This window comes from Escherichia sp. R1 (assembly GCF_003000935.1).
Lineage (GTDB): Bacteria > Pseudomonadota > Gammaproteobacteria > Enterobacterales > Enterobacteriaceae > Escherichia > Escherichia coli.
Genome location: NZ_PSRU01000016.1, coordinates 1 through 115,343 on the forward strand (window position 1 = coordinate 1; position 115,343 = coordinate 115,343).

Annotated in this window: 105 protein-coding genes, 4 tRNA genes and 7 pseudogenes (1 of these 116 running past the window's edge); 45 read left to right on the plus strand and 71 right to left on the minus strand. The window is 50.9% G+C overall.

Translation table 11 applies throughout. From position 1 onward, the window contains the following. Positions 1-288 precede the first annotated feature (288 nt). Both C4F37_RS18440 and C4F37_RS18450 read right to left on the minus strand, forming a co-directional pair. Positions 289-1,497 carry a tyrosine-type recombinase/integrase gene (locus C4F37_RS18440; RefSeq protein WP_223362169.1) on the minus strand — a complete coding sequence of 403 codons (1,209 nt, stop codon included), beginning with the start codon at positions 1,495-1,497 and terminating at the stop codon, positions 289-291. 242 nt (positions 1,498-1,739) lie between these two features. Next, positions 1,740-1,824: transfer RNA gene (locus C4F37_RS18450), tRNA-Leu, on the minus strand. Between the two features lie 195 nt (positions 1,825-2,019). On the opposite strand from C4F37_RS18450, the gene ahr reads away from it, so the two are divergent. Continuing rightward, positions 2,020-3,039: an NADPH-dependent aldehyde reductase Ahr gene (gene ahr, locus C4F37_RS18455; RefSeq protein WP_001350789.1), complete on the plus strand. Its 1,020-nt coding sequence runs from the start codon at positions 2,020-2,022 to the stop codon at positions 3,037-3,039. 3 nt (positions 3,040-3,042) lie between these two features. Here the strand turns inward: ahr and idnK are convergent, their stop codons facing one another. Further along, positions 3,043-3,606 (minus strand): gluconokinase, encoded by a 564-nt coding sequence (gene idnK, locus C4F37_RS18460; RefSeq protein WP_000896738.1) that lies wholly within the window; start codon positions 3,604-3,606, stop codon positions 3,043-3,045. A gap of 216 nt (positions 3,607-3,822) precedes the next feature. On the opposite strand from idnK, the gene idnD reads away from it, so the two are divergent. The 5 genes from idnD to C4F37_RS18485 all read left to right on the plus strand — a co-directional run bounded on the left by idnD (position 3,823) and on the right by C4F37_RS18485 (position 9,671). Then, a complete protein-coding gene (idnD, locus tag C4F37_RS18465) occupies positions 3,823-4,854 on the plus strand; it encodes an L-idonate 5-dehydrogenase (RefSeq protein WP_001197423.1) in 1,032 nt (343 codons plus the stop codon). A gap of 23 nt (positions 4,855-4,877) precedes the next feature. Continuing rightward, positions 4,878-5,642 carry a gluconate 5-dehydrogenase gene (gene idnO, locus C4F37_RS18470; protein WP_000998695.1) on the plus strand — a complete coding sequence of 255 codons (765 nt, stop codon included), beginning with the start codon at positions 4,878-4,880 and terminating at the stop codon, positions 5,640-5,642. A gap of 64 nt (positions 5,643-5,706) precedes the next feature. Beyond that, positions 5,707-7,026 (plus strand): gnt-II system L-idonate transporter, encoded by a 1,320-nt coding sequence (gene idnT, locus C4F37_RS18475; RefSeq protein WP_001128336.1) that lies wholly within the window; start codon positions 5,707-5,709, stop codon positions 7,024-7,026. Positions 7,027-7,092: 66 nt separating this feature from the next. After that, complete coding sequence (gene idnR / locus C4F37_RS18480; protein ID WP_001304655.1) at positions 7,093-8,091, plus strand: DNA-binding transcriptional regulator IdnR; 999 nt, start codon at positions 7,093-7,095, stop codon at positions 8,089-8,091. 77 nt (positions 8,092-8,168) lie between these two features. Next, positions 8,169-9,671, plus strand: a complete 1,503-nt coding sequence (locus C4F37_RS18485) for a helicase HerA-like C-terminal domain-containing protein (protein ID WP_001540570.1) — start codon at positions 8,169-8,171, stop codon at positions 9,669-9,671. A 160-nt stretch (positions 9,672-9,831) separates the two neighbouring features. On the opposite strand, the gene lptG is transcribed toward C4F37_RS18485, so the two are convergent. The 3 genes from lptG to ytgA all read right to left on the minus strand — a co-directional run bounded on the left by lptG (position 9,832) and on the right by ytgA (position 12,127). Further along, entirely contained in the window at positions 9,832-10,914 is a 1,083-nt protein-coding gene (lptG, locus tag C4F37_RS18490; RefSeq protein WP_001295681.1) for an LPS export ABC transporter permease LptG, read from the minus strand. After that, positions 10,914-12,014, minus strand: a complete 1,101-nt coding sequence (gene lptF, locus C4F37_RS18495) for an LPS export ABC transporter permease LptF (protein ID WP_000584107.1) — start codon at positions 12,012-12,014, stop codon at positions 10,914-10,916. Before lptF ends, lptG begins: the two co-directional genes overlap by 1 nt. Before the next feature lie 62 nt (positions 12,015-12,076). Further along, a complete protein-coding gene (gene ytgA, locus C4F37_RS27920) occupies positions 12,077-12,127 on the minus strand; it encodes a protein YtgA (RefSeq protein WP_211180521.1) in 51 nt (16 codons plus the stop codon). A 153-nt stretch (positions 12,128-12,280) separates the two neighbouring features. Between ytgA and pepA the strand changes: the two genes are divergently transcribed. The 3 genes from pepA to valS all read left to right on the plus strand — a co-directional run bounded on the left by pepA (position 12,281) and on the right by valS (position 17,444). Further along, positions 12,281-13,792, plus strand: a complete 1,512-nt coding sequence (pepA, locus tag C4F37_RS18500) for a leucyl aminopeptidase (protein WP_000397144.1) — start codon at positions 12,281-12,283, stop codon at positions 13,790-13,792. 353 nt (positions 13,793-14,145) lie between these two features. Further along, entirely contained in the window at positions 14,146-14,589 is a 444-nt protein-coding gene (gene holC / locus C4F37_RS18505) for a DNA polymerase III subunit chi (RefSeq protein WP_000786399.1), read from the plus strand. Continuing rightward, positions 14,589-17,444, plus strand: a complete 2,856-nt coding sequence (gene valS, locus C4F37_RS18510; protein WP_000416379.1) for a valine--tRNA ligase — start codon at positions 14,589-14,591, stop codon at positions 17,442-17,444. Before holC ends, valS begins: the two co-directional genes overlap by 1 nt. A 55-nt stretch (positions 17,445-17,499) precedes the next feature. On the opposite strand, the gene C4F37_RS18515 is transcribed toward valS, so the two are convergent. Further along, a complete protein-coding gene (locus tag C4F37_RS18515; protein ID WP_000079674.1) occupies positions 17,500-18,696 on the minus strand; it encodes a YjgN family protein in 1,197 nt (398 codons plus the stop codon). Positions 18,697-18,888: 192 nt separating this feature from the next. Between C4F37_RS18515 and C4F37_RS18520 the strand changes: the two genes are divergently transcribed. Next, complete coding sequence (locus tag C4F37_RS18520) at positions 18,889-19,392, plus strand: GNAT family N-acetyltransferase (protein WP_001059398.1); 504 nt, start codon at positions 18,889-18,891, stop codon at positions 19,390-19,392. Between the two features lie 45 nt (positions 19,393-19,437). On the opposite strand, the gene rraB is transcribed toward C4F37_RS18520, so the two are convergent. Beyond that, the gene (gene rraB / locus C4F37_RS18525) at positions 19,438-19,854 is read right to left on the minus strand and encodes a ribonuclease E inhibitor RraB (protein WP_000002953.1); all 417 of its coding nucleotides are present in this window, start codon (positions 19,852-19,854) and stop codon (positions 19,438-19,440) included. Positions 19,855-20,015: 161 nt separating this feature from the next. On the opposite strand from rraB, the gene argF reads away from it, so the two are divergent. Further along, entirely contained in the window at positions 20,016-21,020 is a 1,005-nt protein-coding gene (argF, locus tag C4F37_RS18530; protein ID WP_000012907.1) for an ornithine carbamoyltransferase, read from the plus strand. Between the two features lie 55 nt (positions 21,021-21,075). Here the strand turns inward: argF and yjgL are convergent, their stop codons facing one another. The 3 genes from yjgL to C4F37_RS18545 form a co-directional block, all read right to left on the minus strand. Then, positions 21,076-22,866, minus strand: a complete 1,791-nt coding sequence (gene yjgL / locus C4F37_RS18535; protein WP_001540564.1) for a protein YjgL — start codon at positions 22,864-22,866, stop codon at positions 21,076-21,078. Between the two features lie 122 nt (positions 22,867-22,988). Next, positions 22,989-23,441: a toxin-antitoxin biofilm protein TabA gene (tabA, locus tag C4F37_RS18540; protein ID WP_000583467.1), complete on the minus strand. Its 453-nt coding sequence runs from the start codon at positions 23,439-23,441 to the stop codon at positions 22,989-22,991. Positions 23,442-23,585: 144 nt separating this feature from the next. Next, a complete protein-coding gene (locus tag C4F37_RS18545; RefSeq protein WP_000256663.1) occupies positions 23,586-24,179 on the minus strand; it encodes a TetR/AcrR family transcriptional regulator in 594 nt (197 codons plus the stop codon). 70 nt (positions 24,180-24,249) lie between these two features. On the opposite strand from C4F37_RS18545, the gene bdcA reads away from it, so the two are divergent. The 6 genes from bdcA to ridA all read left to right on the plus strand — a co-directional run bounded on the left by bdcA (position 24,250) and on the right by ridA (position 27,777). Beyond that, entirely contained in the window at positions 24,250-24,963 is a 714-nt protein-coding gene (gene bdcA, locus C4F37_RS18550; RefSeq protein ID WP_000500712.1) for an SDR family oxidoreductase, read from the plus strand. A 130-nt stretch (positions 24,964-25,093) separates the two neighbouring features. Further along, complete coding sequence (locus C4F37_RS18555; protein WP_000230261.1) at positions 25,094-25,489, plus strand: RidA family protein; 396 nt, start codon at positions 25,094-25,096, stop codon at positions 25,487-25,489. A 281-nt stretch (positions 25,490-25,770) separates the two neighbouring features. Beyond that, positions 25,771-25,905 (plus strand): pyr operon leader peptide, encoded by a 135-nt coding sequence (gene pyrL, locus C4F37_RS18560; RefSeq protein WP_001296693.1) that lies wholly within the window; start codon positions 25,771-25,773, stop codon positions 25,903-25,905. Between the two features lie 3 nt (positions 25,906-25,908). Continuing rightward, positions 25,909-26,844 carry an aspartate carbamoyltransferase gene (pyrB, locus tag C4F37_RS18565; RefSeq protein ID WP_000013046.1) on the plus strand — a complete coding sequence of 312 codons (936 nt, stop codon included), beginning with the start codon at positions 25,909-25,911 and terminating at the stop codon, positions 26,842-26,844. A 12-nt stretch (positions 26,845-26,856) separates the two neighbouring features. Continuing rightward, positions 26,857-27,318, plus strand: a complete 462-nt coding sequence (gene pyrI / locus C4F37_RS18570) for an aspartate carbamoyltransferase regulatory subunit (protein ID WP_000148581.1) — start codon at positions 26,857-26,859, stop codon at positions 27,316-27,318. Between the two features lie 72 nt (positions 27,319-27,390). Then, positions 27,391-27,777 (plus strand): 2-iminobutanoate/2-iminopropanoate deaminase, encoded by a 387-nt coding sequence (gene ridA / locus C4F37_RS18575; RefSeq protein ID WP_000047539.1) that lies wholly within the window; start codon positions 27,391-27,393, stop codon positions 27,775-27,777. Positions 27,778-27,982: 205 nt separating this feature from the next. On the opposite strand, the gene mgtA is transcribed toward ridA, so the two are convergent. Both mgtA and mgtL read right to left on the minus strand, forming a co-directional pair. After that, positions 27,983-30,679, minus strand: a complete 2,697-nt coding sequence (mgtA, locus tag C4F37_RS18580) for a magnesium-translocating P-type ATPase (RefSeq protein WP_000471900.1) — start codon at positions 30,677-30,679, stop codon at positions 27,983-27,985. A 140-nt stretch (positions 30,680-30,819) separates the two neighbouring features. Continuing rightward, complete coding sequence (mgtL, locus tag C4F37_RS18585) at positions 30,820-30,873, minus strand: mgtA regulatory leader peptide MgtL (RefSeq protein WP_001387276.1); 54 nt, start codon at positions 30,871-30,873, stop codon at positions 30,820-30,822. A gap of 181 nt (positions 30,874-31,054) precedes the next feature. On the opposite strand from mgtL, the pseudogene treR reads away from it, so the two are divergent. The 5 genes and pseudogenes from treR to nrdG all read left to right on the plus strand — a co-directional run. After that, positions 31,055-32,005: pseudogene (treR, locus tag C4F37_RS18590) on the plus strand (trehalose operon repressor TreR); the annotation flags it as partial. 118 nt (positions 32,006-32,123) lie between these two features. Beyond that, entirely contained in the window at positions 32,124-33,545 is a 1,422-nt protein-coding gene (gene treB / locus C4F37_RS18595; protein WP_001299664.1) for a PTS trehalose transporter subunit IIBC, read from the plus strand. 49 nt (positions 33,546-33,594) lie between these two features. Next, a complete protein-coding gene (treC, locus tag C4F37_RS18600; protein ID WP_001311336.1) occupies positions 33,595-35,250 on the plus strand; it encodes an alpha,alpha-phosphotrehalase in 1,656 nt (551 codons plus the stop codon). Positions 35,251-35,643: 393 nt separating this feature from the next. Next, entirely contained in the window at positions 35,644-37,782 is a 2,139-nt protein-coding gene (gene nrdD / locus C4F37_RS18605) for an anaerobic ribonucleoside-triphosphate reductase (protein WP_000187778.1), read from the plus strand. 157 nt (positions 37,783-37,939) lie between these two features. Beyond that, positions 37,940-38,404, plus strand: coding sequence for an anaerobic ribonucleoside-triphosphate reductase-activating protein (gene nrdG, locus C4F37_RS18610; protein WP_001106222.1), 465 nt, complete (start codon positions 37,940-37,942; stop codon positions 38,402-38,404). Between the two features lie 44 nt (positions 38,405-38,448). On the opposite strand, the gene cybC is transcribed toward nrdG, so the two are convergent. Both cybC and pmbA read right to left on the minus strand, forming a co-directional pair. Beyond that, a complete protein-coding gene (gene cybC / locus C4F37_RS18615; protein WP_001232240.1) occupies positions 38,449-38,835 on the minus strand; it encodes a cytochrome b562 in 387 nt (128 codons plus the stop codon). Between the two features lie 55 nt (positions 38,836-38,890). Next, positions 38,891-40,243 (minus strand): metalloprotease PmbA, encoded by a 1,353-nt coding sequence (pmbA, locus tag C4F37_RS18620; protein WP_001162162.1) that lies wholly within the window; start codon positions 40,241-40,243, stop codon positions 38,891-38,893. Between the two features lie 93 nt (positions 40,244-40,336). Here pmbA and yjgA point away from each other — a divergent pair, with 93 nt between their 5' ends. Further along, the gene (gene yjgA / locus C4F37_RS18625; protein WP_000166271.1) at positions 40,337-40,888 is read left to right on the plus strand and encodes a ribosome biogenesis factor YjgA; all 552 of its coding nucleotides are present in this window, start codon (positions 40,337-40,339) and stop codon (positions 40,886-40,888) included. 155 nt (positions 40,889-41,043) lie between these two features. Here yjgA and mpl read toward each other — a convergent pair whose 3' ends face one another. Further along, on the minus strand, positions 41,044-42,417 hold the full coding sequence (gene mpl, locus C4F37_RS18630) for a UDP-N-acetylmuramate:L-alanyl-gamma-D-glutamyl-meso-diaminopimelate ligase (protein WP_001219817.1): 1,374 nt from the start codon (positions 42,415-42,417) through the stop codon (positions 41,044-41,046). A 175-nt stretch (positions 42,418-42,592) separates the two neighbouring features. Here mpl and fbp point away from each other — a divergent pair, with 175 nt between their 5' ends. Then, positions 42,593-43,591 carry a class 1 fructose-bisphosphatase gene (fbp, locus tag C4F37_RS18635; RefSeq protein ID WP_000853753.1) on the plus strand — a complete coding sequence of 333 codons (999 nt, stop codon included), beginning with the start codon at positions 42,593-42,595 and terminating at the stop codon, positions 43,589-43,591. Between the two features lie 32 nt (positions 43,592-43,623). On the opposite strand, the gene yjfF is transcribed toward fbp, so the two are convergent. From yjfF to ytfQ, 4 genes are all read right to left on the minus strand, one after another. Continuing rightward, positions 43,624-44,619, minus strand: coding sequence for a galactofuranose ABC transporter, permease protein YjfF (yjfF, locus tag C4F37_RS18640; RefSeq protein ID WP_000596015.1), 996 nt, complete (start codon positions 44,617-44,619; stop codon positions 43,624-43,626). Then, positions 44,606-45,628 (minus strand): galactofuranose ABC transporter, ATP-binding protein YtfT, encoded by a 1,023-nt coding sequence (ytfT, locus tag C4F37_RS18645; RefSeq protein WP_001297255.1) that lies wholly within the window; start codon positions 45,626-45,628, stop codon positions 44,606-44,608. Before ytfT ends, yjfF begins: the two co-directional genes overlap by 14 nt. 13 nt (positions 45,629-45,641) lie before the next feature. After that, positions 45,642-47,144: a galactofuranose ABC transporter, ATP-binding protein YtfR gene (ytfR, locus tag C4F37_RS18650; protein WP_000210557.1), complete on the minus strand. Its 1,503-nt coding sequence runs from the start codon at positions 47,142-47,144 to the stop codon at positions 45,642-45,644. A gap of 139 nt (positions 47,145-47,283) precedes the next feature. Further along, a complete protein-coding gene (gene ytfQ / locus C4F37_RS18655; protein WP_000265933.1) occupies positions 47,284-48,240 on the minus strand; it encodes a galactofuranose ABC transporter substrate-binding protein YtfQ in 957 nt (318 codons plus the stop codon). A gap of 309 nt (positions 48,241-48,549) precedes the next feature. Here ytfQ and ppa point away from each other — a divergent pair, with 309 nt between their 5' ends. Further along, positions 48,550-49,080, plus strand: coding sequence for an inorganic diphosphatase (gene ppa, locus C4F37_RS18660; protein WP_000055072.1), 531 nt, complete (start codon positions 48,550-48,552; stop codon positions 49,078-49,080). A 378-nt stretch (positions 49,081-49,458) separates the two neighbouring features. Here ppa and C4F37_RS18665 read toward each other — a convergent pair whose 3' ends face one another. The 3 genes from C4F37_RS18665 to tamA are packed head-to-tail and all read right to left on the minus strand — an operon-like array spanning position 49,459 to position 55,312. Further along, entirely contained in the window at positions 49,459-49,800 is a 342-nt protein-coding gene (locus tag C4F37_RS18665; protein ID WP_001219160.1) for a gamma-glutamylcyclotransferase family protein, read from the minus strand. 2 nt (positions 49,801-49,802) lie between these two features. Beyond that, complete coding sequence (tamB, locus tag C4F37_RS18670) at positions 49,803-53,582, minus strand: autotransporter assembly complex protein TamB (RefSeq protein ID WP_001774134.1); 3,780 nt, start codon at positions 53,580-53,582, stop codon at positions 49,803-49,805. Further along, the gene (tamA, locus tag C4F37_RS18675) at positions 53,579-55,312 is read right to left on the minus strand and encodes an autotransporter assembly complex protein TamA (RefSeq protein ID WP_001269327.1); all 1,734 of its coding nucleotides are present in this window, start codon (positions 55,310-55,312) and stop codon (positions 53,579-53,581) included. The genes tamB and tamA overlap by 4 nt, the downstream gene beginning before the upstream one ends. Positions 55,313-55,517: 205 nt before the next feature. On the opposite strand from tamA, the gene msrA reads away from it, so the two are divergent. Both msrA and C4F37_RS18690 read left to right on the plus strand, forming a co-directional pair. Further along, the gene (gene msrA / locus C4F37_RS18685) at positions 55,518-56,156 is read left to right on the plus strand and encodes a peptide-methionine (S)-S-oxide reductase MsrA (protein WP_001295196.1); all 639 of its coding nucleotides are present in this window, start codon (positions 55,518-55,520) and stop codon (positions 56,154-56,156) included. A 322-nt stretch (positions 56,157-56,478) separates the two neighbouring features. After that, a complete protein-coding gene (locus tag C4F37_RS18690; RefSeq protein WP_000935042.1) occupies positions 56,479-57,822 on the plus strand; it encodes a hemolysin family protein in 1,344 nt (447 codons plus the stop codon). Between the two features lie 61 nt (positions 57,823-57,883). Here the strand turns inward: C4F37_RS18690 and C4F37_RS18695 are convergent, their stop codons facing one another. Continuing rightward, positions 57,884-58,090 carry a DUF1107 domain-containing protein gene (locus tag C4F37_RS18695; RefSeq protein ID WP_000689228.1) on the minus strand — a complete coding sequence of 69 codons (207 nt, stop codon included), beginning with the start codon at positions 58,088-58,090 and terminating at the stop codon, positions 57,884-57,886. Between the two features lie 324 nt (positions 58,091-58,414). Between C4F37_RS18695 and C4F37_RS18700 the strand changes: the two are divergent. Further along, a pseudogene (locus C4F37_RS18700) lies at positions 58,415-58,972 on the plus strand (YtfJ family protein). Here the strand turns inward: C4F37_RS18700 and cysQ are convergent. Then, entirely contained in the window at positions 58,962-59,702 is a 741-nt protein-coding gene (gene cysQ / locus C4F37_RS18705; protein WP_000886909.1) for a 3'(2'),5'-bisphosphate nucleotidase CysQ, read from the minus strand. The pseudogene C4F37_RS18700 and the gene cysQ sit on opposite strands and share 11 nt — an antisense overlap. A 189-nt stretch (positions 59,703-59,891) precedes the next feature. On the opposite strand from cysQ, the pseudogene cpdB reads away from it, so the two are divergent. Beyond that, positions 59,892-61,835 (plus strand): annotated as a pseudogene (gene cpdB / locus C4F37_RS18710) (2',3'-cyclic-nucleotide 2'-phosphodiesterase). A 122-nt stretch (positions 61,836-61,957) separates the two neighbouring features. Here cpdB and C4F37_RS18715 read toward each other — a convergent pair. After that, the gene (locus C4F37_RS18715) at positions 61,958-62,338 is read right to left on the minus strand and encodes a winged helix-turn-helix transcriptional regulator (RefSeq protein ID WP_000084622.1); all 381 of its coding nucleotides are present in this window, start codon (positions 62,336-62,338) and stop codon (positions 61,958-61,960) included. Between the two features lie 88 nt (positions 62,339-62,426). Between C4F37_RS18715 and qorB the strand changes: the two genes are divergently transcribed. The 3 genes from qorB (at position 62,427) to ytfE (ending at position 65,130) form a co-directional block, all read left to right on the plus strand. Continuing rightward, positions 62,427-63,287, plus strand: coding sequence for an NAD(P)H:quinone oxidoreductase (qorB, locus tag C4F37_RS18720; RefSeq protein ID WP_000560561.1), 861 nt, complete (start codon positions 62,427-62,429; stop codon positions 63,285-63,287). Between the two features lie 107 nt (positions 63,288-63,394). Then, the gene (locus C4F37_RS18725) at positions 63,395-64,360 is read left to right on the plus strand and encodes a DMT family transporter (protein WP_001301505.1); all 966 of its coding nucleotides are present in this window, start codon (positions 63,395-63,397) and stop codon (positions 64,358-64,360) included. A 107-nt stretch (positions 64,361-64,467) separates the two neighbouring features. Beyond that, complete coding sequence (gene ytfE / locus C4F37_RS18730) at positions 64,468-65,130, plus strand: iron-sulfur cluster repair protein YtfE (RefSeq protein WP_000331456.1); 663 nt, start codon at positions 64,468-64,470, stop codon at positions 65,128-65,130. 44 nt (positions 65,131-65,174) lie between these two features. On the opposite strand, the gene cycA is transcribed toward ytfE, so the two are convergent. After that, complete coding sequence (gene cycA / locus C4F37_RS18735) at positions 65,175-66,587, minus strand: D-serine/D-alanine/glycine transporter (protein ID WP_000228346.1); 1,413 nt, start codon at positions 66,585-66,587, stop codon at positions 65,175-65,177. Positions 66,588-66,895: 308 nt separating this feature from the next. Beyond that, a complete protein-coding gene (gene fklB / locus C4F37_RS18740; protein WP_000211225.1) occupies positions 66,896-67,516 on the minus strand; it encodes an FKBP-type peptidyl-prolyl cis-trans isomerase in 621 nt (206 codons plus the stop codon). 218 nt (positions 67,517-67,734) lie between these two features. Between fklB and ytfB the strand changes: the two genes are divergently transcribed. After that, positions 67,735-68,373: a cell division protein YtfB gene (ytfB, locus tag C4F37_RS18750; protein ID WP_001119471.1), complete on the plus strand. Its 639-nt coding sequence runs from the start codon at positions 67,735-67,737 to the stop codon at positions 68,371-68,373. Here the strand turns inward: ytfB and C4F37_RS18755 are convergent. After that, a pseudogene (locus C4F37_RS18755) lies at positions 68,357-68,464 on the minus strand (TetR/AcrR family transcriptional regulator); the annotation flags it as partial. The gene ytfB and the pseudogene C4F37_RS18755 overlap by 17 nt on opposite strands. A 43-nt stretch (positions 68,465-68,507) precedes the next feature. Then, positions 68,508-69,705, minus strand: a pseudogene (locus tag C4F37_RS18760) (RNA-guided endonuclease InsQ/TnpB family protein). Positions 69,706-69,712: 7 nt separating this feature from the next. On the opposite strand from C4F37_RS18760, the pseudogene tnpA reads away from it, so the two are divergent. Then, positions 69,713-70,138, plus strand: a pseudogene (gene tnpA, locus C4F37_RS18765) (IS200/IS605 family transposase); the annotation flags it as partial. A gap of 42 nt (positions 70,139-70,180) precedes the next feature. On the opposite strand, the pseudogene C4F37_RS27390 reads toward tnpA, so the two are convergent. Then, positions 70,181-70,495, minus strand: a pseudogene (locus C4F37_RS27390) (TetR/AcrR family transcriptional regulator); the annotation flags it as partial. A 266-nt stretch (positions 70,496-70,761) separates the two neighbouring features. Between C4F37_RS27390 and C4F37_RS18775 the strand changes: the two are divergent. Next, a complete protein-coding gene (locus C4F37_RS18775) occupies positions 70,762-71,556 on the plus strand; it encodes a DUF2686 family protein (protein WP_001774131.1) in 795 nt (264 codons plus the stop codon). 70 nt (positions 71,557-71,626) lie between these two features. On the opposite strand, the gene rplI is transcribed toward C4F37_RS18775, so the two are convergent. Genes rplI through rpsF form a run of 4 tightly spaced genes read right to left on the minus strand, consistent with a single transcriptional unit; the run spans position 71,627 to position 73,066 of the window. After that, positions 71,627-72,076, minus strand: a complete 450-nt coding sequence (gene rplI, locus C4F37_RS18780; RefSeq protein ID WP_001196062.1) for a 50S ribosomal protein L9 — start codon at positions 72,074-72,076, stop codon at positions 71,627-71,629. A gap of 41 nt (positions 72,077-72,117) precedes the next feature. Further along, positions 72,118-72,345 carry a 30S ribosomal protein S18 gene (gene rpsR / locus C4F37_RS18785; RefSeq protein WP_000135199.1) on the minus strand — a complete coding sequence of 76 codons (228 nt, stop codon included), beginning with the start codon at positions 72,343-72,345 and terminating at the stop codon, positions 72,118-72,120. A gap of 4 nt (positions 72,346-72,349) precedes the next feature. Beyond that, positions 72,350-72,664, minus strand: coding sequence for a primosomal replication protein N (gene priB / locus C4F37_RS18790; RefSeq protein WP_001296681.1), 315 nt, complete (start codon positions 72,662-72,664; stop codon positions 72,350-72,352). A gap of 6 nt (positions 72,665-72,670) precedes the next feature. Further along, a complete protein-coding gene (rpsF, locus tag C4F37_RS18795) occupies positions 72,671-73,066 on the minus strand; it encodes a 30S ribosomal protein S6 (RefSeq protein ID WP_001216676.1) in 396 nt (131 codons plus the stop codon). Positions 73,067-73,392: 326 nt separating this feature from the next. On the opposite strand from rpsF, the gene yjfY reads away from it, so the two are divergent. Next, complete coding sequence (yjfY, locus tag C4F37_RS18800; protein WP_000492914.1) at positions 73,393-73,668, plus strand: DUF1471 family protein YjfY; 276 nt, start codon at positions 73,393-73,395, stop codon at positions 73,666-73,668. A 128-nt stretch (positions 73,669-73,796) separates the two neighbouring features. Here the strand turns inward: yjfY and ulaF are convergent, their stop codons facing one another. The 6 genes from ulaF to ulaA are packed head-to-tail and all read right to left on the minus strand — an operon-like array spanning position 73,797 to position 78,203. After that, on the minus strand, positions 73,797-74,483 hold the full coding sequence (gene ulaF / locus C4F37_RS18805; protein WP_001170792.1) for an L-ribulose-5-phosphate 4-epimerase UlaF: 687 nt from the start codon (positions 74,481-74,483) through the stop codon (positions 73,797-73,799). Continuing rightward, positions 74,483-75,337, minus strand: a complete 855-nt coding sequence (ulaE, locus tag C4F37_RS18810) for an L-ribulose-5-phosphate 3-epimerase UlaE (RefSeq protein ID WP_000949511.1) — start codon at positions 75,335-75,337, stop codon at positions 74,483-74,485. The genes ulaF and ulaE overlap by 1 nt, the downstream gene beginning before the upstream one ends. Before the next feature lie 9 nt (positions 75,338-75,346). Beyond that, entirely contained in the window at positions 75,347-75,997 is a 651-nt protein-coding gene (gene ulaD / locus C4F37_RS18815; protein ID WP_000056760.1) for a 3-keto-L-gulonate-6-phosphate decarboxylase UlaD, read from the minus strand. A 13-nt stretch (positions 75,998-76,010) separates the two neighbouring features. Further along, a complete protein-coding gene (ulaC, locus tag C4F37_RS18820) occupies positions 76,011-76,475 on the minus strand; it encodes a PTS ascorbate transporter subunit IIA (RefSeq protein ID WP_000776510.1) in 465 nt (154 codons plus the stop codon). A gap of 9 nt (positions 76,476-76,484) precedes the next feature. After that, on the minus strand, positions 76,485-76,790 hold the full coding sequence (ulaB, locus tag C4F37_RS18825; RefSeq protein WP_000218362.1) for a PTS ascorbate transporter subunit IIB: 306 nt from the start codon (positions 76,788-76,790) through the stop codon (positions 76,485-76,487). 15 nt (positions 76,791-76,805) lie between these two features. Beyond that, entirely contained in the window at positions 76,806-78,203 is a 1,398-nt protein-coding gene (gene ulaA / locus C4F37_RS18830; protein WP_001540536.1) for a PTS ascorbate transporter subunit IIC, read from the minus strand. A 354-nt stretch (positions 78,204-78,557) separates the two neighbouring features. On the opposite strand from ulaA, the gene ulaG reads away from it, so the two are divergent. Together ulaG and ulaR are read left to right on the plus strand one after the other, a co-directional pair. Then, positions 78,558-79,622, plus strand: coding sequence for an L-ascorbate 6-phosphate lactonase (ulaG, locus tag C4F37_RS18835; RefSeq protein ID WP_001301370.1), 1,065 nt, complete (start codon positions 78,558-78,560; stop codon positions 79,620-79,622). Positions 79,623-79,729: 107 nt separating this feature from the next. Beyond that, entirely contained in the window at positions 79,730-80,485 is a 756-nt protein-coding gene (gene ulaR / locus C4F37_RS18840; protein ID WP_000133631.1) for an HTH-type transcriptional regulator UlaR, read from the plus strand. On the opposite strand, the gene yjfP is transcribed toward ulaR, so the two are convergent. Further along, complete coding sequence (yjfP, locus tag C4F37_RS18845; RefSeq protein WP_000569723.1) at positions 80,482-81,231, minus strand: esterase; 750 nt, start codon at positions 81,229-81,231, stop codon at positions 80,482-80,484. The genes ulaR and yjfP overlap by 4 nt on opposite strands. Positions 81,232-81,412: 181 nt before the next feature. On the opposite strand from yjfP, the gene bsmA reads away from it, so the two are divergent. Further along, on the plus strand, positions 81,413-81,742 hold the full coding sequence (bsmA, locus tag C4F37_RS18850; RefSeq protein WP_000254633.1) for a biofilm peroxide resistance protein BsmA: 330 nt from the start codon (positions 81,413-81,415) through the stop codon (positions 81,740-81,742). Between the two features lie 148 nt (positions 81,743-81,890). Next, positions 81,891-82,166: a DUF1471 family protease activator YjfN gene (gene yjfN, locus C4F37_RS18855; protein ID WP_000811566.1), complete on the plus strand. Its 276-nt coding sequence runs from the start codon at positions 81,891-81,893 to the stop codon at positions 82,164-82,166. A 116-nt stretch (positions 82,167-82,282) separates the two neighbouring features. On the opposite strand, the gene C4F37_RS18860 is transcribed toward yjfN, so the two are convergent. The 10 genes from C4F37_RS18860 to C4F37_RS18905 form a co-directional block, all read right to left on the minus strand. Beyond that, positions 82,283-83,908 carry an isovaleryl-CoA dehydrogenase gene (locus C4F37_RS18860; RefSeq protein WP_001540534.1) on the minus strand — a complete coding sequence of 542 codons (1,626 nt, stop codon included), beginning with the start codon at positions 83,906-83,908 and terminating at the stop codon, positions 82,283-82,285. 83 nt (positions 83,909-83,991) lie between these two features. Next, complete coding sequence (locus C4F37_RS18865; protein ID WP_001774130.1) at positions 83,992-85,155, minus strand: glutathionylspermidine synthase family protein; 1,164 nt, start codon at positions 85,153-85,155, stop codon at positions 83,992-83,994. Between the two features lie 2 nt (positions 85,156-85,157). Then, entirely contained in the window at positions 85,158-85,796 is a 639-nt protein-coding gene (locus C4F37_RS18870) for a DUF1190 domain-containing protein (RefSeq protein WP_001540531.1), read from the minus strand. A 9-nt stretch (positions 85,797-85,805) separates the two neighbouring features. Continuing rightward, entirely contained in the window at positions 85,806-86,204 is a 399-nt protein-coding gene (locus tag C4F37_RS18875; RefSeq protein WP_000547760.1) for a DUF350 domain-containing protein, read from the minus strand. 17 nt (positions 86,205-86,221) lie between these two features. Next, the gene (locus C4F37_RS18880; protein WP_000012578.1) at positions 86,222-86,881 is read right to left on the minus strand and encodes a YjfK family protein; all 660 of its coding nucleotides are present in this window, start codon (positions 86,879-86,881) and stop codon (positions 86,222-86,224) included. Between the two features lie 50 nt (positions 86,882-86,931). After that, positions 86,932-87,630 carry a PspA/IM30 family protein gene (locus C4F37_RS18885; protein WP_000511964.1) on the minus strand — a complete coding sequence of 233 codons (699 nt, stop codon included), beginning with the start codon at positions 87,628-87,630 and terminating at the stop codon, positions 86,932-86,934. An 18-nt stretch (positions 87,631-87,648) separates the two neighbouring features. Then, positions 87,649-88,050: a YjfI family protein gene (locus C4F37_RS18890; RefSeq protein WP_000220137.1), complete on the minus strand. Its 402-nt coding sequence runs from the start codon at positions 88,048-88,050 to the stop codon at positions 87,649-87,651. A 189-nt stretch (positions 88,051-88,239) separates the two neighbouring features. Beyond that, positions 88,240-89,835, minus strand: a complete 1,596-nt coding sequence (locus tag C4F37_RS18895; protein ID WP_024186871.1) for a UxaA family hydrolase — start codon at positions 89,833-89,835, stop codon at positions 88,240-88,242. A 33-nt stretch (positions 89,836-89,868) separates the two neighbouring features. After that, entirely contained in the window at positions 89,869-91,170 is a 1,302-nt protein-coding gene (locus C4F37_RS18900; RefSeq protein WP_001774129.1) for an MFS transporter, read from the minus strand. Positions 91,171-91,220: 50 nt separating this feature from the next. Next, entirely contained in the window at positions 91,221-92,114 is an 894-nt protein-coding gene (locus C4F37_RS18905) for a dihydrodipicolinate synthase family protein (protein WP_000842398.1), read from the minus strand. A gap of 328 nt (positions 92,115-92,442) precedes the next feature. Here C4F37_RS18905 and C4F37_RS18910 point away from each other — a divergent pair, with 328 nt between their 5' ends. Next, a complete protein-coding gene (locus C4F37_RS18910; RefSeq protein ID WP_000400401.1) occupies positions 92,443-93,222 on the plus strand; it encodes an IclR family transcriptional regulator in 780 nt (259 codons plus the stop codon). Between the two features lie 76 nt (positions 93,223-93,298). On the opposite strand, the gene rlmB is transcribed toward C4F37_RS18910, so the two are convergent. The 14 genes from rlmB to nnr form a co-directional block, all read right to left on the minus strand. Further along, the gene (gene rlmB, locus C4F37_RS18915; RefSeq protein WP_001293282.1) at positions 93,299-94,030 is read right to left on the minus strand and encodes a 23S rRNA (guanosine(2251)-2'-O)-methyltransferase RlmB; all 732 of its coding nucleotides are present in this window, start codon (positions 94,028-94,030) and stop codon (positions 93,299-93,301) included. Positions 94,031-94,209: 179 nt separating this feature from the next. Then, entirely contained in the window at positions 94,210-96,651 is a 2,442-nt protein-coding gene (rnr, locus tag C4F37_RS18920; protein ID WP_000076332.1) for a ribonuclease R, read from the minus strand. A 38-nt stretch (positions 96,652-96,689) separates the two neighbouring features. After that, positions 96,690-97,115: a nitric oxide-sensing transcriptional repressor NsrR gene (gene nsrR, locus C4F37_RS18925; protein ID WP_001177644.1), complete on the minus strand. Its 426-nt coding sequence runs from the start codon at positions 97,113-97,115 to the stop codon at positions 96,690-96,692. A 204-nt stretch (positions 97,116-97,319) separates the two neighbouring features. Beyond that, positions 97,320-98,618, minus strand: coding sequence for an adenylosuccinate synthase (purA, locus tag C4F37_RS18930; protein WP_000527955.1), 1,299 nt, complete (start codon positions 98,616-98,618; stop codon positions 97,320-97,322). A 103-nt stretch (positions 98,619-98,721) separates the two neighbouring features. Then, on the minus strand, positions 98,722-98,919 hold the full coding sequence (locus C4F37_RS18935; protein WP_001089295.1) for a DUF2065 domain-containing protein: 198 nt from the start codon (positions 98,917-98,919) through the stop codon (positions 98,722-98,724). A gap of 81 nt (positions 98,920-99,000) precedes the next feature. Then, positions 99,001-100,005 (minus strand): protease modulator HflC, encoded by a 1,005-nt coding sequence (hflC, locus tag C4F37_RS18940; RefSeq protein ID WP_001232412.1) that lies wholly within the window; start codon positions 100,003-100,005, stop codon positions 99,001-99,003. Positions 100,006-100,007: 2 nt separating this feature from the next. After that, a complete protein-coding gene (gene hflK, locus C4F37_RS18945) occupies positions 100,008-101,267 on the minus strand; it encodes an FtsH protease activity modulator HflK (protein ID WP_000312479.1) in 1,260 nt (419 codons plus the stop codon). 85 nt (positions 101,268-101,352) lie between these two features. Then, positions 101,353-102,633 carry a ribosome rescue GTPase HflX gene (gene hflX, locus C4F37_RS18950; protein WP_000460357.1) on the minus strand — a complete coding sequence of 427 codons (1,281 nt, stop codon included), beginning with the start codon at positions 102,631-102,633 and terminating at the stop codon, positions 101,353-101,355. Between the two features lie 75 nt (positions 102,634-102,708). After that, positions 102,709-103,017 (minus strand): RNA chaperone Hfq, encoded by a 309-nt coding sequence (hfq, locus tag C4F37_RS18955; protein WP_001051883.1) that lies wholly within the window; start codon positions 103,015-103,017, stop codon positions 102,709-102,711. A gap of 85 nt (positions 103,018-103,102) precedes the next feature. Further along, positions 103,103-104,053: a tRNA (adenosine(37)-N6)-dimethylallyltransferase MiaA gene (gene miaA / locus C4F37_RS18960; RefSeq protein ID WP_001280357.1), complete on the minus strand. Its 951-nt coding sequence runs from the start codon at positions 104,051-104,053 to the stop codon at positions 103,103-103,105. After that, complete coding sequence (gene mutL / locus C4F37_RS18965; RefSeq protein WP_001298688.1) at positions 104,046-105,893, minus strand: DNA mismatch repair endonuclease MutL; 1,848 nt, start codon at positions 105,891-105,893, stop codon at positions 104,046-104,048. The genes miaA and mutL overlap by 8 nt, the downstream gene beginning before the upstream one ends. 9 nt (positions 105,894-105,902) lie before the next feature. After that, the gene (amiB, locus tag C4F37_RS18970) at positions 105,903-107,234 is read right to left on the minus strand and encodes an N-acetylmuramoyl-L-alanine amidase AmiB (protein WP_001540520.1); all 1,332 of its coding nucleotides are present in this window, start codon (positions 107,232-107,234) and stop codon (positions 105,903-105,905) included. A gap of 18 nt (positions 107,235-107,252) precedes the next feature. Continuing rightward, positions 107,253-107,714 carry a tRNA (adenosine(37)-N6)-threonylcarbamoyltransferase complex ATPase subunit type 1 TsaE gene (gene tsaE, locus C4F37_RS18975; protein WP_001540519.1) on the minus strand — a complete coding sequence of 154 codons (462 nt, stop codon included), beginning with the start codon at positions 107,712-107,714 and terminating at the stop codon, positions 107,253-107,255. After that, on the minus strand, positions 107,686-109,233 hold the full coding sequence (gene nnr / locus C4F37_RS18980) for a bifunctional ADP-dependent NAD(P)H-hydrate dehydratase/NAD(P)H-hydrate epimerase (protein ID WP_023151421.1): 1,548 nt from the start codon (positions 109,231-109,233) through the stop codon (positions 107,686-107,688). Before nnr ends, tsaE begins: the two co-directional genes overlap by 29 nt. Between nnr and queG the strand changes: the two genes are divergently transcribed. Next, complete coding sequence (gene queG / locus C4F37_RS18985; protein WP_001540517.1) at positions 109,232-110,371, plus strand: tRNA epoxyqueuosine(34) reductase QueG; 1,140 nt, start codon at positions 109,232-109,234, stop codon at positions 110,369-110,371. The two genes, nnr and queG, sit on opposite strands and share 2 nt — an antisense overlap. Here queG and C4F37_RS18990 read toward each other — a convergent pair. From C4F37_RS18990 to orn, 5 genes are all read right to left on the minus strand, one after another. After that, on the minus strand, positions 110,354-110,407 hold the full coding sequence (locus tag C4F37_RS18990) for a hypothetical protein (RefSeq protein ID WP_010723271.1): 54 nt from the start codon (positions 110,405-110,407) through the stop codon (positions 110,354-110,356). The two genes, queG and C4F37_RS18990, sit on opposite strands and share 18 nt — an antisense overlap. 233 nt (positions 110,408-110,640) lie before the next feature. Beyond that, positions 110,641-110,716: transfer RNA gene (locus C4F37_RS18995), tRNA-Gly, on the minus strand. A gap of 35 nt (positions 110,717-110,751) precedes the next feature. Further along, a tRNA-Gly gene (locus C4F37_RS19000) sits at positions 110,752-110,827 on the minus strand. Between the two features lie 36 nt (positions 110,828-110,863). Then, positions 110,864-110,939, minus strand: a tRNA-Gly gene (locus C4F37_RS19005). A gap of 210 nt (positions 110,940-111,149) precedes the next feature. After that, complete coding sequence (gene orn / locus C4F37_RS19010; protein ID WP_001295188.1) at positions 111,150-111,695, minus strand: oligoribonuclease; 546 nt, start codon at positions 111,693-111,695, stop codon at positions 111,150-111,152. Between the two features lie 94 nt (positions 111,696-111,789). On the opposite strand from orn, the gene rsgA reads away from it, so the two are divergent. The 3 genes from rsgA to mscM all read left to right on the plus strand — a co-directional run. Next, the gene (gene rsgA, locus C4F37_RS19015) at positions 111,790-112,842 is read left to right on the plus strand and encodes a small ribosomal subunit biogenesis GTPase RsgA (RefSeq protein ID WP_000041976.1); all 1,053 of its coding nucleotides are present in this window, start codon (positions 111,790-111,792) and stop codon (positions 112,840-112,842) included. A 96-nt stretch (positions 112,843-112,938) separates the two neighbouring features. Continuing rightward, positions 112,939-113,907, plus strand: coding sequence for an archaetidylserine decarboxylase (asd, locus tag C4F37_RS19020; RefSeq protein WP_000934920.1), 969 nt, complete (start codon positions 112,939-112,941; stop codon positions 113,905-113,907). Positions 113,908-113,928: 21 nt separating this feature from the next. Further along, positions 113,929-115,343 carry the 5' portion of a miniconductance mechanosensitive channel MscM gene (gene mscM, locus C4F37_RS19025; protein ID WP_001523757.1) on the plus strand. 1,909 nt of this gene lie beyond the right edge of the window, so the window shows 1,415 of its 3,324 coding nt (coding positions 1-1,415); the start codon lies at positions 113,929-113,931; its stop codon lies off the right edge, out of view.

Below are 115,343 nucleotides of genomic sequence, written 5' to 3' on the forward strand. Positions count from 1 at the left end.
TCGAGCATTATAACGAATGGCATCCGCATAGTGCACTGGGTTATCGCTCGCCACGGGAATATCTACGGCAGCAAGCCAGTAATGGGTTAAGTGATAACAGGTGTCTGGAAATATAGGGGCAAATCCAGTTACTTTTTTATTGAATGTATATAAATAATGAATAACCGCGGATTCTGATAATCCCCCCTGCAGGGAGCGGTAAATAGTAAATACATCAGTTAATACCGTTTGTCTTTTTTAACAAAGAAAATAATCCTAGAATAATTCCCGGGCATTTGCCCGGGATGATTACTGTTTTAATGGATTATTAATCTTTGCATATTCAAATGGACTGATAAACCTTTCTCTGTTTACATCCAGAAAATCGGCCCACCACTGTAGCATCAATCGCCGTTCTTCCAGATGCTCTGCTTTATGGATATACGCGGCCCTCACTGAATTTCGCGCCATGTGGCTCATCTGACGTTCAACAGCATCACGAGACCACAGACCTGATTCGACCAATGAACTACAGGCCATTGTTCGAAAGCCATGACCACAAACCTCTACTTTTGTATCATACCCCATGACCCGTAACGCACTATTTACCGTATTCTCACTCATGGGTTTGTGCGAATCGTGATCACCAATAAATATCAAGTCATGGGCCCCATAAAACTGTTTTATCTGCTTTAAAATTGCAAGAGCTTGCGTTGAAAGAGGCACTAGATGCGTTGTACGCATTTTTGAGCCTCTATGGGAATGTTTCACTCCAGGAATAGGCTCCCGCTCCGGTGGGATAGTCCATATAGACGCTTCGAAATCGATCTCTGACCAACGAGCAAAACGCAGCTCACTGGACCGAATAAAGATCAGCAAAGTGAGTTCTATCGCCCATCGGGTTAGCGGCCTACCAGTATAGCTATCTATTTTTGTAAGCAACTCAGGGATGCGCTTTAATTCAAGCGCGGGACGATGTTGTCGATTACAGGAAGCAACCGCCCCAGCCATCTCTTGTGCCGGGTTATAATCAATTAACCCACTTTGCACTGCATAGCGCATGATGGCTGTAGTGCGCTGCTGAAGACGAGCGGCCACTTCAAGACGTCCAGACATTTCTACGGCCTTAATAGGTGCTAATAAATCTCGAGTTTTTAACTCAGCGATATTACGTTCACCAAGCGCTGCAAAAAGATTATCTTCAAGACTTTTTAGCACACGATGGGCGTGATCTTCAGACCACTTTTTATTGGTGCCATGCCACTCAATCGCGACTTCTTTAAAGGTTCGTGCTTTACTCTGTTCAACCTTATCATTTTTCTTTTTGTCTCCCGGATCGACGCCATTCGCAAGCAGCTTACGCGTCTCGTCACGACGTACTCTGGCATCCGCTAGTGTGATTTCAGGATAAACCCCAAGTGCCAGCATTTTTTGCTTTCCCTCATAACGGTACTGCAAACGCCAGTACTTAGAACCATTTGGATGGACAAGCAGATGCATACCGCCACCATCAGTCAGCTAATATTGCTTATCCGTTGGCTTGGCTGCTCTGACTTTGATATCTGTTAATGCCATCGTATTCCCTCCCTGTTGGTACAAGCATTATCGAACCGGAAATACCATCATCTGTACCAACATATGTTGGTAGATGTACGTTGATATCGGTTGACCTTGAGAGAGTTAATATAGCGGGAAAGATAGATAAACACTGGATTTCAGGCATAAAAAAAGACCTCAGTTGAGGTCTATTTACATACTTTTGGTGCCGAAGGCCGGACTCGAACCGGCACGTATTTCTACGGTTGATTTTGAATCAACTGCGTCTACCGATTTCGCCACTTCGGCACTGAAGAGGTATGCGGAAAACGTTGTGGATTATACCTGTCGCACGCCACCATGCAAGCGCCAGCTTGCTCGCACCTCGCTAAGTGCTGAAATTTTCAGCATTGCATACAGCGATGTGTAACCTTTGTCACACTCCAGGCACCCCGCCCTGCCATGCTCTACACTTCCCAAACAACACCAGAGAAGGACCAAAAAATGTCGATGATAAAAAGCTATGCCGCAAAAGAAGCGGGCGGCGAACTGGAAGTTTATGAGTACGATCCCGGTGAGCTGAGGCCACAAGATGTTGAAGTGCAGGTGGATTACTGCGGGATCTGCCATTCCGATCTGTCGATGATCGATAACGAATGGGGATTTTCACAATATCCGCTGGTTGCCGGGCATGAGGTGATTGGGCGCGTGGTGGCACTCGGGAGCGCCGCGCAGGATAAAGGTTTGCAGGTCGGTCAGCGTGTCGGGATTGGCTGGACGGCGCGTAGCTGTGGTCACTGCGACGCCTGTATTAGCGGTAATCAGATCAACTGCGAGCAAGGTGCGGTGCCGACGATTATGAATCGCGGTGGCTTTGCCGAGAAGTTGCGTGCGGACTGGCAATGGGTGATTCCACTGCCAGAAAATATTGATATCGAGTCCGCCGGGCCGCTGTTGTGCGGCGGTATCACGGTCTTTAAACCACTGTTGATGCACCATATCACTGCTACCAGCCGCGTTGGGGTAATTGGTATTGGCGGGCTGGGGCATATCGCTATAAAACTTCTGCACGCAATGGGATGCGAGGTGACAGCCTTTAGTTCAAATCCGGCGAAAGAGCAGGAAGTACTGGCGATGGGTGCCGATAAAGTGGTGAATAGCCGCGATCCGCAGGCACTGAAAACTCTGGCGGGGCAGTTTGATCTCATTATCAATACTGTGAACGTCAGCCTCGACTGGCAGCCTTATTTTGAGGCGCTGACGTATGGCGGTAATTTCCACACCGTCGGTGCGGTTCTCACGCCGTTGCCGGTTCCGGCCTTTACGCTGATTGCGGGCGATCGCAGTGTCTCTGGCTCTGCTACCGGTACACCTTATGAGTTGCGTAAGCTGATGCGCTTTGCCGCCCGCAGCAAGGTTGCGCCGACTACCGAACTGTTCCCGATGTCGAAAATTAACGACGCCATCCAGCATGTGCGCGACGGTAAGGCGCGTTACCGCGTGGTGTTGAAAGCCGATTTTTGAAAATCATTCGCAGCGCTGATCTGAGGCGCTGCCCTCTTTCGCACATATTCTGTTTTGTCGTATCGCCAGCACAGCCTGCCGACATTGTTCGGTGACATTGGCAATATCATGGTTGATATCAATGCGCACAATATCCTGTTCATCTGCTTGTGGACGCTCCAGCGCCTCAAACTGACTTTTTAGTAACGCTACCGGCATAAAATGCCCAGCCCGACGCTGCATTCGCGCGAGAATAGTTTCATAATCGCCATCTAACCAGAGGAAATGAACATGGGGGCTACCCTTGCGTAAAATATCACGATACTGTTTTTTTAATGATGAACAGACAATAAATCCTGTTTCATTCTTTTTATAAAGACTGTATGAAGCATCATTTAAGCGTTCCAGCCAGGGAAGTCGATCTTCATCAGATAATGGAATGCCTTGCGACATTTTATCTATATTTTTGGCTGGATGAAGATCGTCACCATCAATAAATTTCGCAGACAATAACGCGGCAACCTTGCTACCAATTAATGTTTTACCACTCCCTGATACGCCCATCAAAATAAAGCTTTCACCCGCCATTTAAAATCTCCTGAATCATCTTACCTGCTGCGATACTACGCCTGGTGGCGTAATAATTTCACGTTTTTTTATTTCTGCTGATAAGAATTACAAGGCACATCACGTTATGCGTAACATAGTAATGTAACAATTTTCTAACGTGATCTTCATCACAAATAATGACAATTAAAACCGCTTAAATGCTTCCGAGGTGTCTACCTGACCAGTGAGGAATTTATGCAAGTGAAAACACAGTCCTGCGTTGTTGCGGGCAAGAAAACTGTTGCCGTTACCGAGCAGACGATAGATTGGAATAATAATGGAACATTAGTACAAATAACCCGAGGTGGAATTTGCGGTTCCGATTTACATTATTATCAGGAAGGAAAAGTAGGTAATTTCATGATAAAGGCACCGATGGTGTTAGGTCATGAAGTTATCGGTAAAGTTATTCATAGCGACTCATCAAAATTACATGAAGGGCAAACGGTAGCCATTAATCCGTCTAAACCGTGCGGTCACTGCAAATACTGCATTGAACATAACGAGAATCAGTGTACAGAGATGCGTTTTTTTGGCAGTGCCATGTATTTCCCTCATGTTGATGGTGGCTTTACCCGTTATAAAATGGTCGAAACGTCGCAATGTGTCCCTTATCCGGCCAAAGCTGACGAAAAGGTTATGGCTTTTGCCGAACCTTTAGCCGTCGCGATTCATGCCGCACATCAGGCCGGCGAGTTACAGGGCAAGCGAGTATTTATTTCTGGTGTTGGGCCCATTGGCTGCCTGATTGTCAGTGCTGTGAAAACACTGGGGGCCGCGGAAATTGTCTGTGCCGATGTGAGTCCCCGTTCCCTTTCGCTGGGCAAAGAGATGGGGGCGGATGTGCTCGTAAACCCACAAAACGACGACATGGATCACTGGAAAGCGGAAAAAGGCTATTTCGATGTCAGCTTTGAAGTGTCCGGTCATCCTTCATCAGTGAATACCTGTCTGGAGGTCACTCGTGCACGCGGCGTAATGGTGCAGGTAGGTATGGGAGGCGCGATGGCAGAATTCCCAATGATGACATTGATTGGTAAGGAGATTTCACTCAAAGGCTCTTTCCGTTTTACCAGCGAATTTAATACCGCAGTGTCATGGCTGGCGAATGGCGTTATCAATCCACTGCCTTTACTGAGTGCTGAATATCCCTTCACAGACCTGGAAGAGGCGCTACGTTTCGCCGGTGATAAAACCCAGGCAGCAAAAGTCCAGCTTGTTTTCTAAGAGATAAATAAAGGAATAATACAATGAACGATCTATTTTCACTGGCAGGAAAAAATATCTTGATTACCGGTTCAGCACAGGGCATTGGCTTTTTACTGGCGACCGGCCTGGGTAAATATGGCGCACAAATAATTATTAATGATATTACTGCCGAACGCGCAGAACTTGCTGTAGAAAAACTCCACCAGGAGGGTATTCAGGCCGTTGCCGCACCTTTTAATGTTACTCATAAACATGAAATTGATGCCGCCGTTGAACATATCGAAAAGGACATCGGCCCCATTGATGTGCTGGTGAATAACGCCGGTATCCAGCGCCGTCATCCTTTTACTGAGTTCCCTGAACAAGAGTGGAATGATGTGATCGCAGTAAACCAGACCGCCGTGTTCCTGGTGTCGCAAGCGGTAACTCGTCACATGGTTGAACGCAAGGCAGGTAAAGTTATTAATATTTGCTCGATGCAAAGCGAACTGGGACGTGACACCATCACCCCTTATGCCGCATCGAAAGGGGCGGTAAAAATGCTCACCCGCGGCATGTGCGTCGAGCTGGCGCGCCACAATATTCAGGTCAACGGTATTGCGCCGGGCTATTTCAAAACAGAAATGACTAAAGCACTGGTTGAGGACGAAGCCTTCACCGCCTGGTTGTGCAAACGGACCCCCGCCGCACGCTGGGGAGATCCGCAGGAACTGATTGGTGCTGCGGTGTTCCTTTCTTCAAAAGCCTCTGATTTCGTAAACGGCCACCTGTTGTTTGTTGATGGCGGCATGTTAGTGGCTGTTTAACAGCTACTACCCTACGTGCAGCGCGAAAGCGCTGCTTTTCTGGCACTAATAAGAGATAAAGACTATGCCATTAATCATTATTGCGGCAGGCGTCGCGCTGCTTCTTATCCTGATGATCGGCTTTAAAGTTAACGGCTTTATTGCCCTCGTTCTGGTCGCTGCCGTCGTCGGATTTGCCGAAGGGATGGATGCACAGGCCGTCCTGCACTCTATACAAAATGGTATCGGCAGCACACTCGGCGGGCTGGCAATGATCCTCGGTTTCGGGGCCATGTTAGGCAAGCTGATTTCTGATACGGGCGCGGCACAACGTATCGCCACTACGCTGATTGCTACTTTTGGTAAAAAACGCGTGCAATGGGCGCTAGTGATCACCGGTCTGGTTGTGGGCCTCGCCATGTTTTTTGAAGTGGGTTTTGTCCTGCTGTTGCCGTTGGTATTTACCATCGTGGCATCATCTGGATTACCCCTGTTGTATGTTGGCGTACCGATGGTAGCAGCGCTCTCTGTAACCCACTGTTTTCTGCCGCCACATCCAGGGCCTACTGCCATCGCGACTATCTTTGAGGCTAATCTCGGAACGACTTTACTGTATGGATTTATCATTACCATTCCGACAGTTATTGTCGCAGGACCGCTGTTTTCTAAACTGCTAACTCGCTTTGAGAAAGCACCACCGGAAGGCTTATTTAATCCTCATCTGTTTAGCGAAGAGGAGATGCCCTCCTTCTGGAACAGTATTTTTGCTGCAGTGATCCCGGTCATCCTGATGGCTATCGCCGCCGTTTGTGAAATTACGTTACCGAAAACTAACACCGTGCGCCTCTTCTTTGAATTTGTCGGTAACCCTGCCGTTGCGCTGTTTATTGCCATTGTTATTGCGATTTTCACACTGGGCCGACGTAATGGACGCACCATCGAGCAAATCATGGATATCATTGGGGATTCTATAGGCGCTATCGCGATGATTGTGTTTATTATCGCTGGCGGCGGCGCGTTTAAGCAGGTATTAGTAGATAGCGGTGTCGGGCAGTATATTTCACACTTAATGACCGGAACTACGCTTTCGCCGTTATTGATGTGCTGGACTGTTGCGGCGCTGTTGCGTATCGCTCTGGGCTCTGCCACCGTCGCGGCCATTACCACCGCGGGTGTGGTGTTGCCGATTATCAACGTTACCCATGCCGATCCCGCTTTAATGGTACTGGCAACCGGTGCGGGCAGCGTGATCGCGTCACACGTAAACGACCCTGGCTTCTGGCTATTTAAAGGGTATTTTAATCTGACGGTTGGTGAAACGTTGCGTACCTGGACGGTGATGGAAACCCTTATTTCTATTATGGGTTTGCTGGGCGTGTTAGCCATTAACGCCGTATTGCACTGAAAGAATAAAATATTGTGATGTAGTTTCGGGGGAAGATTGAAGATTCCCCCGACGTTGGGAGAAGTTATGCGCAATCACAGAATTTCTTTACAGGATATCGCTACGCTGGCTGGCGTAACAAAAATGACCGTGAGTCGTTATATCCGCTCGCCGAAAAAGGTGGCAAAGGAAACAGGCGAGCGCATCGCCAAAATTATGGAAGAGATCAATTATATCCCTAATCGCGCTCCCGGCATGTTGTTGAATGCACAAAGTTATACCCTCGGTATCTTGATTCCGTCATTTCAAAATCAACTCTTCGCTGACATTCTCGCGGGAATAGAATCCGTCACCTCTGTGCATAATTATCAGACCCTTATTGCTAATTACAATTACGATCGCGATTCCGAAGAAGAGTCGGTGATTAACCTGCTCTCTTATAACATTGACGGGATTATTCTTTCGGAAAAATATCACACCATCAGGACGGTGAAATTTCTGCGTTCAGCCACCATTCCGGTCGTGGAATTGATGGATGTACAGGGAGAACGGCTGGATATGGAGGTCGGTTTTGATAATCGGCAGGCTGCTTTTGACATGGTGTGTACCATGCTGGATAAGCGAGTCAGGCGCAAAATTCTGTATCTCGGTTCCAAAGATGACACCCGCGATGAACAGCGTTATCAGGGGTATTGCGATGCGATGATGCTGCATAATCTTTCCCCATTACGCATGAATCCACGCGCCATCTCATCCATTCATTTAGGAATGCAGTTAATGCGTGATGCCCTTAGCGCAAACCCGGATTTAGACGGTGTATTTTGCACCAATGACGATATTGCGATGGGTGCGCTTCTGCTGTGCCGCGAGCGAAACCTCGCCGTGCCAGAACAAATTTCCATTGCGGGTTTTCATGGGCTGGAGATTGGCAGGCAAATGATCCCAAGCCTCGCCAGCGTAATTACTCCCCGTTTTGATATTGGTCGGATGGCCGCCCAAATGTTGCTGAGCAAAATTAAGAATAACGATCACAACCACAACACTGTTGACCTCGGGTATCAGATTTATCACGGTAACACGCTTTAGGTTATTTTCTCTTCATTACACATATTCTCTTTGCCGGACGTTGCCTATACTCCAGGCAGGAAACTGGAGGAAATCTCATGAGCAAACCCCTGTTAATTGCCCGCACGCTGGACACAGAACTGTTTTTACTGCCGGGAATGGCTAACCGTCACGGGCTGATTACTGGCGCAACGGGGACAGGTAAAACTGTCACGCTGCAAAAACTGGCGGAATCTCTGTCAGAAATCGGCGTTCCGGTGTTTATGGCCGATGTAAAAGGTGATTTAACCGGGGTTGCGGCAGAAGGTACGGCGTCGGAAAAACTGCTCGCAAGGCTTAAAAATATCGGCGTAAATGACTGGCAACCTCATACTAATCCGGTGGTGGTGTGGGATATCTTTGGCGAGAAAGGCCACCCGGTGCGGGCGACGGTTTCGGATCTGGGGCCGCTGTTGCTGGCACGACTGTTGAATCTCAACGATGTGCAATCTGGCGTGCTGAATATTATCTTCCGCATTGCGGACGATCAGGGATTGTTGCTGCTCGACTTTAAAGATTTGCGGGCGATTACCCAGTACATCGGCGATAACGCCAAATCCTTCCAGAATCAGTACGGAAATATCAGTAGCGCATCGGTTGGTGCCATCCAGCGCGGATTACTGTCGCTGGAACAGCAAGGCGCAGCACACTTCTTTGGTGAGCCGATGCTGGATATCAAAGACTGGATGCGCACCGATGCCAACGGTAAAGGCGTTATCAATATCCTTCGCGCCGAAAAACTCTACCAGATGCCGAAACTGTACGCCGCCAGCCTGCTGTGGATGCTTTCAGAGTTATATGAACAATTGCCGGAAGCGGGCGATCTGGAGAAACCAAAACTGGTGTTTTTCTTCGACGAAGCGCATCTGCTGTTTAACGATGCACCGCAGGTACTGCTGGATAAGATTGAGCAGGTGATAAGGCTTATTCGCTCAAAAGGCGTGGGCGTCTGGTTCGTTTCGCAAAACCCGTCAGATATCCCGGATAACGTGCTCGGGCAGCTCGGTAATCGCGTTCAACACGCTTTGCGTGCTTTTACGCCTAAAGATCAGAAAGCAGTGAAGGCAGCGGCGCAAACCATGCGGGCCAATCCGACGTTTGATACCGAAAAGGCAATCCAGGAACTGGGGACGGGCGAAGCGTTAATCTCGTTTCTCGATGCGAAAGGAAGTCCTTCTGTGGTGGAACGGGCGATGGTGATTGCGCCTTGTTCGCGGATGGGGCCGGTGACGGAAGATGAGCGCAATGGCTTGATTAATCACTCCCCGGTGTATGGCAAGTATGAAGATGACGTGGACCGGGAATCCGCCTATGAGATGTTGCAAAAAGGCTTTCAGGCCAGTATCGAGCAGCAAAATAATACTCCCGCGAAAGGAAAAGAGGTGGCGGTGGATGACGGTATTCTCGGTGGATTGAAAGATATTTTGTTCGGCACTACCGGACCACGCGGCGGGAAGAAAGATGGTGTGGTGCAAACAATGGCAAAAAGCGCCGCCCGCCAGGTGACGAATCAGATTGTGCGCGGGATGTTGGGGAGTTTGCTGGGGGGGAGAAGAAGGTAAGCCAGGTGCGATTTGTCTTTGCCTGATGCGACGCTGGCGCGCCTTATCATGCCAACACCACTGCAATATATTGAATTTTCATGATTTTTCAGACATGAACGAAGCACACTTTGCTAACAATAATAAAGGGAGCTTTCGCTCCCTTTATTCGTTCATCAGGTTACGATTTTCTCATTAACAGCCACAGGCTGATTAAGAAGAAGCTGGCACTTGGCAACAGTGCGCCGATGATCGGCGGGATGCCGTAAACCAACGTCAGCGGGCCGAAGATCTGGTCCAGTACGTAGAAGACAAAACCGAAGCTAATACCAGTGACCACACGCACGCCCATCGGTACGCTACGCAGTGGGCCAAAGATGAACGACAGCGCCATCAGCATCATCACCGCCACGGATAGCGGCTGGAAGATTTTGCTCCACATGTTGAGCTGATAACGTCCGGCATCCTGACCGCTCGACTTCAGATACTTCACATAGTTGTGCAAACCGCTGATAGAGAGTGCATCCGGGTCCAGCGCCACCACGCCCAGTTTGTCTGGCGTGAGGTTGGTTTTCCAGGTGCCGCTCACCGTCTGCGAACCGGTGATCTGTTTCGGATTGGTCAAATCAGATTCATCAACCTGCGACAGACGCCAGACTTTATGTTCCGGGTCAAACTTCGCGGTAGCGGCATAGCGTACGGATTGCAGACGACGATTCTCGTTAAAGGCATAAATACTGATGCCACCTAACTCTTCGTCACCTTTAACCCGCTCAATGTAGACGAAGTTGTTGCCATCTTTCGCCCATAAACCTTGCTGGGTAGAGAGCAACGAGCCGCCGTACATCGCCTGCGCACGGTAGTTACGCGCCATCTGCTCGCCCTGCGGCGCGACCCATTCACCAATCGCCATCGTCAGCAAGACCAGTGGAATGGCGGTTTTCATCACCGACAGCGCTACCTGCATACGGGTAAAACCAGAAGCCTGCATCACCACCAGTTCGCTGCGCTGCGCCAGCATCCCAAGACCAAGCAACGCCCCAAGCAGAGCCGCCATCGGGAAGAAGATTTGCACATCTTTCGGCACGCTCAGCAAGGTATACATTCCTGCGCCTAACGCGTCGTAACTCCCCTGCCCGGCTTTTTTCAGCTGATCGACAAACTTGATAATGCCGGACAGCGACACCAGCATGAACAGCGTCATCATGATGGTGGTGAAAATAGTTTTACCGATATAGCGGTCAAGTACGCCAAAAGGTTGCATCACACCGCTCCTTTACGCGAAAAACTGGCGCGCAGGCGGCGGACCGGCACGGTGTCCCAAAGGTTGAGAACAATCGCCAAAGCCAGATAAATCAGGTTAACGGTCCACATCCACAGCGTCGGGTCCAGCTTACCTTTACCGCCGTTCGATTTCAGGGAGGTCTGGATCAGGAAGAAAAGTAGATACAGCAGCATGGCTGGCAGCATCGACAGTACGCGTCCCTGACGTGGGTTAACCACGCTCAGCGGTACGACCATAAGTGCCATCATAAACACGGTGAATACCAACGTGATACGCCAGTTCAGTTCTGCGCGAGCACGATCGGTGTCAGTGTTCCACAATGTGCGCATGTCCATCTGGTCGGTATCGTTCGGGTCGAGCGCCACCGCCTGGTGACCAATGATCGCCTGATAATCCTGGAAATCCGTAATGCGGAAATCACGTAACAGTGCAGTGCCTTCGAAGCGCGTTCCCTGGTTGAGAGTGACGACCTGGGAGCCGTCGCGCAGCTGGGTTAAATGTCCGGAATCGGCCACCACCACAGAAGGACGTGCATTACCTTTTGGTCGAATTTGCGCGAGGAACACATCTTTGAAATCGCTGCCGTCAACGCTTTCGATGAACAGCACCGAACTGCCATTAGTCGCTTGCTGGAATTGCCCTTGCGCCAGCGCCGCCATGCCAGGGTTCGCTTTCGCTTCTGCTAACACTTCATCCTGATGACGCGATGACCACGGTCCCGCCCACATCACGTTAATCGCCGCGACGATTGCCGTGAATACCGCAAGGATCATTGCCGCTTTCACCAGAACCGCTTTGCTCAGGCCGCAGGCATGCATTACCGTAATTTCACTTTCGGTATACAGTTTGCCCAGCGTCATCAGCAGCCCGAGGAACAGGCTTAATGGCAGGATAAGCTGCGCCATTTCCGGCACGCCCAACCCGAGAAGGGAGAGCACCAGATTCGCCGGAATATCGCCGTCAACCGCTGCGCCGAGGATCCTCACTAACTTTTGACAGAAGAAGATCAAAAGCAAGATGAAGAGTATCGCCAGCTGGCTTTTGAGCGTCTCCCGCACCAGATATCTTATGATTATCACTTTAAATACGCCCGTAAAAACTCGTCTTTTGCAGGATTTTAGCTTGTTTCATGGCTTAAACGTCATTTATTCTCTTGAGTCGTCGAAATCGTCGCTAAGATAATTATACTCAACGGATTCACCTCTCAGATTTTGTTCTGACGTGCCAATGCCGTAATAACGTTAAGATTAACACGAAGTCATCGCAACAGCGGACATGAGTTACGAAAGCTTGCAATTCTATCTGTAGCCACCGCCGTTGTCTTTAAGATTCAGGAGCGTAGTGCATGGAGTTTAGTGTAAAAAGCGGTAGCCCGGAGAAACAGCGGAGTGCCTGCATCGTCGTGGGCGTCTTCGAACCACGTCGCCTTTCTCCGATTGCAGAACAGCTCGATAAAATCAGCGATGGGTACATCAGCGCCCTGCTACGTCGGGGCGAACTGGAAGGAAAACCGGGGCAGACATTGTTGCTGCACCATGTTCCGAATGTACTTTCCGAGCGAATTCTCCTTATTGGTTGCGGCAAAGAACGTGAGCTGGATGAGCGTCAGTACAAGCAGGTTATTCAGAAAACCATTAATACGCTGAATGATACTGGCTCAATGGAAGCGGTCTGCTTTCTGACTGAACTGCACGTTAAAGGCCGTAACAACTACTGGAAAGTGCGTCAGGCTGTCGAGACGGCAAAAGAGACGCTCTACAGTTTCGATCAGCTGAAAACGAACAAGAGCGAACCGCGTCGTCCGCTGCGTAAAATGGTGTTCAACGTGCCGACCCGCCGTGAACTGACCAGCGGTGAGCGCGCGATCCAGCACGGTCTGGCGATTGCCGCCGGGATTAAAGCAGCGAAAGATCTCGGCAATATGCCGCCGAATATCTGTAACGCCGCTTACCTCGCTTCACAAGCGCGCCAGCTGGCTGACAGCTACAGCAAGAATGTTATCACCCGCGTTATCGGCGAACAGCAGATGAAAGAGCTGGGGATGCATTCCTATCTGGCGGTCGGTCAGGGTTCGCAAAACGAATCGCTGATGTCGGTGATTGAGTACAAAGGCAACGCGTCGGAAGATGCACGCCCAATCGTGCTGGTGGGTAAAGGTTTAACCTTCGACTCCGGCGGTATCTCGATCAAGCCTTCAGAAGGCATGGATGAGATGAAGTACGATATGTGCGGTGCGGCAGCGGTTTACGGCGTGATGCGTATGGTCGCGGAGCTACAACTGCCGATTAACGTTATCGGCGTGTTGGCAGGCTGCGAAAACATGCCTGGCGGGCGTGCCTATCGTCCGGGCGATGTGTTAACCACCATGTCCGGTCAAACCGTTGAAGTGCTGAATACCGACGCTGAAGGCCGCCTGGTACTGTGCGACGTGTTAACTTACGTTGAGCGTTTTGAGCCGGAAGCGGTGATTGACGTGGCGACGCTGACCGGTGCCTGCGTGATCGCGCTGGGTCACCACATTACTGGTCTGATGGCGAACCATAACCCACTGGCCCATGAACTGATTGCCGCGTCTGAACAATCCGGTGACCGCGCATGGCGCTTACCGCTGGGTGACGAGTACCAGGAACAGCTGGAGTCCAATTTTGCCGATATGGCGAACATTGGCGGTCGTCCTGGTGGGGCGATTACCGCAGGTTGCTTCCTGTCACGCTTTACCCGTAAGTACAACTGGGCGCACCTGGATATCGCGGGAACCGCCTGGCGCTCTGGTAAAGCGAAAGGCGCAACCGGTCGTCCGGTAGCGTTGCTGGCACAGTTCCTGTTAAACCGCGCTGGGTTTAACGGCGAAGAGTAATTGCGTCAGGCAAGGCTGTTATTGCCGGATGCGGCGTGAACGCCTTATCCGACCTACACAGCACTGAACTCGTAGGCCTGATAAGACGCGCAAGCGTCGCATCAGGCAATGCTGTTATTGTCGGATGCGGCATGAACGCCTTATCCGACCTACACAGCACCGAACTCGTAGGCCTGATAAGACGCGGCAGCGTCGCATCAGGCAATGCTGTTATTGTCGGATGCGGCGTGAGCGCCTTATCCGACCTACACACAGCACTGAACTCGTAGGCCTGATAAGACACAACAGCGTCGCATCAGGCGCTGCGGTGTATACCTGATGCGTATTTAAATCCACCACAAGAAGCCCCATTTATGAAAAACGCGACGTTCTACCTTCTGGACAATGACACCACCGTCGATGGCTTAAGCGCCGTTGAGCAACTGGTGTGTGAAATTGCCGCAGAACGTTGGCGCAGCGGTAAGCGCGTGCTCATCGCCTGTGAAGATGAAAAGCAGGCTTACCGGCTGGATGAAGCCCTATGGGCGCGTCCGGCAGAAAGCTTTGTTCCGCATAATTTAGCGGGAGAAGGACCGCGCGGCGGTGCGCCGGTGGAGATCGCCTGGCCGCAAAAACGCAGCAGCAGCCCGCGCGATATATTGATTAGTCTGCGAACAAGCTTTGCAGATTTTGCCACCGCTTTCACAGAAGTGGTAGACTTCGTTCCTTATGAAGATTCTCTGAAACAACTGGCGCGCGAACGCTATAAAGCCTACCGCGTGGCTGGTTTCAACCTGAATACGGCAACCTGGAAATAATGGAAAAGACATATAACCCACAAGATATCGAACAGCCGCTTTACGAGCACTGGGAAAAGCAGGGCTACTTTAAGCCTAATGGCGATGAAAGCCAGGAGAGTTTCTGCATCATGATCCCGCCGCCGAACGTCACCGGCAGTTTGCATATGGGTCACGCCTTCCAGCAAACCATCATGGATACCATGATCCGCTATCAGCGCATGCAGGGCAAAAACACCCTGTGGCAGGTCGGTACTGACCACGCCGGGATCGCTACCCAGATGGTCGTTGAGCGCAAGATTGCCGCAGAAGAAGGTAAAACCCGTCACGACTACGGCCGCGAAGCTTTCATCGACAAAATCTGGGAATGGAAAGCGGAGTCCGGCGGCACCATTACCCGTCAGATGCGCCGTCTCGGCAACTCCGTCGACTGGGAGCGTGAACGCTTCACGATGGACGAAGGCCTGTCCAATGCGGTGAAAGAAGTTTTCGTTCGTCTATATAAAGAAGACCTGATTTACCGTGGCAAACGCCTGGTAAACTGGGACCCGAAACTGCGCACCGCTATCTCTGACCTGGAAGTGGAAAACCGCGAATCGAAAGGTTCGATGTGGCACATCCGCTATCCGCTGGCTGACGGTGCGAAAACCGCAGACGGTAAAGATTATCTGGTGGTCGCGACTACCCGTCCGGAAACCCTGCTGGGCGATACTGGCGTAGCCGTTAACCCGGAAGATCCGCGTTACAAAGATCTGATTGGCAAATATGTCATTCTGCCGCTGGTTAACCGTCGTATTCCGATCGTTGGCGACGAACACGCCGACATGGAAAAAGGCACCGGCTGCGTGAAAATCACTCCGGCGCACGACTTTAACGACTATGAAGTGGGTAAACGTCACGCGCTGCCGATGATCAACATCCTGACCTTTGACGGCGATATCCGTGAAAGCGCCCAGGTGTTCGATACCAAAGGTAACGAATCTGACGTTTATTCCAGCGAAATCCCGGCAGAGTTCCAGAAACTCGAGCGTTTTGCTGCACGTAAAGCGGTCGTTGCTGCGGTTGACGCACTCGGCCTGCTGGAAGAAATTAAACCGCACGACCTGACCGTTCCTTACGGCGACCGTGGCGGCGTAGTTATCGAACCAATGCTGACCGACCAGTGGTACGTGCGTGCCGATGTACTGGCGAAACCGGCGGTTGAAGCGGTTGAGAACGGCGACATTCAGTTCGTACCGAAGCAGTACGAAAACATGTACTTCTCCTGGATGCGCGATATTCAGGACTGGTGTATCTCTCGTCAGCTGTGGTGGGGTCACCGTATCCCGGCATGGTACGACGAAGCGGGTAACGTTTATGTTGGCCGCAACGAAGATGAAGTGCGTAAAGAAAATAACCTCGGTGCCGACGTTGCTCTACGTCAGGACGAAGACGTTCTCGACACCTGGTTCTCTTCTGCGCTGTGGACCTTCTCTACCCTTGGCTGGCCGGAAAACACCGACGCCCTGCGTCAGTTCCACCCAACCAGCGTGATGGTATCCGGCTTCGACATCATCTTCTTCTGGATTGCCCGCATGATCATGATGACCATGCACTTCATCAAAGATGAAAATGGCAAACCGCAGGTGCCGTTCCACACCGTTTACATGACTGGTCTGATTCGTGATGACGAAGGTCAGAAGATGTCCAAATCCAAGGGTAACGTTATTGACCCGCTGGATATGGTTGACGGTATTTCGCTGCCGGAACTGCTGGAGAAACGTACCGGCAATATGATGCAGCCGCAGCTGGCGGACAAAATCCGTAAGCGCACCGAGAAGCAGTTCCCGAACGGTATTGAGCCGCACGGTACTGACGCGCTGCGTTTCACCCTGGCGGCACTGGCTTCTACCGGTCGTGACATCAACTGGGATATGAAGCGCCTGGAAGGTTACCGTAACTTCTGTAACAAGCTGTGGAACGCCAGCCGCTTTGTGCTGATGAACACAGAAGGTCAGGATTGCGGCTTTAACGGCGGTGAAATGACGCTGTCGCTGGCGGATCGCTGGATTCTGGCGGAGTTCAACCAGACCATCAAAGCGTACCGCGAAGCGCTGGACAGCTTCCGCTTCGATATCGCCGCAGGCATTCTGTATGAGTTCACCTGGAACCAGTTCTGCGACTGGTATCTGGAGCTGACCAAGCCGGTAATGAACGGTGGAACAGACGCCGAACTGCGCGGTACTCGCCATACGCTGGTGACTGTACTGGAAGGTCTGCTGCGCCTCGCGCATCCGATCATTCCGTTCATCACCGAAACCATCTGGCAGCGTGTGAAAGTACTTTGCGGTATCACTGCCGACACCATCATGCTGCAGCCGTTCCCGCAGTATGATGCGTCTCAGGTTGATGAAGCGGCGCTGGCCGACACCGAGTGGCTGAAACAGGCGATCGTTGCCGTACGTAACATCCGTGCAGAAATGAATATCGCGCCGGGCAAACCGCTGGAGCTGCTGCTGCGTGGTTGCAGCGCGGATGCAGAACGTCGCGTAAATGAAAACCGTGGCTTCCTGCAAACCCTGGCGCGTCTGGAAAGCATCACCGTGCTGCCTGCCGATGACAAAGGTCCGGTTTCCGTTACGAAGATCATCGACGGCGCAGAGCTGCTGATCCCGATGGCTGGCCTCATCAACAAAGAAGATGAGCTGGCGCGTCTGGCGAAAGAAGTGGCGAAGATCGAAGGCGAAATCAGCCGTATCGAGAACAAGCTGGCGAATGAAGGCTTTGTCGCCCGCGCACCGGAAGCGGTCATCGCGAAAGAGCGTGAGAAGCTGGAAGGCTATGCAGAAGCGAAAGCTAAGCTGATTGAACAGCAGGCTGTTATCGCCGCGCTGTAATCAAAACACAGTGATGAAAACGAAGGCCGGAGCATGCTCCGGCCTTTTTTATCTCTTACAGAAATGGTAAAGAAGGCATAATTCCCCGTGAAATACTGGCTAAGAAGCCTTTATCTGGTTGTTCTTCTTTATTGATTAAAGGAAGGTCATCCAAATCGCCCAGCAAATACGTATTTTTTGCCTGCCAGTCAATCATCCATATTTTCAGCAGTGGATAAGCCAGACCGCCCGTAATCCCGGATATCACCACCAACGCACACATGCGATAAAGCATACCGTGGTATGTTAAAGTTGAGCGAAAACGAATACGCCCATCATTCAGTGACAGGTTGCTCATAAAATGATTTCGCAACGACACCGTTAAATAACTGGTGCTAACAGCAATCCCAAAATAATAGATTAACTGCGCGATTATCATTTTACGTTGCATTTCCATAAATTGCTGTAAATTCTCAATATCATCATTTGCATACACAGAACTATCATACGCATTTAATATTTGATCGAAGATAATATAACCAGCAACAGCGAGAAAAGGTAATAAAGCTAAAAATGCGAGGATGGCATATTTTATACAATACGCAGTATCTAATTTCACCTTGAAACGATGTATACCGAAACTGGTATTGCTCCAGAGAAAACTCATTACCAGGCTATATAAAGTACCATTAAAAATACCAATGGAAACAATACCAACTATTGCCATCAGAACCACAGATATAATAACACTACTTGAACTATTGGCATGTAGCATCTTTGTCGAGATAAAGAAAACAGTCCCCATCCCAATGGCCATTAAAATCGGCAAGAAAAAGGTTACCCACCAGAACCCTTTCATAGAGCAATTAAAACTAAATCTTACGCCGTTGAGACTGGTCATCAAGGCCTGATAACGCAGTCCTTTTGCTGCCATAAATATAAGCAAAACCAACAGTGACAAAGTCAAAACACAGCCAACAAGCGGCATATCTGCTGACACTGTCATTAAGATTGCGAAATAGAAAAAAACAAAAACAAGACAACTAAAAAAAACATTCCCACCAGTAATTCCATAAGAAAATCGTTGTCCGTTAACTTCCATATTAGCATAGAGATAACGCCTACATTTCATTAATGCCCATGGTAAATAGATACCTAGCGTTATAATCGTTAACAACACATTCACCACACAAATAAGAAAATATCTCTCACCTGTACCATGAAAAACAAACGAATGGGACGGAACATCCATTTCATTAATAACTTGAGCCATAAAAATTCCCTGAATTAAAAAATCCATTGATATAATTTATAGATACAGACAGTAAAATGTTCTGCCACGTTACAATACTCTTATCAGTAATAGGCTGGCAAAAACTTTATTGCTTTATAAGACGCTTGCGCACGTAAGAAGAGAGTGGTATTAAACAAATGTATAATTACTTTATTTTTATTGGGTTAAACTATGAATAACATTGCGCCGCAATCACCTGTAATGCGTCGCCTGACGTTGCAGGATAATCCTGCTATCGCCCGCGTCATTCGTCAGGTATCCGCCGAATACGGTCTTACCGCTGATAAAGGCTACACCGTCGCCGATCCGAATCTTGACGAGCTGTATCAAGTGTATAGTCAGCCGGGTCATGCATATTGGGTGGTTGAGTACGAGGGTGAAGTGGTCGGCGGCGGTGGGATTGCGCCATTAGCAGGTAGTGAATCGGACATTTGCGAACTGCAAAAGATGTATTTTCTTCCGGCTATTCGCGGTAAAGGGCTGGCGAAAAAACTGGCCTTAATGGCGATGGAGCAGGCACGAGAAATGGGCTTCAAACGCTGCTATCTGGAAACGACCGCTTTTTTAAAGGAAGCCATTGCGCTTTATGAGCATTTGGGCTTTGAGCATATCGACTATGCGCTTGGCTGCACGGGCCATGTCGATTGTGAAGTGCGGATGCTACGCGAACTCTAAAAAAATGCCCGCTAGTGTGTGCTATCGGGCATTTTAATCAATTAATTAGTGGCGAACCCCGTCATCGTCTTCATCGACAAAATCTTCATCGTCGCCGTCTTCGCCGTTGGGATCTTCAAAGTAAGTGCCCCAACCGTCGTACTCAACGTCAAATTTCTCCGCCAGCGTCATCAGTTGTTCAACCTGGGCATCGATCAGATCGGCATTCAACGCGCACTCGCTGAGGATGTCGCAGCAAATCACGATATCACCATCTTCAACTTCCAGCTCTTCTGGATCGGTCACTTCGTAACCGAGTTTAAACGCTTCAACTGCTGCTTTTTCCAGGGTTTCCAGATCGTCTGCGGAAAGATGGTGTTCGATGGTGTACAGTGCGTCCGGATCGCTGCCATCTTCCAGTAATTCTTCAATAATCAAACGTGTTTCTTCACGCTGTTCTTCCAGTTGTTCCGGGTTTGCCATGGCTCATTCCTCTTAATGTCCTGCCGATACTCATATTGTCACACACCACTGGCATTGCCTCCACCTTTGTGACAAAGATTTATGCTTTAGACTTGCAAATGAATAATCATCCATATAAATTGAATTTTAATTCATTGAGGCGTTAGCCACAGGAGGGATCTATGTCCGGGTTTTATCATAAGCATTTCCTGAAATTACTCGATTTCACGCCAGCTGAACTCAACAGCCTGCTGCAGTTAGCCGCGAAGCTGAAAGCCGATAAGAAAAGCGGCAAAGAAGAAGCCAAACTCACTGGTAAAAACATCGCGCTCATCTTCGAAAAAGACTCGACCCGTACCCGATGCTCTTTCGAAGTTGCCGCATATGACCAGGGTGCTCGCGTTACTTATCTCGGCCCAAGCGGCAGTCAGATTGGTCATAAAGAGTCGATTAAAGACACTGCCCGCGTGCTGGGTCGCATGTATGACGGTATTCAGTATCGCGGCTATGGTCAGGAGATTGTCGAAACACTGGCGGAATACGCTGGCGTGCCGGTATGGAACGGCCTGACCAATGAGTTTCACCCCACGCAGTTGCTGGCGGATCTCCTCACCATGCAGGAGCATTTACCCGGTAAAGCATTCAACGAAATGACGCTGGTCTATGCAGGTGACGCACGTAACAACATGGGCAATTCGATGCTCGAAGCTGCGGCGCTTACCGGTCTGGATTTGCGTCTGGTCGCGCCACAGGCATGCTGGCCGGAAGCTGCGCTGGTTACGGAATGCCGCGCTCTGGCACAGCAAAATGGCGGGAATATTACGCTGACGGAAGATGTAGCTAAAGGAGTTGAAGGTGCTGACTTTATCTATACCGATGTATGGGTGTCGATGGGTGAAGCAAAAGAGAAATGGGCTGAACGCATTGCATTGCTGCGTGATTATCAAGTGAACAGCAAGATGATGCAGTTGACCGGTAACCCGGAGGTCAAATTCCTCCACTGCCTGCCCGCGTTTCATGACGACCAAACGACGCTTGGCAAGAAAATGGCGGAAGAGTTTGGCCTACATGGCGGAATGGAAGTGACTGATGAGGTCTTCGAATCTGCCGCCAGCATTGTATTTGATCAGGCGGAAAACCGCATGCATACCATCAAAGCGGTGATGGTCGCGACGCTCAGTAAATAATTGATATTGTTATAAAGATGCCGGGAAATACAAACCATCCCGGCATTACATTATTTTATGCAGTGATAGGTTTATTATTCCACCCAAATTTTTCTATTGCTATACGTAAATTTTCCGGTGGATTTAGTTTATTTAAACGCTGTTCATTAATATATGGTAATACATTAACTCTCGATTTCAAGATAGTTTGCATCATTCTAAACCTAAGTTTTAATTCATTATTAATTTTTTCATTAATAACATCATTTGGTTGATTTTTCATAATCTCATCATTAGACTCTTTATTATTAAAATCATACCCCAACTTATCAAAATAAATCTTTTCACCCTCATAGGTATTAAGTAACTGAGGGAAATACCAATTAATCATCTCAGGATTTTTCATAAAAAAATCCTTCAGAAAAATATCATTTACTAAAATGCTGACAGGCACTTTATTAAATACAGACTCAACATTATTAAATATCCTTTGTATTAAATATGTTTTTTCTCGATTGCTTAAGTTAAAATCATTGACATATACAACCAACTTATTCCAAATCAACCCCTGTAATTCAGGGCTATTTTTATAGGGTTCTTTATCGAGATTGAAAAATAATGCCTCAGCTATTTTAGACTGATCGCTGCGAAGATTAATATGATTTATTACGGAGCATGCATGCTTTATCTTTTTTGTATCATCAGAATATTGCATGCTTTTATTAAAGCACCACTCCAGTATTCTTACATCATAAATATATGGGAATTTTAAAAAAGTCTCCAGCATCGAATCGATGACCGGTGTAAGGTTAACCTTTGCATCATCTAAGGAATCAATAAGAATATGAGACAGGTTAATCATGATGTCATTAATTTCATTGTTACCTTTTTTGTGATTATCAATTCCGTGATCATTTGATTCGTAGAGCTTATCTATTTCTTCAAGTATACCATTTTCGCCCAGTAAGTATGAAATCGATTCACTACATACATGAGGCATTAATAGCAGATGTTCGTTCCTTATTGCTAATAAGGCATTATTCAATGGTTTTTCTAATAAATCCGCAATCGTAGAATCAACTGAACCTTTACAACTCACCTGCGAATTATTTAAGTCCTGCGAGTTATTTAACTCCTGAGAATCATTTAAATCCTGAGAATCATTTAAATCCTGAGAATCATTTAAATCCTGCGAATCATTTAACTCCTGCGAATTATTTAACTCCTGCGAATTATTTAACTCCTGTATATTATTTAACTTCTGTAGATTATTTAACTTCTGTAGATTATTTAACTTCTGATGATTATTTAATAGACGCGCTATTTCCTTGTTAGCTTCGCGTTGGTAACACGCCAGAATCTTGTTAGTAATCAGGTGTAATGAACTATCATCTTTTCTTTCAAAAGACTTCCCTTCATAACGATTAGTCGAACCATCAGATTGTTTAAATATAATGACTGTATGTCCTTCACGAATCCCTTTAGTAGAAACTGAGGCAAGTGTAATTTCTATCTTCACCTTAGATAAATCCGCTCGCTCCCCTTCAGGATTATTCATGTAAAACTTCATTTTTTCATTGCCATCAGTATCTTTAGAATAAGATGAGGACTCAATATGAGCCATCATATTTCTACCCGCTTCGTTGGAGCGTTTGCTAAAATCCACATAACCCAAGGTAAATATCTTTGCCAAAAACTCCAAAAATGCTCTAGGAGAAAGAATATTGCTTCTGCTATTCTGCCCCCCGGCAATTCGGGCAAAATCATTCATTCCCACATACCAGGTATCTAAGACTTCATTTTTTTGTTTAAAATTGTCGGCTAATGTAATGTGTTGAGAATAATTCAAATCTGATATTTTGCTCATGACGAACTCCTTGAGTTAATAAGAACGTCTAAGCATTACAAATTTTACTCACAAAAAAATATCAAAAAACGCTCTTTTCACAAACTCGCCGTAAACCTGGAGTTATTTACGGCGAAAAGTCATCACGCCATCAGCATCTTCACTACTGCTTTGCGAACCCGGGCTGGCGCGCCCACTGCGCACAGCGGTTTATGCACTTCCCCCGGATAAAACACAACAAAATCACCTTCATTAAGGATAACTGTTTTCTCATCAACGCCTTCCGGCAAAAATGCGATGTCTTTATCAGCTAACCAGTCGGTATCCGGGGTGCCTGCAGGTTGCGTGCTGAAGGTCATGCCTTCCTGACCTTTTAACACAATCTGAATGTCGAGATAGCGGGCATGGTACTCCGCACGGCGAGCTTCGTGCGGCTCGGTCATATCTTCCGAGATAAGATAAAACAGACGATTGCCTTCGATATCGTGCTTGCCCTTTGGCGTTTCTGCCGTAACGTGTGCTTTGATATGCTCAATCGCCTGGCGTAACTCCTGGGGTAGCCACGGCTGAAGATTATGAATATTTCCGATGATCATCTTTTCCACTCCTTAATTAAAACAACGTTTCATTTCTATCGTTATACGAAAAGATGATCAATTCCGCTAGCCTTAACGCGTGAATTATTGTCTTATCACAACTTATCGGCAGGCGCGTTCCCGCCTTTCGGGTCAAGGCCCGCATCACTCCTTGAGAATAGTTTTTATCGCTTCCCCCGCCAGTGCAGCTGTTGCACAGAGTTGTTCGATGGAGTGCCCCTCCCGTGCCTTCGCAGAAAGCCCTGACATCACGGTACTCATAAAATCAGTCACACATTGTGCGCTTTGTGGATGCCGCCTGGCGATATAGTCATAAATGGCCGTTTCTGCGGCGTGATAATATTGAACGGCAATATCACGCGCTTGTGGATCATGACTATGAATGCCTTCAAGAACCATACAGCCAGCGCAGCCGCCGTTTTGGCTATATCTGCGCGCCGCTTCTTTTAATACCTCAGCCAGGCACTCCCCTACCGGACGATCATCACGAAGAATATCGGCAAGCGGAATAGCTTCCGTACCGACATATTCATTGAGTACACGGCTAAATAACCCAGCCTTATTGCCAAAAGCCGCGTAGAGGCTCGGGGGGTTAATACCAAGATAATCAGTAACTTCAGCAACACTGACAGCATCGAAACCTTTTTGGTGAAAAAGCACTTTTGCCGCAGAGACTGCCTGCTCAGGAGCGAAACGTCTGGGACGACCTGGAACGCGAGATTGTTTTTTAGTGACCATTACAAAACTTATTGACAGAAAGTTAAAACAGTTTTGTAATGCATGTTACATAATAAATCAAGGAGTCCTTATGGGCGCTTTTACAGGTAAGACAGTTCTCATCCTCGGTGGTAGCCGTGGAATCGGTGCCGCTATCGTACGTCGTTTCGTCACCGATGGGGCCAATGTACGATTCACCTATGCGGGGTCGAAAGATGCCGCTGAACGCCTGGCACAAGAGACTGGAGCGACAGCAGTATTCACAGATAGTGCTGACAGAGACGCTGTCATTGATGTCGTTCGTAAGAGCGGCGCATTGGATATCCTGGTGGTAAATGCAGGTATTGGCGTCTTTGGCGATGCCCTGGAATTGAATGCCGACGATATTGATCGCCTTTTCAAAATCAATATTCATGCTCCTTATCATGCCTCTGTTGAAGCCGCCCGGCAGATGCCCGAAGGCGGGCGCATCTTAATCATCGGCTCCGTGAATGGCGATCGTATGCCTGTTGCAGGCATGGCTGCTTATGCCGCCAGTAAATCTGCCCTGCAAGGCATGGCGCGCGGGCTGGCCCGTGATTTCGGACCGCGTGGGATCACCATCAACGTCGTCCAGCCAGGGCCAATTGATACCGACGCTAATCCCGCCAACGGGCCAATGCGCGATATGTTGCATAGTTTTATGGCTATCAAAAGACATGGGCAACCGGAAGAGGTCGCTGGTATGGTCGCATGGTTAGCAGGGCCAGAAGCCAGTTTTGTTACCGGCGCGATGCATACCATTGATGGCGCGTTTGGCGCATAACCGACTACGCTCAATTAAGCCCAGCCATTTCCCATGATGTCTGGGTTTTGTTTACTCACGTCGTCCGCTAAAAGCGGCTCCTGGTAAATATAAATCTTCTGTTCATGTCGTAAATCTTGAGGATAACCAAATGGTAGAAAGAACCGCTGTTTTCCTTGCTGGCCGACATTCACTGTATGCTGAACATCGTTATTCTGCGGCTATTCGTTCCGGCGATTTGCTGTTTGTTTCCGGGCAAGTAGGAAGTCGAGAGGACGGAACACCAGAACCCGATTTTCAGCAACAAGTCAGACTGGCATTTGATAATTTGCATGCGACCCTGGCAGCTGCGGGATGCACTTTTGACGATATCATTGATGTTACGAGCTTTCATACCGATCCAGAAAAACAATTTGAAGACATCATGACGGTGAAAAATGAAATATTTAGCGCGCCACCTTATCCAACCTGGACGGCGGTGGGCGTTACATGGCTGGCAGGCTTTGATTTTGAAATTAAAGTGATAGCGCGCATCCCTGAGCTGTAAGCAATAGTGTTAGCCGTTCGTTTTCACACTCCGCCCTATAAGTCGGATGAATGGAATAAAATGCATATCTGATTGCGTGAAAGTGAAAAAGAAAAAAGCAGGAAATGTCTGCAATTATTGATACCGAACGACAGTTCCCCCTCCAGAATCACAGTAAATAAAAATGCATATATTTTGACTTTAAATTCAAATAAACCGTTTGCGCTGACAAAATATTGCATCAAATGCTTGCACCGCTTCTGACGATGAGTATAATGCCGGACAATTTGCCGGGAGGATGTATGGTTCAGTGTGTTCGACATTTTGTCTTACCGCGTCTGAAAAAAGACGCTGGCCTGCCGTTTTTCTTCCCGTTGATCACCCATTCCCAGCCCCTCAATCGAGGGGCTTTTTTTTGCCCAGGCGTCAGGAGATAAAAGATGGCTAATCCGCTATATCAGAAACATATCATTTCCATAAACGACCTTAGTCGCGATGACCTTAATCTGGTGCTGGCAACAGCGGCGAAACTGAAAGCAAACCCGCAACCAGAGCTGTTGAAGCACAAAGTCATTGCCAGCTGTTTCTTCGAAGCCTCTACCCGTACCCGCCTCTCTTTCGAAACTTCCATGCACCGCCTGGGTGCCAGCGTGGTGGGCTTCTCCGACAGCGCCAATACATCACTGGGTAAAAAGGGCGAAACGCTGGCCGATACCATTTCGGTTATCAGCACTTACGTCGATGCGATAGTGATGCGTCATCCGCAGGAAGGTGCGGCGCGCCTGGCCACCGAGTTTTCCGGCAATGTACCGGTACTGAATGCCGGTGATGGCTCCAACCAACATCCGACGCAAACCTTGCTGGACTTATTCACTATTCAGGAAACCCAGGGGCGTCTGGACAATCTCCACGTCGCAATGGTTGGTGACCTGAAATATGGCCGCACCGTTCACTCCCTGACTCAGGCGTTAGCGAAGTTCGACGGCAACCGTTTTTACTTCATCGCGCCGGACGCGCTGGCAATGCCGCAATACATTCTGGATATGCTCGATGAAAAAGGGATCGCATGGAGTCTGCACAGCTCTATTGAAGAAGTGATGGCGGAAGTTGACATCCTGTACATGACCCGCGTGCAAAAAGAGCGTCTGGACCCGTCCGAGTACGCCAACGTGAAAGCGCAGTTTGTTCTTCGCGCCAGCGATCTCCACAACGCCAAAGCCAATATGAAAGTACTGCATCCGCTGCCGCGTGTTGATGAGATTGCGACGGATGTTGATAAAACGCCACACGCCTGGTACTTCCAGCAGGCAGGCAACGGGATTTTCGCTCGCCAGGCGTTACTGGCACTGGTTCTGAATCGCGATCTGGTACTGTAAGGGGAAATAGAGATGACACACGATAATAAATTGCAGGTTGAAGCTATTAAACGCGGCACGGTAATTGACCATATCCCCGCCCAGATCGGTTTTAAGCTGTTGAGTCTGTTCAAGCTGACCGAAACGGATCAGCGCATCACCATCGGTCTGAACTTGCCTTCTGGCGAGATGGGCCGCAAAGATCTGATCAAAATCGAAAATACCTTTTTGAGTGAAGACCAGGTAGATCAACTGGCATTGTATGCGCCGCAAGCCACGGTTAACCGTATCGACAACTATGAAGTGGTGGGTAAATCGCGCCCAAGTCTGCCGGAGCGCATCGACAATGTGCTGGTCTGCCCGAACAGCAACTGTATCAGCCATGCCGAACCGGTTTCTTCCAGCTTTGCCGTGCGAAAACGCGCCAATGACATCGCGCTCAAATGCAAATACTGTGAAAAAGAGTTTTCCCATAATGTGGTGCTGGCCAATTAATTGCGGTTGGTAATAAAAGTCTGGCTCCCTATAATGAGCCAGACTTTTTACCGCTGTAATAAAGGAGAAATCATGAGCAAAACTATCGCGACGGAAAATGCACCGGCAGCTATCGGCCCTTACGTACAGGGCGTTGATCTGGGCAATATGATCATCACCTCCGGTCAGATCCCGGTAAATCCGAAAACGGGCGAAGTACCGGCAGACGTCGCTGCACAGGCACGTCAGTCGCTGGATAACGTAAAAGCGATCGTCGAAGCCGCTGGTCTGAAAGTGGGCGACATCGTTAAAACTACCGTGTTTGTAAAAGATCTGAACGACTTCGCAACCGTAAACGCCACTTACGAAGCCTTCTTCACCGAACACAACGCCACCTTCCCGGCACGTTCTTGCGTTGAAGTTGCCCGTCTGCCGAAAGACGTGAAGATTGAGATCGAAGCGATCGCTGTTCGTCGCTAATCTTGATGGAAATCCGGGCTATCATGCCCGGATTAAGTCTGATGACAAACGCAAAATCGCCTGATGCGCTACGCTTATCAGGCCTACGTGATTCCTGCAATTTATTGAATTTGTTGGCCGGATAAGGCATTTACGCCGCATCCGGCATGAACAAAACTCACTTTGTCTGCAATCTGAATCCGGGTCACCATGCCCAGTTGATTCTTTATTGCCAGCCGTAACGACGGCTATAGAACCCTTTCACCAACTGGGTTAATGTCATATACCCTGCCAGAATCGCAACCAGCCACGGGAAATAGCTTAACGGCAGCGCCTGCAGCTGCAGATAGCTGGCCAGCGGTGAAAACGGCAATGCGATACCGACAATCATCACGATCACGGTCATGATCATTAACGGCCACGATGCACAGCTCTGAATAAACGGCACACGGCGGGTGCGGATCATATGCACAATCAGCGTTTGCGACAGTAAGCCCACCACAAACCATCCCGACTGGAAGAGCGTTTGCGTTTCCGGCGTGTTGGCATGGAATACCCACCACATCAGGCAAAACGTCAGAATATCGAAGATCGAGCTGATCGGTCCGAAGAAGATCATAAAGCGCCCCAGATCCGCCGGATTCCAACGCTGCGGCTTTTGAATTTGCTCGTCGTCGACGTTATCAAACGGGATCGCCACCTGTGACACATCGTACAGCAGGTTCTGAATAAGCAAGTGTAACGGCAACATCGGCAGGAAGGGCAAGAAAGCACTCGCTACCAGCACGCTGAACACATTACCGAAGTTAGAGCTCGCCGTCATTTTGATGTATTTCAGCATGTTGGCGAAAGTGCGTCGTCCCTCAATAACCCCCTCTTCCAGCACCATCAGGCTTTTTTCCAGCAGGATGATATCAGCCGCTTCACGGGCAATATCTACCGCGCCGTCCACAGAAATGCCGATATCCGCAGCGCGTAAGGCGGGCGCATCATTAATACCATCGCCCATAAAGCCAACCACATGCCCTTCGCGCTTCAGTAAGGTCACAATGCGTTCTTTATGCATCGGCGTCAGGCGGGCAAACAGCGTGGTGCGCTGTGCAAGATTTGCCAGTTCGTCGTCAGATAGCGTTTCAATATCACTACCAATGACCACCTCTCCCGCGTCCAGCCCCACTTCATGGCACACTTTCGTTGCAACTAACTCACTGTCGCCAGTAAGGATTTTTACGGTAATTCCACTCGCTTTTAATGCCTTCAGTGCCGGAGCGGTTGTCTCTTTTGGCGGATCAAGAAAAGCAATATATCCTTCGAGGATCAGGTCGGATTCATCCGCCCGCTGGTAATCTCCTTCACGCGCTGGCAGGTATTTCGTCGCCACCGCAACCACGCGCAGCCCCTGACGATTCAGCGTATCAGTAACCCGCTTAATCTTACGCAGCATGATGTCATCGAGCGGCACAATCTCGCCATTGTGACGCACCTGCGAACACACATTGAGGATTTCCTGCAATGCACCTTTGCAAACCAGCTGATGGTGCTCGGTATTTTCTGCCACTACCACCGACATCCGGCGACGCTCGAAATCAAACGGAATCTCATCGATTTTTTGCCAACGACTGGCCAGCGAGCGCGCTGACTCTTCATCCGTACCTTCGAGCACCGCTGTATCGAGCAGGTTTTTAAGTCCGGTCTGATAATGACTGTTCAACCACGCGCTATGCAGCACGCGTTCGCTGGTTTTACCGGAGATATCGGTATGATTCTCCAGCACAATTTTATCCTGTGTCAGGGTGCCGGTTTTATCAGTGCACAGAATATCCATTGCGCCAAAGTTCTGAATAGCATCCAGATGTTTGACGATCACTTTCTGTTTCGACAGCTTTACTGCGCCGCGCGCCAGCGTCGAGGTAACAATCATCGGCAACATTTCCGGCGTTAGGCCTACCGCGACCGAAAGCGCAAACAGCGCCGCTTCCCACCAGTCGCCTTTGGTGTAGCCATTGATTAACAGCACCACCGGTGCCATCACCAGCATAAAGCGAATCAGCAGCATACTGACGCGGCTGATCCCTTGCTGAAAGGCATTCGGCTCGCTTTCCTGCTCACTAACACGCCCCGCCAGTTGACCAAACCAGGTATTGGCACCTGTAGCAATCACCATTGCTTGTGCCGTGCCGCTCACCACGGTGGTGCCCATAAAACACAGCGTGTCGCACTCCAGCGGATTGCTGTGCTCCGGCTGGCGAGTGGTAGCGGCTTTTTCCACGGGCAGAGACTCACCGGTTAACGACGCCTGAGCGACGAACAGATCCCGCGCCTGCAAGATACGTAAATCTGCCGGGATCATATCTCCCGCCGCCAGTTTTATAATATCGCCGGGCACCAGCTGGTCGATCGGGATCTCCAGCCAGCCATTTTCGCCTTTGTCGTTAATTACGCGCAGCACCGTCGCGGTATTGCTGACCATCGCTTTCAGGGCATCTGCCGCTTTAGTGGAACGTGCTTCCTGAATAAAGTTCAGCAACGTTGAAATAGCGACCATTAGCGCGATAACGCCCGCGGCAAATAAATCTTCCGTGGCGTAAGAAATAGCGCCGAGAATGGTGAGTAAAATATTAAAGGGGTTGCGATAGCAGACCCATAAATGTACCCACCACGGCGACGGTTGTTGTGCGGGTAATTTATTTTCACCATGTTGTTCGCGGGCAGATTCCACTTCCGCCTGATGTAACCCTTCCGGATGGGTGTCGAACGTTTTCCACAATTCTTCTTCGGGCATCACCGCCATTTTCAGGCAATGCGCACTTAAGGACGGCGGGACCACCGTATTCACTGTCTGCTGCACGCCAGGCAATGGATCACGATGAACCAGACGGGAAGGTAAATGGCGAGTGAGCCGGGTAAAAATTTCTTTAAACATAAGGAGTCCCTCCGCACTGTCTGAAACAGTACAGAAATGTCTTCAGGCGTGGCGAAGCCTTACCTGAAGGTAATAAAGCTGAGCAGGGACGTTAAAACGTCACGGCCTTACGCATCCGGTAACGCCGTGAAAAGACGGGCTTACCGGAAAAGTTTTAATCTCCGTCGAGGGAGAGGCGTGGGATCAGGTTCCATATAACCTCCGGTAAGTGAAAAAAGCGCCGCAAATAATAAGGAGAATCCAATAATATTCGTAGCATTTATGGCGATATAATACCTGCAGGCAACTAAACCAACGATAAACCAGACTTTACCCATTGCTGAATGCACGGGTAAAGTTAGCCTCAAATAATTAAACAACACGTTACGGGACAACAGGATGCAAAATCGGCTGACCATCAAAGACATCGCGCGCTTAAGCGGCGTGGGGAAATCTACGGTTTCCCGGGTGCTGAATAACGAAAGCGGCGTGAGCCAGCGCACGCGCGAGCGTGTTGAAGCAGTGATGAATCAGCATGGATTTTCCCCTTCCCGTTCTGCACGCGCTATGCGTGGGCAAAGCGATAAAGTGGTCGCCATCATTGTCACCCGTCTGGATTCGTTGTCAGAAAATCTCGCCGTTCAAACCATGCTGCCAGCGTTCTATGAACAAGGTTACGATCCAATCATGATGGAAAGTCAGTTTTCCCCGCAATTAGTTGCCGAACATTTGGGGGTGCTGAAACGGCGTAATATCGACGGCGTAGTGCTGTTCGGTTTTACCGGCATAACAGAAGAAATGTTAGCCCACTGGCAGTCATCGCTGGTTCTGCTGGCGCGTGACGCAAAAGGCTTTGCTTCGGTCTGTTATGACGACGAAGGGGCAATCAAGATCCTGATGCAACGGCTGTATGACCAGGGGCATCGCAATATCAGTTATCTCGGCGTGCCGCATAGTGACGTGACGACCGGGAAGCGACGTCACGAAGCCTACCTGGCGTTCTGCAAAGCGCATAAACTGCATCCCGTTGCCGCCCTGCCAGGCCTTGCTATGAAGCAAGGCTATGAGAACGTAGCAAAAGTGATTACGCCTGAAACTACCGCCTTACTGTGCGCAACCGACACGCTGGCACTTGGCGCAAGTAAATACCTGCAAGAGCAACGCATCGACACCTTGCAACTGGCGAGCGTCGGTAATACGCCATTAATGAAATTCCTTCATCCGGAGATCGTCACCGTAGATCCTGGTTACGCCGAAGCTGGACGCCAGGCGGCCTGCCAGTTGATCGCGCAGGTAACCGGACGCAGCGAACCGCAACAAATCATCATCCCCGCCACCCTGTCCTGATCGTTTCCTGAACGATAAATTGTGATCTTCGCTGCGTTTCGGGAACGTTCCCGTTTTTAAATTTTTCCGCGCAATATATTCTGCAGCCAACCAAAAATGTCATCTGCCATGGGGCTTTATGATGAGCAAAATAAACCAAACGGATATCGATCGGTTGATTGAACTGGTCGGCGGGCGCGGCAATATTGCGACGGTGAGCCACTGTATTACTCGCCTGCGCTTTGTCCTCAACCAACCGGCCAATGCCAGACCGAAAGAAATTGAGCAACTCCCCATGGTGAAAGGCTGTTTCACCAATGCCGGGCAATTTCAGGTGGTGATTGGCACCAACGTGGGTGATTACTATCAAGCACTGATAGCGTCAACCGGACAGGCGCAGGTTGATAAAGAGCAGGTAAAAAAAGCCGCCCGGCAGAATATGAAATGGCATGAGCAGTTGATCTCTCATTTCGCGGAGATCTTCTTCCCGTTGCTGCCCGCGTTGATTAGCGGCGGTTTGATCCTCGGTTTTCGCAATGTGATCGGCGATTTGCCCATGAGCAACGGTCAAACGCTGGCGCAAATGTACCCTTCCCTGCAAACGATCTACGATTTTCTGTGGTTGATCGGTGAAGCGATCTTCTTCTACCTGCCGGTCGGGATTTGCTGGTCGGCGGTGAAAAAAATGGGCGGCACGCCGATCCTTGGTATCGTACTTGGCGTGACACTGGTTTCCCCCCAGCTGATGAACGCTTATCTGCTCGGGCAGCAGCTGCCGGAAGTGTGGGACTTTGGCATGTTCAGCATCGCCAAAGTGGGCTATCAGGCGCAGGTGATCCCGGCACTGTTAGCCGGGCTGGCGCTGGGCGTTATTGAAACTCGCCTTAAACGCATCGTGCCAGATTACCTCTATCTGGTGGTGGTGCCCGTCTGTTCGCTGATCCTCGCGGTGTTCCTCGCCCATGCGCTGATTGGTCCGTTTGGTCGCATGATTGGCGATGGCGTTGCCTTTGCGGTACGTCACCTGATGACCGGCAGCTTTGCTCCGATTGGCGCGGCATTGTTTGGCTTCCTGTACGCCCCGCTGGTGATCACCGGGGTACACCAGACCACGCTTGCTATTGATTTGCAGATGATTCAAAGCATGGGTGGTACGCCAGTGTGGCCGCTGATTGCGCTGTCGAATATCGCTCAGGGCTCCGCCGTGATAGGCATTATCATTTCCAGCCGCAAGCACAATGAACGCGAGATCTCCGTTCCTGCCGCTATCTCCGCCTGGCTTGGGGTCACTGAGCCTGCAATGTACGGCATCAACCTGAAATATCGCTTCCCGATGCTGTGCGCGATGATTGGTTCTGGTCTGGCAGGATTGCTATGTGGCCTGAACGGCGTTATGGCGAATGGCATCGGCGTAGGCGGCCTGCCGGGAATTCTCTCGATTCAACCGAGCTACTGGCAGGTGTTTGCGCTGGCAATGGCTATCGCCATCATCATCCCGATTGTACTCACCTCGTTTATCTATCAGCGGAAATACCGCCTGGGCACGCTGGACATTGTTTAATTTTCTTCGGGGCGCAATTGCGCCCCCTCGCATTTGCAGGAATAACGTAATGACTAATCTTCCCCACTGGTGGCAAAACGGCGTTATCTACCAGATTTATCCAAAGAGTTTTCAGGACACCACGGGTAGCGGCACCGGCGATTTACGTGGCGTTATCCAACGCCTGGACTATCTGCATAAACTGGGCGTTGATGCCATCTGGCTAACCCCCTTTTATGTCTCTCCGCAGGTCGATAACGGTTACGATGTAGCGAACTATACGGCGATTGATCCCACCTACGGCACGCTGGACGATTTTGACGAACTGGTGACGCAGGCAAAATCGCGTGGGATTCGTATCATTCTCGATATGGTGTTTAACCATACCTCTACCCAACATGCCTGGTTTCGCGAGGCGCTGAACAAAGAAAGCCCTTACCGCCAGTTTTATATCTGGCGCGATGGCGAACCAGAAACGCCACCGAACAACTGGCGTTCAAAATTTGGCGGTAGTGCGTGGCGCTGGCATGCGGAAAGCGAACAGTACTATTTGCATCTCTTTGCACCAGAACAGGCGGATCTCAACTGGGAGAATCCAGCGGTACGCGCAGAGCTGAAAAAAGTCTGTGAGTTCTGGGCCGATCGTGGGGTCGACGGGTTGCGCCTGGATGTGGTGAATCTGATCTCCAAAGACCCGCGTTTCCCTGAAGACCTGGACGGCGACGGGCGTCGCTTCTACACCGACGGGCCACGAGCACACGAGTTTTTGCACGAGATGAACCGCGATGTGTTTACGCCACGCGGGTTAATGACCGTAGGTGAAATGTCCTCCACCAGCCTTGAGCATTGCCAGCGATACGCGGCACTGACAGGCAGTGAATTATCGATGACCTTTAATTTTCATCACCTGAAGGTCGATTATCCCGGTGGTGAAAAATGGACGCTGGCTAAACCTGACTTTGTGGCGTTGAAAACATTGTTCCGCCACTGGCAACAAGGAATGCACAACGTAGCATGGAATGCCTTGTTCTGGTGTAACCACGATCAGCCGCGCATTGTTTCTCGCTTTGGTGATGAAGGTGAATACCGCGTGCCTGCGGCAAAAATGCTGGCGATGGTGCTGCATGGCATGCAGGGAACGCCGTATATCTACCAGGGCGAAGAGATTGGCATGACCAACCCACATTTCACGCGCATTACTGACTATCGCGACGTGGAGAGCCTCAATATGTTTGCCGAGCTGCGCAACGATGGGCGTGATGCCGACGAGTTATTGGCAATCCTCGCCAGTAAATCCCGTGACAACAGTCGCACGCCCATGCAATGGAGCAACGGCGATAATGCCGGGTTTACGGCTGGCGAACCGTGGATTGGCCTGGGCGATAACTATCAACAAATCAACGTAGAAGCCGCGCTGGCCGATGATTCCTCGGTGTTTTACACCTACCAAAAGTTAATCGCACTGCGTAAGCAAGAAGCCATCCTGACATGGGGCAATTACCAGGATCTGCTGCCAAACAGCCCTGTATTGTGGTGCTATCGCCGTGAATGGAAGGGGCAAACCTTGCTGGTCATTGCCAACCTTAGCCGTGAGATCCAACCCTGGCAGCCAGGGAAAATGCGCGGCAACTGGCAACTTGTGATGCATAACTACGAAGAAGCCTCACCACAACCCTGTGCCATGACTTTACGGCCTTTTGAGGCTGTCTGGTGGTTACAGAAGTAAATCTTCCCTAAGCCCCGGTAATGCCGGTCATTCCGGGGTTTTGTCTGTCAGTATGTTGTTTTTGTTGATTTTTCAACCAGAAAATTCATTAAAAAATTTACATATCGCTGTAGCGCCCGTCATCCGTACGCTCTGCTTTTTACTTTGAGCTACATCAAAAAAAGTTAAAACATCCTTGATGCAAAGCACTATATATAGACTTTAAAATGCGTCCCAACCCAATATGTTGTATTAATCGACTATAATTGCTACTACAGCTCCCCACGAAAAAGGTGCGGCGTTGTGGATAAGCGGATGGCGATTGCGGAAAGCACCGGAAAACGAAACGAAAAAACCGGAAAACGCCTTTCCCAATTTCTGTGGATAACCTGTTCTTAAAAATATGGAGCGATCATGACACCGCATGTGATGAAACGAGACGGCTGCAAAGTGCCGTTTAAATCAGAGCGCATCAAAGAAGCGATTCTGCGTGCAGCTAAAGCAGCGGAAGTCGATGATGCCGATTATTGCGCCACTGTTGCCGCGGTTGTCAGCGAGCAGATGCAGGGCCGCAACCAGGTGGATATCAACGAGATCCAGACCGCAGTTGAAAACCAGCTGATGTCGGGTCCATACAAACAACTGGCTCGTGCTTACATCGAGTACCGTCACGATCGCGACATTGAACGTGAAAAACGCGGTCGCCTGAACCAGGAGATCCGTGGTCTGGTCGAGCAGACCAACGCCTCGTTACTCAACGAAAACGCCAACAAAGACAGCAAGGTGATTCCAACCCAGCGCGACCTGCTGGCCGGGATCGTGGCTAAACACTATGCACGCCAGCACCTGCTGCCGCGTGACGTGGTGCAGGCACATGAGCGTGGCGATATTCACTATCACGATCTCGATTACTCGCCGTTCTTCCCGATGTTCAACTGCATGTTGATCGACCTGAAAGGCATGCTGACCCAGGGCTTTAAAATGGGGAACGCCGAGATTGAACCGCCGAAGTCGATCTCTACGGCAACCGCGGTAACTGCGCAGATTATTGCTCAGGTCGCCAGCCATATTTATGGCGGCACCACCATTAACCGTATCGATGAAGTGCTGGCGCCGTTTGTTACCGCCAGCTACAACAAACATCGCAAGACCGCAGAAGAGTGGAACATCCCGGACGCCGAAGGCTACGCTAACTCTCGTACCATCAAAGAGTGCTACGATGCCTTCCAGTCGCTGGAGTACGAAGTAAACACCCTGCACACCGCCAACGGTCAGACGCCGTTTGTAACCTTTGGTTTTGGTCTGGGCACCAGCTGGGAATCGCGCCTGATTCAGGAATCGATCCTGCGTAACCGTATCGCAGGCCTCGGTAAAAACCGTAAAACTGCGGTGTTCCCGAAACTGGTGTTTGCGATTCGCGATGGCCTGAACCATAAAAAAGGCGATCCGAACTACGACATCAAACAGCTGGCGCTGGAGTGCGCAAGCAAGCGCATGTATCCGGATATCCTGAACTACGATCAGGTAGTGAAAGTCACCGGTTCGTTTAAAACCCCGATGGGCTGCCGCAGCTTCCTCGGCGTGTGGGAAAATGAAAACGGCGAGCAGATCCACGATGGTCGTAACAACCTCGGCGTGATCAGCCTGAACCTGCCGCGTATTGCTCTGGAAGCAAAAGGCGATGAAGCCACCTTCTGGAAGCTGCTGGATGAACGTCTGGTGCTGGCACGTAAGGCACTGATGACCCGTATCGCTCGTCTCGAAGGCGTGAAAGCGCGCGTCGCCCCGATCCTCTATATGGAAGGTGCTTGTGGCGTACGTCTGAATGCTGACGATGATGTTTCTGAAATCTTCAAAAACGGTCGTGCGTCTATTTCGCTGGGTTACATCGGCATCCACGAAACCATTAACGCGCTGTTCGGCGGCGAGCATGTTTACGACAACGAGCAGCTTCGCGCGAAAGGTATCGCCATTGTTGAACGTCTGCGTCAGGCAGTGGATCAGTGGAAAGAAGAAACGGGTTATGGTTTCAGTCTCTACAGCACGCCGAGTGAAAACCTGTGCGACCGCTTCTGCCGTCTCGATACTGCTGAGTTTGGCGTGGTGCCGGGCGTGACCGATAAAGGTTACTACACCAACAGTTTCCACCTTGATGTGGAGAAGAAGGTGAACCCGTACGACAAGATCGACTTTGAAGCGCCTTACCCGCCGCTGGCGAACGGTGGTTTCATTTGCTACGGCGAGTATCCAAACATTCAGCACAACCTGAAAGCGCTGGAAGATGTCTGGGATTACAGCTATCAGCATGTACCGTATTACGGCACCAATACACCGATTGATGAGTGCTACGAGTGTGGCTTTACCGGTGAGTTCGAGTGCACCAGCAAAGGCTTCACTTGCCCGAAATGTGGTAACCATGACGCCTCCCGTGTGTCGGTAACTCGCCGCGTGTGCGGATATTTAGGTAGCCCGGATGCACGTCCGTTTAACGCTGGTAAGCAGGAAGAAGTTAAGCGCCGCGTTAAACATTTGGGGAATGGGCAGATAGGTTAATCTTCACTCTGCGCTAAGCAAATGCCGGATGCGGCGTAAACGCCTTATCCGGCCTACATTTGGCAACTGCTCCAGGCCTGATAAGACGCGACAGCGTCGCATCAGGCATTGATTACCGGATGCAGCCTACACGCGGACTGATAAGCCAAGCGAAATAATGAATTATCATCAGTACTATCCTGTCGACATCGTCAACGGCCCCGGCACTCGCTGCACCCTGTTTGTCTCCGGGTGTGTTCATGAATGCCCCGGTTGCTATAACAAAAGCACATGGCGGGTAAATTCTGGTCAGCCATTTACCAAAGCAATGGAAGACAAGATCATTAAAGATCTGAATGACACTCGTATCAAACGCCAGGGGATTTCCCTCTCCGGCGGCGATCCGCTGCATCCGCAAAACGTGCCGGATATTCTGAAACTGGTAAAACGCATCCGCGCCGAGTGTCCGGGTAAAGACATCTGGGTGTGGACAGGCTATAAACTCGACGAACTCAACGCTGCGCAAATGCAGGTTGTTGATTTGATTAACGTGCTGGTCGACGGCAAATTTGTGCAGGATTTAAAAGACCCTTCCCTGATCTGGCGCGGCAGCAGCAATCAGGTGGTGCATCATTTGCGATGATAAGTTCCCTGTTACCTGAGTGCAGGCAACAGGGAAATGAGGAATTAACGATACTTCTGGTGATAGGCGTTGCGGGTCGTTTTCAGTTGCTCTGCAGCAGCCTGCGCTTCTTTTACTTTACCTTCATTTGCCAGCTTCAGCGCGTCGTCAATCTGACCGACCAGAATGTCGAAACCGTGGCGGAAATCTTTCATTTCCGGGCTGTCCGGTGATTTATCTTCGAGCTTCGGCGGCGTTGCTTTTTGCGCATCCAGCGCTGCGGCGCGCATCTTCGTTAACGCGTCTTTGACTTGCGCCGCGTTATCCGCTTTTTCGATCACTTTTAAATTGTCGTTGAGGGTTTCCATATTGTCTTCAAGATCAGCGGCAAACGACGCAGAACTGAATACCAACGAGGAGACTGCAAGAATAGCTAACAGGCTTTTACGCATTGCTCACTTCCTTTTTTATTATGAAGATTTGGCGCGGCAGGTCGCGCCAGTTTTTTTACTGCCCGGCGATTTTCATCTCCGGCAACAGCACTGAACCACACTGTATATTACTGCGTGTTTCAATATCGTTACCGACGGTGACAATATTGCGCCACATATCTTTTAAATTACCTGCGATGGTGATTTCACTAACGGGATACTGAATTTCGCCATTCTCTACCCAGAAGCCCGCAGCACCACGGGAATAATCACCGGTAATGGCACTCACGCCCTGGCCCATCAGCTCCGTCACCACCAGCCCGGTGCCCATCTCTTTGAGCATTTGTTCGAAGCTTAGCCCTTGTCCGGCAATCCGCCAGTTGTGAATACCGCCCGCATGTCCGGTGCTTTTCAGCCCCAGTTTTCGCGCCGAATAGCTGGTCAGCAGCCACTGAGTCAGGATGCCATCTTTAATAATATCGCGACGCTCGGTGCGCACACCTTCGCTGTCGAATGGCGTCGACGCCAGCCCTTTCAGCAGATGCGGATGCTCTTCAATGGTCAGCCAGTCCGGCAGAATTTGTTTACCCAGCGAATCCAGCAGGAAGGTAGATTTACGATAAACCGATCCACCCGCTATCGCCCCCACCAGATGCCCAAAAAGCCCAGTTGCCACTTCATTGGCAAAAATGACTGGCGCTTTCATGGTGGAGAGTTTACGCGGTGACAGGCGCGATAAAGTACGGCGAGCACAGTCGGCCCCAACCCACTCTGGCGTTTGCAGATCGCTCATCGCGCGCCCAATGGTGTAGGCGTAATCACGCTCCATATCGCCATTTTCTTCGGCAATTACACAGCTGGAGAGCGAATGACGCGTTGAGCAGTAACCCTGCAACATGCCGTGGCTGTTGCCAAAAACTTTGACACCGTAGTGGCTGTTAAAGCTGCCACCTTCGGTATTGGTGATACGTTTATCCGCCTGTAATGCTGCCTGTTCTGCGCGGGCCGCCAGTTCAATGGCTTCATCCGGGGAAACTTCCGCAGGGTGGAACAAGTCGAGATCTGGTGCGTCAAAGGCCAGCAGCTCTTTGTCTGCCAGGCCGGCACAGGGATCTGGCGAGGTATAACGGGCAATATCCAGCGCCGCCTGTACAGTACGGGCAATGGCCTGCGGGCTTAAATCGGTGGATGATGCGCTACCTTTGCGGTTCTGGTGATAAACAGTGATCCCCAGCGCGCCATCGCTATTGAATTCAACATTCTCCACTTCACCATAACGCGTGCTTACGCTAATGCCGGTGGTCTTGCTGACGGCAACTTCCGCACCGTCCGATTTGCCTGAGGCCAACTCCAGCGCAGTGGAAACTGCTTCTTCCAGAATCTTGCGCTGCGCTTCAACTTGAGAGATTACTTTCATTGCAAGTGCCATAATGTAGAGAGTTTCTCTGAAGTCTAACAGAGAACCGTTTTTCAGTGCGCATCTTAACTGGTAACATTAGCCTCTTTTTTTAAGGAGCCTGAGATGACTAAGCAGCCCGAAGACTGGCTCGACGACGTTCCCGGTGATGACATCGAAGACGAAGACGATGAAATTATCTGGGTCAGTAAAAGTGAAATTAAACGTGATGCCGAGGAGCTAAAACGCCTTGGCGCGGAAATTGTTGATCTGGGGAAAAACGCGCTGGATAAGATCCCGTTAGATGCGGATCTGCGCGCGGCTATTGAGCTCGCCCAGCGTATTAAGATGGAAGGTCGCCGCCGCCAGTTGCAGCTTATCGGTAAGATGCTGCGCCAGCGCGACGTAGAGCCTATTCGTCAGGCGCTGGATAAGCTAAAAAACCGTCACAACCAGCAGGTGGTGCTGTTCCATAAACTGGAAAATCTGCGCGATCGTCTGATCGACCAGGGTGATGACGCCATCGCTGAAGTATTGAATCTGTGGCCCGATGCCGATCGTCAGCAACTGCGTACTCTGATCCGCAACGCGAAGAAAGAGAAAGAAGGGAATAAGCCGCCGAAATCCGCACGCCAGATTTTCCAGTATCTGCGCAAACTGGCGGAGAATGAAGGGTAATTTTCGTTGTTGATGTGAGTATGGTTTGCCGGATGCGGTGCACCTGTAGGCCTGATAAGACGCATCAAGCGTCGCATCAGGCACTATGCTCAAATGCCGGATGCGGCGTGAACGCCTTATCCGGCCTACGCACACTATATCAGGCTGAGGCCGAATTACTGCGCAGCTTCCGCCTTCTTCGCCAGACCATCCAGCAGTTTCTGATGGATCCCACCAAAACCGCCGTTGCTCATCACCAGAATATGGTCGCCAGGCTGAGCGGTTTTCACCACCATATCTGCCAGCGTATCCACATCGCCACTCCAGTGTGCAGGCTGAACGCAGGCTTCTGCCACTTCTGCCACCTGCCACGGAATATGCGCCGGTTGCAGCAGGAAGACTTCATCGGCACGACCTAATGAAGGTGCCAGATCGTCTTTGCAGATCCCCATTTTCATGGTATTCGAGCGCGGTTCCAGCACAGCAATAATGCGCGCCGTACCACCAACTTTGCCACGCAGCGCCGCCAGCGTTGCCAGAATCGCCGTCGGGTGATGGGCAAAATCGTCATATACCGTGACGCCATTCGCTTCACCACGCAACTCCAGACGGCGACGAGCATTAATAAACGAACCCAGCGCGTTAGCGGCATCTACCGGCGCTACACCAACATGGCGAGCCGCTGCAATCGCCATCAGGCCATTGTGCATATTATGTTCGCCTACCAGCGACCATTTCACTTCGCCCACTTTTTCGCCATCCAGCAAAACTTCCCATTCGGAAGCATCGGTGGTCAGCTTTTTCGCCTGCCAGTGACCCTGCTCACCCACCAGCTCCTGCTCGCTCCAGCAGCCCATCGCCATGGTCTGTTTCAGGTTGATGTCATTTTCCGGCCAGATAATACGGCCCTGCCCCGGAACGATACGCACCAGATGGTGGAACTGTTTCTGGATCGCTTTCAGGTCGTCAAAGATATCGGCGTGATCGAACTCAAGGTTGTTGAGGATCAGCGTACGCGGGCAGTAATGGACAAATTTAGAGCGTTTGTCGAAGAAGGCGCAGTCGTACTCATCCGCTTCGATAACAAAGAAGTCGCTTTCGCCCAGACGCGCCGAAACCTCAAAGTTCCCCGGCACACCGCCGATCACAAATCCCGGTTTGTAACCACACTGTTCCAGAATCCAGGTCGCCATTCCCGCGGTGGTGGTTTTGCCGTGTGTACCGGCAACGGCCAGCACCCAGCGGTCGCGCAGCACAAAATCGTGCAGCCACTGTGGACCTGACATATAAGGGATGTTTTTTTCCAGTACCGCTTCCACACACGGATTTCCACGGGTCATGGCGTTGCCAATAATCACCAGATCCGGCTGCGGCTCGAGCTGGCTGGCATCGTAACCCTGAATCAGCTCAATGCCTTGCTTCTCAAGTAAGGTGCTCATCGGCGGATACACATTGGCGTCCGAACCCGTTACTTCATGGCCTAACTGGCGCGCCAGCATCGCCAGACCGCCCATAAATGTGCCACAAATTCCTAAAATATGAATGCGCATACGTCACTATCCTTTTTTAATCTGCCGCTCATTTTACGCATATGTCGGGCAAGTGAGAAATGCATTTCAGGATAATCCGCAATTTGCTGGCGCGATTCACCTGAGCGCAACATTGAGATTATTTGTTAAGATTGTTGCGGTCGCTTTACTCCATAAACATTGCAGGGAAAGTTTTATGAAAACGTTAGGTGAATTTATTGTCGAAAAGCAGCACGAGTTTTCTCATGCTACCGGTGAGCTCACTGCTTTGCTGTCGGCAATAAAACTGGGCGCCAAGATTATCCATCGCGATATCAACAAAGCAGGACTGGTTGATATCCTGGGTGCCAGCGGTGCTGAGAACGTGCAGGGCGAGGTTCAGCAGAAACTCGACTTGTTCGCTAATGAAAAACTGAAAGCCGCACTGAAAGCACGCGATATCGTTGCGGGGATTGCCTCTGAAGAAGAAGATGAGATTGTCGTCTTTGAAGGCTGTGAACACGCAAAATACGTGGTGCTGATGGACCCCCTGGATGGCTCGTCCAACATCGATGTTAACGTCTCTGTCGGTACCATTTTCTCCATCTACCGCCGCGTTACGCCTGTTGGCACGCCGGTAACGGAAGAAGATTTCCTCCAGCCTGGTAACAAACAGGTTGCGGCAGGTTACGTGGTATACGGCTCCTCTACCATGCTGGTTTACACCACCGGATGCGGTGTTCACGCCTTTACTTACGATCCTTCGCTGGGCGTTTTCTGCCTGTGCCAGGAACGGATGCGCTTCCCGGAGAAAGGCAAAACCTACTCCATCAACGAAGGAAACTACATTAAGTTTCCGAACGGGGTGAAGAAGTACATTAAATTCTGCCAGGAAGAAGATAAATCCACCAACCGCCCGTATACCTCACGTTATATCGGTTCACTGGTCGCGGATTTCCACCGTAACCTGCTGAAAGGCGGTATTTATCTCTACCCAAGCACCGCCAGCCACCCGGACGGCAAACTGCGTTTGCTTTATGAGTGCAACCCGATGGCATTCCTGGCGGAACAAGCGGGCGGTAAAGCGAGCGATGGCAAAGAGCGTATTCTGGATATCATCCCGGAAACTCTGCACCAGCGCCGTTCGTTCTTTGTCGGCAACGACCATATGGTTGAAGATGTCGAACGCTTTATCCGTGAGTTCCCGGACGCGTAATCTCCTGCGCCTCTCCACACGGAGAGGCGTTTTTATCGCTGCGCAATGTTGACTCTTGTCACTGGCGAACTCTGACGATTCTCCCACAGCACCGTTAATCCACGCTGTAATGCTATAAAAATAAACAACAAAATACCGATGGCGATTTTCGTCCACCATGAGCTCAGCGTGCCATCAAAGTTTATGTAAGTCTGAATCAGTCCCTGAATCGCCACGCCAAAAAGCGTCCCTAATACCGTTCCAACGCCACCGCTCAGAAGCGTACCGCCAATTACCACTGAGGCGATAGCATCCAGTTCCACACCTACGCCCGCCAGCGCATATCCGGCCTGGGTATAAATCGAGAAGACAATCCCCGCCAGCGTTGCCAGTCCGGTGGAGAGCATATAAATGCGAATAGTGGTGCTGCGAGTGGAAATCCCCATCAGGTTCGCCGACGTTGCGTTGCCGCCAATGGCGTATACCTGATTACCAAAACGGGTACGATGCGCGAGGAAAATACCGATAACCACCACCGCCAACATCAGCAGTCCCATCGCACTTAAGCGACCGCCGCCAGGGATTTTCCACGCAAGGCTTGAGAGCGTGTCATAAATGGGATGGTTTATCGGAATCGACTCTTCCGAAACGAGATAGCTGACACCGCGCAAAAAGAACATCCCCGCCAGGGTAATGATAAATGCCGGGATCTTCAGGGCGTCGATCAAAAGCCCCATAAATGCGCCGAAGGCACAGCCCATCACCAGCACTAGCGGAAACGCCAGTAGCGGCGAGAGGCCGAAATCGCCAATCACTTTTGCCAGAAACACGCCAGTAAAGGCGATCACCGAACCGACGGAGAGATCGATCCCACCGGAGAGGATCACAAAGGTCATGCCAACGGCAATGATCCCAAGAAAGGCGTTATCGGTCAGGATATTGCAGATCACTCTTGTGGAAGCAAAACCGGGAAACTGGGTCAGGCAGTAAAGATAACCCAACACAAAGACGCCGATGGTGATCATCAGTGGCAAATTACGTTTTATCACGGCTACGTACTCCTTTAATCAGACTGATAAAGCGTTGCGACTGGACAATCAGCACGCAAAGAACCACCACCGCTTTTACAACCTGGTTCATCTCTGGCGGAAAGCCCGAAAGCAAAATTCCGGTGTTCATCCCCTGAATAATCAGCGCCCCCACCACCGAAAGCAGTAGGTTAAAACGTCCGCCCATCAGCGATCCGCCGCCAATAACCACCGCGAGAATGGCGTCCAGCTCCAGCCATAACCCGGCGTTATTGGCATCGGCACCGCGAATATCCGCCGCCACGATAATGCCCGCAATCGCCGCACACAGCCCGCTCAACACGTAGGTAAGCATGACGATGATCCGCGTGTTTACCCCGGCATTTTTTGCCGCCCGAATGTTGATACCAACGGCTTCGATAAACATCCCCAGCGCCGTTTTGCGGGTCAACAGCCAGAACAGGATAAGCGTCAGCACCGCGATAATGACCGGCGTTGGCAGGAACAACAGCGATCCACTGCCAAACCATGAGAGATCCGGCGAGTTAAACGTGACGATCTGTCCGGAGGTGATCAGTTGCGCCACGCCGCGCCCGGCGACCATCAGGATCAGGGTGGCAACAAACGGCTGAATTTTGAGGATCGCTACCAGTATGCCGTTCCACAATCCCGCCAGGATGCCAGTGCCCAGGGCGCTTAACAAAACAATCGGCAGGCTGAATCCCGCGACCGTCATCGCAGCCGTTGTGGCTCCGGCGATAGCCATCACCGCCCCCACGGAGAGATCAATCCCACCTGTTGCGATCACCAGCGTCATTCCGATAGCCAACAGCGCAACGGGGGCCGCACGGTTAAGAATGTCTATGGGGCTACCGAATAAACGCCCATCCTGGAGCACCACCTGCCAGAAATGCGGGGCCACCAGGCTATCGACCAGCAGCACCAGCAACAGTGCCGCCAGCTGCGGCATTCCCGTTGGCCAGCGAAAGCGCCTTTTCGGCGGCGTAGTGTCCGGGAGAGATTGAGGCATCACACTGTTCTCCTTACGCCGCAATGGCGTTCATGATCGCCGGAACGGAAAGCTCTGCCAGCGGGATCTCCGCCACCTGTTTGCGATCGCGCATGATGATCACCCGGTCGGCATAGCCCACCAGTTCTTCCAGTTCGGAGGAGATCACCAGCAGCGCCAGACCATCGGCGCATAGCGTTTCAATCAGGCGGATGATCTCGGCGTGGGCACCAACATCAATGCCGCGAGTTGGCTCATCAAGGATCAGAAATTGCGGTCGGGTCAGTAGCCAACGTGAAAGCAACACTTTTTGCTGATTGCCGCCAGAGAGAAATTCAATCGGTTGTTCAGTTGAAGGTGTGCGAATGCCAAGCTGGCGGATAAAGCGTTCGGCAATCTCTTGCTGTTCTTTGCGGGAAATGGGACGTAGCCAGCCGCGCTGGGCCTGGAGAGCGAGGATGATATTTTCCCGCACCGAGGCGGCAGCGATGATGCCATCGGTTTTCCTGTCTTCCGGGCAGAAGCCAATGCCCAGTACCGAAGCCTGATGTGGCGATCGCAGGTTTTGCGGTTTGCCTTTGATCAACGCCGTGCCGCTGTCAGCAGGTTTGATACCGAAGATCACTTCGGCGGTTTCGGTACGTCCTGATCCCAGCAATCCAGCCAGACCGACGATCTCGCCGGGGCGTACTTCGAGATCAAACGGTGCGATCGTTCCTTTTTTGCCGTAATTTTTGAACGCGGCAACGGGTTTGTCGCTCAACAATGTTCGCCCGGCACGCTGTAGCGCGTGGGTATCCAGCTCGCGCCCCAGCATCATTTTTACCAGTTCGATCTGCGGTAGCTCGCACGTTTCCCGACAGCCTACGAAACTGCCGTTGCGTAAGACGGTGATCCGATCGCTGACCTGATAGACCTGATCGAGAAAGTGAGTGACAAAAATCAGGCTGACGCCGCGATCGCGCAACTGACGCATCAGGTCAAACAGTAACTCCACTTCCTGGGTGTCGAGACTGGCGGTGGGTTCATCGAGGATCAGCACTTTGGCAGAGAGATCGATAGCCCGGCAAATAGCGACGATTTGCTGCATCGCGACTGAAAAGCGGTTGAGCGGTTCGCGCACGTCGAGGGAGAAACCGTAAGATGCCATCAGTTCGGTGGCGCGCTTTTCCATCTCTTTGCGGCGTAGAAGGCCGAAGCGTTTGGGTTCGCGGCCTATAAATAGATTATCAGCGACCGACATATTGGGTAGCAGGTTTACTTCCTGATAGACGGTGCCGATACCGAGTTGTTGTGCATGGGCGGTATTTTTCGGTGAGATAGCCTGGCCTTCCAGCCAGATGGTGCCGCGATCGGCGTGGTATACACCAGTTAATGCTTTGATTAGCGTTGATTTTCCTGCCCCGTTTTCACCGAGCAGCGCCATGATTTCGCCGCGGCGCAGGCTGAAATCAACGTTGTCTAACGCTTTGACGCCGGGGAAAAATTTACTTAATCCTTCGGTGCGGAGGATCTCCTGGTGTTGGTTAGTCGTCATGGTTTCCCCCGGTGTAAAGCGTGCTCCCAGTAGGCATGATAAGACGCGGTAAGCGTCGCATCAGGCTTCAGCGCACCACCGCCGGATGCGGCGCGAGCGCCTTATCCGGCCTACGAATCGGCATCAGGCATAGCAACCCTCAATACCCCATATTTTTCTTCTTCTCTAACTCTTCTTTTGCGGTATCAGGCAGATAAAGGGTGGATTTGGTCAGCGTCAGCTTTTCAGGCATGGTGCCGTCTTTTTTGTATTTCTCCAGCGCGTCGAAGGCGGGACCTGCCATATTCGGCGTCAGTTCAACACTGGCGTTCGCTTCGCCATCAATCATCGCTTTGTAGATATCCGGTACGCCGTCGATAGAACCTGTCAGAATATCTTTGCCTGGTTTCAGGCCCGCTTCTTTAATTGCCTGAATTGCACCAATCACCATGTCGTCGTTATGGGCGTAAACCATGCAGATGTTTTTGCCGTTGTTTTCCGCTTTGATAAAGCTCTCCATGACTTCTTTGCCTTTACTGCGGGTGAAGTCACCTGACTGCGAGCGGATAATTTTGATATTTGGCGCATTCTTAATGGCTTCGGCAAAGCCTTTCTTACGGTCAATGGCGACGCTGGCCCCAACAGTGCCCTGCAGCTCCACCACGTTGCATGGTTTGCCATTCACTTCTTTTACCAGCCAGTCACCAATCAACTTGCCTTCGAGAATGTTGTCGGCAGTGACGGTGGTCATATAGAGAGATTTGTCTTTCACATCAATAGAACGATCGAGCAAGAAGACCGGGATTTCGGCATCTTTCGCCTCTTTTAATACCGGTTCCCAACCAGTCGCAACCACCGGAGCGATAAAGATCGCATCCACCCCTTGCGCGACGAAGGAACGTACCGCTTTAATCTGGTTTTCCTGCTTTTGCTGACCATCGGCAATTTTCAGCGTAATTCCGCGTTTTTCGGCCTCACTTTTCGCCACATTGGTTTCTGCGGCGCGCCAGCCAGATTCCGATCCGACCTGCGAAAATCCTACGGTTAATGGAGCGGCCAACGCCATAGACGACATGGCTGCCGAGACTGCAGAGACTACAAGTAAGCGTTTCCACATAGGGTTGTCCTCGTCGGGGTAATTATTATTGGTGAAAAGATGTTCGCGAAAAAACTATAGACAATTCGTTATGTAACGGATTGCGTTACATCACACTTCAAAGAAGTAAATAAAACGTTAATCACAAGTTTGTAATCGCTTTCATCTCACTATGAAAAATGCGGCTACGGTTATGGATTTTCCTGCTCTGTATACCGTCTTAAAATTGGCGAAAAAGGAAAATGAAGACGAAAACAAGCGAAGACATTCGGCGCGAGTTGGCTATAATACTCGGCACTTGTTTGCCACATATTTTTAAAGGAAACAGACATGAGCTTACTCAACGTCCCTGCGGGTAAAGATCTGCCGGAAGACATCTACGTTGTTATTGAGATCCCGGCTAACGCAGATCCGATCAAATACGAAATCGACAAAGAGAGCGGCGCACTGTTCGTTGACCGCTTCATGTCCACCGCGATGTTCTATCCGTGCAACTACGGTTACATCAACCACACCCTGTCTCTGGACGGTGACCCGGTTGACGTACTGGTCCCGACTCCGTACCCGCTGCAGCCGGGTTCTGTGATCCGTTGCCGTCCGGTTGGCGTTCTGAAAATGACCGACGAAGCCGGTGAAGATGCGAAACTGATTGCTGTTCCGCACACCAAGCTGAGCAAAGAATACGATCACATTAAAGACGTTAACGATCTGCCAGAGCTGCTGAAAGCGCAGATCGCTCACTTCTTCGAGCACTACAAAGACCTCGAAAAAGGCAAGTGGGTGAAAGTTGAAGGTTGGGAAAACGCAGAAGCCGCTAAAGCTGAAATCGTTGCTTCCTTCGAGCGCGCAAAGAATAAATAAGTTCTTCTAGCGCAATAACCCTGAACGCCGGGCTTCGGTTAGTAAGGGTTTTTTTATGCCCGCGATAAATAAACTCTCTATTCCACCATCATTATTCTCAGCGGTTGCAAGGCTTGAACGGTAAGAACAAGCAAACCCGACCACCATTTTGCTGTTCATAGCCACTTGCTGGAAGTTAGCCGACCTCACTCATACTCACCGTTCAAAGCGTGCCCCCGTTTTACCCCTGCACATTTGTGAACGCCAGCAGAGTTTTTTATGCGATTGCAGATATGGAAAGCGGCTCGGAGAGAAAAGCAAAAGATGGAAAAGTTACAAAAAAAATCGCGAGATACATCGCATAAAACAACGCCACCCGAAGGTGGCGTGCTTTTATTATTACTTATCCCTGTCTAACCAGTCGCCGCTTTCAATTAGCTTTAATCCATCGACGGGTCGTTGATAAACGTACATCCATGCACTCCCGTACGGCGTCTGAATCAACTGGCGCGCGTATTCACCGCCCCTGGTGCGCAAGGCATCAAGTTCGGCCAGCGTGGCGTTGTCAATACGATAAACTTCACCGTGTACTGTTCCGTTCCCCGGAACTGCGCCTGGATAGTGGCCCAGGCTATACAACTGGTAGTTATCGATACTGAAATCGCCCAGTAACTGGGCATTGGTCATCCAGTGACTGTTGCCTTGTTTGTGGCGTAAACTGCCGTAGACAAATATTCGCATTGCTAAAACTCGAACTGATAGAGCAAATCCAGTGCCTGGTCTACACCAGACACGGCTTCCAGATATAGCTTAGGCATCAGGCGATAACGTAACGTGAGTGTTGCTATAGAGTCAAATATACCCACGCCGTATTTCACTTGCAGACCTGGCAATACATAGCCGCTGACCACTACCTGGGAGGAGTCGCCTACTCCCTGGGTGTCGAGCGCTAAATTGCTTACGCCAAACGTCTCGCCGATTTTACCCACAATCTGGCCACTTTGCGCAACCCCCAGACCAATCAGCATCGAGGTCATTGCCGCACTGTCGCTCTGATCGCTCTCCAGCCCTTGTCCACGTAGCAAATAAGACAATGCAGCTTGTTGCGACATCGCCGGGTCAGAGAAGATCTCCGCTTTCGGTTCGTCCGCCAGACCAGTGACGCGAACTCCGGCGATTACGTCGTCTTCTGTAGCATCCGGGTTACGAATAGCTTCAATATTAAGATACGGTTGATCCGGCGGACCAGAGAACAGTAACTCACCTTTACGCACAATCAGATCCTGACCATAGGCATGGAAGCGCCCTTCAGGGATGTTGATCTGCCCGTTCAGGCCCAGCCCTTGTTTGTCCTGAACGACGTTAAGATCGCCCGTCAGCCGCGCTTTCAGGCCAAAGGCGTCAATGCGCACATTGTTGCCAACGTGGACAATCAGGTTACTGTTAATCGGAATCGACGCCGTTTTCGGCTCTTCCGGTTGCAGGTTATCGTTAAGCATCACCACATCGCTGGAGACGCCTACTGCGCTTTCCGGCAGATCGTGCACCACGATGCGCGCCCACGGAACATCCACGCGACCATCGAGGGTAAACAGGTTTGGTGTAGCCTCGAAGACAACATCTGGCGATACATCCATTCGTACCATCGGCGGCACGGTGATCCGCACTTTACTGCCTTTCGCCGTTACCCGCGCCCGCCAGTTTTCAATTTGGCTCCAGTCGGCATCACCGTTCAGGTAGATTTCACCCTGCTGGGTCCGTACTGTACCGGCAAGCGTCGAGCGCATACCATTAAAGTTGACCGCAAGCTGGCTCGGTTGCATATCAAACGGCATAAAGTTGCCGTCGATATCCACACCCGTAACCTGAAGCTGACCAAACAACTGCGGGCTTTGCACATCACCACCCAGACGCAAGTTGGCACTCACCATCCCCGCTGCTTTTTCCCCACGGGTAAAGATGGGGTTTATCATCGCAAGGTTGAAGTTACGGATATTGACGTTGCCACCAAGATTACGGCGGCCTTGCGGATCGGTCACCTGCACCTGTCCATCAAACTGGCCGTTATTGGTCAGGCGGATGGTCCAGCCCAATTCGGCACGGTTGTTACGCAATTCCGCCGTCAGATTCAGTGTCTGAAACGCCACGGGCAGCGCCGCATCGTTGACGGTTTGCGTTACCTGCACGTTACGCCCCGAAAGGGTGATACTGCCCTGCGGCAGCCCCTCTTTGGTGGTGTCCCAGGCAACGTCCGCTTTACCCGTGAAGATACCGCTGGCCTGAGTGGTTTCTGGCATAAATGGTTTCAGCATGGCCAGGTCGAAGCGGTTGAGATTCACCACCGCACGCCCTTCGGCACCCGCATCGATAGTTTGCGGCACGCACAGTTCCGCATTCGGGTTAAGCCAGCAGTGTGGCCCGATGCTGATTTTTTGCTCCTTATTGCGGTAATCCAGCGCAATATCGCGGGTCAGCGACCACGGGCCGACCGGCGTCTGGAAGCGGGTATTGCTAAGAGTTCCCTTCCAGCGTTCTTCTTTGCGATCAAAACTTCCTGCCAGATTAAGCTGCCCGGAGACAGGCTCGCCCTGAATCCGCAACTGTAACTCGTGCTGTTTTTCGCTGCCTTTGGCATTCAGGGTGACGAGGTTGATATTTACATCCGGCTGCGAAATTTGCTCAACGCGTACGTCGAGTTTCCCGGCGATCTGATCGGTGGATTTAATGTCGCCTTCCACGCGAACCTGCGCCACGGAAAGTTCCTGCCAGCGCAGGCCGCGCGCGGTGATATCTGCCAGTAGTTGTGGCGCTTCCACCGTGCCGCGTACTTTCACCAGCCCTTTCGCTGTACCGCCAAGCCCCGGCAGCGCGTTATCCAGCCCCGGCGCGTTGATGGTGGCATCAAGATTGAGATCTTTTACCCCCAGCTCGCCTTTCACTTCGGCACTGTTTGGCCCCAGTTCCAGATGAAGCCCTGGGATCATCCACTGCATATAACTGTTGCCTTTCAGCGTGCCGTCAACGTTCACTTTGTTCTGTTTGACGTTACCGGTCAGCTTCAGTTCTGGCACCTCCATCTGCCAGGTGCCGCCGTACAGGCTACCGCGGGTTTTAATCAAGCCATTGAGTTTCGACGGCCACTCTGGGATCTCTTTGGCGGTGTTAATGCCGTTAAGCGTTAGCTCACCGCGCCAACTAATGGCCTGCTGCCAGTCGAGCAACGCCTTGAGTTCAGTTTTCCCTTCCAGCGCCGCGACGGTGAGTTTGTCGAGATTGACCTGCTGTTCATTACCTTTGGCATCAAGGGTAATGGTGGCTGGCGGGATCTCCAGTCCCTTCACTGCCGTACGCATAGAGAGCGTGTAATCGGTCATTTTGCCGGTAAGTTTCAGTTTCAGATCATCCGCCTGATACTGCTTCTCACCAGTGAACGGCCAGTAAATCTGTTTGCTGTTCACTTCCACGTTGAGCGGCAATCCGGCTTCCGCCAGTCGCGTCTGGGCGCGTAAATCCATATCCACCGGACCGGAAAGATTAACGCCAATCTCCAGCTGTTCGCGCAGCGCGCCGCCCACTTTCAGCTTCACTTTTTCACCTTTCAACGGCTCCACGTTCAGTGTGCTGTTGAGGGTGATATCCACCGGCCAGTTGTCTGACAGCTGCGCCGTGCCGCTGGCGTTGACGCTCCCCTGGTTGGAATCGATATCCAGGGCGTCCAGTTTAGTATTGCCGTCAATGCTGCTCACTTTCAGCAGCATGGTGCGCACGGTGATGTCCGTGTCGCCCGTCACGCGCAACTGCTCGCCCTTAAACTCTTCAATGTTCAGGTTAAGCGGCAAATGCACGTCGGTCATTTCCGGCAATACCGGGCGAGAAAAGAGATCTTTCAGCGTTTCGCCGAGCGGCTTTTCCTCCGGCTGCGGATTTTCAATTTTCGGTTCGACCACTTCTTCCTGCGCCACTTCCGCCACTTTCGGCAGAGCAATCAGCAGGCCTTTCAGCGACGTCGGTTTCAGGGTCAGGGTTTTCTCCTGCCAGTTCAGACCGGAGGTGAAGTCCATCACCGATACCGTGGTGTCATCAATCTTGATGTTGACGTTATCCAGCGCCACCCGTGTCAGGGTGATGGGATACGGCGTGGAGAGATCCAGCGGACCACTATCTTCCTCTTCTTCAACCTGTTCAGAAGGGGGCATTTTTTTACTGTCGATGTTGACCTGAATGTCTTTCAGCGCCAGGTCATTAATACAAACGCTACTGTTCCAAAGACAATCCAGCCCGACCGTCAGATGCAGATTGCCCGCTTTTACCGCCACGCCTGGCTGCTCATAACGAACGTCAGACAAGGTGAGATCGCGCCAGCCGCCGGTGACCTTGCCAATATCCAGTCCTGGCACCCAGCGATCCGCCGCTTTAAATACCAGATGCAGGCCGCTGGTGGTGCCCACCAGAAACGCCACCGATCCCAGCAACAGTAAGATAACGATAACCACGCCGAGGCTGATTTTTTTCCATAAACTCATAATTCTGGCCCCAGACCGATGTAAAACTGTAACCCGTGTTCGTCTTTATCCGCGACCGGTACGGCAAAATCGAGTTTGATTGGCCCGACCGGCGATTCCCAGCGTACGCCGACCCCGGTACCGGTTTTAAAGTCGCTGCGGCGAATATCGCTTACCGCTTCGCCACTATCGACAAACACCGCGCCCCACCATTTTCCGGTCACGTTGTACTGGTATTCCAGCGATCCGGTTATCAACTTCGAGGCCCCTTTCAGGTCACCGTTGGCGTATTTCGGGGCGATAGATTTGTATTTGTAGCCGCGAATACTGCGATCGCCCCCGGCGAAGAAACGCAGATCCGGCGGTACTTTGTCGAAATCACCGGTTTCAATCCAGCCCAGCGTGCCGCGTGTAACAAAACGATGGCGATCGTACAGTGTGCGGATCCAGACGTTTTGTGCCTGGAAAACGGAGAAATCGACATCTGAGCCCCAGGCCGTGTTGGAGTAGTCGATAGAGTAGCGTTGCGAGTCGCCCCAGGTTGGCATCAAGCCACCACGAGAACGCGTGCGGCTAATCATCACCCCAGGATAAAACAGCATCGTGGTGTTGGTAATTTCACCCTGAGTAAAGTGGTCGAGACTCCAGCGCAGGTTAATGGCACGCTGCCAGCCGCTGGAGAGATCCCAGTAGCGAGAAGCCACCAGCGTAGTGGAGTCAGATTCGGTATCGTTCAGGTCAGTGCGCTTAAAACCGCCCTGCACCAAATAATATTGTTCCAGTGGATTCTTCAGCAGTGGCATTTTATAGCTGAAGTCGAGGGTCTGTTCCGGCGCGGAAATACTGGTACTGGTGGTCAGACTGTGACCATAAGAGTTCATCCACGGCTTTTTCCACGTCGCTTTCACGCGCGGTCCCACGTCCGTAGAGTAACCGACCCCGGTTTCGATGGTGTTTTCTGTTCGCGGCGAAACCACGCCCGTCAATGGTAATACTTTCGTTTCGCGCGCTTTATCAAATTGTGGAGCCACCACCACCGAGTTAAACCAGCCGGTAGCAGAAAGTCGGCGGTTCAGTTCCGCCAGATCTTTCGATTCGTACTCATCGCCCTCTTTAAACGGCACCAGATTTTGCAGGTATTCATCGCGGATTTGTGATCCTTCAAAGGTCACATGCCCAAAGCGGTAACGTTCGCCACTGTTATAATCAATATCCCAGAAGGCTTTATGCAGGCCGAGCGCAATGCCCAGCTGCGCTTTGGTAAATTCGCTATCGAAATAACCTTTACGCAACGCAATGCTGGTTAAGGACTTTTTGAAATTTTCATAATCGCCCTGGTTCAGTACCGTACCAATAGCCGGGCGAGTATCGAGCAATTTCAAATAGTCTTTATCGGTCCGCGCGCCGCCGCGCAATACCACATCGGTGCCGCCAATTAACACCGGCACGCCTGGCGTGACTTTGGCGATCAATACCTGCCGCCCTTTCTTTGGCGGTGGACGGAGATCAAATTCAATGGTCGGCTGGTAATAACCCAGCGCTTTCAGACCTTCGCGGATGGCATCATCGACGCGTGCGCGAAAGCGACGGTCTGGCGTCACTTCATCACTTTCAATCGTAGAAAGCTGCGCGCGAACGTTCTTTTCCAGCTGTCCCGATAACCCCTCGACCTGTAGACGGACGTTCGCGGCGACGGCAGATCCGCTTAAGCAGAGTAAGCTTACACAGCATAACTGTCGGATATAGCGCACATTTTCTCCTGAATATCCTTTTTTCCTGCCCCTGGAACGCCGTTAAACGGCTTAACAAAAATCCAGTAATATGGATTAAAAAGCAGACTAAACCCCAAATATTTCTTATGTTTTACTTTAGACCTATTCACGGTGGTTATTGTGTGCAAATACGCCTCTTGTTACAACCTTAACCCCAATGACCGATTTTCGGGAGAGCGACACCATGAGTTTATTTGATAAAAAGCATCTGGTTTCCCCCGCCGATGCCCTGCCTGGACGTAACACCCCGATGCCCGTAGCCACGCTGCATGCGGTCAACGGTCACTCAATGACCAATGTACCTGACGGAATGGAGATTGCCATTTTTGCGATGGGTTGTTTCTGGGGTGTGGAGCGTCTGTTCTGGCAGTTACCCGGCGTTTACAGCACCGCCGCAGGCTATACCGGAGGCTATACGCCAAATCCGACTTATCGGGAAGTGTGCTCCGGTGATACGGGTCATGCCGAAGCGGTACGCATTGTTTACGATCCTTCCGTCATCAGCTATGAGCAGTTGCTACAGGTATTTTGGGAGAATCACGATCCCGCCCAGGGAATGCGTCAGGGCAATGACCACGGCACGCAGTATCGTTCAGCGATTTATCCGCTGACCCCAGAACAGGATGCCGCAGCTCGCGCCAGTCTGGAACGTTTTCAGGCGGCGATGCTTGCCGCCGATGATGATCGTCACATCACCACGGAAATCGCTAACGCCACACCGTTTTATTATGCCGAAGATGACCACCAGCAATATCTGCATAAAAACCCGTATGGTTACTGTGGAATTGGCGGAATTGGCGTCTGTCTGCCACCGGAAGCATAGCGTTACGGGTACAAATGTAGATTGTTGATAAAGTGCGCTTTATTTATGCCAGATGCGGCGTAAACGCCTTACCAGGCCTACAAAATCGTCCAAATTCAATATATTGCAAGGACTGCGTAGGCCTGATTGGCATAGCGCATCAGGCAGTATTGCATTTATCAGCTGTCTGAATTTTAACCCTCTGGCGACTTTACAGTACCTTACGCTATACTAGCCACTGAAAATGCCGGTTCACTTTCTTCGAATCGGCTTTCAATGTGTATTTCACACAAATTAATCAACTTCCCCTTCCGAGGATCTGGCCTGAAAGGTCGGATAAGATATGTTAAACAGTATTTTAGTCATACTCTGCTTGATCGCTGTAAGTGCGTTCTTCTCGATGTCCGAGATCTCGCTTGCCGCCTCACGCAAAATCAAACTTAAACTGCTGGCTGATGAAGGCAATATAAATGCCCAACGCGTTCTGAATATGCAGGAAAATCCCGGCATGTTCTTTACCGTGGTCCAAATCGGTCTGAACGCAGTGGCGATTCTCGGCGGTATCGTCGGTGATGCGGCATTTTCTCCAGCTTTTCACAGCCTGTTCTCCCGCTATATGTCGGCAGAACTCTCTGAGCAACTGAGCTTTATTCTCTCTTTCTCGTTAGTGACTGGCATGTTTATCCTGTTTGCGGATTTAACTCCGAAACGCATCGGTATGATTGCGCCAGAAGCGGTGGCTTTGCGTATCATCAACCCGATGCGCTTCTGCCTGTACGTTTGCACCCCGCTGGTGTGGTTCTTCAACGGCCTGGCGAACATGATCTTCCGTATTTTCAAACTGCCAATGGTACGTAAAGATGACATCACTTCTGATGACATCTACGCGGTAGTGGAAGCCGGTGCGCTGGCGGGCGTGTTACGTAAACAGGAACACGAGCTGATTGAAAACGTCTTTGAGCTGGAATCCCGTACCGTTCCGTCTTCAATGACACCGCGTGAAAACGTGATTTGGTTTGATCTCCACGAAGATGAGCAAAGTCTGAAGAATAAGGTGGCGGAACATCCGCACTCTAAGTTCCTCGTCTGTAATGAAGATATTGACCACATCATCGGTTATGTCGATTCTAAAGACCTGCTGAACCGCGTGCTGGCTAACCAAAGCCTGGCACTGAACAGCGGCGTACAAATTCGCAACACGCTGATTGTACCGGATACGTTAACCCTTTCAGAGGCGTTGGAAAGTTTTAAAACCGCAGGTGAAGACTTCGCGGTGATCATGAACGAGTACGCGCTGGTGGTGGGGATCATCACCCTCAACGACGTGATGACCACGCTGATGGGCGATCTGGTCGGTCAGGGGCTGGAAGAGCAGATTGTCGCCCGTGATGAGAACTCATGGCTGATTGACGGCGGCACCCCGATTGACGACGTCATGCGCGTGCTGGATATTGACGAGTTCCCGCAGTCGGGCAACTACGAAACCATCGGCGGCTTTATGATGTTTATGCTGCGTAAGATCCCGAAACGCACCGATTCGGTGAAATTCGCCGGCTACAAATTTGAAGTGGTGGATATCGATAACTACCGTATCGACCAACTGCTGGTGACCCGGATCGACAGCAAGGCCACCGCCCTTTCGCCAAAACTGCCTGACGCTAAAGATAAAGAAGAAAGCGTCGCGTAACCCCCAGAAACATCAACGGCTCCTGAATCAGGAGCCGTCTTATTACTGCATAGCACTTTGGTTAAGCCATCTCTGTTTGCAGACGCATAACCTGACGGTTAACTTCGGACATCACTGACAAATGCAGCTTATCCTTCACTTTTGGGATAAGAATCTTACCCTTATCAAATTCAAAAGCGCCAACGTCCTTGATGTATAACCGTCCACGGAACAGGATCTTTACGTACTTCGCCACCTGAAGTGGGTTGTACCGTTGGAAAATTTTCATTGTTATCTCCTGCTGAGTATTACGCCTGTGCGGTGCCACAATCGGCCCAACTATTATGAGGCGCAAATTTTAATGCTTAGTGACTATAGACTATCCGGGCAATGTTTCCACCGCGTATAACTTTTTTTACCTAAAGGTTACAATTATTCAGAATTATCTTTTTACCGAAGCGCGGTCTTCAGTATAAGCATTCATTTTTCATATGATTTGTGCGCTTGACCGCAAACTGGCATCACACTTGCGGGAAATTCGATAAATAGCACATATGATTAAAACTCAGACCCAAGTGGTCGGATCACCTGCATATCATAAGAAGGAAACACCATGACCCTACGCAAGATTCTGGCACTCACCTGCCTGCTGTTGCCGATGATGGCTTCCGCACATCAGTTCGAAACCGGTCAGCGAGTGCCGCCGATTGGCATTACCGATCGGGGCGAGTTGGTGCTTGATAAAGATCAGTTTAGCTACAAAACCTGGAACAGCGCGCAGTTAGTGGGAAAAGTGCGAGTACTGCAACATATTGCTGGTCGCACCTCTGCAAAAGAGAAAAACGCGACGCTGATTGAAGCGATTAAATCAGCGAAGTTACCGCACGATCGTTACCAGACCACCACCATTGTTAACACCGACGACGCAATTCCGGGTTCCGGCATGTTTGTGCGCAGCAGTCTGGAGAGTAATAAAAAGCTTTATCCCTAGTCGCAGTTTATTGTTGATAGCAATGGCGTCGCACGCGGTGCCTGGCAGCTGGATGAAAAAAGTTCCGCTGTAGTGGTGCTGGATAAAGACGGTCGCGTGCAATGGGCCAAAGACGGGGCGCTTACTCAGGAAGAGGTGCAGCAAGTGATGGACCTGCTGCATAAATTAATTAATAAATAGACACTCTGAACCCCGGATTCAGGAACGACTCGCGCGGAGTGTAATCCAGCGGTTTACCCTGCCAGTCGTGAACGTGCGCTCCGGCAGCTGCAGCGACAGCATGTCCAGCGGCGGTGTCCCAAATATTCGTTGGTCCGAAGCGCGGGTACAGCTGCGCCTGTCCTTCCGCCACCAGGCAGAATTTCAGCGAAGAGCCGATGGACGTGGTCTGATGTTCGCCAAGCTGTTGCAGATACTCTTTCAGCTCCGCATCTGCATGGGAACGGCTGATAACCACCAGCGGCGGGCGCGCATCGCGGACCTGAATCTGCTTGCGCACACCGCACTCTTCTTTCCACGCTTTGCCTTCTGCCGCGCTGTACATTACGTTCATTACCGGCGCATACACCACGCCTAAAATCGGTTTGCCATGGTCAATGAGCGCAATGTTAACGGTGAATTCGCCATTACGTTTAATAAACTCTTTAGTACCATCCAGTGGGTCTACCAGCCAGTAACGCTGCCAGTGCTGACGGACTTCCCAACCGGGAGGATCTTCTTCAGAAAGGACCGGAATATCCGGTGTCAGCGTACGTAAACCGTCCATGATAACGGTGTGTGCGGCAATATCCGCTGCCGTTACCGGAGAATTGTCCGCTTTGCTGACGACGTCCATCGGTTTCGTCCCGTCGTAGACCTGCATAATGGCATCGCCTGCATTCCGTGCAAGCTGGCATACTTGATCTAACATTTCTCCACCTCGTCTCTGTGAGCGGTGTTAACTTATTGTTTTACTTATACCCTATCGTTAATGAATGCGCCAACTGTGATAGTGTCATCATTTTCAAAGCGTAAAATTGTGGCATTCTTCACTGTTCTATAAGTAAGACGTTTATTCTCCCTTTTCTTTCGTATTCCCGATGATAAAAGGATGTCCCTGATGATTAAGTTTAGCGCAACGCTCCTGGCCACGCTGATTGCCGCCAGTGTGAATGCAGCGACGGTCGATCTGCGTATCATGGAAACCACTGATCTGCATAGCAACATGATGGATTTCGATTATTACAAAGACACCGCCACGGAAAAATTCGGACTGGTACGTACGGCAAGCCTGATTAACGATGCCCGCAATGAAGTGAAAAACAGCGTACTGGTCGATAACGGCGATTTGATTCAGGGGAGTCCACTGGCCGATTACATGTCGGCGAAATGATTAAAAGCAGGTGATGTTCATCCGGTTTATAAGGCGCTGAATACGCTGGATTACACGGTCGGTACACTCGGCAATCATGAATTTAACTACGGTCTGGATTACCTGAAAAATGCGCTGGCGGGAGCGAAATTCCCTTATGTAAATGCCAACGTCATTGACGCCAGAACCAAACAGCCAATGTTTACACCGTATTTAATTAAAGATACCGAAGTGGTCGATAAAGACGGAAAAAAACAGACGCTGAAGATTGGCTATATTGGCGTCGTGCCGCCGCAAATCATGGGCTGGGATAAAGCTAATTTATCCGGAAAAGTGACGGTGAATGATATTACCGAAACCGTGCGCAAATACGTGCCTGAAATGCGCGAGAAAGGTGCCGATGTCGTTGTCGTTCTGGCGCATTCCGGGCTATCTGCCGATCCGTATAAAGTGATGGCGGAAAACTCAGTTTATTACCTCAGTGAAATTCCTGGCGTTAACGCCATTATGTTTGGCCATGCTCACGCCGTTTTCCCAGGTAAAGATTTTGCTGATATCGAAGGGGCTGATATCGCGAAAGGCACGCTGAATGGTGTTCCGGCGGTAATGCCGGGCATGTGGGGCGATCATCTTGGGGTGGTCGACTTACAACTCAGTAATAACAGCGGTAAATGGCAGGTGACGCAGGCGAAAGCGGAAGCACGGCCGATTTACGACATCGCCAATAAAAAATCCCTCGCGGCGGAAGACAGCAAGCTGGTAGAAACACTCAAAGCCGATCACGATGCCACACGCCAGTTCGTCAGCAAGCCAATCGGTAAATCCGCCGACAATATGTATAGCTATCTGGCGCTGGTGCAGGACGATCCGACCGTGCAGGTGGTGAACAACGCGCAAAAAGCGTATGTCGAGCATTACATTCAGGGCGATCCGGATCTGGCAAAACTGCCGGTGCTTTCAGCTGCTGCACCGTTTAAAGTTGGTGGTCGCAAAAATGATCCGGCAAGCTATGTGGAGGTGGAAAAAGGCCAGTTGACCTTCCGTAATGCCGCCGATCTTTATCTCTACCCCAATACGCTGATTGTGGTGAAAGCCAGCGGTAAAGAGGTGAAAGAGTGGCTGGAGTGCTCCGCCGGACAGTTTAACCAGATTGATCCTGACAACACGAAACCACAGTCACTCATCAACTGGGATGGTTTCCGCACCTATAACTTTGATGTGATTGATGGTGTGAATTATCAGATTGATGTTACCCAGCCTGCCCGTTATGACGGCGAGTGCCAGATGGTTAATGCCAATGCGGAAAGGATTAAGAACCTGACCTTTAATGGCAAGCCGATTGATCCGAACGCCATGTTCCTGGTTGCCACCAATAACTATCGCGCTTACGGCGGCAAATTTGCCGGTACGGGCGACAGCCATATCGCTTTTGCTTCACCGGATGAGAACCGCTCGGTGCTGGCAGCGTGGATTGCTGATGAGTCGAAACGTGCGGGGGAAATTCACCCGGCGGCAGATAACAACTGGCGTTTAGCACCGATAGCTGGCGATAAGAAACTGGATATCCGTTTCGAAACCTCTCCATCAGATAAAGCCGCGGCGTTTATTAAAGAGAAAGGGCAATATCCGATGAATAAAGTCGCGACCGATGATATCGGGTTTGCGATTTATCAGGTGGATTTGAGTAAGTAATACACTTCTTTTTCGGCCTATAAATCATCAACCGCATCCGGCACTTTTGTCGGATGCGATGCTGGCGCATCTTATCCGCCCTACAAGTCATGAACCGTAGGCCGGATAAGCGCAGCCGGCAGTTATGCCGCACGTTCATCCCGCACCGCCAACACCTCGGGCAAATTCAACTCAATCCAGTCCGCCAGTGCAGCAACCTTTTCGCTCACCTGCTCGCCCAGCGGCGTGAGGCTATATTCCACATGCGGCGGCACCACCGGATACGCGATACGGTTAAGAAAACCATCCTGTTCTAACGCCTGTAACGACTGCGCAAGCATCTTTTCGCTCACCCCGCCGATTTTGCGCCGCAGGTCGCTAAAGCGATGAGTACCTTCGCGTAGCGCCACCAGAATCAACACCCCCCAACGGCTGGTGACGTGTTTCAACACCTCGCGCGACGGGCACTGTTCCGCAAAGAGATTACCCTCTTTCAGTTGTTGCGACAGGCTAACCTGACTCATTCCATACTTACCTTTTTGTGTGTACTTACTAAAAGTAAGTTTAGGTGTTAGCGTATTTAAACACAAGACAAAACGATGGAGACTTCCCATGATCGCTATTACTGGTGCCACTGGCCAACTTGGTCACTATGTTATTGAATCCTTGATGAAAACGGTTCCTGCCAGCCAAATAGTGGCTATCGTTCGTAATCCGGCAAAAGCCCAGGCCCTGGCAGCACAAGGCATTACCGTGCGTCAGGCTGACTACGGCGATGAAGCCGCACTGACATCTGCACTTCAGGGAGTGGAAAAACTACTGCTGATCTCTTCCAGCGAAGTGGGTCAACGTGCCCCGCAGCATCGTAATGTTATTAATGCCGCAAAGGCGGCTGGCGTGAAATTTATCGCTTATACCAGCCTGCTACATGCAGATACCTCCCCGCTCGGCCTCGCCGATGAGCACATCGAGACGGAGAAAATGCTGGCTGATTCTGGCATCGTTTACACCCTGCTGCGCAACGGCTGGTACAGCGAAAACTACCTCGCCAGCGCCCCGGCAGCACTAGAACACGGCGTATTTATCGGTGCGGCGGGCGATGGCAAAATCGCCTCAGCAACGCGGGCAGATTATGCGGCAGCTGCGGCACGCGTGATTAGCGAAGCCGGTCACGAAGGCAAGGTTTACGAACTGGCGGGCGATAGTGCCTGGACGTTGACACAGTTAGCGGCAGAGCTGACCAAACAGAGCGGCAAACAGGTTACCTATCAAAATCTGAGCGAAGCCGATTTCGCCGCGGCACTGAAAAGCGTCGGACTGCCCGACGGACTGGCGGATATGCTGGCGGATTCTGACGTTGGCGCATCGAAAGGCGGTCTGTTTGATGACAGCAAAACACTTAGCAAATTGATTGGCCACCCAACGACAACGTTAGCCGAAAGCGTAAGCCATCTTTTTAATGTTAATAACTAGTTAATTAAAGTGGCATCCTCCCGCATCCTCTCTGATAATGACGGGATGCCGGGAGCAATCATGTCTGCTTCCTGAACTTTCTTCTGACAGATCAATGGATGCCAGTAATGATTAGCGGCGTGCTGTACGCCCTGTTAGCAGGGTTGATGTGGGGGCTTATTTTTGTCGGGCCGTTGATCGTGCCGGAATACCCGGCGATGTTGCAGTCGATGGGGCGTTATCTGGCGTTAGGGTTAATTGCGCTGCCCATTGCCTGGCTGGGACGCGTGCGTCTGCGTCAGTTGGCGCGTCGCGACTGGCTTACCGCCTTGATGCTCACTATGATGGGCAACCTCATCTATTACTTCTGCCTTGCCAGTGCCATTCAACGTACTGGCGCGCCTGTTTCCACGATGATTATCGGCACCCTGCCGGTGGTCATTCCCGTCTTCGCCAATCTGCTTTATAGCCAGCGCGACGGCAAACTCGCGTGGGGAAAACTCGCCCCGGCACTGATTTGTATTGGCATCGGCCTGGCGTGTGTGAATATTGCTGAGTTAAACCACGGACTCCCCAATTTTGACTGGGCACGTTATACCTCTGGCATCGTGCTGGCGTTAGTTTCCGTGGTCTGCTGGGCGTGGTATGCCCTGCGCAACGCCCGCTGGCTGCGGGAAAATCCCGACAAACATCCAATGATGTGGGCGACGGCGCAGGCACTGGTCACGCTGCCGGTTTCTCTCATCGGCTATCTCGTCGCTTGTTACTGGCTGAATACGCAAACGCCGGACTTCTCCCTACCCTTTGGCCCCCGTCCGCTGGTGTTTATTAGTCTGATGATTGCGATAGCCGTGCTTTGCTCATGGGTTGGCGCACTCTGCTGGAACGTCGCCAGCCAGCGATTACCGACAGTGATTCTCGGGCCGCTGATTGTTTTCGAAACGCTGGCAGGTTTGCTGTACACCTTTTTACTCCGCCAGCAAATGCCGCCGCTAATGACGCTGAGCGGTATCGCGCTGTTAGTGATTGGCGTGGTCATCGCGGTCAGAGCAAAACCAGAAAAACCTTTAACTGAATCTGTCTCAGAAAGTTGACACGCTGGCAGTGAGTTAAATAAGTCTCTGCTACGTAAGGGTTATAGCTTTTGCCTTAAAGATGCATTTAAAATACATCTTATCTTATTAAGAATGAGGTATCAGCTATGGCTTATCGCGACCAACCTTTAGGTGAACTGGCGCTCTCTATTCCTCGCGCTTCAGCTCTGTTTCGTAAATATGATATGGATTACTGCTGCGGCGGTAAGCAAACGCTGGCGCGTGCGGCGGCACGTAAAGAACTGGATGTTGAGGTCATTGAAGCTGAACTGGCAAAGCTCGCTGAACAACCGATTGAGAAAGACTGGCGTAGCGCCCCGCTGGCAGAAATCATCGACCATATCATCGTGCGCTACCACGATCGTCACCGCGAGCAACTGCCGGAGCTGATTCTGCAAGCGACTAAAGTCGAGCGCGTTCACGCCGACAAACCGAGCGTGCCAAAAGGGCTGACAAAATACCTGACTATGCTGCATGAAGAGCTTTCCAGCCACATGATGAAAGAAGAGCAGATCCTCTTCCCGATGATCAAACAAGGCATGGGCAGCCAGGCAATGGGGCCAATCAGCGTAATGGAAAGCGAGCACGATGAAGCGGGCGAACTGCTGGAAGTGATCAAACACACCACCAATAACGTCACACCGCCGCCGGAAGCCTGCACCACCTGGAAAGCGATGTATAACGGCATTAATGAACTGATTGATGACCTGATGGATCACATCAGCCTGGAAAACAATGTACTGTTCCCACGCGCGCTGGCGGGTGAGTGATCTAAAAGCTGGATGGCATTGCGCCATCCAGCATGATAATGCGGTTATTTCCGCAGTTCAGCAGCCCGCTTCTTACCAATAAACAACCAGCCCAGCCCCAGCGCGATAAACCACAGCGGAGTGACCAGCAGCGCCTGGCGAGTGTCATCTTCCAGTGTCAGCAACACGACCACGAACACAAAGAACGCCATACATACCCAGCACATCAGCTTGCCGAGCGGCATCTTGTAGATCGACTTCTCATGCAGATGAGGACGCTGTTTGCGATACACAAGGTACGAGCAAAGGATAATTGTCCAGACGAACATAAACAGAATCGCGGAAACGGTTGTAATCATCGTGAACGCGCCAATCACGCTAGGATTCACATACAACATCACCACACCGCCGAGCAGGCAGATGCAGGAGAAGGTCAGCCCTTTCGCTGGTACTGCGCGCTTAGAAAGTTTAGCGAACGCTTTCGGTGCCACACCTTCCTGCGCCAGACCAAACAGCATACGGCTGGTAGAGAAGACGCCGCTGTTAGCGGAAGACGCCGCAGAGGTCAGTACCACAAAGTTGATCACACTTGCGGCAGCAGGCAGCCCCACCAACACGAACAGTTCAACAAACGGGCTTTTCTCCGGGACTACCGAACTCCACGGCGTCACGGACATAATCACAATCAGCGCGAAGACGTAGAACATAATGATACGGATCGGAATGGAGTTAATCGCGCGTGGCAGTGATTTCTCCGGATCTTTGGTTTCCGCAGCTGTTGTACCTACCAGCTCAATCCCCACGAAAGCGAAAACCGCTATCTGGAATCCGGCAAAGAAGCCACTTAAACCTTTCGGGAACCAGCCGCCATCGTTCCACAAATGCGCGAATGACGCTTCCACACCAGTCGGTGACTGAAAGTGCATCGCCACCATGACCAGGCCGACGACAATCAGCGACACGATGGCGACGATTTTGATCATCGCAAACCAGAACTCCATCTCACCGAACATTTTCACGGTGGCAAGGTTGAGCGTCAGCAGCAGCACTATCACCGCCAGCGAGGCGACCCAGTCGGAGAGATCGGGGAACCAGAACTGAGCATAAGCCGTGATCGCCACCACGTCTGCCATACCGGTTACAACCCAGCAGAACCAGTAAGTCCAGCCGGTGAAATATCCTGCCCACGGCCCGAGTAAATCGGAAGCGAAGTCACTAAAAGATTTGTATTCCAGATTCGAAAGCAGCAATTCCCCCATTGCCCGCATCACGAAAAAGAGCATAAAACCAATGATCATATAAACGAAAATGATCGACGGCCCGGCAAGGCTAATCGTTTTGCCGGACCCCATAAACAACCCCGTACCAATGGCACCGCCAATGGCAATAAGCTGAATATGTCGGTTTGTGAGATTGCGCCGTAGCGACTGTTCAGCCGGAGCCTGATCATCGGCAACGACTTTTACCTGATCTACCATGTTTTTTTCTTCCTGTACCTGTCTGTGTTGTTCAGGCTCTACGGCCTTTAGTCAGTCTATGATACGACGAATCTGTATCGGGACTCATCGATATTAGGTAACAATACGCGGGATGAATACTAAGATTTAGATCTAATGTTAATTTTATGTTTAAAGTGAGTGTCATATCACGGTGATAACGCGAAACAGCTCACAAAAATACACGCTTACGGGGTCTTTGCAACACAAAATAGCGCCGTTTGGCAAACTGAAGGGTTTATTGCTGCATGCCTGCTCCCCTCTGGTTCGAGGGGAACAGAATGCGCTGCTTAGAGGATTTCCAGCAGTTCGACTTCAAACACCAGGGTGCTGAACGGAGGGATGGACGCGCCTGCGCCACGCTCGCCATATGCCAGTTCCTGCGGGATAGTCAGTTCCCATTTAGAACCTACCGGCATCAGAGTCAGTGCTTCAATCCAGCCAGGGATCACGCCGTTAACCGGGAATTCAGCGGGTTCACCACGAGCAACGGAGCTGTCAAACACGGTGCCGTCGATCAGTTTACCGGTGTAATGAACACGAACGCGGTCGGTACGTGCCGGAATTGCGCCTTCACCCTGGTTGATCACGCGGAATTGCAGGCCAGATTCGGTGCTGTTCACACCTTCTTTTTTGGCATTTTCTTCAAGATATTTCACACCTTCAGCAGCCATCGCCTGGAAACGCTGACGACGAACGGCATCGGCGCGTTCGTGGATTTCACGCAGTGCGCGATGCACCACATCAACCGGAACAGCCGGATGTTTGCCTTCCAGCGCATCGGCAATACCTGCAACCAGTGCTTCTGGCAGCAGCCCTTCCAGGCCAGATTCACTCAGTTGTTGCCCTACCTGCAAACCAATGCCGTAGCTTGCTTGCGCTTCGATGGTGTCAAAAGTTGGGGTGGTCATCGTATTTCCTTTCTTAGGGTATAAAAGTAGCGGGCAGCATATCAGCCACACTTCTTTGGGTAAAACTTTGTCGCAGGAATGATGACAAATCCCGGGGAAAAAGAAACAATAGCAATATCCCGTATGAATATAATAAAGGCGGGTTTACCACGGACATCATAGCGTTAGCTTATTCATAGGCTATGATTGAGGAACAAGACGCGGAGCAGGAGGAAACCATGCCCGGGCGCTTTGAACTAAAACCAACCCTGGAGAAAGTCTGGCACGCGCCGGACAATTTTCGCTTCATGGACCCGCTGCCGCCGATGCATCGTCGGGGGATCATTATTGCCGCCATTGTATTGGTGGTCGGATTTCTGCTTCCATCTGATGATACGCCCAACGCGCCGGTGGTGACGCGTGAAGCGCAGTTAGATATTCAGTCGCAATCCCAACCGCCGACAGAAGAACAGCTGCGGGCGCAATTAGTCACACCACAAAATGATCCTGATCAGGTGGCTCCGGTCGCTCCAGAACCTATACAGGAAGGCCAGCCAGAAGAGCAGCCGCAAACTTCCCAAACGCAACCATTCCAGCCAGATAGCGGAATTGATAATCAATGGCGCTCTTACCGTGTCGAACCCGGTAAAACGATGGCGCAGCTGTTCCGCGACCACGGACTGCCCGCTACCGATGTCTATGCAATGGCGCAGGTAGAAGGCGCGGGTAAGCCGCTGAGTAATTTGCAAAACGGGCAGATGGTGAAAATCCGCCAGAACGCCAGCGGCGTGGTGACGGGCTTAACCATTGATACGGGGAATAATCAACAGGTCCTGTTCACCCGCCAGCCGGATGGCAGTTTTATTCGTGCGCGGTAGATGACGGGTCAACCAAAAGCCAGCTAAGGATTGTCTCTTTGATGACCTTACGTCTGGCTTCCTGTGCCTGGGGTGAAACCATACTGATGTGTTGACATCCTCCACGCCCTGAAGGACGTGGATCCCTGCTACGTTCAGGCTGTCGCCTGAATCATTTCGGTGGGTTCCTGCTTCAACGGGCGGCCTGACTGCACCATCTCTCCACAGGCAAGAACGGCGTGCCCCGCCGCTAAAATGTTACGAGCGCCATTTACATCAGCGTTCGCTGTATATCCACATGCCTGGCATCTGAATTTACTTTGTGACAGGCGATTTTCTTTCGCTGTATGACCACAGCACGCGCAACGCTGGCTTGTGTACGCTGGCGGAACAGCAAGCACCTGACCGCCACGCCAGAGCTGCTTGTACTCAAGCTGGCGGCGCATTTCATACCAGCCCTGATCCAGTATCGAACGGTTTAAACCTGATTTTGCCCGGACATTGCGCCCCGGCTGGCTGACCGAACCCGCTGCTGACTTTGACATGTTGCTGACCTTCAAATCCTCAATGACTATCATTGCGTGGTTTTTGCTGACGGTCGTTGTGACTTTGTGAAGGTAGTCCCTGCGGATATTTGCGATACGGGAATGCAGTCGCTGTATTTTGCGTTTCTGCTTCTGCCAGTTGTTGCTGAATTTGACCTTGCGGCTTAACTGTCGCTGAAGTCTCGCCAGCGTCTTCTGGTTTTTCTGAAAACTGTTTACAGGCCCAAAGACTGTGCCATCTGACAGCGTGGCGAGTTTAGCCACGCCAGCATCCAGTCCGACCATTAATGCTGAAGGGTGAACCGGAGTTGATACTTCATTTTCAGTCTGAATACTGATGTACCACTTACCGCAGGACTGGCTGACAGTGACATTTTTCACAACTCCCGTAACCTGACGGCTATTCCGGTAGCGCATCCAGCCAAGTTTCGGCAGAAAAATACGGCTGTTTTCCTGATCGAGCTTAACGCCCTGCGGGTAGCGGAATGCATCATTCTGTCCCCGCTTTTTGAATCGGGGAAAAGCAGCCCGATTCTGGAAGAAGTTTTTGTAAGCCCGCTCAAGGTCTTTCAGTGACTGTTGCAATGGCTGTGAGGGAGAATCTTTAAGCCATTGCGTTTCAGTGGCGTTTTTCCACTCAACCAGCCAGGAAGCCATTTTCCCGTAAGGGATGTATTTATTACCGGCCTCATGATTCTCATTCTGAAGCGCCAGAGCACGATTGAAAACGAAACGACATGCGCCTCATTTCACGCTCCTGTTGACCACCTGGTCTTAACTGGAATTTAAATGCCTGTAGTCGTTTCACAGGCCAAATGATACTTTGGTCTGTGAAAAAAGAAACCGATATCCGGCGTGGAAGGCATTGTGTTTTCCTGATGCATGTTCATCTGGTCTTTGTCACCAGATACCGACGTCAGATTTTTGACTATGACGCGACAGAAAAACTACGCACTTACTTTTCAAATGTATGTGCTGATTTTGAAACTGAACTGGTTGAAATGGATGGCGAACCAGATCACGTCCATTTGTTAATTAACTATCCTCCCAAACTGGCGATATCCAGTCTGGTAAACAGCCTCAAAGGCGTATCGAGTAGGTTACTGCGACGAGATCGACCAGATATTGCAGTCAGGTATTACTACAAAGGCGTTTTGTGGAGTCCTGGCTATTTTGCCAGTAGCTGCGGAGGTGCGCCAATATCCGCCATCCGTCAATACATTGAACAACAGCAAACACCTGGTCAGGTGGAAAACCGCGCCGTATATCCCCGCCCTGAAGGACGGGGTTTTACGGCGCACCGGATAAACCAGGCCAAGCGTATGCTGGTTGATCAAATAATATCCGCCAAGCGCAGCAATATTAATATTCACCTGCAATGGGTCGATATCTGGCTTAAAAATATTGTGTTTCTTCCCTTCATCCAATAAGGATTCCATTAACTGCAAGTGCGCATGGTTAATTTCTAAGAGACGCTGTGATTTTGCATAATGCACACCTTTACTTTGATTTTCACTATGCACAATTTTTAAAAACCAAGGATTAGCAATATAATAATCCCATGTAAAATCAATAATTTTCTCAATGGCTTTTTGTGGCTGGCTAACCTGCTGATTAACGAATACACCGATACCGACAGCGTAGAATAATTACATACCGCACAACAAGAATGGTAAGGCGTGGAAGTCATTTTCTCCCCGGGTGCATCGTTATATCCATAATGAGCGATTTTTGATATTAATATCTTTCACCATCCGCTATTTTCACCACTTCAGAAAACAAACTTATTTTTATTAATATCAATTCTTTTTCTTTGAACATTCAGCTGCGATATTTGTAAAAATATTAAACAGGTAACATTACAATGACATTACCAACCACTATTTATTCATTTCCTGCATATTTATCTCGTTTTTCGTCCACCAACAAACCAGTAAAATTAAAATTTCATCAATACGCACGCGCTACATTACTTTCAAATCGTGGAAGAGATCATAATTGCGATGGCAGACGTACTGTTGAGATCCACAAACTAGATCTCTCAGACTGGCAAGCATTCAATAAGTTAGCGACGAGGTGTAATGCTTACGATGGAATAACAATGAATGGTGATAATTCTTTTGGATGGAACCATGAAGCTACATTAGATAATATTCACGCCCAGAAATACAATAAAGCTTACACGGGTGCGAGGTTAACCGCAGAACTGAAATATTTATTGCAAGATGTCGAATCCTTCGAACCCAATAGTAAATACACAATACACGAAGTGGTTTTGGGACCTGGTTATGGTACTCCAGACTATACCGGCCAAACGATAGGATACGTTGTAACCCTTCCTGCCCAAATGCCTAATTGCTGGTCATCTGAACTACCAACAATCGATCTTTATATCGACCAACTTCGCACTGTTACAGGCGTTTCTAATGCCCTCGGATTCATCATTGCTGCATTGCTAAACGCGTATTCTGATTTACCCCATGATTTGAAAATTGGTCTGCGTTCCTTATCAAGTTCAGCAGCAATCTACTCGGGTTTGGGTTTCGAGCGAGTGCCGCAGGACCGAGACATAAGGAGTGATCGTATGCATCTAACGCCAGCAAACCATCCTGACTTATGGACACAAGAGAATGGTGAATGGATCTACTTGCGAAACTAATACCTGACGAAAAATAGAAAGCAAAACGCCGACCAATGGTCGGCGTTTTTACGTCTCGTTGAATAACGAATTATTCAGCTACTACGTTTACGATCACTTTCGCGAATACTTCGCTGTGAACCTGGAAGCTCACTTCGTGTTCGCCAGTGGTACGCAGAACGCCGTTCGGCAGACGAACTTCGCTCTTAGCCACTTCAACGCCAGCTGCAGTTACAGCGTCAGCGATGTCGCGAGTACCGATGGAACCGAACAGTTTACCTTCGTCGCCAGCTTTAGACGCGATGGTAACAGTTTCCAGTGCATTGATTTTCTCAGCGCGAGCATTAGCAGCTGCCAGAACTTCAGCCAGTTTAGCTTCCAGTTCAGCGCGACGTGCTTCGAAGAATTCAATGTTTTTCTTGGTAGCTGGAACAGCTTTACCCTGCGGTACCAGGAAGTTACGAGCATAGCCCGCTTTAACGTTTACCTGATCACCCAGGCTACCCAGGTTTGCTACTTTATCAAGCAGAATAACTTGCATTACCTTATCCTCTCAAAGTCGTATTAATGGACCGTGACCGATTACTGATGGCGATCAGTGTACGGCAGCAGGGACAGGTAGCGAGCGCGTTTGATAGCGCGAGCCAGCTGACGCTGGTATTTTGCACGGGTACCGGTGATACGGCTTGGGACAATCTTACCGCTTTCGGTGATGTAGTTTTTCAGCGTAGCGATATCTTTATAGTCGATCTCTTGAACGCCTTCCGCGGTGAAACGGCAGAACTTGCGACGACGGAAATAACGTGCCATATGGCTAGTCTCCAGAATCTATCAATTCAATCTGCTCGGCATGCAAAACCATTTTGCTCAGTCCGTTCTTTGCCTTGTGGCATGAAATGAACCCCTGAACGGTTATGCGACTGCCGACCGTTATACTGTGAGTAATGGCCTGGTTTTCGTGTCCGCTAACAATAACGGGCATTTGACACCATGCCTGCCGGTGAAAGCCGGCTTCCTCCTGCACAGAACGATGCTCAAGCACGAACTGGCAGTGAGGAATTCCTGATGGACTGACCTTTCGAAGGGGAGTCCTGCACACGGTGCCGGACAACACCAGACGGTTGGTCATCAGAAATTACTCTTCAGAATCCCCAGCTTCAGCATCATCAGCGGTTTCGTTTGCGAAATCATCGCGACGCTCACGGCGCTCGTCTTTCGCTTTAACCATCGGAGATGCTTCGGTAACAGCGTGCTTGGTACGCATAACCATGCTGCGGATAACGGCATCGTTGAAGCGGAAGGTAGTTTCCAGCTCATCGATCACTTCCTGCGGAGCTTCAACGTTCATCAGAACGTAGTGTGCTTTGTGCAGTTTGTTGATCGGGTAAGCCAGCTGACGGCGGCCCCAGTCTTCCAGACGGTGGATCTTGCCTTCTGCACCAGTGATGGCAGCAGTGTAGCGCTCGATCATGCCCGGAACCTGTTCGCTCTGGTCAGGATGGACCATAAAAACGATTTCGTAATGACGCATCGAATTGCTCCTTACGGATTATTCAGCCTCCTGTCTGGGTCAGCCGAATCCCGGGGAGGCAAGGAACGTGTTAAAGGTCGGCTGAAAAATGACGCGTTATAGTACTTGTATGCCTCGCTAAACTCAAGGGCAGAGCCGAAATAAATCTCCCCTTTCGCAATTAACCTCTAAACCGCTGATTTGGAGTTCATCACACTTCATCATGGTGTTTTTTCGAACAACTGCATCAGAAATGGTCACCATCAACTTCTTTATCATTGATTAAAATTAAATCAGAAGATCATCACAGAGGAGAGCACACAAAGTCAGCCGTCGAGGAGGTATCTATGTTCAGTCGAGTTTTAGCCCTTCTGGCTGTGCTTTTGCTAAGTGCAAATACATGGGCAGCCATTGAAATTAATAACCACCAGGCCAGAAATATGGACGATGTGCAAAGCTTAGGCGTGATTTATATCAACCATAACTTCGCCACTGAAAGTGAAGCACGTCAGGCATTAAATGAAGAGACAGATGCGCAAGGCGCAACGTACTACCACGTAATTCTGATGCGGGAACCGGGGAGTAACGGCAATATGCACGCCAGCGCGGATATTTATCGCTAGCACCAGGTATAACCAACGAAACATTGCCATAGTTTGCTTTGCCCCCTTCGCAGGGGGCTTTTTTTGAAAAACGGCTGCGGAATTAGACCAGTTATCTCCCGAGGAAGGAAATTTCCGCAGCGCGTGTTCTACTTCTGCCCGTAATAAGCGTTAGGACCGTGTTTACGCATGAAGTGTTTATTCATCAGGAAGCTGTCGATGTGATTGAGTTGTGGGTTAATACTGCGCGCAATCCACGCCATTTTCGCCACTTCTTCCATCACCACCGCGTTATGCACCGCATCGTGGGCATCTTTCCCCCAGGCGAACGGTCCGTGCTGATACACCACAATTCCCGGCGTATGCAGCGGCTCGGCGTTGCCCAGCGTTTCGATAATCACTTTGCCGGTGTTCAGTTCATACTCGCCCTGCACCTCTTCTTCGCTTAACCCGCGCGTACACGGAATGTCGCCAAAGAAGTAGTCAGCGTGCGTGGTGCCTAACGCCGGGATCGCCAGCCCCGCCTGCGCCCATGCGGTGGCATGAGTGGAGTGGGTATGGACAATGCCGCCAAGCGACGGGTAACGACGGTAGAGTTCGAGATGCGTCGCAGTGTCGGAAGATGGGCGATACTCCCCTTCCACCACCTTGCCGCTCATATCAACCACCACCATATCGGCCGCTTTCATGGTTTCGTAGGCAACGCCGCTGGGTTTGATCACCACCAGCCCGCGTTCGCGGTCGATAGCGCTGACGTTGCCCCAGGTAAAGGTCACCAGCCCATAGCGCGGCAGATCCATGTTGGCTTCAAACACCTGCTGTTTTAGCTTTTGCATTATGCCGCCTCCACCATGCCTGCTTTGGCCATGCGCGCTTTCACCCAATCGCGCGCTTTCGCCACTTCTGCCGCCGGGTCTTCCGCCGTTTCGCTCCACATCTCAATCAGGTACGGCCCGCAATAGCCACTCTGTTTGAGCGTTTCGAAACAACGTTCGAAATCCACTACACCTTCGCCAAACGGCACGTTTTTGAAGACGCCAGGTTTGGTGTCTTTCACATGTACCGCGACGATATGCCCGATTCCGGCCTGCAACTCCATCTGCACATCGTTGTCCCACGCCGACAGGTTGCCGATATCCGGGTAGAGCTGGAACCACGGATTGTTGAGATAGTGCGCGTAGCCCAGCGCCTTGCTGATGGAGTTCATCAACGGATAATCCATGATCTCCATCGCCAGCGTCACCTGCGCGCGGCTTGCCATCTCAACGCTCTCTTTCAGGCCGTCACGGAAACGACGACGCGTTTCGTTATTGGCTTCCTGATAGTAAACGTCATAGCCCGCCAGCTGGATCACGCGAATACCGACATCCTGGGCGAACTGGATAGCTTTACGCATAATCTCCAGCCCCTGCGCCCGCACCGCGTCATCTTCACTGCCCAGCGGGAAACGACGATGAGCAGAAAGGCACATGGACGGCACGCGCACGCCGGTTTCAACAATCGCATTGACCAGCGCCAGACGCTGCTCGCGGCTCCAGTCGAGGCGCGACAGGCGCTCGTCCGTTTCATCTACCGACATCTCGACAAAATCGAAGCCCAACGTTTTTGCCAGTTGCAGGCGTTCCAGCCAGCACTCCCCGGCGGGGAGCGCTTTTTCATAGATGCCAAGCGGGATTTGTTTGGACAACATATCCGCTCCTTAGCCCCACAGTTCAGCGATGGAACGTTTGAACTGACGTGCGGCTTCCACCGGAGAAGCGGCATCACGGATACTACGGCCCGCGATAAAGACGTGAATCGGAATACCCTTGAACAGCGGCAGATCTTCCAGCGCCAGGCCTCCGGTGACGGTGACTTTGAAGCCCATATCGGAAAGACGTTTGATCGCGGTGATGTCCGCTTCGCCCCACGCCACGCCTGCGGCCTGCGCGTCACGGCTGCGGTGATAAACCACCTGCTGAATGCCTGCATCGCGCCACTGTTGCGCCTGTTCCCAGGTCCAGTAACCGGTCAGTTCGATCTGCACGTCGCCGTTAAACTCTTTTGCCACGTCCAGCGCGCCTTTGGCGGTGTTGATATCCGCACAGCAAATTACCGTCACCCAGTCAGCGTTGGCTTCGAAGCACATACGCGAAAGGATTTTGCCTGCATCGGCAATTTTGGCGTCTGCCAGTACGATTTTGTGCGGGTAGAGCGCTTTCAGGTCACGAACCGCACGCACGCCTTCGCCCACGCACAGAATGGTGCCCACTTCGATAATGTCGACTTCTTCGGCAATCAGGCGAGTGGTTTCGTAGGCGCTATCCATAGTCTGGTTGTCCAGCGCGACTTGCAACATCGGTAATGACATGTTCAATTCCTTCTTAAGCTGCCGCGTTGGTGCGGTCAATGAGATCCAGTACTTCCTGCTCGGTACGGCAGGCGCGTAAACGGTCAAAATTCTCTTCATCTTCAAACAGGTTGACGATCTGCATGATGCCCACTTCCTGGTGAGTATTGGCATCGACCGCCGCCATGGTGATGAGGATATCCACCGGATCGTTGTCGTCGTGGTTAAATTCCAGCGGCTTTTTCAGCGTTACCAGAGAGAAACCTGTTTTCTTAACACCCTCTTCCGGCCGCCCGTGCGGCATCGCCAGCCCCGGAGCGATAACGAAATAAGGGCCAAACTGTTCCACGCCATCCAGAATCGCCTGGTAATAGCGCGGCTCGACAACATCCGCCGCCACCAGCAGGTCAACGCCGATTTTCACTGCGTCCTGCCATGTCTCTGCTTCAGCCTGCAGGCGGATGGATTTATTTTCCGCCAGCGAATCACGTAATTTCATGGCGCGTCCTTACTTCACATCCTGCGGGAAATGCTCTTTGATCACTTCCAGCAGTTTCGGGCCAAAGTCAGCAGGAGAGAGCATGTTGCGCACGCCAACCACGTATTTGTTGCCGGTCACGGTGATTTCGCCCGCAATGTGCGTAGAAGCGATGATGATATCCGCGCCGCTCAACTCGCTTTTGTATTCGCCAACCGCGCAGCTGTTTACCGTGTGGTCAATGTTTGATTGGGTTAAAAACTGGTCCACTTTCATCTTCATGATCATGGAACTGCCTTGTCCGTTGCCACACACAGCCAGAATACGTACGGTCATAATCAAAACTCCTTATTAAGCAGACTGTTCTGCCAGTTGTTTTTCTGCATCTTCTTCTGCGCGCAGCGCGCGGCCAGCGAAGAACATATAAGCCAGTGCAATTACAATGATGACGGCCATAAAGGCGATACCGATGGAGAAGAAGCCTTGCATCATCGGCGGTGCCAGAATCGACCAGTCCGCCATGCCCATCCAGGCACTCATACCGGTGAGTTTCACCGCCCAGACGCAACCAAAGATTTCGATCATCCCCATCACCAGACAAATCTTCAGCGCCGCACGCCAGCCGCCGAAGTGGTTAGCGAACACGCCGATGGTGGCGTTGGAGAAGAACATCGGGATAAAGCCGGGAATAATCAGGATCGAGGAACCGCAGGCGACCAGGATGCCAACCGCAATCAGCTGACCGATGGTGCCCCACATAAAGCCCCAAACCACGGCGTTCGGCGCGAAGCTATAGATAGCCGCACAGTCAATCTCCAGAACCGCACCAGGGATCAGGCGCTGGGAGATACCGTTAAATGCTTCAGAGAGTTCCGCCACAAACATGCGCACGCCCTGAGTGATGATGAAGATCGCCACCGCGAAGGAGAAACCAGTTTGCAGGATGTACACCGTCCAGTTCACTTTGCCTGCCATCGCCTGCACAGTGTCGATACCGAAGGAGAGCAGAATGGCACCAAAGAAGATGGTCATCACAATCGCCGTGGAGACGATGTTGTCGTGGAAAATATTCAGCCAGCCTGGCAGTTTGAGGTCTTCAACGCTTTCCTCTTTTTTGCCGAGGAACGGCGCAACTTTATAGGCAATCCATGATGCAAACTGTTGCTGGTGACCGATGGAGAAACCGCAGCCGTCCGTCACTTCCTGAGTCGGCTTGTACATCATGTTGGAGGTAATGCCCCAGTAGAGCGAAACCAGAATCGCCGTGCAGATAATGGTTGTCCACATGGAGTAGCCGAAAATAAACAACGTAACGGCAATCAGCCCCGCCTGCTGGAACATGATATGACCAGTCAGCATGATGGTACGAATACCGGTAATGCGACGCAGCAGCACGTAACAGATGTTCAGCGCCAGCGCTAACAACACCGCGTAACCTACCCAGCTATAGGCATCGCCCATGCGGTCGATGGTTGTCATCATCGACGCGTAAGTATCGGAAATTGCGCCGTTAATGCCGTAGACTTCGGACATTTTCGCCACCACCGGTTTGAAGGTGCTGGTGAGGATGCCGGACCCTGCCTGCAACAACATGAAACCAATTATGGTTTTAATCGTGCCTTTAATAATAACGCTGACACTTTTGCGCAGTAGGATGTAGCCCAGACAGGTCACAATACCCAGCAACAACGGGGCATTGGTCATGACCTGGTTAAAAAACACGGTAAAGATGTTGTAGAGGATCTCCATAACGATCTCCTGAAGAAGAGGTAACCGGGTATTCCGCACACCCGGAATGTTGTGCACTCACTCTAATTTTCAAAAGTAATCACAACAAGATTATTTATGATTAAATGTGACGCGACCCGCAAATAATTCCACACGGATAGAGTGGGATTCACACAACGAAACAATTATTTATTTAAATTCATTTAGTTAATTTAACTACACATTCCATTAAATCTTTCCACACTCAAAATCAACAACAACTTCCCTGGCAAAAAGTCAAAAAATGGTCATTGCCTTCCTGAAAAAATAGTGTCAGGATTAATCAAAACCAATCACATATTGATTCGAATTAAACTATCATGAAGGTAAATGGCGATGAGTAAAGTGAAAAGTATCACCCGTGAATCCTGGATCCTGAGCACTTTCCCGGAGTGGGGTAGCTGGTTGAATGAAGAAATTGAACAAGAACAGGTCGCTCCTGGCACATTTGCGATGTGGTGGCTTGGCTGCACCGGGATCTGGTTAAAATCGGAAGGTGGCACCAACGTTTGCGTTGATTTCTGGTGCGGCACTGGCAAACAAAGTCACGGTAACCCGTTAATGAAACAGGGTCACCAAATGCAGCGCATGGCTGGCGTGAAAAAACTGCAGCCAAACCTGCGCACCACCCCGTTTGTTCTTGATCCGTTTGCGATTCGCCAGGTCGACGCGGTACTGGCGACTCACGATCACAACGATCATATCGACGTCAACGTCGCTGCTGCTGTGATGCAGAACTGTGCTGATGACGTACCGTTCATTGGACCGAAAACCTGTGTGGATTTGTGGATTGGCTGGGGCGTACCGAAAGAGCGTTGCATCGTGGTCAAACCGGGCGATGTTGTAAAAGTGAAAGACATTGAAATTCATGCGCTTGACGCTTTCGACCGTACTGCACTGATCACCCTGCCTGCCGATCAAAAAGCGGCTGGCGTACTGCCGGACGGCATGGACGATCGCGCGGTGAACTATCTGTTCAAAACGCCTGGCGGCTCCCTGTATCACAGCGGCGACTCCCACTACTCTAACTATTATGCGAAGCACGGTAACGAACATCAGATCGACGTGGCTTTAGGTTCATACGGCGAAAACCCGCGCGGTATCACCGACAAAATGACCAGCGCCGATATGCTGCGTATGGGTGAAGCCCTGAATGCGAAAGTGGTTATCCCGTTCCACCACGATATCTGGTCAAACTTCCAGGCCGATCCGCAAGAGATCCGCGTGCTGTGGGAGATGAAAAAAGATCGTCTGAAGTATGGCTTCAAGCCGTTTATCTGGCAGGTTGGCGGCAAATTTACCTGGCCGCTGGATAAAGACAACTTCGAGTACCACTATCCGCGCGGTTTCGATGATTGCTTCACTATTGAACCGGATCTGCCGTTCAAGTCATTCCTGTAATCTGTCGTTTATACCGGATAGCGTGGAGTAGTTCGCGCTATCCGGCGTAGTATTTCCTGGCTATTTCAAATATCATCTAAAAAAATCAAATTTTATCGGAATAGCTCATGACTGAAGCACAAAGACATCAAATCCTCCTGGAAATGCTCGCACAATTGGGCTTTGTGACCGTTGAGAAAGTCGTTGAGCGTCTGGGAATTTCGCCTGCCACTGCGCGACGCGATATCAATAAACTTGACGAAAGCGGCAAACTGAAAAAAGTGCGCAATGGCGCAGAAGCTATTACCCAACAGCGCCCGCGCTGGACGCCGATGAATCTGCATCAGGCGCAGAATCACGATGAAAAAGTACGTATCGCTAAAGCGGCCTCGCAGCTGGTTAATCCGGGCGAAAGCGTAGTCATCAACTGCGGCTCCACCGCGTTTCTGCTTGGGCGGGAAATGTGTGGCAAGCCAGTGCAAATCATCACTAATTATCTACCGCTGGCAAATTACCTGATCGATCAAGAACATGACAGCGTGATCATTATGGGCGGACAGTACAACAAAAGTCAGTCCATCACTTTAAGCCCGCAGGGCAGCGAAAACAGTCTCTATGCCGGGCACTGGATGTTTACCAGCGGCAAAGGACTGACAGCAGAAGGGTTGTATAAAACCGATATGCTGACGGCAATGGCAGAGCAGAAGATGCTGAGCGTGGTAGGGAAACTGGTGGTACTGGTTGATAGCAGTAAGATTGGCGAACGCGCGGGAATGCTTTTTAGCCGTGCCGATCAAATTGATATGCTGATCACCGGCAAAAATGCTAACCCGGAAATCCTGCAACAACTGGAAGCGCAAGGGGTCAGCATTCTGCGTGTTTAAAGATGCTGGCGGAAAAATGTCACTGCAGCATCTAACGCCTCAGGCGTAATGCGGTGACGCACGCCTGGCTGCCATGAACAGGTTAGCAGTTTATCCCGTCCCGTCTCGCTTAAGGCCTGCTGCAAACGTAGTGATTCATCGGCAGGCACAACGTCATCGTCGAGGCCATGCCACAGCAGTAGAGGTCTGTCACCAAGTTGTTCCAGGTGGTTTGTCGCTTCCCACTCTGCCAGCGGCGCGACAATGTTATTGAATTCATTCTGTTGTGCTGCCGTTTCAGGTATCAGCGGTGGAAACAGTGAACGGGCGAGCGATGTAAAATAGCCTGATCCCATCATACTGGCGGTACATTTCACCGTGGGGTGGCGAGCGGTAATTCCCAGTGCCGTCATCGCGCCCATCGACGCGCCACCGACTGCCAGACGGTCATCACGCAGCCAGTTTTCTTCGGCTATTGCCGCACGTAAAGTAGTGAATTCCTGCATACTTTGTAGCAAGATTTGCCAGAATTGATTTAACCGCCGCGCTTCGTCGCCACTAAAACGGCTACCGTGATCGGGCGCATCCGGCATGATCACCCGCAAACCAGCCTGCGCCAGCGCAACGGCAAAATAGCTATACACCAGGCTGGATGAAGTAAAGCCGTGATAAAAAATTACGCACGGTAACGGGGTATCTTTTTGCCCGACAGGATAAGCATGAAGAACGGGAATATCTGCCAGCTCGCGTGATTCTATTTCAATCATCTGTCTCTCCTTTTTGTCTGGTATGACATGAAGAAATCCTTAGCACAAGTTTCTGCTGGCGGTATTAGTTCATAATGTTGAGATGTGGGTTACGCTTTCGTCACGTTTTCATTCGAAAATCGCGTACCAGGTAACAATTCGGGAACATTCCCCCAAAGTTAAATTAATAAGGCACTACACTATGGTTAGCAGGAAACGTAATAGCGTTATTTACCGGTTTGCCAGTTTATTATTGGTGTTGATGTTAAGTGCCTGTAGCGCACTGCAAGGTACGCCACAGCCAGCACCGCCAGTAACGGACCATCCGCAAGAGATTCGCCGCGACCAGACGCAAGGGTTACAGCGAATAGGTAGCGTAAGCACGATGGTTCGGGGTTCTCCGGATGACGCATTAGCAGAAATCAAAGCGAAAGCTGTCGCTGCAAAAGCTGATTATTACGTTGTCGTCATGGTGGACGAAACCATCGTGACAGGACAGTGGTATTCACAAGCCATTTTGTACCGTAAATAAATCAGACAACTTACATAGTCAGCTTTACATTGCTTTGCGTCCCTATGCGTTTACCTGTGCACAATAAATTACCGGCTGGAAGCCTGGGCGTTTATTACCGCGATGGAATGCCCTGCAACATGTGGGGAAACGAAAAATGGAGCTGACGATGAAACAATTACTTGCCTCACCCTCGCTGCAATTAGTGACTTATCCTGCGAGCGCCACGGCACAGTCTGCAGAATTCGCCAGTGCTGACTGCGTGACGGGCCTGAATGAAATAGGTCAGATCTCAGTTAGCAATATTTCAGGGGATCCGCAGGACGTGGAACGTATCGTGGCGTTAAAGGCCGATGAACAAGGTGCGTCATGGTACCGCATTATTACCATGTACGAAGACCAGCAGCCTGATAACTGGCGCGTACAGGCAATACTGTATGCATGAGTGTCATCTACAGCAAATGAACAATGCCGGATGCGGCGCGAGCGCCTTGTCCGGCCTACAATTTTCACATATTTCATTGAGTTAATCGAAACCAGCGTCGCATCAGTCGTATACGCTTACACACACACTCCCCCCGTCGCCCGCAGCAATAAATCATTCTGGATCTGCTCTGACAACCGTACGCCGCCGCGCGTATCTAACATCACCTGACACCACGCCTGCGCCATTGGCGGAGAGGCATATTTCAACATTTGCGCACCGCAGCCCAGCAGGAATAGCTGATGAGTAATTTCTCGCCCCAGTTCTTCAGCTGGCTTACGCAGCTGCTGCTGTAAACGACGAACCGCGCGATCAAAATAACGATCCTGCCCTTTCACTTCCAAAAATGCTTCCGACAATAAGTCGTATACGCCCGCTTGCTTATTGAGAACGCGCAGCACATCCAGGCACATAATATTGCCGGAACCTTCCCAAATACTGTTTACCGGCATCTCCCGGTAAAGCCGCGGCAGCTCGCTCTCCTCGCAATAACCAATGCCGCCCAGCACCTCCATCGCTTCGGCCACAAACGGCATACCTCGTTTGCAGATCACAAATTTTGCCGCAGGTGTAAATAAACGCGCCCACAGAGCTTCTTTGGCATCGGCGCGCCGGTCCCACGCTCGCGCAAGACGAAACAGCAACGCCGTTTGCCCTTCAAGCTGAAGTGCCATGCGACTTAAGACATGACGCATAAGGGGCTGTTGGATCAATGGATTACCAAAAACATGGCGTTGATGTGCATGATAAATCGCCAGCGAAAATGCACGGCGCATCATGGCATGGCTACCTAGGGCGCAATCAAAACGCGTCATCCCCCCCATTTTCAGGATCAGACGAACTCCTTCCCCTTCCTGCCCCAACAACCAGCCAATGGCATCCTGAAACTCCACTTCGCAGCTGGCGTTAGAGCGATTACCCAGCTTATCTTTCAGCCGCTCGAGGCGAATCGCGTTGCGTTGCCCGTCAGGCAAAAAGCGCGGCACAAAAAAGCAGGACAAACCGCCCGTAGTCTGCGCCAGCACCAGATGCGCATCGCTTTGCGGCGCCGAGAAAAACCATTTATGCCCCACCAGCCGATAAGAGCCATCTTCCAGGCGCTCTGCGCGGGTGGTGTTGCTCATGACATCGGAACCGCCCTGCTTTTCCGTCATTCCCATGCCAATCAACAAACCGCGTTTTTGCCCACCTGGCAATAAGTGAGAATCGTAGCGATCGCTCAGCAGCGGCGTGGTCCAGTCCTGAAACGGCGTGGGTAACATCTGTAACAACAATGGCGTGGCGGCAAAGGTCATGGTTATCGGACATAACGACCCAGCCTCAACCTGCGCATGTAACATAAAACGCGCCGCGCGCGCCACAAATGCGCCGGAGCGAGCGTCTTCTTCCCAGGCAAGATTGTGCACCCGATTGGTACATAGTGCCTGCATCAGCAGGTGCCAGGCGGGGTGAAAACGCACATCGTCCAGACGGCGTCCTTGCGCATCGTAGCGCAATAATTCAGGCGGATTCACATTCGCCAGCCGCCCCAGTTCAAGGGATTCAGCCGTTCCTAACTGCTGACCAATACTGGCTAGAAAATCGCTATCCCAGCCAGCACCTTCACGCGTTACCGCTTCGCAGAGCGCGCCATCAGACAGGTATAAGTTGCTGTTATTTAATGGTATAGGTTGATTAAAAACGATGTGAGTTTGCCAGTGCACTGTGTCTCCCTCCATCAATGGCAGTCACCATTAGTATGGTCACTGCCATGGATTCATGACAGAAAGAGATTGCTAAAACATTCTTATCCAGCAATGTAATGCGGAACGAAACGTGAGGTGTCTTTGGTGATCAGCGTGTTATCTTCACGGATCCCCATTCCGCACGCTTCATCATCGACAATCCAGCTACCGATGAGTGTGTAGCTATCGCCAAATCGCGGCAGAGGTTGAAACGCCTGGTAGATCATCGGTTCATCGGCGTAATCACCATCAGCGTGGTCAACGACGTTATTGTGACCGTCGAAAATGGTGACATTTCCGCCTTCGCGCGAGTAGATCGGTTTACGCACATAGCTTTCGCCAGCGGCAATCTGCGGTTTTTCACCCTCAAACCAGGATGCAAGAAGGTTAGGATGACCAGGGAAGAAGCGCCAAAGCAGCGGCATTAGCCCTTTATTACTCAAGATACTTTTCCATAACGGCTCCACCCATTGCTCGCGACGCTTGCGCAGCAGCGGACCATTATCGTCACGCATCATCCACTCCAGCGGATACAGCTTAAATGCACGCTGGATGACATTATCATCAAGATCGGTCAGTACGCCGCCGACGCCCAAACCGAGATCTTCAATGTAGATAAACCGCGACTCCTGCCCTGCCTGCTGGGCGCAGTCCTGCAAGTACAGCACGGTACTCCTGTCTTCATCGGTGTCCTGACAGCAGCAAAAATAAAACGGTTCCCGACTGTAAAGCTCGCTAAAGCGTGAAATCAGGCGTTCCTGAATAGCATTGTACTGATCGGCATCACGCGGAATAATGCCGCTGCGCCGGGCATCCTCCAGCCACAGCCACTGGAAATAAGCCGACTCGTACAATGAAGTTGGCGTATCGGCGTTGTACTCCAGCAGATTCACCGGCGCATTGCCACACCAGGCAAAATCCATCCGTCCATACAGCGAAGGATCGCGTGCGCGCCAGCTTTCAGCGATCACATCCCAGTACAACGGCGGGATCGCCAGTTGCGTCAGGATCTCTTCATCTTTTACCGCGCGATCCACCACCTCAAGGCACATCTGATGCAGTTCCGCAGTCGGTTTTTCGATCTGCTCTTCAATCTGGCGCAGAGTAAAACGGTAAGCCCGACTCTCATCCCAATAGATTTCATTGTCGATGATATGAAAGTCGAAACCGTTGTTAGCGGCGATCTGGTCCAGATCCCGTCGCACAGGAACGTTGTGTCTCAGCATGATTAGCCTCCCCAATGCCCACGGGCGCTGGAAGAACGACCATAGCCGCCGCGCGAAACGGTTGACGCTTTTTTGGTGGTAAAGCCGCCTGAAGAGTAAGACTCTTTTTTGCCAGAACCGGAGCGCCAGGAGTAATCACCGGAAGTGTTGCGCCAGACGGGGCGGGAAGTAAATGAGGATCCGCCGCTGTTATAGACGAACGGCTCATCGCGATCTTTACGAATAACCCGGCTTAACAAAAATCCAGAAACGACCGGGATCCAACTCTGTTCAACATTGTCGTAGTAGCAATTTTCGTACTTAGACTGACAATTCTGCTGAGTCATATTCTTCGGAACATCGGCATAAAATGCCGCTTTGGCGTTGTTCCAGCCACGCGCGCAAATGTCGGCATTATTACCGTCATCAATACAATCCTGCACTGTCGCGTAAAACGTTCCGTCGCCGTCGTTATCGACATCGCTACTATCGCTACAACCTTTCAATACGAAAAAAGCGGCACCGCCCATTAGCGCCAACGTTAAGTATTTTTGTGCGTAGCGATTGCGACGCGGTTCAAAAGGATTATTCGGTCTACCAATGCGACTAATCGCTCCGTGACCAATTTTACTGTTATTTCTTGATTTGCGTTTTCTGGCCATGATCGTCCATTACCATGTCATACAAGCTGCGTTAAAAATACCGCCAGCCAGCGCGGCGGTTCCCATAAACATTCCTGCTGCGGTATTGTGATTAATAATTTTTTCGCTTAATGCGGGCATATAAAGTCTGACACCAGCAAAAACGAGTAACTGAATCACCAGTGCAATCCCGCCCCAGGCGAAATAATCTGGAATACTCACCGCATTGATTGCCGCACTGGATAAGGGGATAACGTAACCCAACAATGTACCGCTGAACGCCAGTGACGCCGCGGTATTATTGTTTTTGATTAACTGCCATTCGTTGTGCGGTGTAATTTTGGAGTAGATAAACAGAAAAATAATCACCATCGCCACGCCAATAAAAAAATAGGCACTAAAGGCAAGAAGTGAATCCAGTATATGCATTGTAAACGTCCTTGTAATTAACCAATAATATGAAGTGATGTCAGCGGGATATCGACACCCAACGCGCGCGAAAATAACCACTCTGGCTCACCGAGATCGTTAAAAGATTCCTCACCATTTAGCAGCAAATATTCGTAAGTATCTTCGGTCACTTGCCGCTGGTAGCCCATGGTAAAATTATGGACTTCCCATTTAGCATGATTTTGATTTTCTACTTTTTCCAGCATGTAGACGGGTTCGATATTTCCCGGTTCTTCGCTGTTAAAAAATCGCTGCCAGCGTTTTTCCTGCCAGTTTAAGGTCATTGCCCCCATCGTTTTGGCGTTGATCGCCTCGCGCCAGTGACTCTCTTTACTGATACCGTAGCTCTCTTCATAGACAAAGAGCTTGATATCATCAATGTCATCAATATCTTCGCCGCCGGTGGTATTGATTTGCAGAAACTCATCGCCTGAAGTGTAGTAGCGGAAAATCTGACTACCGCCGCCCAGATCGATGTGGCTGACAGCGGCTACCGTAAATTCCTCACCCGGCAGCGCAATCAGCAATTCATCTTCCAGCAAACGAAACGCTAACGTGTCGAGCGTAAAGCCACTATTGAGATGAAGTCCCAGCGGACCGCGAGCGATAGCAGGCTTATTATACTTGCCAAACAGACGCTGGAAAAAACCAGACATATTTTATCCTTAAAATAGTTGCCAGCCTTGCAGTGAGGCTGGCAAAAAAATTACTCGCCCTGTTGGCGTTGCAGTCTTGCTAATACATCCTGGGCGCTACTTTTATTGCTACCGCCAATTCCGGCTTCCGCCAGCTTTTCGTCAAGGTCGCGACCGTCTGCGACTTTCTCCAACTGTGCGGCAGCATCCAGGCGAGCCTGACGTTCGGCCTGACGCGTTTGCAGGCGTTTTAAGGATTCTGCCGCTGTCGAAACGCTGGAAGATGCGCCAACGGTAGAGGTTGTTACAGCCTGTTGTGCACGCTGCATGGCTTCAGTGGCTTTAACGACTTCCATTTGCTGCTCAAACTGAGCGATACGCTGCGCTGTCGCTGTAACTGCTTTTTCCACGCCATCACGGGAGACTTCCAGATTCGACAACACTTGCTCTTCAGTGGTAATGAGATTCTCAAGGCGCGCGATTTCTTCAGCAACTTCGTTAATCAACGACGGATTAACGTTCTTGCTTAACGCTTCCAGCGCACGGGCTTCCAGACTGGCTTTGCGCTCACGTAAATCTTTCAGCTTATCGTGACTTAATTTCACCCGCGCCAGCAGATCAACGCGAGATTTTCCGGCTTTATCGAGTTCAGCTTTAGCGTCACGGATATGCTGTTCCAGCATGCGCACGCCCTGGGTTTCTTCAATGGATTCTTCCGCCTGGGAGATAAACGATTTCCCCAGCGTAAATAAACTTTTTAAAATTCCCATAAATACCCGTCCTTGTAATTAGTGTGAATATTCTTCTGTAATTTCAGCCAGATCCAATGCGTTATCTACCAGCGAGGTTATCTCAAGCAGGATATCTTCAAGAGAAGATTTAAGCGATAACGCCCCGAAAACAATGTAATACTCTTCCTGTTGTACGCTGGAGATCCCTACCGATGACAACGGCATCATCTTCTGATTTCTTAATAAGAAGGTATTAAATTCATCTGGATTGCTGATACTACTCACCGGACAAATAAAGGTTTCGATAATCATTTGGCGGGAAGTAAAAAGAATATTGATTTGCAAATCGCCATAATCATTCATTTTAATAATTAATGCGCTCTCGCTATTTGTCACATCAATATTTTGTTCAGGTACAGTTTGCAGCGCCGTCGCCAGCGCCAACGGATTCCATGTCATATATTATTCCATATAGATTTAGTTTAAATATTAACAAAATGAATATTTGCAGTACATAATTATCTTACCAGCTATAGACAAAAAAAAACCATCCAAATCTGGATGGCTATTAAGAAGAACCAAAAATTTAACGCATGCATACGATAAAAAATGCGCCAGTCTACATACACTGACGCTAATGATTGGTCACTACAAGTCTAACGACCGCTTCCACAACATAAAATCAAACTGTTCGAGTTTGTCTGCCTTCACGACGTAGTCCTTACTGGCAGTTTCAATAACTTTTTCAAATAATTCTCTACTCACATCTTCCAGCGGAGTGCCGTCAATCACTGGGCCACAGTCGAAATCAATCATGTCAGACAATCGTCTGGCAATCGTGCTGTTGGTGGATATTTTTAACACCGGAACAATCGGGTTACCGGTGGGCGTACCAAGACCCGTCGAGAAGATAACCACATTACATCCTGCTGCTACCAATCCGGTTACCGCGTCCACGTCATTGCCCGGAGTACACACCAACGATAATCCACTATCGGGCATAGGTTCAGCGTAATCGCATACACTCACAATTGGCGCTCGCCCGCCTTTTTTCGCTGCTCCGGTAGATTTTATTGCGTCAGTAATCAACCCATCCGCGATGTTGCCAAAACTTGGGTTATCCGCAATGGTGGTATCGAAAAAGTTCGCTGTCTTTTCGTAGCCTTGCATTAGATTGAGGAACTTTTTTTTATCCTCAAGATTAATACAACGCTTAACCATATCACCTTCTGCCCCACATAATTCTGGAAATTCTGCTAACCCGGAAGCGCCACCAAGCGTTGTCAACCAGTCAGAAACCAGCCCCATTGCAGGGTTGCCGGAGATACCAGAAAAACCATCGGAACCACCACACTTCATCCCCACTTTGAGACAGGAAAGAGGGACCTCTACTCTTTCTGTCGGCTTCACCGCTTTCATTGCCTCGAAAGTCTGCTGTAAAGCGGTCTGCATCATCCGCTCTTCGCTGTCCCACTCCTGTTGGAGAAAGTAGAGCGCAGGTTTATCAAATTCAGGATTACGTCTCGCCAGCGCATCCTTAAACATTTTCTGCTGCGCTTTTTCACATCCTAAACTGAATACCGTCATACCGATTACATTCGGATGGTCAGCATAAGCAGCTAATACATCGCACATAGTTTCACAGTCTGAAGTTGCACCACCACAACCACTGGTGACCGTAATACAGCGAACACCTTCAATATGCGGAAACATTCTCGCGGTTTCGATCAGTTCATCGCTACCGGACGTCAGATTAAGAGCAAACTTTTTCAGTGAGTTATTGGTATAACCCAAAGCATCATTCAAAGCATTGGTTAACTTACTGACATTACGGTTCTCGCAAAATACCAATGGAAAGACTAACCAGTAACTGGCAGTACCCACTCTGCCATCGTCACGGACATAACCTTTAAAAGTGCGGGTGCTCCATTCAGAGACATCCGGTGCCTGCCAGTGGTAGGGTTCAACATCCTCCAGTGTGACAGGAGCTGCATAGTGGCGAATATTATCAACGGTAATCGCTTCTCCCTTAACGATGGGACGCGTGGCCTTGCCAACTGGCGTACCGTACATCGAAACAATGCCATCCAGAGGAATATCTTGCGTCGCAAACTTATGTTTAGCCTTAACATCAGTTACTAACGTTATGTTGTCGTCATCCCACGAGAACGATTCTCCAGCGTGCAGGTCTTTCAACGCGACAATGAGATTATCGTTACTGTCGATACGTAATATTTTTTGCATAATCATATTCTTCCAGTCAGATGTTCAATCTTATTAACTGTATGCTTTTGCTGCCTGTTGGCTCTTTTGCAGCAATCCAATCAATAATGCGCAGCCGATAGTAATTACAGACAACGCCATCAATCCGGCGATGCTGCAATCCATTGCCCGATCAACCTCAACACGGATAAGAGGAGCAAGGAACGAGCAGAAAGCGCCCATCGTGGTGCAAAAACCGATCCCCGCAGCCAGTGCCGGACCAGTAAGAAGTTGTGGAGGGAAAGTCCAGAATATTGGCTGTACTGAGAGGAAACCAACCGCACTTAAACAAAGTGCACCAATCGCCACAACAGGCCCCGCAAATGCGGAAAGGGCAAGGCCGACAGCAGCAGCCAACATACACATAACCGAAATGGCCACACGCCGGGAAGGATTGCGGTCAGCAATTCGCGGAATGTAATAGACACCAAAAGCAGAGCACGCCCATGGTATTGCCGCGACTAATGACTGCTTAAAGCCAAGGCTTTCTCCCATCAGCGATGCAACCTGTGACGGAAGGAAAAACATTAAACCATATACTGATATCTGGATGGTGCCGTAGATTAATGCCAGATGCCAAACTTTGGCATTTTTCAATGCTGAAATCACTGAACTGGTTTCTGTTTTCTGTCGTTCAGATTCCAGTTGCTTATTCAAAGCGTCTTTTTCTTCCTGGGTAAGAAATCGCGCTTTCGTCGGATTATCATCAAGGTAGAACCAGGCAAAGATACCAAGCACTAATGCCGGCAATCCCTCAATGACAAACATCCAGAACCATCCTGGACGTCCCATCCAGCCATGTAGTTCAAGTAAAGCTCCCGATATTGGCGAACCGAGCGTTAACGCCAGCGGCACCCCCAACACAAATATTCCCACGACCGACCCGCGAACCTTGTTAGGAAAATAAATGGATGCGAGCAGTAAAATTCCGGGATAGAACCCCGCCTCGCCCAGCCCTAACAGAAAGCGCAAAATAATAAATTGTGTTTCACTGGTGACAAATCCCGTCATTGCCGAGAGAAGGCCCCAAATTGCAGTTGTAATACTTAACCACTTTTGTGCGCCGATTTTATTGAGGATCAGGTTAGCTGGAATGCCGAAAAGTGCATAGGCAGCGAAAAATATTCCTGCACCGAGAGCGAATGCCGACTCTGATAATCCAATATCCAGTTTCATTGCATCTTTGGCAAAGCCAACATTTACCCGATCAATAAAGGCAACAAAATATATTATGAACATTAAGGGTACTAAACGTTTCCACGATTTTTGAATTGCGGAATTCAACAGCGGATTATCGTATTGGGTTATATTAGCCATAAATAAATCCTTAGTTCTGTTGGTAAGATATTCTATTTATAGGTTTTATATTATTTATAATAATCGGTGACAGATAAAATTTCCTGCAATCTCCGGGATTGAATATCATCAAGTATATTAAATGGTGAAGAACACCGCTCTGATTGAATAACCCCCTTTAACTGAAGGGCTTTTTTGAAAGTGGGAATAAAAGGAGAATTCACGCTGTAAACGGCCATTAGTTGATCGACTATCTGCTGATGCTGCGCGACTGCAAGTAAATCGTCATTCGTGAATGCTTGCATCCAGGAGGCAAAAAATTCAGGGACAATATTGGATAAACCACCAATACAGCCATCTCCACCAGATAGTATGTTGTGGGCAAAATTATTGTCATATCCTGCATACACTTCAAAATGAGGGATATTTTTCTTTACGGTATTGATAACCTGCGCAGTATGGAAAGCATCAGGGACGGTATCTTTCATACCAATAATATTGGGATATTTATCTGCCAGTCGTAAACAAATCTCTGGTGATACGCTGTACCCGGTTCTCTCCGGGAAGTTATAAATAAAAATATGAGCCGGGGTTTGGCTTGCAATCGTACTGTAGAAATCAAAAATAGCTTCATCATCCAGAGGGAAATAATAAGGACTGATGATCATCACACCATCCAATCCTTGCTCCCAGGCGTAATTGGCCAGTGATATTGATTCATTGACGTCCATGCGACTGGCTCCGGCATAAACCTTCATATCGCCTCGGGAAAACTCACTACAGGTTTTAATCATTTGGCGGGCGTTTTCCATATTAAGAGAAAAAAACTCACCAGTACTGCCCATCACAACAAACCCGGACACGTGATTTTTAATAAAATCATAAATCTGAGTGTTTTGCTCAGGATCGATTCGCCCTTGTTCATCAAATATGGTGACAACGGGGGTTATGTAACGACTTTTCATGCCTACCTCATCATAGTTTTATTGTTCATATATACAAACAACGTTTTTAAATACAAACTAAAATGAGTATACCCAACCTCAGAAATGAGTCAAATTTAGCCAATCACAGAAGTGATACAGCTAAGCTATTGATATATTTGGAGTAATTATGTCAGAGACCTGCATAAAAAACAATCGCAGTTCTTTTTTTATCCGTTTTATGACCAGTATCACGCTAAAAAAGGACTGATGGGCTCAACAGCAGTCAAGGAACGCGAGGGGGTTAATTTACTTGAATTATAATTCTCCCTAGAATGGCGCATTACTCATGGTAAGGAAAATAGTCATTATGGAACATAAGCCTACCATCCGGGTGTTAGAGATACTGGAAGCACTGGCAGCGGAGAATCAGGGTGTTTCATTAACTCACCTTTCGGAAAAAACAGGCATCCTGAAAGGAACGATTTTTCCCATCCTCAAAACGCTGGTTGAACAGCGGTACATCAGTTATGACGCTAATACCCAGCTTTATAATCTGGGGATCTCCTGCTCGATTCTGTCCCGTGCTTTCCTCGACAGATCGTACTGGTTAAAAATGGTTTACAAAGAGATGAACAACATTGTCAAAGAGTGCAATGAAGTTTGTCAGATGGGGATCCTGGACGGTGCAGATGTTTTATATATCAATAAGGTGCAGGCGGCACAAACCGTACAACTGGTTTCACATATTGGGACTCGTCTGCCTGCTATCTATTCTGCGCTGGGAAAAGCCATTATCTGTGAATACAGTGATCAACAAATTCGGCAACTCTACCCTGACGGTTTTGTTCCCATGACATCGTATAGCGTTACGACCCTGGAACAATTGCGCCAACAACTTGAGGATGCCAGAGTAAATGGCTATGCATTTGATAACAGGGAAATCAATGAGGAGACGGTATGTTATGCTGTTGCCTTAAAACAGCGAAATAAAACGCTTGCCGCCATCAGCATTTCAATACCCGTATTTCGTGCGACAAAAGAAAAAATTGCCGATGTCACGCGTATCCTGCTGAATGCACGTTCGCGTATTGAACAGGAACTCAACACCTTACAGGATATCAATATCGGTATTGATTCCCACCATTAAGGGTATTTTCCATTCGAAGCCCGATACGTAAAAATTATCGGGCTAACAAAATATCCATTGAATGGATAGCGATGAACTAGCTGCGCTGGCGCACCGCTTCAAATAAGCAAATTCCGGTCGCAACCGAAACGTTCAGGGAAGAAACGCTTCCAGCCATCGGGATGCTGATCAACTCATCGCAATGTTCACGAGTCAGGCGACGCATACCTTCACCTTCCGCACCCATCACCAGCGCCAGGCGTCCGGTCATTTTGCTCTGATAGAGTGTATGATCCGCCTCGCCTGCCGTACCGACGATCCAGATATTCTCTTCCTGCAACATACGCATGGTGCGCGCAAGGTTAGTCACCCGAATCAGCGGAACGCTTTCTGCCGCGCCGCAGGCTACTTTTTTCGCCGTAGCGTTGAGCTGTGCGGAGCGATCTTTCGGCACAATCACCGCGTGAACGCCAGCAGCGTCCGCGCTACGCAGGCACGCGCCGAGGTTGTGCGGATCGGTTACACCGTCGAGGATCAGCAGGAACGGTTGATCGAGCGAAGCGATCAAATCCGGCAGATCGTTTTCCTGATACTGACGTCCTGGCTTCACACGGGCGATAATGCCCTGATGCACGGCACCGTCGCTTTTCTCATCGAGATACTGACGGTTTGCCAACTGGATAACCACGCCCTGGGACTCAAGGGCGTGAATCAGCGGTAACAGACGTTTATCTTCACGGCCTTTTAAAATAAAGACTTCCTGAAAACGTTCAGGGGCGCGCTCCAGCAGGGCCTGCACTGCGTGGATGCCGTAAATCATTTCGCTCATTAATGTACTCGTTGTTTACGTTTTGCCTGATGCACTACGTTTATCCGGCCTACATGATCTCTGCAATATATTGAATTTGCGTGATTATGTAGGCCGGATAAGGCGTTCACGCCGCATCCGGCATGAACAAAGCGCATTTTGTCAGCAATCTAACTCTCTTCTTTTAAAGAGGGTATTGATCACTCTGCCACTTTTTTCTTCGCCGCACGCTTCGCTTTGGTCGCTGCGGCTATTTTCTGCGTTTTCGCCGATGGCTTTTTCGCTTTTCTCGCGTCTTTCTTCGCCGCTTTCGGCTTCGTTTTTTTCTCACCGCGGAAGGCGCTGTCTGGCTCAAAGTTTACCTTTTTACCGACCTGACGACGCTTGCCGCCTTTTTTGCCTGCATCGCCTTTTTTCGCTTTCTCGCGCGCCGTTTTACCGACATTGCGCGGTGCGCGTTCGCTGGAGATCAGGCTAAAGTCGATTTTGCGCTCGTCCATATTAACCGCTTCGACGCGAACTTCCACGCGATCGCCCAGGCGATAAGTCTGGCCGCTGGATTCACCCATCAGCCGTTGCCCTACCTGGTCAAAGCGATAGTAGTCATTGTCCAGCGAAGAGACATGGACCAGACCATCAATGAACAAGTCGTCCAGACGGACGAAGAAGCCAAAGCCAGTGACGCTGGAAATTACGCCTTTAAAGACGTTACCTACCTGGTCGAGCATGAAGTCACACTTCAGCCAGTCAGCGACATCGCGCGTTGCTTCGTCGGCACGACGTTCCGCCATCGAACAGTGCTGACCCAATTGCAGCATCTCTTCCATCGAATAATGGTAGCCGCCGGTTTCAGTGGTGTTGCCCTGATGCCCCTGCTCTTTCGCCAGCAGATATTTAATGGCGCGGTGCAGCGTCAGGTCTGGATAACGACGAATCGGCGAAGTAAAGTGCGCATAGGACTGCAATGCCAGGCCAAAGTGACCACGGTTTTCTGGATCGTAAATCGCCTGTTTCATCGAGCGCAGCAGCATGGTTTGCAGCATTTCTGCATCAGGACGATCGGCAACCGACTCCAGCAGCTCCGCGTAGTCACGCGGTTCCGGCTTATTACCGCCCGGCAGTTCCAGCCCCAGCTCCGCCAGCACTGAACGGAAAGAGGTAATCGCTTCGGTGCTCGGCTTGTCGTGAATACGGAACAGTGCCGGTTCTTTGGCTTTCTCAACAAAACGCGCCGCCGAGATATTCGCCAGAATCATGCACTCTTCAATCAACTTGTGTGCGTCGTTACGCTGAGTCTGTTCGATACGTTCAATACGGCGTTCAGCGTTGAAAATGAACTTCGCTTCTTCGCTCTCAAATGAAATCCCGCCGCGTTCTTCACGGGCTTTATCCAGCACTTTATAGAGGTTATGCAACTCTTCGAGATGCTTAACCAGTGGGGCGTACTGCTCGCGCAGATCCTGATCGCCCTGCAGAATATGCCAGACTTTGGTGTAGGTCAGACGCGCGTGAGAGCTCATCACCGCTTCGTAGAATTTGTAGCCAGTCAGGCGGCCTTTCGACGAAACCGTCATCTCGCACACCATACACAGGCGGTCTACCTGCGGGTTGAGCGAACACAGGCCGTTAGAGAGCACTTCCGGCAGCATCGGGATAACCTGCGAAGGGAAGTACACCGACGTGCCACGGTTACGCGCTTCTCTGTCCAGCGGCGTTGACGGACGCACATAGTAGCTGACGTCGGCAATCGCGACCCATAAACGCCAGCCGCCGCCGCGTTTTTTCTCGCAGTAAACTGCATCGTCAAAGTCACGGGCGTCTTCGCCATCAATGGTGACCAGCGGTAAATCGCGCAAATCGACACGGCCCGCTTTTGCTTCTTCCGGCACTTCTTCTTTCAGCCCGGCAACCTGTTGCTCAACAGCCTGCGGCCAGATATACGGAATTTCATGGGTACGCAGAGCGATATCAACCGCCATGCCGGTGCCCATATTATCGCCAAGGACTTCGACGATTTTACCCACCGCTTTGGTGCGGCGAGTCGGACGCTGAGTCAGTTCGACTACGACCACAAAGCCCATCCGCGCGCCCATGATCTGATCGGGCGGGATTAAGATATCGAAGCTCAGACGGCTATCGTCAGGAACCACAAAGCCGACGCCCGCTTCGGTAAAGTAGCGACCAACAATCTGGCTGGTTTTTGGCACCAGTACGCGGACAATACGCGCTTCACGACGACCTTTACGGTCAGCGCCCAGCGGCTGAGCCAGCACCTGATCGCCATGAATGCAGGTTTTCATCTGCTCGCTGGAGAGATACAAATCATCTTTACGCCCTTCAACCCGCAGAAAGCCGTAGCCATCACGGTGGCCAATAACGGTACCTTTCACCAGGTCGAGGCGTTCCGGCAGCGCATAGCACTGACGACGAGTGAAGACCAGTTGACCATCGCGCTCCATCGCGCGCAGGCGGCGACGCAGGCCTTCAAGCTGCTCTTCGCCTTCAATGTGCAGTTCTACCGCCAGCTCATCACGGCTGGCCGGTTTTTCACGTTTGGTTAAATGTTCGAGGATAAATTCCCGACTAGGGATGGGATTCGCGTATTTTTCAGCTTCGCGTTCCTGGAAAGGATCTTGTGACATCTCGGTTCCTCCGTTGTCATCTCTGATGAAGATTTTCGTCACTCCACCAGCAATAATTTATAAAGCGGTTGATTCTCTTCAACCAAATCGGCAAGCGTGTAGTTATCCAGTTCCGTAAGAAAACTTTGCACGGCCTTAGAAAGCGCCTGTTTCAACCGACAGGCAGGTGTAATGTGGCAAAACTCACTGCTGCAATTCACCAGCGATAAGGGCTCCAGCTCGCGCACCACATCACCAATACGTATCGCACTCGCCGATTTACCCAGGCGAATGCCGCCATTTTTTCCACGAACAGCAGTCACGTAGCCGGCACGACTAAGTTGATTGATTATTTTGACCATATGATTACGGGAGACGCCGTAGACGTCAGTCACTTCAGAAATACTGGTCATCCGCCCTTCTGGCAATGACGCCATGTAGATCAGCGCACGTAATCCGTAATCAGTGAAACTCGTTAACTGCACATCAACCTCAAAAGGGAAATCGGGAAAAAATACATTTATATTGATGATAAACCAGCCACAAGCTGTGTCGCTAATTTATTTCAGTTCGGGGAAGGAAAAAAGCGAGGATTTAACACTGTGTCGGATAGCGTAATGGCTTAACCGACACAGCAATGTATCACACTGTTAGCCCGGCAGGCAAAATATCTGCCAGGCGTACCAGAATTACGCGTCGAACGGATCGCGCAGAATCATGGTTTCAGTACGATCCGGACCGGTAGAGATGATATCGATCGGCACACCAGTCAGCTCTTCAATACGCTTGATGTAGTTCAGCGCCGCCTGCGGCAGACCGCTACGATCTTTCACGCCGAAGGTGGATTCAGACCAGCCCGGCATGGTTTCGTAAATCGGCTCTACACCTTTCCAGTCGTCAGCTGCCAGCGGAGTGGTCGTCACTTCACGACCATCCGGCATACGGTAAGCCACACAGAGTTTCACCTCTTTCAGGCCATCCAGAACGTCCAGTTTAGTCAGGCAGAAGCCAGACAGGGAGTTCAGCTGTACCGCACGACGAACGGCAACGGTGTCCAGCCAGCCGGTACGACGACGACGCCCCGTAGTTGCGCCGAATTCGTTACCCTGCTTGCAGAGGAACTCGCCAGTTTCATCAAACAGTTCGGTCGGGAACGGACCTGCACCTACACGAGTTGAGTAAGCTTTGAGGATACCCAGAACATAATCAACATAACGCGGGCCCAGGCCGGAACCGGTCGCCACGCCACCAGCAGTGGTGTTGGAAGAAGTTACGTACGGATAAGTACCGTGGTCGATATCCAGCAGCGTACCCTGCGCACCTTCAAACATGACGAAATCGCCACGCTGACGCGCCTGGTCGAGCAGGTCAGAAACGTCAACCACCATAGAAGTCAGGATGTCGGCAACAGCCATCGTATCATCCAGAACTTTCTGGTAATCAACCGCTTCAGCTTTGTAGTAGTTAACCAACTGGAAGTTGTGATATTCCATCACTTCTTTCAGTTTTTCAGCGAAGGTTTCTTTGTCGAAAAGGTCGCCAACACGCAGACCGCGACGTGCTACTTTATCTTCATAAGCAGGCCCGATACCACGACCGGTGGTGCCGATCGCTTTCGCGCCACGCGCTTTCTCACGCGCGTTATCCAGCGCAACGTGATAATCAAGGATCAGCGGACATGCTTCAGACAGCAGCAGACGCTCACGAACGGGGATGCCACGGTCTTCCAGTTCTTTCATCTCTTTCATCAGCGCGGCCGGAGACAGCACAACACCGTTACCGATGATGCTGGTTACATTCTCGCGGAGAATACCTGATGGAATAAGATGGAGAACGGTTTTTTCACCGTTGATTACGAGAGTATGGCCTGCGTTGTGACCGCCCTGGTAGCGTACAACATATTTAGCCCGTTCAGTCAGAAGATCGACGATCTTACCTTTACCTTCGTCACCCCATTGGGTGCCCAGTACGACGACGTTGTTACCCATTTTTCAAAATCACCGTTTGCTTAAAAATGGATTCTACCATCGCTTTTTCAGAGTTACAGCACTTTTTGCACTCAAAAATGACCTCGATCAGTCTGTTTTTTGTTCAGCCAATCGTTTTCCTCAACATGTAGTAGACCACAACGCCCGCAACCACAAGTCCACCGCCAAAACGACGTAAAATATTATCGGGCAAATTGGTCATCGCAGAGATCATCTTCTTCCATGCCTTCGGGTAAAGCATCGGCCCTAAACCTTCCAGTACCAAAACCAGGGCAAGCGCCAGCCAGATTGTCGAATTCATTCATTATCCTTATAGAAAAAGAAAACCACCGACATCCCTGAGGATGCGGTGGCTTTATTGACCTGTACCGCAGTCGTTATATTAACGCGTTGCGGAAGTCGGCGTCTTCATGTAGCGGAAGAAATCGCTATCCGGGCTCATGACCATCACGTCCTGATTGCCAGAGAAGCTGTTCTCATAAGCACGCAGGCTACGGATGAATGCGTAGAAGTCCGGATCTTTACTGAATGCATCAGCAAACAGTTTGGCTGCTTCGGCATCGCCTTCACCACGCATGATACGGCCCTGACGCTCAGCTTCTGCCAGCGTTCTGGTCACTTCATAGTCGGCAGTCGCGCGCAGTTTTTCCGCTTCTTCCTGACCTTGTGAACGGTGACGACGCGCTACCGCTTCACGCTCGGCGCGCATACGGTTGTAGATCGCTTCAGACACTTCGGTAGGCAGGTTGATCTGCTTAATTCGCACATCGACAACTTCAATACCCAGCGCCGCCATACTGTTCGGGTTGATGACCGGAACTTTGCCCTTCGTCTCAGCCGTTACGCGCTCTGCCGCTTCGGCAATGGCGTTATCTGCCGCCGGGGTAGTAACTTCATCTTCTGTACCCGCAGAACCGGAGTTCAGCGCGTCACGTACTTCGAGGGTCAGACGACCACGGGAATCGGTGACGATGTCTTTCACGTCCAGGCGACCAATTTCAGAACGCAGACGGTCAGAGAACTTACGTTTCAACAGCACTTCCGCTTGCGAAATGTCGCCACCACCCGTTGCCAGGTAGTAACGGCTGAAATCGCTGATGCGCCATTTGATGTAAGAGTCGACGATCAGGTCTTTCTTCTCTTTGGTCACAAAGCGGTCGGCCTGGTTGTCCATGGTCTGAATACGTGCGTCGAGCATTTTCACCGTTTCAATGAACGGTATCTTGAAATGCAGACCCGGCTCATAAACCAGAGGTTTGTTGTCATCGTCACGCAGTACCTTACCAAAACGCAGCGTAATACCGCGCTCACCTTCTTTGACGACAAAGACAGACATGTAAAGCACTACCAGCACGATGATGATAATCGCGATAACTGACTTACGCATCGTTATTCCCCCTGACGCTGGTAGTCGTTACGCTGCGCGTTGGCGCGGCGTTGGTCCATAATATCGCCCTGACTGGTGGACGACGTGTTGCTTGCTCCACTGGTTGTGGAGGAAGAGGCTGGCGGCAGACGCAGCAGATTGCTGGCACCGTTATCGCTCTTCGCCGCAGGGGCGTTACCACCTTTCAGCATCTGGTCTAACGGCAGAACCATCAGGTTGCCACCTTTATCGTTAACCAGCACTTTGCGGGTGTTGCCCAACACTTTTTCCATCGTCTCGATATACAGACGCTCGCGAGTAATTTCCGGCGCGGCTTTATATTCCGGCAGAAGTTTAGCAAAGCGCGCCACTTCACCCTGGGCTTCCAGGATGGTCTGGGCCTTGTACGCACGCGCCTCTTCGAGGATACGTTGCGCCTGACCGTTCGCACGCGGCTGAACTTCGTTGGTATACGCTTCTGCTTCACGAATGTATTGCTGTTCGTTTTCACGCGCGGCAATCGCATCGTCAAACGCCGCTTTTACTTCTTCCGGCGGACGAGCAGCCTGGAAGTTGACGTCCAGCAGAGTGATGCCCATGTCATACGGACGAATCGTCTCTTCCAGTTCGCGCTGAGTATCGCTACGAATCACGGTACGACCTTCCGTCAGAATGCGGTCCATGGTGTATTTACCGATAACCCCGCGCAGGGCGCTGTCGGTAGCCTGACGCAGACTGTCATCCGGGCTGGTCACGCTATACAGATATTTTTCCGGATCGGTGACGCGGTACTGCACGTTCATCTCAACGCGCACTACGTTCTCGTCAGACGTCAGCATCACACCAGAAGCTGCCAGTTCACGCACGGCTTCCACGTTCACCGGTTTGACTTCGTCAATAAACGTCGGTTTCCAGTTCAGACCCGGCTCAACCAGATGGCTGAATTTACCAAAGCGTGTTACCACGCCGCGTTCGGCTTCTTTAATGGTATAGAAACCACTGGCCGCCCAGATAATGACAATCGCTGCCGCTGCGATGGTAACGACGCGACCGCCAAGCTGCGGGCGCGGGCCTTGCGATGAACTGCCACCGCCAGATCCGGTGCCTTTACCGCCGCCCAGACCACCGAGCTTTTTGCTCAGTTTGCGGAAGATATCATCTAAATCAGGTGGCCCTTGATCGCGACCGCCTTTGTTTCCATTTCCCTCAGAGTTGCCGCCAGGTTTGCTGCTTCCCCACGGGTCGCGGTCTTGTCCGTTATTACCGGGCTGATTCCACGCCATGTTTGTGCTCCATATTTGTTATGCGGTGATCCCTGTTGTCTTTCGACGCCAGAGGATATGACTCCACGCTTCAGACGCTACGCCGTTAGATCAGGTAATCGATCAACGCCGGTTCTTGTTTACAGAGGCGACGCCAGTCAACGATCGGCATACGAACTTGCAGACTTACGCTGCCGTCCTCCTCCATCCACTCTTTTTCTATTGCCTGAAGCTGATAAAAACGACTTCTCAGGCGCCCTTCCTGCGGCGGCAGACGCAATGTATGCTGCGCCACCTCGCCAGAAAGACGCTCCGTCAAAGCCTGAAAAAGCTGTGGTATCCCCGCTCCGGTCTGCGCAGAAAGCCAGACACGGATCGGTTTGTTCTCTTCATCTCTGTCAATACGCGGTTCGAAATCGTCCAGCATATCGATCTTGTTCATCACCAGCAGGGTTGGGATCTCGTGAGCATCAATCTCTTCAAGAACCGTATTCACCGCTTCGATGTTTTCTTGTACACGCACATCCGCCGCGTCAATGACGTGCAGCAGCAATGTGGCTTGCCGCGTCTCTTGTAACGTGGCTTTAAATGCCGCCACCAGATCATGCGGCAGGTGGCGAATAAACCCTACGGTATCTGCCAACACGGTTTCACCGACATCCGCAACGTCAATACGCCGCAACGTCGGGTCGAGGGTGGCAAACAACTGGTCTGCCGCGTAGACCCGCGCTTCGGTGATTCGATTGAAAAGAGTAGATTTACCGGCGTTGGTATATCCCACCAGCGAAACAGTAGGAACGTCGGCTTTGATACGCGATTGCCGCCCCTGCTCACGCTGCTTTTCAACTCTTTCCAGGCGCGACTGTATCTGCACGATGCGATTACGCAACAAACGACGGTCGGTTTCGAGCTGGGTTTCACCCGGACCACGCAAACCAATCCCGCCTTTCTGTCTTTCAAGGTGGGTCCAGCCACGCACCAGGCGCGTAGCCAGATGGCGCAACTGCGCCAACTCAACCTGCAACTTACCCTCATGGGTACGCGCACGTTGGGCGAAAATATCTAAAATAAGGCCGGTGCGGTCGATGACACGACACTCGCACAAACGCTCCAGGTTACGCTCCTGCGCCGGGCTCAGGGCATGGTCAAAAAGAACGACCGAAGCTCCCGTCGCTTTTACGGCTTCCGCAATTTCAACTGCTTTACCTTCACCTACAAAATACTTTGGGTGCGGCGCTTTACGGCTACCGGTAATCACCTGCAATGCTTCGACACCGGCGGAAGAGACCAGAGATTCAAACTCCTGGAGGTCTTCCATATCTTTGTCTTGCGTAAAATAGATGTGTACCAGTACCGCCTGCTCACCAGCATCATAACGGTCAAACAAGCGTATAACCCTCTAAATAGATCAGCGGGGAACGCAGGATCGCTGGCTCCCCGTGTAAAAAAACAGCCCGAAACCTTATTCGGTTTCTTCGCTGTCCTGTTGCGCGGAAGTATTCTGCGCGCTGCTACCATGATGATAGTTACTGCTGGTACCGCCACCGGCGTTGTTACTGTGATGAGAAACCGGGCGAGACGGGACAACAGTAGAAATCGCGTGCTTGTAAACCATCTGGCTGACCGTGTTTTTCAACAGGATCACGAACTGATCAAAAGACTCGATTTGTCCTTGCAGCTTAATACCATTCACCAAATAAATAGAAACTGGAACACGTTCCCGACGCAGTGCGTTCAGGAACGGATCTTGTAAAGATTGCCCCTTAGCCATTCTCTCTTTTCCTTATATGCTTATTTGTACTTTGAACCTTTCGATTCTGAAAAAATTGCGCACGATACGTCTCAATTGTACACATTCAGCCTGCGATAGCACCAACAACCTGTAATACTTCGTCACGCGCCTGTTCTGGTTTTTCACTGTCAAGCCAGTGAACCCCTTCCCAACCACGCAGCCAGGTTATCTGCCGCTTCGCCAACTGTCTCGTGGCGCAAACACCTCGATAAACCATTTCATCGTATGAGATTTCGCCTTCAAGGTAAGACCACATCTGGCGATAACCCACGCAACGAATGGAAGGCAAATCCGTATGCAAATCTCCTCGGGCAAAAAGCGCCCGGACTTCTGCTTCAAAACCTGAAGCCAACATCTGATGAAAACGCTGCTCAATTCGTTGATGGAGCAGTTCACGGCTCGCCGGGGCGATGGCGAACTGATGCACCTGATACGGTAGAGCGTCTCCTGACGTTTGCGTCAGTTCCGTTAAAGTTTTACCCGAAATGAAAAAAACTTCCAGTGCCCGGGAAAGCCTTTGTGGATCATTTGGATGAATCCTTGCTGCCGCAACCGGATCGATCTCCTGAAGTTGACGATGCAATGACTCCCAACCTTGCTCTGCCGCCTGTTGCTCAATTCTGGCCCGTACTTCCGGGTCTGCCGACGGTAGCGGCGACAACCCTTCCAGCAATGCCTTGAAATACAACATCGTACCGCCCACTAACAGTGGGATCCGCCCCGCCGCGGTGATATCGGCCATTTCCGCCAGCGCATCGCGGCGAAAATCAGCAGCCGAGTAAGCCTGCGACGGATCGCGAATATTCAGCAATCGGTGCGGCGCGGCGAGTAACTCTTCAGCGTTCGGCTTCGCCGTCCCGATATCCATCCCTTTGTAAATAAGGGCAGAATCAACGCTTATCAACTCTACTGGTAAAATTTTACGCAGCTCAATGGCTAACGCCGTTTTACCGGAGGCCGTCGGCCCCATCAAAAAAATCGCCTTAGGCAGGCTCGCCTTACTGATATCACTCATCTTTCAGGGCTTTTATCGCCGGATGTAAATCAACAGATTGTAACAGACCACCCGGCGGCGTTTTCACAAGTTGCGGACATAACCGTTCCACGTCCGCCAGCAGGGTTATGGCCTGTGCCATTGACCACTGCGCATGTTCGCTCATCAGATTTCGTGCAATCCACTGCGCAATATTGCCAGGTTCGAATACGGACTGCTTCGCCAGGTAGCCTATCAGTTCAGGAATCAAGATTTGTAAATTTTGTTGGCGTAAGGGTAAAGGCACGGCCCTGATGGTCACATGCTGCGCATCGGACTGGAAATCAATACCCAGTTCCGCCAGGGCAGACTGCGCTTTTTCTAATGCCGATTTTTCTTCGCCAGAAACTTTTAGCCGCAACGGAATAAGCAGCGGTTGGGCGCAAACTGGCACTTCACCCGGCGTCAATTGTGCCTGACGCAGCCAACGTTCTGCCACTGGCAAGGATAAAAGTGAAATGTTGCCATCGCGCTCAAGCAACGCACAGTCGGAATGGACGATAGTCAGTACCCGACCAAAACTCTGACTGTTCGCCGCAAGTGCAGGTTCCTGCGGTTCTGGCGCTTTTGGTTTTTGCATCGGAGCGGGCGTTTGCAAAAGCTGGCGATACACTTCACCTTGCTGTTTCTGGTAACCAGGCTGCGCATTCGGCCAGGAGGCAGCCGGACGACTGCCTGAGGCGGGCGCAGGAGAGTAGCGCGGAGCTACCGGCTCACGAACTGCCGGTTCAGCAAAGTGATTGCGCCCAGCCGCCACGCGATTTTCCGGAATGGCACGCGGTGCAGGTTGTGGTTCATCGTCCAGCGGTAGCGGCGTTTCCAGTTGCTGTTGTAGCACGCTCAGCACGCCCTGATAGATAAAGTCATGCACCAGACGCGACTGATGGAAACGCACTTCGTGTTTGGCAGGGTGCACGTTGACGTCCACCTGATGCGGGTCGATCTCCAGATACAACACAAATGCCGGTTGCTGATCGGCCCCCAGTTTGTCTTCGCAGGCCTGGCGGATCGCGTGATTGATCAGGCGATCGCGCATCATGCGACCGTTCACGTAGCAATACTGAATTTCTGCCAGTGCGGGCGTAGTGTGATTTGGATCGGCCACCCAGCCGCGCAGCGTGAGATCGCCGTGTTGCCATTCAATCGCCAGCGCTTGTTCGAGAAAAGCGGTGCCGCAAATCGCGCCTAAACGCCGTTCTTTTTGCCCGCCTTCCGGCACTGCACGATACTGGCGTACGATTTTGCCGTTATGCGACAGACTGATAGTGACGTCGAAACGCGCCAGCGCAATGCGGCGGATGATTTCATCGATATGGTTAAATTCGGTTTTCTCGGTGCGCAGGAATTTGCGCCGCGCCGGGGTGTTGTAGAACAGGTCCAGCACCTCCAGCGTCGTTCCCACCGGATGCGCCGCCGGTTTAACCGTCACGTCCATATCGCGCCCTTCGGCATAGGCCTGCCAGGCTTCCTGCTGTTCTGCGGTGCGTGAAGTGAGCGTCAGGCGGGAAACCGAACTGATACTCGCCAGCGCCTCACCGCGAAAGCCCAGACTGATAATGGCTTCGAGATCGTCCAGAGAGGCGATTTTACTGGTGGCATGACGCGCCAGCGCCAGCGCCAGCTCGTCTTTTTTGATACCGCAGCCGTTATCACGAATGCGAATAAGTTTCGCCCCACCGCGTTCGATATCAATATCGATACGCGTCGCACCTGCATCGAGGCTGTTTTCCACCAGTTCTTTGACTACCGACGCAGGTCGCTCGACCACCTCACCTGCGGCAATCTGGTTCGCCAGTTGTGGCGGTAAGACCTGAATTGGCATCAATCGTCCTTAGTTTGGCAGCGTGCGATCTGGCGTCGTCACCGTACTGGCCGTTTGTGCCGTTGCACCCTGCGGCGCAGATTGCATCGGATGCGCAAGGAAGTAATTGCGCAGGCCTTTGTAAATGGCTTCTGCCAGCTGTTGTTGGTAATCGTCGCTCGCCAGCAAACGTTCTTCGCTGTTGTTACTGATAAAACCGGTTTCGACCAGTACTGACGGAATATCCGGCGAACGCAGAACGCCGAGACTCGCGTGTTCTGGTCGGCGTTTATGTATTTCGCCAATGCGTTGCAACTGACTGATCATACTGGTCGCTACATCATACCCTACCCGCTGGGAATGACCGAACTGTAAATCCAGCACCGCCTGGCTTAAATAGGGGTCAGACTGACTGTTCGCCAGCACATCACCCGCCCCGCCCAGCAGCTCCGACTGTTTCTCGTGCTGCTCCAGCCAGCTGGCCATTTCGCTGTTGGCGCGACGGTTAGAGAGCACCCATACGGAAGCGCCAGTCGCACTGCGGTTCGGTGCTGCATCGGCATGAATCGACACAAGGAAATTGGCGTTTTGCTTACGTGCCACATCACTGCGCCCCATCACCGAGATAAAGTAATCCCCGTCACGGGTTAAAACGCCCTTAAACATCGGATCGTTATTGAGCAAAGTACGCAATTTACGCGCGATGGCGATGGTGACATTTTTCTCCCGCGTACCACCGGGGCCGATAGCGCCAGGGTCCTGACCGCCGTGTCCGGCATCAATAGCGATGATAATTTTATCGCCAGTGTTAGCCGTCGCGCGGGCTGCCGGACGCGTTACCGTATTACTGCTGATAACACCCGTAGTGCGGTTACTTTCCGTTTTAAACGGATTGCGCGCCGGTTCGCTGGCGCGCGGTGCGACAACCGCAGGCGTTTCAACGCGTTTCGCAACCACTGGCGGAGGCGGTGGCGGCGCATCGGCGTTAATCGTAAAGACAACAGTGTAGTTGCTGCCATTCTGCCGCTTCACCGCTTCGGTTTTACCGTTTTCGGTGAGATCGACCACCAGCCGTAGCGTTTGTGCATCTTTAGGCGTTCCGGAGCGAATCGCCTTCACCAGATTATTACCGCTGAACAACAACGGCAGCCCCTGAATTACCCCCGTTTGTTTGATATCGAGCGCCACGGTGCGTTTGCTTTGATGGCTAAACGCATAATCAGGATCGCCAATAAAACTCAACGTTATCCGTGCCTGTTGATTACCGTTAGAAACCTGAATATCAGAGAGCGTCGCGGCACCCACCGGCGCGCACAGCAGCAGCAACGTCGCTACCAACCAATTTCTGATGCGATACATCATCCCGCCACCTTTCAAAGGTTAACCGGCTAAACGCGCCAGCAACAATTCACCCGAAGAGGAAACCGCACTCACGCGCGCCTCACGGCCTTGTGCCTGATAATCAATGTGTATTTCGACATCCGGGTCAGGAAGAACACCTGTACCTTGTTGTGGCCACTCCACCAGGCAGATGGCATCGTTGGCAAAATAATCGCGGATCCCCATAAACTCCAGCTCCTCGGGATCGGCAAGGCGGTACAAATCAAAGTGATAAACCATTAAATTGTCGAGCGAATAGGGTTCGACCAGCGTATAAGTGGGGCTTTTGACATTACCCTGATGACCTAGAGCCTGTAAAAAGCCCCGGCTAAAGGTGGTTTTACCTGCACCTAAATCGCCATACAGATAGATTACGGTTGCGCCATCGCAGGCTTTCGCTACCCGCTCGCCCAGGTCTAATGTTGCCTGCTCATCAGGGAGCGGAATTACTCGATTCATCATGGTTTTTATCAGTCACTTCCGGGTTAACAATACGCTGTAGCGTGGAAAAGAGATCGGTTGCCAGCATCCCGCGCGTTCCAAAACGCGCCGCCAGTACGTCAGCTGCCGCACCGTGCGCGACACAGCCCGCACAGGCTGCATCATAAGGGCTCATTTTTTGCCCAAGCAATGCGCCAATAATACCAGAGAGCACATCGCCCATGCCGCCGCTCGCCATGCCTGCATTTCCGGCATCAATAATGCCTAAAGCGTCAGGATGGGCGGCGACCACGGTTCCGGCACCTTTCAGCACCGCTACGCCGCCATAACGTTGTACCAGACGTTGGGCGCAATGTAAGCGGTCACTTTCAATTTCAGCGACGGAACAGCCTAACAACCGTGCGGCCTCGCCAGGATGCGGCGTGATCACGCGATTGTGACGCTTATCGGGATTGATTGCCAGCAGGTTCAATGCATCGGCATCCCACAACATCGGTTTGCGAAAATTCTCAACTTTTTGCAGGGCTTTTTTCCCCCACTCTTGCTGGCCCAGACCGGGACCAATCACCACCACATCGGCCCATTCCAGGCTTTCGGTAAGAGAGTCCATAGTCAGTTCATGCACCATCAATTCCGGTCGTGCAGTCAGCAGCGGCGCAATGTTCTCACTGTGGGTCAGTACTCGGACTAAACCAGCACCAGCACGCAGCGCCGCTTCCCCCGTCATACGAATAGCCCCCGCCGTGCCGTGATCGCCACCAATAATCACCAGCCGCCCGTGATCGCCTTTATGCGAAGTCGGGCGACGCGGTATCAGCCAGTGAGAAAGTTGTTCTGCCGAAAACCGCTGAATTTTCGTCTCCTGACCTGCCAGCCAGCTATCCAGCCCCAGTGAGTCAAAATGCAGTTGTCCGGTAACATCCCGTGCTTTTCCAGTGAGCAAGCCTGGTTTCAGCGCAATAAAAGTGATGGTGTGATCGGCGTTGATTACCGCGCCTGGCGTAGCGCCGGTTTCAGCCAGAAGGCCGGAAGGGATATCAACCGCCACAATCGGCGCAGGGTGAGTATTAGCGTGGTCGATTAACTGGCTAATGGATTCGCGGGGCGCTTGCTGCAAGCCGGTGCCGAGCAGCGCATCAACAATCAGATCTACCGATTCGGGCCAGACAATATTCGAAGCATGGATCTCGCCTCCCGCGTTTAACCATGCTTCGCGTGCCAGCGCGGCCTCTTCCGGCAACGGTTTGTCACTTTCCTGGGCCAGCAGCGTGACATCAATACCGATCGCTTTGGCCAGCCGCGCGACCACGTAGCCATCGCCGCCGTTATTACCATGACCGCACAGCACCAGCCAGTGGCGGGCGTCAGGATAAGCCGAACGACACACCTGGAATGCGGCTTCGCCAGCGCGAAGCATCAGCTCATAGAGTGTGAGCCCCAGCGCATCTGCCGCCTCGCGTTCTCCGCGGCGGATATCGTCGGCGTACCAGACTGTGTGTGGTATACTTACGGGGTTTTTCTTCATTGTATGGTCCGTCATGTCAGAGCCCCTCGATCTCAATCAATTAGCGCAAAATATTAAACAGTGGGGGCTGGAACTGGGCTTTCAGCAGGTAGGTATTACCGATACCGATCTCAGCGCGTCCGAGCCCAAACTGCAAGCATGGCTGGACAAACAATACCACGGCGAAATGGACTGGATGGCGCGTCACGGTATGCTGCGCGCTCGCCCTCACGAACTATTGCCCGGTACGCTGCGTGTGATCAGCGTGCGGATGAATTACCTTCCTGCTAACGCCGCATTTGCCAGCACGCTGAAAAACCCCAAACTCGGCTATGTTAGCCGTTATGCGCTGGGCCGTGACTATCACAAACTTCTGCGCAACCGACTCAAAAAGCTGGGCGAGATGATTCAGCAACATTGTGTTTCGCTGAATTTTAGACCGTTTGTCGATTCTGCGCCTATTCTTGAGCGCCCGTTAGCTGAAAAAGCTGGGCTCGGCTGGACAGGTAAGCACTCACTTATCCTCAATCGTGAGGCCGGCTCGTTCTTCTTTTTAGGCGAATTGCTGGTCGATATTCCGCTACCCGTGGATCAACCAGTCGAGGAAGGATGCGGTAAATGCGTGGCCTGTATGACGATTTGCCCGACCGGTGCCATCGTCGAGCCATATACCGTCGATGCTCGCCGCTGTATCTCTTATCTCACCATCGAACTGGAAGGGGCGATCCCGGAAGAGTTGCGACCGTTAATGGGAAACCGTATTTACGGTTGCGATGACTGCCAGCTTATCTGCCCGTGGAATCGCTATTCGCAACTCACTACAGAAGACGATTTCAGCCCGCGTAAGCCGCTACACGCTCCGGAACTCATTGAGTTATTCGCCTGGAGCGAAGAGCAGTTTTTAAAAGTCACGGAAGGTTCGGCGATTCGCCGTATAGGTCACCTGCGTTGGCTGCGTAATATCGCCGTAGCATTAGGCAATGCCCCCTGGGATGAAACGATTTTGACAGCGCTGGAAAGTCGTAAAGGTGAGCACCCACTTCTTGATGAGCACATAGCGTGGGCGATTGCGCAGCAAATCGAGAGACGAAATGCGTGCGTGGTCGAAGTGCAATTACCGAAAAAACAGCGTCTGGTTCGGGTGATTGAAAAAGGGTTACCGCGTGACGCCTGATTCATCCACAGCTTGTGAATAAAAATAAAAACGCATTGCAATTCAAGCCGGAAAAAATCGTCAAGTGATCGATACGACAAAACGAAATCTTAATTTTTAACTTATCTATCAATAGGTTAAAAAAATACTATTCACCGTGCGAAGTTTCTTTGAAATTAAGATTACGGCCTGAGGCTGTGGATAACTCTGTTTACAAGAGTTTGTCAGAGACAACAAAAACCAGCAATAACGCATCGCGTCGCTGTGGATATTTTATTGAGAGAAGAATTTGGAGCGGGAAACGAGACTCGAACTCGCGACCCCGACCTTGGCAAGGTCGTGCTCTACCAACTGAGCTATTCCCGCTTGGGTGGTCTGTGCTTTACAGCACTTTCAAATTTTGGAGCGGGAAACGAGACTCGAACTCGCGACCCCGACCTTGGCAAGGTCGTGCTCTACCAACTGAGCTATTCCCGCTTGGGTGGTCTGTGCTTTACAGCACTTTTCAAATTTTGGAGCGGGAAACGAGACTCGAACTCGCGACCCCGACCTTGGCAAGGTCGTGCTCTACCAACTGAGCTATTCCCGCGTACTACTTAATTTTGCTTTCGTAATTTTCGCATTTCTGCGTCGTTACGGGAGGCGCATTATACGAGAAATCTTTCCCTCTGCAACCCCCCTAAAAAATTTTTTTTGAGTTTTTATCTCAAGTGCTGAAATTATCAGCAAGACGTTCAATTTAGCGTCAAAATCACGCCGCCGCAAGTGGATTCCGGCGCTTACGTGACCAGGAAAAATTTTACAGCTTGATAAAATGCTCGCGGTAGTAAGCCAACTCCGCCACCGATTCACGGATATCATCCATCGCCTGATGCGTCCCCTGCTTGGTAAAGCCGTCAAGAATTTCCGGCTTCCAGCGGCGCGCCAGCTCTTTCAGGGTGCTAACATCGAGATAGCGGTAGTGGAAGTAGGCTTCCAGCTCCGGCATGTATTTAAACAGGAAGCGACGGTCCTGACCGATGCTGTTACCACAAATCGGCGATTTTCCCGCAGGCACCCACTGTTTTAAGAATTCGAGCGTTGCCAGTTCAGCTTCACGATCGCCCATCGTGCTCGCTTTCACACGCTCTACCAGCCCGCTGGCGGTATGGGTGCGCACGTTCCAGTCATCCATCAGCGCCAGCTGTTCATCGGACTGATGTACTGCAATGGTCGGCCCTTCTGCCAGAATATTCAGGTTGGCATCGGTCACCAGCGTGGCAATCTCAATAATGCGATCGCGCTCGGGATCCAGACCGGTCATCTCAAGATCGATCCAAATCAGGTTGTTTTCATTGGCACTCATGCTATTTTCCACCCATTCACAGTGACTATATTGATCCACAATTGCGTGTATCATAGATGTTTTGCCCATCAGGGGCGACCAGGAGTCTGTACGATTGAGTAAAAATAAACTCTCCAAAGGCCAGCAGCGCCGCGTGAACGCCAATCACCAGCGTCGTCTTAAAACGTCTAAGGAGAAGCCCGACTACGACGACAATCTGTTTGGCGAGCCTGATGAAGGTATCGTCATCAGCCGCTTTGGTATGCACGCTGATGTGGAATCCGCCGATGGCGACGTTCACCGCTGCAATATTCGCCGTACCATCCGTTCGTTGGTGACCGGCGACCGCGTAGTCTGGCGTCCGGGTAAACCAGCGGCGGAAGGCGTAAATGTCAAAGGGATCGTCGAAGCGGTGCATGAGCGCACCTCAGTGTTGACGCGCCCGGATTTTTACGACGGTGTGAAACCTATTGCTGCCAACATCGACCAGATTGTCATTGTCTCCGCCATTTTGCCGGAGCTGTCGCTCAATATTATCGACCGTTACCTGGTGGCCTGCGAAACCTTGCAGATTGAGCCGATTATTGTGCTCAACAAGATAGACCTGCTGGACGACGAAGGCATGGAGTTCGTCAACGAGCAGATGGATATCTACCGCAATATCGGTTATCGCGTATTGATGGTTTCCAGTCATACTCAGGATGGGCTGAAACCGCTGGAAGAGGCGTTGACCGGGCGCATCAGCATTTTTGCCGGGCAGTCTGGCGTTGGCAAATCCAGCCTGCTGAACGCGTTGCTGGGGCTGCAAAAAGAGATCCTGACCAACGATGTCTCTGACAACTCGGGGCTTGGTCAGCACACCACGACCGCCGCACGACTGTATCACTTCCCGCACGGCGGTGATGTGATTGATTCCCCAGGTGTGCGTGAGTTTGGTCTCTGGCACCTGGAGCCGGAACAAATCACTCAGGGCTTTGTCGAATTCCATGACTATTTAGGTCTGTGTAAATATCGCGATTGCAAACACGATACCGATCCGGGCTGCGCTATCCGGGAAGCGGTTGAGGAAGGGAAAATCGCGGAAACCCGTTTCGAAAACTATCACCGTATTCTGGAAAGCATGGCGCAGGTAAAAACGCGTAAAAACTTTTCTGATACGGATGACTGACAATTAAGCTAACCGTCGTTAGAATCGTCCCCTTTTTTTCAGGATCCGGCATGTAGGCCGGATCAGGAACGACAAAACAATGGCCTGGAGGCTACCTTGTTAAATTCATTTAAACTTTCGCTACAGTACATTCTGCCGAAACTATGGCTTACTCGCCTGGCGGGTTGGGGCGCAAGCAAGCGGGCAGGATGGCTGACAAAACTGGTTATCGATCTGTTCGTTAAATACTACAAGGTCGACATGAAAGAGGCGCAAAAGCCGGACACCGCCAGCTACCGCACCTTTAACGAATTCTTTGTCCGTCCGCTGCGTGACGAAGTACGCCCAATCGATACCGATCCGAATGTACTGGTTATGCCTGCCGATGGCGTTATCAGCCAGTTGGGTAAAATCGAAGAAGATAAAATCCTGCAAGCCAAAGGCCACAACTACAGCCTCGAAGCCCTGCTGGCAGGCAACTATCTGATGGCGGATCTCTTCCGTAACGGTACGTTTGTGACCACTTACCTCTCCCCACGTGACTACCACCGCGTACACATGCCGTGCAACGGTATTCTGCGTGAAATGATCTACGTGCCGGGCGATCTCTTCTCCGTTAACCATCTCACGGCTCAGAACGTGCCGAATCTGTTTGCCCGTAACGAACGCGTGATCTGCCTGTTCGATACCGAATTTGGCCCGATGGCGCAGATTCTGGTCGGTGCGACGATTGTAGGCAGCATTGAGACGGTCTGGGCGGGCACCATTACGCCGCCGCGCGAAGGCATCATCAAGCGCTGGACCTGGCCTGCCGGGGAAAACGACGGTTCTGTGGCATTGCTGAAAGGCCAGGAAATGGGTCGCTTTAAACTTGGCTCTACCGTTATCAACCTGTTTGCACCAGGTAAAGTGAACCTGGTTGAGCAACTGGAAAGCCTGTCTGTCACGAAAATTGGCCAGCCGCTGGCAGTATCTACCGAAACCTTTGTTACGCCAGACGCTGAACCAGCCCCGCTTCCTGCTGAAGAAATCGAGGCAGAACACGACGCCAGCCCATTGGTTGACGACAAAAAAGACCAGGTCTAATCCATCAAAGGAAACGCTGACGTGCGCCTGATTATCACTTTTCTGATGGCCTGGTGCCTCAGTTGGGGGGCGTACGCCGCGACGGCCCCCGATAGCAAACAAATCACCCAGGAACTGGAGCAGGCAAAAGCGGCGAAACCTGCGCAGCCGGAAGTCGTAGAGGCGCTCCAGTCTGCCTTAAATGCGCTTGAGGAACGAAAAGGTTCCCTTGAGCGCATCAAGCAATATCAAGAAGTCATTGATAATTATCCGAAACTTTCCGCCACTCTGCGCGCGCAGTTAAACAACATGCGTGACGAGCCACGCAGCGTGTCGCCGGGAATGTCTAACGATGCGCTGAATCAGGAAATTCTCCAGATCAGCAGTCAGTTGCTGGATAAAAGCCGTCAGGCCCAACAAGAGCAGGAGCGCGCCCGCGAGATTGCCGATTCGCTGAATCAACTGCCGCAACAGCAAACCGATGCCCGCCGTCAGTTGAATGAAATCGAGCGCCGCCTGGGGACACTTACCGGCAATACCCCGCTCAATCAGGCACAAAATTTCGCGTTGCAGTCTGACTCCGCACGTCTGAAAGCGCTCGTTGATGAACTGGAGCTGGCGCAGCTATCTGCCAATAACCGCCAGGAATTAGCGCGCTTGCGCTCTGAGCTGGCGGAAAAAGAGAGCCAGCAGCTGGATGCATATTTGCAAGCACTACGCAACCAGTTGAATAGTCAACGCCAACTGGAAGCGGAACGGGCGCTGGAAAGTACCGAGCAACTGGCGGAAAGTAGCGCCGATTTGCCAAAAGATATCGTCGCCCAGTTTAAAATTAACCGCGAACTATCGGCGGCGCTGAATCAACAGGCGCAGCGGATGGATCTCGTTGCCTCGCAACAGCGTCAGGCTGCCAGCCAGACGTTACAGGTCCGGCAGGCGTTGAATACGCTGCGTGAACAGTCGCAATGGCTGGGATCATCTAACCTGCTCGGCGAAGCGTTGCGGGCGCAGGTGGCACGGCTACCGGAAATGCCAAAACCACAACAGCTTGATACCGAAATGGCGCAGTTACGTGTGCAACGGTTACGTTATGAGGATCTGCTTAATAAACAGCCGCTGCTACGGCAAATCCATCAGGCCGACGGTCAGCCACTGACCGCTGAGCAAAACCGTATTCTGGAAGCACAGCTACGCACTCAGCGTGAGTTGCTGAACTCATTGTTGCAGGGTGGCGACACGCTACTGCTGGAGCTGACCAAGCTGAAAGTCTCCAACGGGCAACTGGAGGATGCGCTGAAAGAGGTGAACGAAGCGACGCACCGCTATCTGTTCTGGACCTCTGACGTGCGCCCGATGACCATCGCCTGGCCGCTGGAAATCGCCCAGGATCTGCGTCGTCTCATTTCGCTGGACACCTTCAGTCAGTTGGGCAAAGCCAGTGTGATGATGCTGACCAG

Bases quoted from the DNA above. Each gene is read 5' to 3' on its own strand.
- ahr (WP_001350789.1), top strand. From the start codon at position 2,020: ATGTCGATGATAAAAAGCTATGCCGCAAAAGAAGCGGGCGGCGAACTG.
- idnK (WP_000896738.1), bottom strand. From the start codon at position 3,606: ATGGCGGGTGAAAGCTTTATTTTGATGGGCGTATCAGGGAGTGGTAAA.
- idnD (WP_001197423.1), top strand. From the start codon at position 3,823: ATGCAAGTGAAAACACAGTCCTGCGTTGTTGCGGGCAAGAAAACTGTT.
- idnO (WP_000998695.1), top strand. From the start codon at position 4,878: ATGAACGATCTATTTTCACTGGCAGGAAAAAATATCTTGATTACCGGT.
- idnT (WP_001128336.1), top strand. From the start codon at position 5,707: ATGCCATTAATCATTATTGCGGCAGGCGTCGCGCTGCTTCTTATCCTG.
- idnR (WP_001304655.1), top strand. From the start codon at position 7,093: ATGCGCAATCACAGAATTTCTTTACAGGATATCGCTACGCTGGCTGGC.
- C4F37_RS18485 (WP_001540570.1), top strand. From the start codon at position 8,169: ATGAGCAAACCCCTGTTAATTGCCCGCACGCTGGACACAGAACTGTTT.
- lptG (WP_001295681.1), bottom strand. From the start codon at position 10,914: ATGCAACCTTTTGGCGTACTTGACCGCTATATCGGTAAAACTATTTTC.
- pepA (WP_000397144.1), top strand. From the start codon at position 12,281: ATGGAGTTTAGTGTAAAAAGCGGTAGCCCGGAGAAACAGCGGAGTGCC.
- holC (WP_000786399.1), top strand. From the start codon at position 14,146: ATGAAAAACGCGACGTTCTACCTTCTGGACAATGACACCACCGTCGAT.
- valS (WP_000416379.1), top strand. From the start codon at position 14,589: ATGGAAAAGACATATAACCCACAAGATATCGAACAGCCGCTTTACGAG.
- C4F37_RS18515 (WP_000079674.1), bottom strand. From the start codon at position 18,696: ATGGCTCAAGTTATTAATGAAATGGATGTTCCGTCCCATTCGTTTGTT.
- C4F37_RS18520 (WP_001059398.1), top strand. From the start codon at position 18,889: ATGAATAACATTGCGCCGCAATCACCTGTAATGCGTCGCCTGACGTTG.
- rraB (WP_000002953.1), bottom strand. From the start codon at position 19,854: ATGGCAAACCCGGAACAACTGGAAGAACAGCGTGAAGAAACACGTTTG.
- argF (WP_000012907.1), top strand. From the start codon at position 20,016: ATGTCCGGGTTTTATCATAAGCATTTCCTGAAATTACTCGATTTCACG.
- yjgL (WP_001540564.1), bottom strand. From the start codon at position 22,866: ATGAGCAAAATATCAGATTTGAATTATTCTCAACACATTACATTAGCC.
- tabA (WP_000583467.1), bottom strand. From the start codon at position 23,441: ATGATCATCGGAAATATTCATAATCTTCAGCCGTGGCTACCCCAGGAG.
- C4F37_RS18545 (WP_000256663.1), bottom strand. From the start codon at position 24,179: ATGGTCACTAAAAAACAATCTCGCGTTCCAGGTCGTCCCAGACGTTTC.
- bdcA (WP_000500712.1), top strand. From the start codon at position 24,250: ATGGGCGCTTTTACAGGTAAGACAGTTCTCATCCTCGGTGGTAGCCGT.
- C4F37_RS18555 (WP_000230261.1), top strand. From the start codon at position 25,094: ATGGTAGAAAGAACCGCTGTTTTCCTTGCTGGCCGACATTCACTGTAT.
- pyrL (WP_001296693.1), top strand. From the start codon at position 25,771: ATGGTTCAGTGTGTTCGACATTTTGTCTTACCGCGTCTGAAAAAAGAC.
- pyrB (WP_000013046.1), top strand. From the start codon at position 25,909: ATGGCTAATCCGCTATATCAGAAACATATCATTTCCATAAACGACCTT.
- pyrI (WP_000148581.1), top strand. From the start codon at position 26,857: ATGACACACGATAATAAATTGCAGGTTGAAGCTATTAAACGCGGCACG.
- ridA (WP_000047539.1), top strand. From the start codon at position 27,391: ATGAGCAAAACTATCGCGACGGAAAATGCACCGGCAGCTATCGGCCCT.
- mgtA (WP_000471900.1), bottom strand. From the start codon at position 30,679: ATGTTTAAAGAAATTTTTACCCGGCTCACTCGCCATTTACCTTCCCGT.
- treB (WP_001299664.1), top strand. From the start codon at position 32,124: ATGATGAGCAAAATAAACCAAACGGATATCGATCGGTTGATTGAACTG.
- treC (WP_001311336.1), top strand. From the start codon at position 33,595: ATGACTAATCTTCCCCACTGGTGGCAAAACGGCGTTATCTACCAGATT.
- nrdD (WP_000187778.1), top strand. From the start codon at position 35,644: ATGACACCGCATGTGATGAAACGAGACGGCTGCAAAGTGCCGTTTAAA.
- nrdG (WP_001106222.1), top strand. From the start codon at position 37,940: ATGAATTATCATCAGTACTATCCTGTCGACATCGTCAACGGCCCCGGC.
- cybC (WP_001232240.1), bottom strand. From the start codon at position 38,835: ATGCGTAAAAGCCTGTTAGCTATTCTTGCAGTCTCCTCGTTGGTATTC.
- pmbA (WP_001162162.1), bottom strand. From the start codon at position 40,243: ATGGCACTTGCAATGAAAGTAATCTCTCAAGTTGAAGCGCAGCGCAAG.
- yjgA (WP_000166271.1), top strand. From the start codon at position 40,337: ATGACTAAGCAGCCCGAAGACTGGCTCGACGACGTTCCCGGTGATGAC.
- mpl (WP_001219817.1), bottom strand. From the start codon at position 42,417: ATGCGCATTCATATTTTAGGAATTTGTGGCACATTTATGGGCGGTCTG.
- fbp (WP_000853753.1), top strand. From the start codon at position 42,593: ATGAAAACGTTAGGTGAATTTATTGTCGAAAAGCAGCACGAGTTTTCT.
- ytfT (WP_001297255.1), bottom strand. From the start codon at position 45,628: ATGCCTCAATCTCTCCCGGACACTACGCCGCCGAAAAGGCGCTTTCGC.
- ytfR (WP_000210557.1), bottom strand. From the start codon at position 47,144: ATGACGACTAACCAACACCAGGAGATCCTCCGCACCGAAGGATTAAGT.
- ytfQ (WP_000265933.1), bottom strand. From the start codon at position 48,240: ATGTGGAAACGCTTACTTGTAGTCTCTGCAGTCTCGGCAGCCATGTCG.
- ppa (WP_000055072.1), top strand. From the start codon at position 48,550: ATGAGCTTACTCAACGTCCCTGCGGGTAAAGATCTGCCGGAAGACATC.
- C4F37_RS18665 (WP_001219160.1), bottom strand. From the start codon at position 49,800: ATGCGAATATTTGTCTACGGCAGTTTACGCCACAAACAAGGCAACAGT.
- tamB (WP_001774134.1), bottom strand. From the start codon at position 53,582: ATGAGTTTATGGAAAAAAATCAGCCTCGGCGTGGTTATCGTTATCTTA.
- msrA (WP_001295196.1), top strand. From the start codon at position 55,518: ATGAGTTTATTTGATAAAAAGCATCTGGTTTCCCCCGCCGATGCCCTG.
- C4F37_RS18690 (WP_000935042.1), top strand. From the start codon at position 56,479: ATGTTAAACAGTATTTTAGTCATACTCTGCTTGATCGCTGTAAGTGCG.
- C4F37_RS18695 (WP_000689228.1), bottom strand. From the start codon at position 58,090: ATGAAAATTTTCCAACGGTACAACCCACTTCAGGTGGCGAAGTACGTA.
- cysQ (WP_000886909.1), bottom strand. From the start codon at position 59,702: ATGTTAGATCAAGTATGCCAGCTTGCACGGAATGCAGGCGATGCCATT.
- C4F37_RS18715 (WP_000084622.1), bottom strand. From the start codon at position 62,338: ATGAGTCAGGTTAGCCTGTCGCAACAACTGAAAGAGGGTAATCTCTTT.
- qorB (WP_000560561.1), top strand. From the start codon at position 62,427: ATGATCGCTATTACTGGTGCCACTGGCCAACTTGGTCACTATGTTATT.
- C4F37_RS18725 (WP_001301505.1), top strand. From the start codon at position 63,395: ATGATTAGCGGCGTGCTGTACGCCCTGTTAGCAGGGTTGATGTGGGGG.
- ytfE (WP_000331456.1), top strand. From the start codon at position 64,468: ATGGCTTATCGCGACCAACCTTTAGGTGAACTGGCGCTCTCTATTCCT.
- cycA (WP_000228346.1), bottom strand. From the start codon at position 66,587: ATGGTAGATCAGGTAAAAGTCGTTGCCGATGATCAGGCTCCGGCTGAA.
- fklB (WP_000211225.1), bottom strand. From the start codon at position 67,516: ATGACCACCCCAACTTTTGACACCATCGAAGCGCAAGCAAGCTACGGC.
- ytfB (WP_001119471.1), top strand. From the start codon at position 67,735: ATGCCCGGGCGCTTTGAACTAAAACCAACCCTGGAGAAAGTCTGGCAC.
- C4F37_RS18775 (WP_001774131.1), top strand. From the start codon at position 70,762: ATGACATTACCAACCACTATTTATTCATTTCCTGCATATTTATCTCGT.
- rplI (WP_001196062.1), bottom strand. From the start codon at position 72,076: ATGCAAGTTATTCTGCTTGATAAAGTAGCAAACCTGGGTAGCCTGGGT.
- rpsR (WP_000135199.1), bottom strand. From the start codon at position 72,345: ATGGCACGTTATTTCCGTCGTCGCAAGTTCTGCCGTTTCACCGCGGAA.
- priB (WP_001296681.1), bottom strand. From the start codon at position 72,664: ATGACCAACCGTCTGGTGTTGTCCGGCACCGTGTGCAGGACTCCCCTT.
- rpsF (WP_001216676.1), bottom strand. From the start codon at position 73,066: ATGCGTCATTACGAAATCGTTTTTATGGTCCATCCTGACCAGAGCGAA.
- yjfY (WP_000492914.1), top strand. From the start codon at position 73,393: ATGTTCAGTCGAGTTTTAGCCCTTCTGGCTGTGCTTTTGCTAAGTGCA.
- ulaF (WP_001170792.1), bottom strand. From the start codon at position 74,483: ATGCAAAAGCTAAAACAGCAGGTGTTTGAAGCCAACATGGATCTGCCG.
- ulaE (WP_000949511.1), bottom strand. From the start codon at position 75,337: ATGTTGTCCAAACAAATCCCGCTTGGCATCTATGAAAAAGCGCTCCCC.
- ulaD (WP_000056760.1), bottom strand. From the start codon at position 75,997: ATGTCATTACCGATGTTGCAAGTCGCGCTGGACAACCAGACTATGGAT.
- ulaC (WP_000776510.1), bottom strand. From the start codon at position 76,475: ATGAAATTACGTGATTCGCTGGCGGAAAATAAATCCATCCGCCTGCAG.
- ulaB (WP_000218362.1), bottom strand. From the start codon at position 76,790: ATGACCGTACGTATTCTGGCTGTGTGTGGCAACGGACAAGGCAGTTCC.
- ulaA (WP_001540536.1), bottom strand. From the start codon at position 78,203: ATGGAGATCCTCTACAACATCTTTACCGTGTTTTTTAACCAGGTCATG.
- ulaG (WP_001301370.1), top strand. From the start codon at position 78,558: ATGAGTAAAGTGAAAAGTATCACCCGTGAATCCTGGATCCTGAGCACT.
- ulaR (WP_000133631.1), top strand. From the start codon at position 79,730: ATGACTGAAGCACAAAGACATCAAATCCTCCTGGAAATGCTCGCACAA.
- yjfP (WP_000569723.1), bottom strand. From the start codon at position 81,231: ATGATTGAAATAGAATCACGCGAGCTGGCAGATATTCCCGTTCTTCAT.
- bsmA (WP_000254633.1), top strand. From the start codon at position 81,413: ATGGTTAGCAGGAAACGTAATAGCGTTATTTACCGGTTTGCCAGTTTA.
- yjfN (WP_000811566.1), top strand. From the start codon at position 81,891: ATGAAACAATTACTTGCCTCACCCTCGCTGCAATTAGTGACTTATCCT.
- C4F37_RS18865 (WP_001774130.1), bottom strand. From the start codon at position 85,155: ATGCTGAGACACAACGTTCCTGTGCGACGGGATCTGGACCAGATCGCC.
- C4F37_RS18870 (WP_001540531.1), bottom strand. From the start codon at position 85,796: ATGGCCAGAAAACGCAAATCAAGAAATAACAGTAAAATTGGTCACGGA.
- C4F37_RS18875 (WP_000547760.1), bottom strand. From the start codon at position 86,204: ATGCATATACTGGATTCACTTCTTGCCTTTAGTGCCTATTTTTTTATT.
- C4F37_RS18880 (WP_000012578.1), bottom strand. From the start codon at position 86,881: ATGTCTGGTTTTTTCCAGCGTCTGTTTGGCAAGTATAATAAGCCTGCT.
- C4F37_RS18885 (WP_000511964.1), bottom strand. From the start codon at position 87,630: ATGGGAATTTTAAAAAGTTTATTTACGCTGGGGAAATCGTTTATCTCC.
- C4F37_RS18890 (WP_000220137.1), bottom strand. From the start codon at position 88,050: ATGACATGGAATCCGTTGGCGCTGGCGACGGCGCTGCAAACTGTACCT.
- C4F37_RS18895 (WP_024186871.1), bottom strand. From the start codon at position 89,835: ATGCAAAAAATATTACGTATCGACAGTAACGATAATCTCATTGTCGCG.
- C4F37_RS18900 (WP_001774129.1), bottom strand. From the start codon at position 91,170: ATGGCTAATATAACCCAATACGATAATCCGCTGTTGAATTCCGCAATT.
- C4F37_RS18905 (WP_000842398.1), bottom strand. From the start codon at position 92,114: ATGAAAAGTCGTTACATAACCCCCGTTGTCACCATATTTGATGAACAA.
- C4F37_RS18910 (WP_000400401.1), top strand. From the start codon at position 92,443: ATGGAACATAAGCCTACCATCCGGGTGTTAGAGATACTGGAAGCACTG.
- rlmB (WP_001293282.1), bottom strand. From the start codon at position 94,030: ATGAGCGAAATGATTTACGGCATCCACGCAGTGCAGGCCCTGCTGGAG.
- rnr (WP_000076332.1), bottom strand. From the start codon at position 96,651: ATGTCACAAGATCCTTTCCAGGAACGCGAAGCTGAAAAATACGCGAAT.
- purA (WP_000527955.1), bottom strand. From the start codon at position 98,618: ATGGGTAACAACGTCGTCGTACTGGGCACCCAATGGGGTGACGAAGGT.
- C4F37_RS18935 (WP_001089295.1), bottom strand. From the start codon at position 98,919: ATGAATTCGACAATCTGGCTGGCGCTTGCCCTGGTTTTGGTACTGGAA.
- hflC (WP_001232412.1), bottom strand. From the start codon at position 100,005: ATGCGTAAGTCAGTTATCGCGATTATCATCATCGTGCTGGTAGTGCTT.
- hflK (WP_000312479.1), bottom strand. From the start codon at position 101,267: ATGGCGTGGAATCAGCCCGGTAATAACGGACAAGACCGCGACCCGTGG.
- hfq (WP_001051883.1), bottom strand. From the start codon at position 103,017: ATGGCTAAGGGGCAATCTTTACAAGATCCGTTCCTGAACGCACTGCGT.
- miaA (WP_001280357.1), bottom strand. From the start codon at position 104,053: ATGAGTGATATCAGTAAGGCGAGCCTGCCTAAGGCGATTTTTTTGATG.
- mutL (WP_001298688.1), bottom strand. From the start codon at position 105,893: ATGCCAATTCAGGTCTTACCGCCACAACTGGCGAACCAGATTGCCGCA.
- amiB (WP_001540520.1), bottom strand. From the start codon at position 107,234: ATGATGTATCGCATCAGAAATTGGTTGGTAGCGACGTTGCTGCTGCTG.
- tsaE (WP_001540519.1), bottom strand. From the start codon at position 107,714: ATGATGAATCGAGTAATTCCGCTCCCTGATGAGCAGGCAACATTAGAC.
- queG (WP_001540517.1), top strand. From the start codon at position 109,232: ATGTCAGAGCCCCTCGATCTCAATCAATTAGCGCAAAATATTAAACAG.
- nnr (WP_023151421.1), bottom strand. From the start codon at position 109,233: ATGACGGACCATACAATGAAGAAAAACCCCGTAAGTATACCACACACA.
- orn (WP_001295188.1), bottom strand. From the start codon at position 111,695: ATGAGTGCCAATGAAAACAACCTGATTTGGATCGATCTTGAGATGACC.